This is a genomic window from Rhizobium indigoferae (assembly GCF_034554815.1).
In the GTDB taxonomy this organism is placed as follows: domain Bacteria; phylum Pseudomonadota; class Alphaproteobacteria; order Rhizobiales; family Rhizobiaceae; genus Rhizobium; species Rhizobium leguminosarum.
Genome location: NZ_CP140635.1, coordinates 4319933 through 4435275, shown reverse-complemented (window position 1 = coordinate 4435275; position 115343 = coordinate 4319933). Strand labels below are relative to the sequence as shown.

General features: G+C 61.0%; 106 protein-coding genes, 1 tRNA gene and 1 pseudogene (2 of these 108 running past the window's edge). 61 read left to right on the top strand and 47 right to left on the bottom strand.

The window, feature by feature from the left end; translation table 11 throughout:
* Both U5G49_RS21805 and U5G49_RS21800 read right to left on the bottom strand, forming a co-directional pair.
* On the bottom strand, positions 1-1234 hold the beginning of the coding sequence (locus tag U5G49_RS21805) for an NAD-glutamate dehydrogenase (protein ID WP_193444525.1). Its footprint begins 3542 nt before the window's first position; only the first 1234 of its 4776 coding nucleotides appear in the window; the start codon lies at positions 1232-1234; its stop codon lies beyond the left edge, outside the window.
* A 61-nt stretch (positions 1235-1295) separates the two neighbouring features.
* Positions 1296-1538, bottom strand: coding sequence for a hypothetical protein (locus tag U5G49_RS21800; protein ID WP_245498971.1), 243 nt, complete (start codon positions 1536-1538; stop codon positions 1296-1298).
* On the opposite strand from U5G49_RS21800, the gene pdxY reads away from it, so the two are divergent.
* From pdxY to U5G49_RS21785, 3 genes are all read left to right on the top strand, one after another.
* Entirely contained in the window at positions 1510-2385 is an 876-nt protein-coding gene (pdxY, locus tag U5G49_RS21795) for a pyridoxal kinase PdxY (RefSeq protein ID WP_026188562.1), read from the top strand. The two genes, U5G49_RS21800 and pdxY, sit on opposite strands and share 29 nt — an antisense overlap.
* Positions 2386-2456: 71 nt before the next feature.
* Positions 2457-3098 (top strand): carbonic anhydrase, encoded by a 642-nt coding sequence (locus U5G49_RS21790; protein ID WP_018244137.1) that lies wholly within the window; start codon positions 2457-2459, stop codon positions 3096-3098.
* Positions 3099-3194: 96 nt separating this feature from the next.
* Positions 3195-4814: a GGDEF domain-containing protein gene (locus tag U5G49_RS21785; protein ID WP_193444526.1), complete on the top strand. Its 1620-nt coding sequence runs from the start codon at positions 3195-3197 to the stop codon at positions 4812-4814.
* A 50-nt stretch (positions 4815-4864) separates the two neighbouring features.
* Here U5G49_RS21785 and U5G49_RS21780 read toward each other — a convergent pair whose 3' ends face one another.
* The 3 genes from U5G49_RS21780 to U5G49_RS21770 form a co-directional block, all read right to left on the bottom strand.
* The gene (locus U5G49_RS21780) at positions 4865-5686 is read right to left on the bottom strand and encodes a lytic murein transglycosylase (protein WP_183619421.1); all 822 of its coding nucleotides are present in this window, start codon (positions 5684-5686) and stop codon (positions 4865-4867) included.
* Between the two features lie 274 nt (positions 5687-5960).
* The gene (locus U5G49_RS21775) at positions 5961-6995 is read right to left on the bottom strand and encodes an aspartate-semialdehyde dehydrogenase (protein ID WP_025396474.1); all 1035 of its coding nucleotides are present in this window, start codon (positions 6993-6995) and stop codon (positions 5961-5963) included.
* Between the two features lie 111 nt (positions 6996-7106).
* Positions 7107-7319, bottom strand: coding sequence for a hypothetical protein (locus tag U5G49_RS21770; RefSeq protein ID WP_130718359.1), 213 nt, complete (start codon positions 7317-7319; stop codon positions 7107-7109).
* A gap of 87 nt (positions 7320-7406) precedes the next feature.
* On the opposite strand from U5G49_RS21770, the gene U5G49_RS21765 reads away from it, so the two are divergent.
* The 5 genes from U5G49_RS21765 to U5G49_RS21745 all read left to right on the top strand — a co-directional run bounded on the left by U5G49_RS21765 (position 7407) and on the right by U5G49_RS21745 (position 13962).
* On the top strand, positions 7407-9161 hold the full coding sequence (locus tag U5G49_RS21765) for an alkaline phosphatase (protein ID WP_130718357.1): 1755 nt from the start codon (positions 7407-7409) through the stop codon (positions 9159-9161).
* Positions 9162-9369: 208 nt separating this feature from the next.
* Complete coding sequence (locus tag U5G49_RS21760) at positions 9370-9837, top strand: hypothetical protein (protein ID WP_018448382.1); 468 nt, start codon at positions 9370-9372, stop codon at positions 9835-9837.
* Positions 9838-9843: 6 nt separating this feature from the next.
* Positions 9844-10536: an ABC transporter ATP-binding protein gene (locus U5G49_RS21755; RefSeq protein ID WP_193444527.1), complete on the top strand. Its 693-nt coding sequence runs from the start codon at positions 9844-9846 to the stop codon at positions 10534-10536.
* Complete coding sequence (locus U5G49_RS21750; protein ID WP_193444528.1) at positions 10533-11837, top strand: ABC transporter permease; 1305 nt, start codon at positions 10533-10535, stop codon at positions 11835-11837. The genes U5G49_RS21755 and U5G49_RS21750 overlap by 4 nt, the downstream gene beginning before the upstream one ends.
* Positions 11838-12075: 238 nt before the next feature.
* Positions 12076-13962, top strand: coding sequence for an MFS transporter (locus tag U5G49_RS21745; protein WP_130718349.1), 1887 nt, complete (start codon positions 12076-12078; stop codon positions 13960-13962).
* A 158-nt stretch (positions 13963-14120) separates the two neighbouring features.
* On the opposite strand, the gene lpxE is transcribed toward U5G49_RS21745, so the two are convergent.
* Together lpxE and leuB are read right to left on the bottom strand one after the other, a co-directional pair.
* Positions 14121-14855: a lipid A 1-phosphatase LpxE gene (gene lpxE / locus U5G49_RS21740; RefSeq protein WP_018244128.1), complete on the bottom strand. Its 735-nt coding sequence runs from the start codon at positions 14853-14855 to the stop codon at positions 14121-14123.
* Between the two features lie 263 nt (positions 14856-15118).
* Positions 15119-16231 (bottom strand): 3-isopropylmalate dehydrogenase, encoded by a 1113-nt coding sequence (gene leuB / locus U5G49_RS21735; protein ID WP_018244127.1) that lies wholly within the window; start codon positions 16229-16231, stop codon positions 15119-15121.
* A 170-nt stretch (positions 16232-16401) separates the two neighbouring features.
* On the opposite strand from leuB, the gene U5G49_RS21730 reads away from it, so the two are divergent.
* On the top strand, positions 16402-17334 hold the full coding sequence (locus U5G49_RS21730) for a pyridoxal-phosphate dependent enzyme (RefSeq protein WP_193444529.1): 933 nt from the start codon (positions 16402-16404) through the stop codon (positions 17332-17334).
* Between the two features lie 60 nt (positions 17335-17394).
* On the opposite strand, the gene leuD is transcribed toward U5G49_RS21730, so the two are convergent.
* The 3 genes from leuD to U5G49_RS21715 all read right to left on the bottom strand — a co-directional run bounded on the left by leuD (position 17395) and on the right by U5G49_RS21715 (position 18904).
* Positions 17395-18003, bottom strand: a complete 609-nt coding sequence (leuD, locus tag U5G49_RS21725) for a 3-isopropylmalate dehydratase small subunit (protein ID WP_003543984.1) — start codon at positions 18001-18003, stop codon at positions 17395-17397.
* Between the two features lie 132 nt (positions 18004-18135).
* A complete protein-coding gene (locus U5G49_RS21720) occupies positions 18136-18558 on the bottom strand; it encodes a VOC family protein (RefSeq protein ID WP_018244125.1) in 423 nt (140 codons plus the stop codon).
* 112 nt (positions 18559-18670) lie between these two features.
* Complete coding sequence (locus U5G49_RS21715) at positions 18671-18904, bottom strand: hypothetical protein (RefSeq protein WP_018448376.1); 234 nt, start codon at positions 18902-18904, stop codon at positions 18671-18673.
* A 138-nt stretch (positions 18905-19042) separates the two neighbouring features.
* On the opposite strand from U5G49_RS21715, the gene U5G49_RS21710 reads away from it, so the two are divergent.
* Positions 19043-19963, top strand: coding sequence for an HpcH/HpaI aldolase/citrate lyase family protein (locus tag U5G49_RS21710; protein ID WP_193444530.1), 921 nt, complete (start codon positions 19043-19045; stop codon positions 19961-19963).
* Positions 19963-20169 (top strand): DUF1737 domain-containing protein, encoded by a 207-nt coding sequence (locus U5G49_RS21705; RefSeq protein WP_018244122.1) that lies wholly within the window; start codon positions 19963-19965, stop codon positions 20167-20169. Before U5G49_RS21710 ends, U5G49_RS21705 begins: the two co-directional genes overlap by 1 nt.
* Before the next feature lie 104 nt (positions 20170-20273).
* Here the strand turns inward: U5G49_RS21705 and U5G49_RS21700 are convergent, their stop codons facing one another.
* The gene (locus U5G49_RS21700) at positions 20274-20711 is read right to left on the bottom strand and encodes a metallopeptidase family protein (protein WP_003589582.1); all 438 of its coding nucleotides are present in this window, start codon (positions 20709-20711) and stop codon (positions 20274-20276) included.
* A gap of 161 nt (positions 20712-20872) precedes the next feature.
* Between U5G49_RS21700 and U5G49_RS21695 the strand changes: the two genes are divergently transcribed.
* The 5 genes from U5G49_RS21695 (at position 20873) to bfr (ending at position 27706) form a co-directional block, all read left to right on the top strand.
* Positions 20873-21817: an ImuA family protein gene (locus U5G49_RS21695; protein ID WP_028734108.1), complete on the top strand. Its 945-nt coding sequence runs from the start codon at positions 20873-20875 to the stop codon at positions 21815-21817.
* Positions 21818-21857: 40 nt separating this feature from the next.
* Positions 21858-23273, top strand: a complete 1416-nt coding sequence (locus U5G49_RS21690) for a Y-family DNA polymerase (RefSeq protein ID WP_246288991.1) — start codon at positions 21858-21860, stop codon at positions 23271-23273.
* Positions 23270-26734, top strand: a complete 3465-nt coding sequence (locus U5G49_RS21685) for an error-prone DNA polymerase (protein WP_193444531.1) — start codon at positions 23270-23272, stop codon at positions 26732-26734. The genes U5G49_RS21690 and U5G49_RS21685 overlap by 4 nt, the downstream gene beginning before the upstream one ends.
* A gap of 122 nt (positions 26735-26856) precedes the next feature.
* Entirely contained in the window at positions 26857-27255 is a 399-nt protein-coding gene (locus U5G49_RS21680) for a (2Fe-2S)-binding protein (RefSeq protein ID WP_246288972.1), read from the top strand.
* Positions 27221-27706: a bacterioferritin gene (bfr, locus tag U5G49_RS21675; protein WP_017966050.1), complete on the top strand. Its 486-nt coding sequence runs from the start codon at positions 27221-27223 to the stop codon at positions 27704-27706. Before U5G49_RS21680 ends, bfr begins: the two co-directional genes overlap by 35 nt.
* Before the next feature lie 87 nt (positions 27707-27793).
* On the opposite strand, the gene U5G49_RS21670 is transcribed toward bfr, so the two are convergent.
* The 6 genes from U5G49_RS21670 to rsfS all read right to left on the bottom strand — a co-directional run bounded on the left by U5G49_RS21670 (position 27794) and on the right by rsfS (position 33588).
* Entirely contained in the window at positions 27794-28327 is a 534-nt protein-coding gene (locus U5G49_RS21670; RefSeq protein WP_193444533.1) for an RNA pyrophosphohydrolase, read from the bottom strand.
* Between the two features lie 36 nt (positions 28328-28363).
* On the bottom strand, positions 28364-29560 hold the full coding sequence (locus tag U5G49_RS21665; RefSeq protein WP_193444534.1) for a divergent polysaccharide deacetylase family protein: 1197 nt from the start codon (positions 29558-29560) through the stop codon (positions 28364-28366).
* Positions 29561-29637: 77 nt separating this feature from the next.
* Positions 29638-30960, bottom strand: a complete 1323-nt coding sequence (locus U5G49_RS21660) for a S41 family peptidase (protein ID WP_017995549.1) — start codon at positions 30958-30960, stop codon at positions 29638-29640.
* Positions 30950-32350, bottom strand: coding sequence for a murein hydrolase activator EnvC family protein (locus U5G49_RS21655; RefSeq protein ID WP_193444535.1), 1401 nt, complete (start codon positions 32348-32350; stop codon positions 30950-30952). The genes U5G49_RS21660 and U5G49_RS21655 overlap by 11 nt, the downstream gene beginning before the upstream one ends.
* Positions 32351-32537: 187 nt before the next feature.
* Positions 32538-33020, bottom strand: coding sequence for a 23S rRNA (pseudouridine(1915)-N(3))-methyltransferase RlmH (gene rlmH / locus U5G49_RS21650; protein WP_112905560.1), 483 nt, complete (start codon positions 33018-33020; stop codon positions 32538-32540).
* A 118-nt stretch (positions 33021-33138) separates the two neighbouring features.
* Positions 33139-33588, bottom strand: coding sequence for a ribosome silencing factor (gene rsfS / locus U5G49_RS21645; RefSeq protein WP_018244113.1), 450 nt, complete (start codon positions 33586-33588; stop codon positions 33139-33141).
* A 204-nt stretch (positions 33589-33792) separates the two neighbouring features.
* On the opposite strand from rsfS, the gene U5G49_RS21640 reads away from it, so the two are divergent.
* The gene (locus U5G49_RS21640) at positions 33793-34170 is read left to right on the top strand and encodes a winged helix-turn-helix domain-containing protein (protein WP_018244112.1); all 378 of its coding nucleotides are present in this window, start codon (positions 33793-33795) and stop codon (positions 34168-34170) included.
* Here U5G49_RS21640 and modC read toward each other — a convergent pair whose 3' ends face one another.
* The 7 genes from modC to obgE form a co-directional block, all read right to left on the bottom strand.
* Entirely contained in the window at positions 34171-35238 is a 1068-nt protein-coding gene (modC, locus tag U5G49_RS21635) for a molybdenum ABC transporter ATP-binding protein (protein WP_193444536.1), read from the bottom strand.
* On the bottom strand, positions 35235-35936 hold the full coding sequence (gene modB / locus U5G49_RS21630) for a molybdate ABC transporter permease subunit (protein WP_193444537.1): 702 nt from the start codon (positions 35934-35936) through the stop codon (positions 35235-35237). The genes modC and modB overlap by 4 nt, the downstream gene beginning before the upstream one ends.
* Before the next feature lie 125 nt (positions 35937-36061).
* Complete coding sequence (gene modA / locus U5G49_RS21625) at positions 36062-36853, bottom strand: molybdate ABC transporter substrate-binding protein (protein WP_193444538.1); 792 nt, start codon at positions 36851-36853, stop codon at positions 36062-36064.
* Positions 36854-37380: 527 nt separating this feature from the next.
* Positions 37381-38043, bottom strand: a complete 663-nt coding sequence (locus tag U5G49_RS21620; RefSeq protein ID WP_018244108.1) for a nicotinate-nucleotide adenylyltransferase — start codon at positions 38041-38043, stop codon at positions 37381-37383.
* Positions 38018-39301 carry a glutamate-5-semialdehyde dehydrogenase gene (locus U5G49_RS21615; protein WP_193444539.1) on the bottom strand — a complete coding sequence of 428 codons (1284 nt, stop codon included), beginning with the start codon at positions 39299-39301 and terminating at the stop codon, positions 38018-38020. Before U5G49_RS21615 ends, U5G49_RS21620 begins: the two co-directional genes overlap by 26 nt.
* Entirely contained in the window at positions 39294-40463 is a 1170-nt protein-coding gene (proB, locus tag U5G49_RS21610) for a glutamate 5-kinase (protein WP_193444540.1), read from the bottom strand. Before proB ends, U5G49_RS21615 begins: the two co-directional genes overlap by 8 nt.
* A complete protein-coding gene (gene obgE, locus U5G49_RS21605) occupies positions 40450-41544 on the bottom strand; it encodes a GTPase ObgE (RefSeq protein WP_193444541.1) in 1095 nt (364 codons plus the stop codon). Before obgE ends, proB begins: the two co-directional genes overlap by 14 nt.
* A gap of 84 nt (positions 41545-41628) precedes the next feature.
* Between obgE and U5G49_RS21600 the strand changes: the two genes are divergently transcribed.
* A complete protein-coding gene (locus U5G49_RS21600) occupies positions 41629-42495 on the top strand; it encodes an endonuclease/exonuclease/phosphatase family protein (RefSeq protein WP_193444542.1) in 867 nt (288 codons plus the stop codon).
* A gap of 33 nt (positions 42496-42528) precedes the next feature.
* Here U5G49_RS21600 and U5G49_RS21595 read toward each other — a convergent pair whose 3' ends face one another.
* The 4 genes from U5G49_RS21595 to rplU form a co-directional block, all read right to left on the bottom strand.
* Positions 42529-43116: a GNAT family N-acetyltransferase gene (locus U5G49_RS21595; protein ID WP_018448360.1), complete on the bottom strand. Its 588-nt coding sequence runs from the start codon at positions 43114-43116 to the stop codon at positions 42529-42531.
* Entirely contained in the window at positions 43113-43769 is a 657-nt protein-coding gene (locus tag U5G49_RS21590) for a GNAT family N-acetyltransferase (RefSeq protein WP_193444543.1), read from the bottom strand. Before U5G49_RS21590 ends, U5G49_RS21595 begins: the two co-directional genes overlap by 4 nt.
* A 126-nt stretch (positions 43770-43895) precedes the next feature.
* Complete coding sequence (rpmA, locus tag U5G49_RS21585) at positions 43896-44165, bottom strand: 50S ribosomal protein L27 (RefSeq protein ID WP_003567620.1); 270 nt, start codon at positions 44163-44165, stop codon at positions 43896-43898.
* Between the two features lie 33 nt (positions 44166-44198).
* Complete coding sequence (gene rplU, locus U5G49_RS21580; RefSeq protein WP_193444544.1) at positions 44199-44516, bottom strand: 50S ribosomal protein L21; 318 nt, start codon at positions 44514-44516, stop codon at positions 44199-44201.
* 306 nt (positions 44517-44822) lie between these two features.
* On the opposite strand from rplU, the gene U5G49_RS21575 reads away from it, so the two are divergent.
* Positions 44823-44912, top strand: a tRNA-Ser gene (locus U5G49_RS21575).
* Positions 44913-45115: 203 nt separating this feature from the next.
* Here U5G49_RS21575 and U5G49_RS21570 read toward each other — a convergent pair.
* Together U5G49_RS21570 and U5G49_RS21565 are read right to left on the bottom strand one after the other, a co-directional pair.
* Positions 45116-45676 carry a DsbA family protein gene (locus tag U5G49_RS21570; RefSeq protein ID WP_193444545.1) on the bottom strand — a complete coding sequence of 187 codons (561 nt, stop codon included), beginning with the start codon at positions 45674-45676 and terminating at the stop codon, positions 45116-45118.
* 36 nt (positions 45677-45712) lie between these two features.
* Complete coding sequence (locus tag U5G49_RS21565) at positions 45713-47149, bottom strand: DUF6880 family protein (RefSeq protein WP_193444546.1); 1437 nt, start codon at positions 47147-47149, stop codon at positions 45713-45715.
* Between the two features lie 198 nt (positions 47150-47347).
* Between U5G49_RS21565 and U5G49_RS21560 the strand changes: the two genes are divergently transcribed.
* On the top strand, positions 47348-47602 hold the full coding sequence (locus U5G49_RS21560; RefSeq protein WP_018448355.1) for a DUF2934 domain-containing protein: 255 nt from the start codon (positions 47348-47350) through the stop codon (positions 47600-47602).
* Positions 47603-47612: 10 nt separating this feature from the next.
* Here U5G49_RS21560 and U5G49_RS21555 read toward each other — a convergent pair whose 3' ends face one another.
* Both U5G49_RS21555 and U5G49_RS21550 read right to left on the bottom strand, forming a co-directional pair.
* On the bottom strand, positions 47613-48206 hold the full coding sequence (locus U5G49_RS21555) for a GNAT family N-acetyltransferase (protein WP_193444547.1): 594 nt from the start codon (positions 48204-48206) through the stop codon (positions 47613-47615).
* Positions 48207-48367: 161 nt separating this feature from the next.
* Entirely contained in the window at positions 48368-49012 is a 645-nt protein-coding gene (locus U5G49_RS21550) for a ThuA domain-containing protein (RefSeq protein WP_193444548.1), read from the bottom strand.
* Positions 49013-49258: 246 nt separating this feature from the next.
* Here U5G49_RS21550 and galE point away from each other — a divergent pair, with 246 nt between their 5' ends.
* Positions 49259-50242, top strand: coding sequence for a UDP-glucose 4-epimerase GalE (gene galE, locus U5G49_RS21545; RefSeq protein ID WP_018517028.1), 984 nt, complete (start codon positions 49259-49261; stop codon positions 50240-50242).
* Positions 50220-51764, top strand: a complete 1545-nt coding sequence (locus tag U5G49_RS21540; RefSeq protein WP_193444549.1) for an alkaline phosphatase family protein — start codon at positions 50220-50222, stop codon at positions 51762-51764. Before galE ends, U5G49_RS21540 begins: the two co-directional genes overlap by 23 nt.
* A 28-nt stretch (positions 51765-51792) precedes the next feature.
* On the opposite strand, the gene U5G49_RS21535 is transcribed toward U5G49_RS21540, so the two are convergent.
* Entirely contained in the window at positions 51793-52290 is a 498-nt protein-coding gene (locus U5G49_RS21535) for a DUF1993 domain-containing protein (protein WP_193444550.1), read from the bottom strand.
* Positions 52291-52666: 376 nt separating this feature from the next.
* Between U5G49_RS21535 and U5G49_RS21530 the strand changes: the two genes are divergently transcribed.
* The 13 genes from U5G49_RS21530 (at position 52667) to U5G49_RS21470 (ending at position 73939) form a co-directional block, all read left to right on the top strand.
* Positions 52667-53596: a sugar ABC transporter substrate-binding protein gene (locus tag U5G49_RS21530; RefSeq protein WP_018244093.1), complete on the top strand. Its 930-nt coding sequence runs from the start codon at positions 52667-52669 to the stop codon at positions 53594-53596.
* A 69-nt stretch (positions 53597-53665) separates the two neighbouring features.
* Positions 53666-55207 carry a sugar ABC transporter ATP-binding protein gene (locus tag U5G49_RS21525; RefSeq protein ID WP_130653295.1) on the top strand — a complete coding sequence of 514 codons (1542 nt, stop codon included), beginning with the start codon at positions 53666-53668 and terminating at the stop codon, positions 55205-55207.
* A 34-nt stretch (positions 55208-55241) separates the two neighbouring features.
* The gene (locus tag U5G49_RS21520; RefSeq protein ID WP_018244091.1) at positions 55242-56267 is read left to right on the top strand and encodes an ABC transporter permease; all 1026 of its coding nucleotides are present in this window, start codon (positions 55242-55244) and stop codon (positions 56265-56267) included.
* 267 nt (positions 56268-56534) lie between these two features.
* The gene (locus U5G49_RS21515) at positions 56535-57593 is read left to right on the top strand and encodes a dipeptidase (protein ID WP_193444551.1); all 1059 of its coding nucleotides are present in this window, start codon (positions 56535-56537) and stop codon (positions 57591-57593) included.
* A gap of 38 nt (positions 57594-57631) precedes the next feature.
* A complete protein-coding gene (locus tag U5G49_RS21510; protein ID WP_047620217.1) occupies positions 57632-59275 on the top strand; it encodes an ABC transporter substrate-binding protein in 1644 nt (547 codons plus the stop codon).
* 19 nt (positions 59276-59294) lie between these two features.
* Complete coding sequence (locus U5G49_RS21505; protein WP_018244088.1) at positions 59295-60362, top strand: ABC transporter permease; 1068 nt, start codon at positions 59295-59297, stop codon at positions 60360-60362.
* On the top strand, positions 60359-61294 hold the full coding sequence (locus U5G49_RS21500) for an ABC transporter permease (RefSeq protein ID WP_193444552.1): 936 nt from the start codon (positions 60359-60361) through the stop codon (positions 61292-61294). Before U5G49_RS21505 ends, U5G49_RS21500 begins: the two co-directional genes overlap by 4 nt.
* Positions 61291-62124 carry an ABC transporter ATP-binding protein gene (locus U5G49_RS21495; protein WP_193444553.1) on the top strand — a complete coding sequence of 278 codons (834 nt, stop codon included), beginning with the start codon at positions 61291-61293 and terminating at the stop codon, positions 62122-62124. The genes U5G49_RS21500 and U5G49_RS21495 overlap by 4 nt, the downstream gene beginning before the upstream one ends.
* Positions 62121-62870, top strand: coding sequence for an ABC transporter ATP-binding protein (locus tag U5G49_RS21490; protein WP_193444554.1), 750 nt, complete (start codon positions 62121-62123; stop codon positions 62868-62870). Before U5G49_RS21495 ends, U5G49_RS21490 begins: the two co-directional genes overlap by 4 nt.
* 162 nt (positions 62871-63032) lie before the next feature.
* Entirely contained in the window at positions 63033-63221 is a 189-nt protein-coding gene (locus U5G49_RS21485; protein WP_018244084.1) for a hypothetical protein, read from the top strand.
* 127 nt (positions 63222-63348) lie between these two features.
* On the top strand, positions 63349-63513 hold the full coding sequence (locus tag U5G49_RS21480) for a hypothetical protein (protein WP_018244083.1): 165 nt from the start codon (positions 63349-63351) through the stop codon (positions 63511-63513).
* A 567-nt stretch (positions 63514-64080) separates the two neighbouring features.
* On the top strand, positions 64081-72600 hold the full coding sequence (locus U5G49_RS21475) for a GH36-type glycosyl hydrolase domain-containing protein (protein WP_193444555.1): 8520 nt from the start codon (positions 64081-64083) through the stop codon (positions 72598-72600).
* 100 nt (positions 72601-72700) lie between these two features.
* A complete protein-coding gene (locus U5G49_RS21470; RefSeq protein ID WP_193444556.1) occupies positions 72701-73939 on the top strand; it encodes an OpgC family protein in 1239 nt (412 codons plus the stop codon).
* A gap of 49 nt (positions 73940-73988) precedes the next feature.
* Here the strand turns inward: U5G49_RS21470 and U5G49_RS21465 are convergent, their stop codons facing one another.
* The gene (locus U5G49_RS21465) at positions 73989-74342 is read right to left on the bottom strand and encodes a VOC family protein (protein ID WP_193444557.1); all 354 of its coding nucleotides are present in this window, start codon (positions 74340-74342) and stop codon (positions 73989-73991) included.
* A 419-nt stretch (positions 74343-74761) separates the two neighbouring features.
* On the opposite strand from U5G49_RS21465, the gene U5G49_RS37150 reads away from it, so the two are divergent.
* Positions 74762-74956 (top strand): helix-turn-helix domain-containing protein, encoded by a 195-nt coding sequence (locus U5G49_RS37150; RefSeq protein ID WP_193444558.1) that lies wholly within the window; start codon positions 74762-74764, stop codon positions 74954-74956.
* Positions 74957-75184: 228 nt separating this feature from the next.
* Here U5G49_RS37150 and U5G49_RS21460 read toward each other — a convergent pair whose 3' ends face one another.
* On the bottom strand, positions 75185-76948 hold the full coding sequence (locus tag U5G49_RS21460) for a glucan ABC transporter ATP-binding protein/ permease (protein ID WP_026188556.1): 1764 nt from the start codon (positions 76946-76948) through the stop codon (positions 75185-75187).
* A gap of 320 nt (positions 76949-77268) precedes the next feature.
* On the opposite strand from U5G49_RS21460, the gene U5G49_RS21455 reads away from it, so the two are divergent.
* The 3 genes from U5G49_RS21455 (at position 77269) to U5G49_RS21445 (ending at position 82475) form a co-directional block, all read left to right on the top strand.
* Positions 77269-78024 (top strand): helix-turn-helix transcriptional regulator, encoded by a 756-nt coding sequence (locus tag U5G49_RS21455; protein ID WP_018244077.1) that lies wholly within the window; start codon positions 77269-77271, stop codon positions 78022-78024.
* A 216-nt stretch (positions 78025-78240) separates the two neighbouring features.
* Complete coding sequence (pyc, locus tag U5G49_RS21450) at positions 78241-81705, top strand: pyruvate carboxylase (protein WP_193444559.1); 3465 nt, start codon at positions 78241-78243, stop codon at positions 81703-81705.
* A 197-nt stretch (positions 81706-81902) separates the two neighbouring features.
* Entirely contained in the window at positions 81903-82475 is a 573-nt protein-coding gene (locus U5G49_RS21445) for an NADPH-dependent FMN reductase (RefSeq protein WP_130653291.1), read from the top strand.
* A 157-nt stretch (positions 82476-82632) separates the two neighbouring features.
* On the opposite strand, the gene U5G49_RS21440 is transcribed toward U5G49_RS21445, so the two are convergent.
* The 4 genes from U5G49_RS21440 to U5G49_RS21425 all read right to left on the bottom strand — a co-directional run bounded on the left by U5G49_RS21440 (position 82633) and on the right by U5G49_RS21425 (position 86078).
* Positions 82633-83394 carry an amino acid ABC transporter ATP-binding protein gene (locus U5G49_RS21440; RefSeq protein ID WP_018244074.1) on the bottom strand — a complete coding sequence of 254 codons (762 nt, stop codon included), beginning with the start codon at positions 83392-83394 and terminating at the stop codon, positions 82633-82635.
* Positions 83391-84071, bottom strand: a complete 681-nt coding sequence (locus U5G49_RS21435; protein WP_193444560.1) for an amino acid ABC transporter permease — start codon at positions 84069-84071, stop codon at positions 83391-83393. The genes U5G49_RS21440 and U5G49_RS21435 overlap by 4 nt, the downstream gene beginning before the upstream one ends.
* 213 nt (positions 84072-84284) lie before the next feature.
* Positions 84285-85058 carry an amino acid ABC transporter substrate-binding protein gene (locus U5G49_RS21430; RefSeq protein ID WP_018244072.1) on the bottom strand — a complete coding sequence of 258 codons (774 nt, stop codon included), beginning with the start codon at positions 85056-85058 and terminating at the stop codon, positions 84285-84287.
* Positions 85059-85208: 150 nt separating this feature from the next.
* Complete coding sequence (locus U5G49_RS21425; RefSeq protein WP_193444561.1) at positions 85209-86078, bottom strand: DMT family transporter; 870 nt, start codon at positions 86076-86078, stop codon at positions 85209-85211.
* Positions 86079-86289: 211 nt separating this feature from the next.
* On the opposite strand from U5G49_RS21425, the gene U5G49_RS21420 reads away from it, so the two are divergent.
* From U5G49_RS21420 to U5G49_RS21405, 4 genes and pseudogenes are all read left to right on the top strand, one after another.
* Positions 86290-87066, top strand: coding sequence for a DeoR/GlpR family DNA-binding transcription regulator (locus tag U5G49_RS21420; RefSeq protein WP_193444562.1), 777 nt, complete (start codon positions 86290-86292; stop codon positions 87064-87066).
* Between the two features lie 65 nt (positions 87067-87131).
* On the top strand, positions 87132-88322 hold the full coding sequence (locus tag U5G49_RS21415) for an MFS transporter (RefSeq protein WP_028733595.1): 1191 nt from the start codon (positions 87132-87134) through the stop codon (positions 88320-88322).
* Between the two features lie 96 nt (positions 88323-88418).
* Entirely contained in the window at positions 88419-89669 is a 1251-nt protein-coding gene (gene ispG / locus U5G49_RS21410; RefSeq protein WP_018244068.1) for a flavodoxin-dependent (E)-4-hydroxy-3-methylbut-2-enyl-diphosphate synthase, read from the top strand.
* Between the two features lie 48 nt (positions 89670-89717).
* Positions 89718-90424, top strand: a pseudogene (locus U5G49_RS21405) (pyridoxal phosphate-dependent aminotransferase); the annotation flags it as partial.
* Between the two features lie 17 nt (positions 90425-90441).
* Here the strand turns inward: U5G49_RS21405 and U5G49_RS21400 are convergent.
* Positions 90442-91041, bottom strand: a complete 600-nt coding sequence (locus tag U5G49_RS21400; protein ID WP_112905535.1) for a TetR/AcrR family transcriptional regulator — start codon at positions 91039-91041, stop codon at positions 90442-90444.
* A gap of 71 nt (positions 91042-91112) precedes the next feature.
* On the opposite strand from U5G49_RS21400, the gene U5G49_RS21395 reads away from it, so the two are divergent.
* Together U5G49_RS21395 and U5G49_RS21390 are read left to right on the top strand one after the other, a co-directional pair.
* Positions 91113-91601, top strand: coding sequence for a cupin domain-containing protein (locus tag U5G49_RS21395; protein ID WP_193444563.1), 489 nt, complete (start codon positions 91113-91115; stop codon positions 91599-91601).
* Positions 91602-91731: 130 nt separating this feature from the next.
* The gene (locus tag U5G49_RS21390; RefSeq protein WP_246288976.1) at positions 91732-92103 is read left to right on the top strand and encodes a DoxX family protein; all 372 of its coding nucleotides are present in this window, start codon (positions 91732-91734) and stop codon (positions 92101-92103) included.
* A 66-nt stretch (positions 92104-92169) separates the two neighbouring features.
* Here U5G49_RS21390 and U5G49_RS21385 read toward each other — a convergent pair whose 3' ends face one another.
* On the bottom strand, positions 92170-93084 hold the full coding sequence (locus U5G49_RS21385) for a polyprenyl synthetase family protein (RefSeq protein ID WP_193444564.1): 915 nt from the start codon (positions 93082-93084) through the stop codon (positions 92170-92172).
* 136 nt (positions 93085-93220) lie between these two features.
* Between U5G49_RS21385 and mtgA the strand changes: the two genes are divergently transcribed.
* The 5 genes from mtgA (at position 93221) to U5G49_RS21360 (ending at position 96485) form a co-directional block, all read left to right on the top strand.
* Positions 93221-93958 (top strand): monofunctional biosynthetic peptidoglycan transglycosylase, encoded by a 738-nt coding sequence (mtgA, locus tag U5G49_RS21380; protein WP_018244063.1) that lies wholly within the window; start codon positions 93221-93223, stop codon positions 93956-93958.
* Positions 93959-94104: 146 nt separating this feature from the next.
* The gene (locus U5G49_RS21375) at positions 94105-94827 is read left to right on the top strand and encodes a DUF1868 domain-containing protein (protein WP_018244062.1); all 723 of its coding nucleotides are present in this window, start codon (positions 94105-94107) and stop codon (positions 94825-94827) included.
* A 13-nt stretch (positions 94828-94840) separates the two neighbouring features.
* On the top strand, positions 94841-95488 hold the full coding sequence (locus tag U5G49_RS21370; RefSeq protein WP_018244061.1) for a glutathione S-transferase family protein: 648 nt from the start codon (positions 94841-94843) through the stop codon (positions 95486-95488).
* A gap of 155 nt (positions 95489-95643) precedes the next feature.
* Positions 95644-95829, top strand: coding sequence for a 50S ribosomal protein L32 (gene rpmF / locus U5G49_RS21365; protein ID WP_003543812.1), 186 nt, complete (start codon positions 95644-95646; stop codon positions 95827-95829).
* Positions 95830-96077: 248 nt separating this feature from the next.
* Positions 96078-96485: a hypothetical protein gene (locus U5G49_RS21360; protein WP_003543801.1), complete on the top strand. Its 408-nt coding sequence runs from the start codon at positions 96078-96080 to the stop codon at positions 96483-96485.
* Here the strand turns inward: U5G49_RS21360 and phaR are convergent.
* Positions 96480-97052: a polyhydroxyalkanoate synthesis repressor PhaR gene (gene phaR, locus U5G49_RS21355; protein ID WP_003543798.1), complete on the bottom strand. Its 573-nt coding sequence runs from the start codon at positions 97050-97052 to the stop codon at positions 96480-96482. The genes U5G49_RS21360 and phaR overlap by 6 nt on opposite strands.
* Before the next feature lie 239 nt (positions 97053-97291).
* Between phaR and U5G49_RS21350 the strand changes: the two genes are divergently transcribed.
* The gene (locus tag U5G49_RS21350; RefSeq protein WP_018244060.1) at positions 97292-98473 is read left to right on the top strand and encodes an acetyl-CoA C-acetyltransferase; all 1182 of its coding nucleotides are present in this window, start codon (positions 97292-97294) and stop codon (positions 98471-98473) included.
* Between the two features lie 71 nt (positions 98474-98544).
* Positions 98545-99270 (top strand): beta-ketoacyl-ACP reductase, encoded by a 726-nt coding sequence (gene phbB / locus U5G49_RS21345; protein WP_026230971.1) that lies wholly within the window; start codon positions 98545-98547, stop codon positions 99268-99270.
* 446 nt (positions 99271-99716) lie between these two features.
* On the opposite strand, the gene U5G49_RS21340 is transcribed toward phbB, so the two are convergent.
* On the bottom strand, positions 99717-99974 hold the full coding sequence (locus U5G49_RS21340) for a YMGG-like glycine zipper-containing protein (RefSeq protein WP_018244057.1): 258 nt from the start codon (positions 99972-99974) through the stop codon (positions 99717-99719).
* A gap of 27 nt (positions 99975-100001) precedes the next feature.
* Complete coding sequence (locus tag U5G49_RS21335; protein ID WP_007632343.1) at positions 100002-100157, bottom strand: DUF3309 family protein; 156 nt, start codon at positions 100155-100157, stop codon at positions 100002-100004.
* Between the two features lie 865 nt (positions 100158-101022).
* Here U5G49_RS21335 and U5G49_RS21330 point away from each other — a divergent pair.
* The 5 genes from U5G49_RS21330 to U5G49_RS21310 all read left to right on the top strand — a co-directional run bounded on the left by U5G49_RS21330 (position 101023) and on the right by U5G49_RS21310 (position 107424).
* Positions 101023-104277, top strand: a complete 3255-nt coding sequence (locus U5G49_RS21330; RefSeq protein WP_322790898.1) for a helicase-related protein — start codon at positions 101023-101025, stop codon at positions 104275-104277.
* Positions 104278-104279: 2 nt separating this feature from the next.
* Positions 104280-104684, top strand: a complete 405-nt coding sequence (locus tag U5G49_RS21325; RefSeq protein ID WP_193444565.1) for an RNA-binding S4 domain-containing protein — start codon at positions 104280-104282, stop codon at positions 104682-104684.
* Between the two features lie 194 nt (positions 104685-104878).
* Positions 104879-105217, top strand: coding sequence for a ferredoxin FdxA (gene fdxA, locus U5G49_RS21320; RefSeq protein WP_026188554.1), 339 nt, complete (start codon positions 104879-104881; stop codon positions 105215-105217).
* A 393-nt stretch (positions 105218-105610) separates the two neighbouring features.
* Positions 105611-106183, top strand: coding sequence for a CarD family transcriptional regulator (locus U5G49_RS21315; RefSeq protein ID WP_003543775.1), 573 nt, complete (start codon positions 105611-105613; stop codon positions 106181-106183).
* Between the two features lie 377 nt (positions 106184-106560).
* Positions 106561-107424 (top strand): RNA polymerase factor sigma-32, encoded by an 864-nt coding sequence (locus U5G49_RS21310; protein ID WP_018244054.1) that lies wholly within the window; start codon positions 106561-106563, stop codon positions 107422-107424.
* A 152-nt stretch (positions 107425-107576) separates the two neighbouring features.
* On the opposite strand, the gene U5G49_RS21305 is transcribed toward U5G49_RS21310, so the two are convergent.
* Positions 107577-109121: a M48 family metalloprotease gene (locus tag U5G49_RS21305; protein WP_193444566.1), complete on the bottom strand. Its 1545-nt coding sequence runs from the start codon at positions 109119-109121 to the stop codon at positions 107577-107579.
* Positions 109122-109508: 387 nt separating this feature from the next.
* Positions 109509-111047 carry an MDR family MFS transporter gene (locus U5G49_RS21300; RefSeq protein WP_018448325.1) on the bottom strand — a complete coding sequence of 513 codons (1539 nt, stop codon included), beginning with the start codon at positions 111045-111047 and terminating at the stop codon, positions 109509-109511.
* Between the two features lie 116 nt (positions 111048-111163).
* On the opposite strand from U5G49_RS21300, the gene U5G49_RS21295 reads away from it, so the two are divergent.
* From U5G49_RS21295 to U5G49_RS21280, 4 genes are all read left to right on the top strand, one after another.
* A complete protein-coding gene (locus U5G49_RS21295; RefSeq protein WP_193444567.1) occupies positions 111164-111691 on the top strand; it encodes a MarR family winged helix-turn-helix transcriptional regulator in 528 nt (175 codons plus the stop codon).
* Between the two features lie 102 nt (positions 111692-111793).
* Positions 111794-112450 carry a thiamine diphosphokinase gene (locus U5G49_RS21290; RefSeq protein WP_193444568.1) on the top strand — a complete coding sequence of 219 codons (657 nt, stop codon included), beginning with the start codon at positions 111794-111796 and terminating at the stop codon, positions 112448-112450.
* Between the two features lie 3 nt (positions 112451-112453).
* Positions 112454-114271, top strand: a complete 1818-nt coding sequence (locus U5G49_RS21285) for an ABC-F family ATP-binding cassette domain-containing protein (protein WP_193444569.1) — start codon at positions 112454-112456, stop codon at positions 114269-114271.
* Between the two features lie 120 nt (positions 114272-114391).
* Positions 114392-115021, top strand: a complete 630-nt coding sequence (locus tag U5G49_RS21280) for a hypothetical protein (protein ID WP_032980592.1) — start codon at positions 114392-114394, stop codon at positions 115019-115021.
* 71 nt (positions 115022-115092) lie between these two features.
* On the opposite strand, the gene U5G49_RS21275 is transcribed toward U5G49_RS21280, so the two are convergent.
* A protein-coding gene (locus tag U5G49_RS21275; RefSeq protein WP_193444570.1) for an ABC transporter ATP-binding protein/permease crosses the window boundary here: on the bottom strand, positions 115093-115343 show its final stretch. 1600 nt of this gene lie beyond the right edge of the window; 251 of the gene's 1851 nt are visible here — the last part of the coding sequence; its start codon lies off the right edge, out of view — the gene reads right to left on this strand; the stop codon is at positions 115093-115095.

Sequence of the window (115343 nt, the reverse complement as noted above, 5' to 3'; positions counted from 1 at the left end):
AGACGAAGCGGTCGAAATGGTCGATGCGCGGCAGGACGCGCACGCGCGGCCGATCGGCCAAGTCGTTGATCTGTTCGGCAAAACTTGCAAGCAGCGTCGTGTCGATCTGGAAAAGGTCGTCGCGCGGATAGGACTCCAGCGTGTTGTCGAGCATGCGGCCGGAATGGCTCATCGGGTCGAAGCCGAAATGTTCCTTCACCTTCTCGATCTTGGACCGTAGCAGCGGGATTTCGGAGGCGAGCGAGGTATAGGCCGTGGAGGTGAAGAGGCCGACGATGCGCAGTTCGCCGGTGACGTTGCCCTCAGCGTCGAAGCGCTTGACGCCGACATAATCCATATAGGCCCGGCGATGGACGATCGATTTCACATTCGCCTTGGTGACGATCAGGAAGTCGGGGCCGTCGAGGAAGGCAAGGATCTCAGGCGTTGTCGTTACGGCGTCCTTGCCGGTGCGCAGCACCAGTACATCGGGATTGGAGAGGATGCCGAGGCCAGCACCCTTGTCGCGCTCGACCTTGGCATTGCTCCCCTTGCCGGAATAGACATATTCCCGCATGCCGAGGAACGTGAAATTTTCATCGCGCAGCCAGGTCAGGAAAGCGACGGCTTCGTCGCGATCGGCCTTCTTCCGGCTGGCGCCATTGGCCGCAAGCTCTGCGATCACTCCGTCGATCTTGGAAAGCATCGGCTTCCAGTCGGAAACCGACAGGCGGACCTGTTCGAGCACTTTTTCGATGCGTTTGACGAGATCGGCGGCCTGGGCGGAATTGAGCGGCGCAATATGAAGCTGGATATGGCTGACGCGGTTGGCCGGATCGCTTGGGTGATCGGCGGAATAAAGCGCCGGCGCCTTGCCCTTCTCCATGATCAGGATGGGATGCACGGCCATGAACAGGTCGCGATAGGTGCTCGTCACTTCGCCCATGACCGATTCAAAAAGAAAAGGCATGTTCTGGTCGGTGACTGAAAGCACCGAGACCGCGATGCCGTCCGGCGTCACATCGGCAATGGTGTCGATGCCGACACGAGGCACCTTACCGTTCCAGGCGGCGAGCTCCTTTGCCGAATGCACGGCGGAGAGTGCCAGCATCTCCGGCGTGTAGAGTTCGAGATCGTCATTGCTTGCCCGGCCGAAGAGAATTTCCGGATCGAGATGCGCTTCACCCGTCGCCTTGGCGATCTTGCGCGCGCTTTCGATCTGCTTTTCCCGTTTCGGATTGTTTCTGGCAGCCATGGATCGCCTCCCTCAATGTCTGATTTTTCGCAAGCTAGCAGAAGATTCTTCGAAAAAATCTCTAAAAGAGCGGTCCGAAGGATTGTTTTGACGCTTTTTGGCGCTGGAAATGAGAAATTGTAAGAGATTTTCCGCTTTCGTCGCCAAACGAAAGGGAAAGTCCCGTCTCCCGGTTTTTCGTCCCGGCGAACATTTCCACGCTCGCATGAAGAATGGTTGACAGTGTGGCGTCAAAAAGATCATCAAACGCGGTCATCATTCGGATCTTGGGTATCATGTCGGAAAATGCAGCGGGCGCAGTCATCGTCATTTCCAGCCATGTGGTGCGTGGCTCGGTCGGAAACCGGGCAGCCGTCTTTGCATTGGAGACGCTCGGTCATCCGGTCTGGGCCATGCCGACCATCGTGCTGCCCTGGCATCCCGGCCACGGCCGCTCGACGCGATTGACCTTTGCGGAAACGGATTTCGACGCGGCGATCGACGATTTGATCCGCGCGCCCTGGATCGGCGAAGTCAAGGCGGTGCTTTCGGGCTATTTCGGCAATGCCGCCCAGGCGCGCTCCGTCGCTCGGCTGATCGGTGCGCTCCGGCAAAACAATCCCGAGCTGCTCTATGTCTGCGATCCCGTCATGGGCGATCTCGGCGGCCTTTACGTGCCGGAAGCAACTGCAGAGGCTATTCGCGATCATCTCATTCCGCTTGCCTCGCTCGCGACGCCGAACCGGTACGAGCTCGCATGGCTTTCGGGGGCGGCCCTCGAAGACAACAGCACGATCATGGAGGCGGCGCTCGCGCTCGGACCATCGCGCATGCTCGTCACTTCAGCCGTGCCGATGATGGCAGGCGGTACCGGCAATCTTTATCTTTCCGGTCGCCACGCGCTTCTTGCCGAGCACCGTGTCGTCGAAAACCCGCCGAATGGTCTCGGCGACCTGCTCGCCGCCGTTTTCCTGTCGCGCCTGCTTTCCGGGCTCGAGGACGAAAAGGCCCTGCAGCTTGCCACCGCCAGCGTCTTCGAGGTGCTTGCGCGGGCCGTCAAGCGCGGCAGCAACGAGCTGATGCTGGCAAGCGATGCTTCCAGCCTTTCGACGCCGATGGCCATGGTGCAGATGCGCCGGCTTGTGCACCCGGCGCAGCGGCGGAAAAAGTGACGCATCTGCCAATATGTTCATTTTGCGGTGCAGCAGTTGATCTTGTCGTCCGCGCGCGCTAATCCAGAAGCATGCAGCGTTTTCCAAACCCTCTTCTGGACGGCTATCGCAACTTCATGAACGGGCGCTATTCCGACGCCCGCGACAGGTATCGGCAGCTTGCCGAAAACGGTCAAAGTCCTCATACGCTTGTCATTGCCTGTTCGGATTCTCGCGCGGCACCGGAGCTGATCTTCGATGCCGGCCCGGGCGAGCTCTTCGTCATTCGCAACGTCGCCAACATGGTGCCGCCCTACGAGCCGGATGGCCATTTTCATTCGACGTCGGCCGCACTCGAATTTGCCGTGCAGGTGCTGAAGGTCTCGGATATCGTCGTGATGGGTCACGGCCGCTGCGGTGGCATCCGCGCTGCGCTCGATCCGAATGCCGAGCCATTGTCGCCCGGTGACTTCATCGGCCGCTGGATGTCGCTGGTCAAACCTGCCGCCGAGCAGATCCAGAGCAACGACGTGATGACGGCCGCCGAGCGGCAGACGGCGCTGGAGCGTGTCTCCATCCGCAATTCAATCAACAATCTCAGAAGCTTCCCCGATATCAAGGCTCTCGAGGAGGCGGGAAACCTTCATCTCCACGGCGCCTGGTTCGACATTTCGACCGGCGAACTGTGGGTCATGGACGCCGAGACACGCGACTTCATTCGTCCCGAAATCTAGGGACATGCCGGTTTATCACTTTTTTAAGGATTGTTGTTAAGCTCGCCGTCAATTGGTCGGGTACGACCGAGGTTTTGATCACCGTGGCGATTGGCGATGAAGTTCGAAACCATCAAAAAGGTTATCCTGGCCGCTATCATGCTGCCCTTCGTCTTCATGCTCATCGAAGGCGTCGTCGTCATACGTTCTTCGGTCACACAATACAGGAACCTCGAAAAGGACCGGCAGTTCGCCGATGTGCTTGCCCGTGGCGGATCCATCGCCGCCACCGAGATCCTGAGTGAAATCGGCGCCACCCGCCGCTACCTCGCACGTCCCAACAGCCGGACTGCCGCCGACATGTTGCAAAGCCGGGTGACGCTCGATCGGGAACGCCGCGCTTTTTATGCCACCCTGCCCTCCCGCGATGCGCTCGACGAGGGGCTCGTCGGCGAATTATCGATTCTCAGCCTTGCCTACAGCCGTATCATCGCTGCGCGCAGCGCCGTCGACCAGGGGCGTTATACCGGCAGCGATCCCGGTTCCATATACTGGTATGCGGCTCTCAAGCAGCTTGCTGTCGTCGATGCGCTCTCACCGCTGATCAGCGATCCGGTGCTGCTTGAGAAATCCAACCAGCTGATGGGCATCCTGCTGACCTATTACGGCGAAAGGCTGATTACCGGCGTTGGCACCCGCCACCTCGACCACGGCGTTTCCGCCAGATTGCCGGTAGAGCTCTTCGTGCAGGGCAAGGTCATGCTCGGCGAGGGCATGGATCACATGGTTTTCCATTCTTCCGCGCCGATCGTGCGCGACATCGTTGCCTATCTCGGCCGCAGCGGCCAGGTGAAGGCGAATGCGATCACCGATGCCATTCTCGCCGGATCGCGGCCGACACGGACCGTGCATGACGTCTGGGCCGCCGCGCAGAGCGAACGCATGACCTTCCTGCAGCAGAAGATGATCGAGGCCGCAAAGGATATTCACGAGACCGGCGAAAATCTTTCCATGCGCTCGCACATTCACCTGACGCGGATCCTGGCGCTGTGTGCCGGCCTGCTGATTCTCGCCACATTGGTGATGGTGCTGGCGGCAAAGGGGCTGCGGCTGATCGACCGGCTGACGCAGGATCGGGAGGCGCTGGTGGGCGAGTTGCGTAGCGCCGCCCAGACCGATCTTCTGACCGGTCTTTACAACAGGCGCGGCTTCGAGGTCGCTGCATCCGCGCTTCTGACACAGGCCGAGCATGGATCACGCTGGATTTCCGTTGTGCTCTTCGACCTCGATCATTTCAAAAAGATCAACGATATCAACGGGCATGACGCCGGCGACGCCGTGCTCCGGCAGGTCGCGGGCGTTGCACGTGAGAATTTTCGTTCCTTCGATCTCTTGGTGCGCCATGGCGGCGAGGAGTTCCTGGCGCTTCTGCCGGATTCGACGCCTGACGATGCCGCAATCGTTGCCGAGCGCGTGCGGCTGGCGATCGAGGCGGCGGAAATCCCGTTGCCGAGCGGCGATGTTCTTAAGGTGACGGCGAGTTTCGGGTGCGCCGGACGGCCAAATGAAGCCTCCAACCGGAACTTCGAGGATCTGGTCAAGCGCGCCGACCTGGCGCTTTATGCCGCCAAGGCCTCCGGCCGCAACTGCGTCGTCTCGGGACCGACCCTGCCGGCCCCGGCCCAGGAGGAGCGACGCAAGGCGGCGTCGGGCGGCGGCTTTGATTTCCGCAAATGAAAAACGCCGCATGTCGCAGCGGCGTTTCGGGTATGGGTGTCGATGAAGGCTTATCTGCCGTCGATTTGCTGACCGATATAGGCGATCGCCTGCTGGTAGACGCTGGCGGCGTTCCAGCCCTCGATGGCGACGAAATTGGGCTCTCCTGGCTGATAGCCGGCGCCGGCGCGCCAGCCATGGCCCTTGAGGAAATTCGCTGTCGAGGCCAGCGCGTCGGCGCGGGAACCGACCATGTCGACGCGGCCGTCGCCGTCGCCGTCGGCGCCGAAGCGCACGACATTGCGCGGCAGAAACTGCGTCTGGCCGATTTCACCATGGGCGGCACCCTTGGCCTGAGGGCTCAGATACCCCTCGGAGACGAGTTGGAGCGCGGCATAGAGCTGGTCGGTGAAATATTCAGAACGGCGGCAGTCATAGGCCAGGGTCGAAACAGCCGACAGCGTATGCTGGTTGCCCATATAGCTGCCAAAACCGGTCTCCATGCCCCAGATCGCAATCAGCGGGCCGGCCGGAACGCCGAAACGACGCTCTATCGAGGCAAAAAGCGCCTGGTTGGCGGCCTTCATGCTGCGGCCGCGGGAGATGACCGTGGCGCCGCCGCGTTTCTGCATGAAAGCGTCGAAGGAGAGCTTGAAGCTCTTCTGGCCGCGGTCGGCGGCGATCGTCGGCTTGTTGTAATTGACGTTGGCGAAGGCGCGGTCGAGGACCGAGCGGCTGACGCCGTTTGCCGCCGCTTCCTGCTTGAAATCGGCGACCCAGGCAGTGAAACCGCTGCTATTATTGCCGCATTGGGCGCTCTGGGCCGCTGCCGGCAGCGCGTGGAGAACGCCGGCTGCCGTAAACGCCGCCAGAAGGAATGTTGTCATGCGCATGAGGAACCCCGCTCCGGTCTGCTGAAGCGCGCCGCGGCCGATCGGGACCATGCGACGCGCCTTAAATCTTCGTTCTGTTCATGTCGTTGCCCTAAAACCGCTACACGGTCTCGGGCGGCATAGCTTGGCTTGACGCCGGGCAGAATGCCAGCCGAAGGCGATTTTGTCACGATCACCTTTTAGTAAGCGCTTATGGATAGAGGGCGCCTACGGCTCGGCAAAAAGCCCTGCCTTCATCAGCAGGGCTTTAGCATATTATGGTTTACAAATGGTATCAGGCGGCCTGCTTGCGCGGCTTGACAAGGCCGCGATTGACGAGCAGCTCGGCGATCTGAATGGCGTTCAACGCAGCACCCTTGCGCAGGTTGTCGGAGACTACCCAGATATTGAGGCCGTTTTCGACCGTTGCATCCTCGCGGATGCGCGAGATGTAAGTCGCATCCTCGCCCGCCGATTCATATGGCGTGATGTAGCCGCCGTCCTCGCGCTTGTCGATGACGAGGCAGCCTGGTGCATCGCGCAGGATGTCGCGGGCCTGGTCGGCAGTGATCTCGTTTTCGAATTCGATGTTGACCGATTCCGAATGACCGATGAAAACCGGCACACGCACCGCCGTGCAGGTGACCTTGATCTTCGGGTCGAGCATCTTCTTCGTCTCGGCCAGCACCTTCCATTCTTCCTTGGTGTAGCCGTCCTCCATGAAGGCGTCGATGTGCGGGATGACGTTAAAGGCGATACGCTTGGTGAACTTCTTGTTCTCGATCGGATCGGCGACAAAGACGGCGCGCGTCTGGTTGAACAGCTCGTCCATGCCGTCCTTGCCGGCGCCGGAGACCGACTGGTAGGTCGAGATGACGACACGCTTGATCTTGGCGAAGTCGTGCAGTGGCTTCAGCGCCACCACCAGCTGGGCGGTCGAGCAATTCGGATTGGCGATGATGTTGCGCTTGGTGAACTGGCTGATGGCATCCGGGTTCACTTCCGGCACGATCAGCGGCACGTCGGCGTCGTAGCGCCAAGCCGAGGAATTGTCGATGACGATGCAGCCCTGCTGGCCGATCTTCGGCGAGAACTTCTTGGAGACCTCGCCGCCGGCCGACATCAGGCAGATGTCGGTATCGGAGAAATCGTAATTCTCCAGATTGGAGACCTTCAGCGTCCGGTCACCGTAGGAAACCTCGGTGCCCTGCGAACGCGAGGAGGCGAGTGCCACGACCTCATCGGCGGGGAAGCCTCGCTCGGAGAGGATGTTGAGCATCTCCCGGCCGACATTTCCGGTCGCTCCCGCAACTGCTACTTTGAAACCCATTTCTCAAGCTCTCTTTCTCTTCTCTCCTCTTGTCCGGTGAGGGGAAAGGCGCGATTAATCGCGTCTTCCTGTCCCCAGCCGAGCCGGGGAGAGAGCGGCAGGCCAGAGACGTCAGACGGTTTTCGTCGTCGTTTTGGCCTTGGTTTTGGCAGAAACCGGAACGGCAATGTCCACCCCGGCAACCCGTGCCCGGTCATTGCATTCGGCAATGGCGTGTTCGTCGCGAACCATGGAGATTCCTTTTCCGATGTTGCTCTTAGAAGGTTTTCCACAGGAGTCAAGGTTTTTGCGCTCAGAGCCCGCAGGCGAAAGCTGCCGCCGCAATGCTGCGACGTTTTGTCATGCCGCTGTCATCCTCGGGAGGTATCCCGGCCCGGTTGTTAATGTCTGCAACGAAAACGGGGGTTTTCCATGCGTACGCTTCTTGCCGCCTTTGCGGCTACCACCATCCTTGCGGGCGCCGCTCAGGCGACGACGGTCTATCCGCTTGATCGCGCGACGATTCTTGCCGGTTCACCGTTTGATTTCAAGGTCGAGCTCAACAAGCAGGTCAAGCCTGAAGACGTAAAGATCACGGTCAATGGCCAGGACTACAAGACCGTGCTCGGGGGCGAGGCGCAGTTCGTCGAACTGGAAAAAGGCAAGGATGACAAGGCTCTCGGCTCCGCTATCCTGCTGCGCGGCCTGAAGATTTCCGCTCCGGGCGACTACAAGATCGAAGTCGCGGCCGGAGACGAAACGAAGTCCGTCACTTGGAACGTTTACGAAACAGCAGCCCAGCCGAAGGCCAAGAACATCATTTTCCTGCTGGGTGACGGGCTTTCCGTTGCGCATCGCACCGCTGCCCGCATCATGTCCAAGGGCATGACTGAAGGGAAGGCGAATGGCCGCCTGAATATGGACGATCTCGAGCGTATGGCTTTTATCGGCACGTCGGCGACGAATGCCGTCGATACGGATTCGGCCAACACCATGTCGGCCTACATGACGGGTCACAAGACGGCCGTCAACGCGATCGGCGTTTACGCGGACCGTACGCCGGCCTCGCTTGATGATCCGCGTGTTGAAACCTTCGCAGAAGCCGTTCGCCGCCTGACCAAGAAGTCGATCGGCATCGTTGCAACGGCCGAGGTTGAAGACGCCACGCCGGCGGCGGTTGTTTCCCACACCCGCAACCGCAACGACAAGGCCGACGTCGTCGGCATGCTGCTCGACGTCAAGCCGGAAGTTCTCCTTGGCGGTGGCTCGGCCTATTTCCTCGGCAAGGAAGTCCCCGGCTCCAAGCGTAAGGATAACCAGGACTACATCAAGCAGTTCCAGGATGCCGGCTACAAGCTTGCGACCGACAAGAACGAGCTCGCAGCCAATGCATCGGCTGAAGGCAATCTCCTCGGCCTCTTCCACACCGGCAATATGGACGTCACGCTTGATCGCGAGTTCCTGAAGAAGGGCACCGTCGACAAGTTCCCGAACCAGCCGGGTCTCGTCGCCATGACCAAGGTTGCGCTCGACCGCCTTTCCAAGAATCCTGATGGCTTCTTCCTGATGGTCGAAGGCTCCTCGATCGACAAGATGTCCCATCCGCTCGATTGGGATCGTGCCGTTATCGAAACCATCGAATTCGACCAGGCCATCGGCGTTGCCCGCGAATTCCAGAAGGCCCATCCGGACACGCTGATCGTCGTCACCGGCGACCACACGCATGGCGTATCCATCATCGGCACTGTCGATGATGAGAAGCCCGGCACGGAAATGCGCGAAAAGGTCGGGACCTATGCCGAGGCCGGCTTTCCGAACTACAAGGACGAAAATGGCGACGGCTATCCCGATAAGGTCGACGTCAGCCGCCGGCTGTTCCTGAGCGCCAATAACGGCCCCGATCACTACGAGACCTTCCGGCCGAAGCTCGATGGTCCGTTCGTTCCTGCCGTCCAGAATGAAAAGAAGGAATATGTCGCCAACGAGCAGTATAAGGATGTTCCAGGCGCGGTCTTCGTTCAGGGCAATATTCCGAAGAGCGGCGATAGTGGCGTCCACGCCGTCGACGACGTCGTCCTGCAGTCGGCAGGTCCTGGCGCTGAAGGCTTCCATGGTTACATGGAACAGAGCGACGTCTATCGCGTGCTCGCCGACACCTTCGCTCTCGGTGCCAAGCAGACGAACTGATCTCTAGATGCGGATGATTTTAGGCCGGATCGGCCTAAAATCTGAATCCGCATCTAAATCAAAGAAATAGAGCATGATGTCGTCCGAAAATCGCGCACACTTTTCGGCATCATGCTCTGGCCCGGCTAAGCCGCTTGCCGGCCCTGCCTCATTCACCGATCATGGTCCCGGCCGTTCAGCGGCCGGGATTTCATTCTTGGAGATCGCCATGGAAAAGCTCCCTTCGCTGCATCTCAGCCGCCGCGGCCTGATCGGCGCCATCGGTACGCTGGCCTTCGCCGCTTTTGCTCGCCCGAGTTTTGCTGCTGATTCCTTGATCAGCTTCGATGAGCTCTACGGCAAGTTCGGCGTGCTCGGCCTCGAATTCTCCGACAAGGTGAAGCGCCTTGCCGGCAAAGACGTCAGCATGAAAGGTTTCATGGCGCCGCCATTGAAGGCTGAGGCCCAGTTCTTCGTGCTCACCGAGGTGCCGATGTCGCTCTGCCCCTTCTGCTCCTCGGATACGGACTGGCCGGACAATATCGTCGTCGTCTATCTCTTGGAGAAACAGACCTTCGTGCAGCCGCGCCAGACGATCGAAGTGCGCGGCACGCTGGAATACGGTTCGTGGACGGATCCGGACACTGGCTTCGTCAGCCTGTTGCGGATCCGCCAGGCCGAATATTCCGCCGTCTGAACCGATATGCTCTCTCTCGATATCGAAAACCTGACCGTTGCCTTCCCGGGCCTGTCCTCGCCGGCACTGGTGATCAGCCGCCTGTCGATCGATGCAGGCAGCAGGGTCGCCATTACAGGGGCGTCCGGCTCCGGCAAGAGCACCTTCGTCAATATCGTTGCCGGGCTGGAGCGTACACGGCAAGGCCGTATCTGCTGGAACGGTGAGGATATAGCGAGTTTTTCAGAAAGCCGGCGTGACCGGTTCCGTGCCGCCAATATCGGCCTGGTCATGCAGGAGTTCCATCTCTTCCCCGGCCTGTCGGCGCTGGAGAACGTACTCCTGCCGGCGCGGCTTGCCGGCGCTGCCACAGTCGATGTCATCGAGCGGGGTCATGCGCTTTTGGGCACGGTCGGTCTTTCCCGCCCGGGCCAGAAAATCGAGACCATGTCGCGCGGCGAGATGCAGCGTGTGGCGATCGGTCGGGCGCTGCTGCGCAAGCCCGGCGTCATCATCGCCGACGAGCCGACCGCAAGCCTCGATGCCGAAAGCGGCGAGGCGGTCGGCGATCTTCTCCTCGATCTTGCCATTGTCGAAGGCAGCACGCTGATTGTCGTTTCACACGACCAGCGCTTGGCGGGCCGCCTCGACCGGCGCATCACCTTCGGCTCCGGCCGGATCAGCGAAGATTCCGCAGCAGCGGCGGGAGAGGCTGCATGATCCGCTTCATCCTTTCCGATCTTCGTCGCCTCTGGGCGGGATCGCTGGTGGTCGTGCTGCTGGTGGCGCTTGCGACCGCGCTCGGCGTTTGCGTCGTCCTACAGGAGCGGGCGCTTCGTCTCGGCAGCGCGCGCGCCGCTGACAAATTCGATCTTGTCATCGGCGCCGGCGGCAGCGAGACGCAGCTCGTGCTGTCCTCTATCTTCCTGCAGCCCTCGCCCTTGCCGCTGATGCCGGGCGAAGTGCTGGGCAAGCTTGCCGCAGATCCGCGGGTCGATTGGGCAGCCCCAATCGGCTTCGGCGATTCCTTCTCCGGCTATCCGATCATCGGCACAACGATCATGTTGACGCAGAACCTCTCCGGCTTAGCCGAAGGCAAGATTTTCGCGCGCGAGGGCGAGGCGGTGATCGGCGCTGCCGTCAAGCTGTCGCTCGGCGGCGAGATCAAGCCGATGCATGGGTCGCTGGAAGAGGGCGGCGAGACTCATACCGAGCTCGTCTATCACATCGCCGGCCGCTTGCGGCCGACCGGCACCGCCTGGGACCGAGCCATTCTCGTTCCCATCCAAGCCGTCTGGCACATTCATGGCCTGGAGGCGGAGGAACATGAGGAGGACAGTGGGCACGAACATGAAGCGGCGTCCGGAACGGATAGCGTTGAACATGGCCATGAACATGAGAAGGCCGGCGCTGATCACGATGGGTATGGGCATCACGGGAAAGCCGATCCGGATGCCGCACTTGATGAGACCTTGACTGCGGGCGCTCCCGGCCTTCCCGCCATTCTCGTCAAGCCGAAGACAATCGCCGATGCCTACAAGCTGCGGCAGGAATATCGCAGCGGCAATACCGTCGCTGTCTTTCCCGGCGAGGTGCTGACCAATCTCTACGCCACGCTCGGCGATGCCAAGCAGATCCTCGTCGCGGTCGCCTCAGGCGCGCAAGCTCTCGTCGCAGCCTCGCTGGTACTGGTCACGGTCATCCATATCGGCCAGCGCCGCCGCCAGATCGGCGCACTGAGAGCCTTCGGCGCCCCACGTGGCGCGATTTTCGGCATCGTCTGGCTGGAATTCTTCTTCCTGGTGGCGGTTGGCATCGCACTCGGATTCGCGCTCGGTTATACCGCGGCCCTCATCTTGTCCGGTATGTTCTCGCAAACGAGCGGGGTCGCCATGCCGGTCGTCTTCACGCGTGAAGACGCCGGGCTTGCAACAGTGCTGCTTGCCTTTGCCGCAATTCTCGCTGCACTGCCGGCAGTGCTCGCCTATCGGCAATCGCCGGCACAGGCGCTGAGAGCATAACGGATCCACGTCGCAAACCGCAGTGAAACCTGCTTTCAAACCTCCGGCAGCTCAATCGTCACGGACGGCCTGATGTGCGCGAGAACCGCGCCACTCTTAGACTAAAGTCATAATCCCAAAGCATCTCTCTTTTTGATCTGTCGTTTCTGGCACACTCTCGTCAGGCGTGTCGCGGCCAGGGGTATGCTTTGAGGAGAGTAGGTCGCGCGCGTGATCATCACTCTGTGGAGGACAGACAATGGCAAATGTCGCAAGCATCGACGGCGCGAAGGCCGGTCCGATGACCGGCGAGGAGAAGAAGGTCATCTTCGCCTCTTCGCTCGGCACCGTTTTCGAATGGTACGATTTCTATCTCTATGGCTCGCTCGCCACCTATATCGGCGCGACCTATTTCACCCAATATCCCGAGGCAACGCGCAACATCTTCACGCTGCTCGCCTTTGCCGCCGGCTTTCTGGTGCGCCCCTTCGGCGCGCTGGTGTTCGGCCGTCTCGGCGATCTCGTCGGCCGTAAATACACCTTCCTGATGACGATCATGATCATGGGTCTGTCGACCTTTCTCGTCGGCGTCCTGCCGGGTGCCGCCACCATCGGCATCGCAGCCCCGATCATCCTGATCGGGCTGCGCCTGCTCCAGGGTCTGGCGCTGGGCGGTGAATATGGCGGTGCGGCAACCTATGTCGCCGAACATGCGCCGAACGGGCGCCGCGGCTACTTCACCTCATGGATCCAGACGACGGCGACGCTCGGCCTGTTCCTGTCGCTGATCGTCATCGTCCTGGTTCAATATCTGATGGGTGCGGTCCAGTTCGCCGCCTGGGGCTGGCGCATTCCGTTCCTGGTCTCGGTCGTCCTGCTCGGCATTTCCGTCTGGATCCGCCTGAAGATGAACGAATCGCCGGCGTTCCAGCGCATGAAGGCGGAAGGCAAAGGCTCCAAGGCGCCGCTGACCGAGGCCTTTGGGACATGGAAAAATGCCAAGATCGCGATCATCGCGCTTCTCGGCGCTACCATGGGCCAGGCAGTCGTCTGGTACGGCGGCCAGTTCTATGCGCTGTTCTTCCTGCAGAACGTGCTGAAGGTGGACTTGTTCTCGGCCAATGTCATGGTCGCCATCGCACTTCTCCTCGGCACGCCGTTCTTCGTCATCTTCGGCGGTCTCTCCGACAAGATCGGCCGCAAGCCGATCATCATGGCAGGCCTTCTCATTGCGGCGGTGACCTATAATCCGCTGTTCAAGGCGATGACCTGGACGGCGAACCCGGCGCTGGCCGAAGCGCAGGCTTCGATCCGGGCAACGGTGACGGCTGATCCGGCCGATTGCAGGTTCCAGTTCAATCCGACCGGTACCGCGAAGTTCACCAGTTCCTGCGACGTGGCAACGGCGTTCCTGACGAGGAACTCGGTGCCTTACGACGTCGTGCCCGGTACCGCCGGACAGCCGGCAACGGTGAAGGTCGGCAACGCGACGATCCCAAGCTTTGACGTCGTCGCTGCCGGCGACAAGGCCAAGGGCATGACCGCCGCCTTCGAAAAGGGCGTCAACATTGCGCTCCATGATGCCGGCTACCCGCTGAACCGCGGCGCCGTCAAGGTGCCGGATGCCAAGCTCGATGCCTTCATCGCAGCCAATCCGGAACTGTCGCTCAATGCCGATGCCGTGCGCGCCGGCGAGAAGGAAACCGTACCAGCGGCCAAGCTGGTCGAGACCAAGCTGCTGACGGCGGATGAGGCCAATGGCGTCACCGACATGGTGGTCTACAACATCGCCAATGGCGGCACTTTCGCCATGGTTGCCGATCCGGCCCGGGTTAACTGGATCGGCACGATCGCCGTGCTGTTCGTCCTCGTCCTCTATGTGACGATGGTCTACGGCCCGATCGCCGCTCTGCTGGTCGAGCTTTTCCCGACCCGCATCCGCTATACTGGCATGTCGCTGCCCTATCACATCGGCAACGGCTGGTTCGGCGGCCTGCTGCCGGCGACAGCCTTCGCGATGAGCGCTGCCGCGGGTGATATCTATTACGGTCTCTGGTACCCGATCGTCTTTGCGTCGATCACGCTGGTGATCGGCCTGATCTTCCTGCCGGAAACGAAGAACAGGGATATCCACGCCATGGATTGAGCGGCGGATTGAGGCCAATCCGCGCTTGAGAAAAAGGCCCGGCGCTCACAAGGCGCCGGGCTTTTCCATATTACGGCGCCGCGCGTCTTTTCGGACGCGCAAAGGACATTTTGAATTGCTGCATGATTTTATCCTTAAATCGATTCCGATTTAAGGAATTATGCAGTGCGAAACAGGCGCTTCGAGAGCGGCCAGCCATCCGGCGCCAGTTTGAAGAGCAAGCCGCAGCGGGCAAAGACGATCGCCGTCAGCAGCGAGAACCAGCCGCCGAAGGCAAGGCCGGCGATCACGTCGCTCGGATAATGGGCGCCGACCATGACACGCGTCATGCCGAGCCAGATGGCGCAGGCGATGAAGGCAACGCGATAGCGCGGAAACAGCAGGGCAAAGGCGGCGAAGAAGGCGCCGACCGTGGTGGAATGGCCGGACGGGAAACTTTCGAAAGCGGAATGGCCAGAAAAGGGCGTGAAGGAAAACATGCCGTAGTCATGGAAATGATCGGGACGCGCCCTGCCTATCGCCCGCTTCAGCAGATTGGCGAGAAGCCCAGAGAAGACAACCGTGATGAAGAGATAGGCGCCGATCCAGCTGACGTAGAGTGCCTGCGCCTTGGAGCGCGCCGTCTTCACAAGCTTGTAGCCTGCCCGGCCCTGAAAGAACAGCAAGATGCTGGTGTAGATCAGCCAAGCGGAATCGCCGAAACCGGTCAGCATCTCGCCGAGGTGCTTCACCGGCGCGGGAGCTTCGCTGGCGCCGATCGGCGCGTCGAAGAGCAGCATGGAGAGGATCACCGCATTGAGCGTGATGAAGAGGCAGGCCTGCCAACGCAAAGGCGGCATGCCGGCGCTACTCCGGCGCCAGCGCCTGTTCAGGGAAGCCCAAAATGCCCGCATTCCGTCGTCCGTTCGAATTTGCCCTAAAGTGCCACGACGCGCTAAGGACGCTCTATTATTTTGAATTGGCGCACAATCCATTGGAAGATCGTTTCCAATGCCGAGGTTATGCGCTCGTTAAAATCCGGCGCAAAAATACACGAGATTGTGGCCGAGGATAGTCGGTTTGGGATAATTCGACCAAGCCGATGCGGCTCGCGGCCTTGAGAAAAAAGCCCTCCGCAAGAATCCTGCGAAGGGCCAGAACTGTTTCACGTGAAATATCAGGCGGAAAGCGTCTTGAACTCGGCGAGGATCGCATCGCCCATCTCGACGGTTCCGACCTGCCTTGCGCCATCGGCCATGATATCACCGGTGCGGATGCCCTTGTCGAGCACGTTGGCGATCGCCTTTTCCAGATCGTCGGCTTCCTTCACCAGATTGAAGGAGTAACGCAGGCACATGGCAAAGGAGGCGATCATGGCGATCGGATTGGCGATGCCCTTGCCGGCGATATCGGGGGCCGAGCCGTGTACCGGTTCGTAGAGCGCCTTGCGCTTGCCGGTCTTGCCGTCAGGCGCGCCGAGCGAGGCCGACGGCAGCATGCCGAGCGAGCCGGTCAGCATAGCGGCGACGTCGGAGAGCATGTCGCCGAAGAGATTGTCGGTGACAATCACGTCGAACTGCTTGGGCTGGCGCACCAGCTGCATGCCGCCGGCATCGGCCAGCATGTGTTCGAGCTGGACGTCGGAATATTTCGCCTTGTGCGTCTCGGTCACCACCTGGTTCCAAAGCACGCCCGACTTCATGACGTTGCGCTTTTCCATGGAGCAGACGCGATTCTGCCGCGTGCGGGCCATTTCGAAGGCGACACCGGCGATGCGCTCGATCTCGTAGGTATCGTAGACCTGCGTGTCGATGCCGCGTTTCTGGCCATTGCCGAGGTCGATGATCTCCTTCGGTTCGCCGAAATAGACGCCGCCCGTCAGCTCGCGGATGATGAGGATGTCGAGGCCTTCGACCAGCTCCGGCTTCAGCGACGAGGCCGCAGAAAGGGCCGGATAGCAGATGGCAGGACGCAGGTTAGCAAAGAGCTGCAGATCCTTGCGCAGGCGCAGCAGACCGGCTTCCGGGCGCACTTCGTAAGGCACGCTATCCCATTTCGGGCCGCCGACGGCGCCGAAGAGAACGGCATCGGCGGCAAGTGCCTTCTGCATGTCGGCTTCCGAGATCGCAGCGCCATGTGCATCATAGGCGCAACCGCCGACAAGGCCTTCGTCGGTGACGAAACCGGCATTCATCGCCTCGTTCATATAGGCGATGATCTTGCGGACCTCGCCCATGGCCTCGGGACCGATGCCGTCACCCGGCAACAGGAAAAGATTGCGCGCTGTCATGAAACCCTCCTGGGAAAAACTAGTTGCGGCTTCTTAGACCCCGGAAATGGGCATTTCAAGCGACGGAAGCGGTGAATCGGTACGCTTCGCTCTGAGCAGCGATGGTTGCTCCTGCGCCCGCAAACAGATTAGAACGGCAGCCCCGACCTTTATTTCCCTGGATGGTTCCCATGCCTTTCGCGCCTCTCCATCTCGACACGCCCTTGGTCCAGACGGCACCTGGCTACAGCGTCAGCGGCAAACCGCTCTGGCTGAAGCTCGATGCGCTGCAGCCTTCCGGCAGCTTCAAGCTGCGCGGCGTCGGACGGCTTTGCCAGCACGAGGTGGAAAATGGGGCGCGCGAGATCTTCTGTGCTTCCGGCGGCAATGCCGGCATTGCCGCGGCTTATGCCGGCCGGGCGCTTGGTGTGCCGGTCACGATCGTCGTGCCGGAGACGACGGCGGCCGATGTGCGGCAGACGATTGCCGCAACGGGCGCGAATGTCCTCGTTCACGGTTCGGTTTTCGATGAGGCCAATGCCCATGCAGTCGACCTCGCCCGGAGCCGAAAGGCGACTTATGTTCACCCCTTCGACCATCCGCTTCTGTGGGATGGCCATGCCACGCTGATCGACGAGGTGGTGGCGAAAGGTGCAAAATTCGATTGCGTCGTCACCAGCGTCGGCGGCGGCGGGCTGCTTGCCGGCATTGTCGAGGGATTGAAGCGAAACGGGCTTTCCGATGTGCCTGTTATCGCCGTCGAAACTGAAGGGGCGGCCTCGCTGAATGCCAGCCTCCAGGCGAGGGAGCGTATCACCCTTCCCGCCATTACCTCGATTGCCAATTCGCTCGGGGCGCGGCAGGTGGCGCAGCATGTCTTCGACCTGCCGAAGCAGCATCCGATCGAAAGTGTTGTCGTCAGCGACGCCGATGCCGTTGCCGCCTGCCTGAAATTTGCCGATGCGCAGCGCATTCTGGTCGAGCCGGCTTGCGGTGCGGCCCTTGCCGTTGCCGATGTGCATGCCGGGCTGCTTCAGCGCTTCGACAATCCGCTTATCGAAGTCTGCGGCGGCATCGGCGTGTCGCTCGAAAAGCTTGAGGCCTGGAAAGAGAAATTTCTCTGATGTGCCGCAAAAGAAAAAGCCGGGCAAAAACCCGGCTTGATCGGTAACCGATGGAGAGGCTCAGGCTGCCCAGGGGTGCGAAGCGGCGTTCTTCTTTTCGAAGCTGTCGATCGCCTTGCCCTTTTCCAAGGTCAGGCCGATATCGTCGAGACCGTTCAGCAGGCAGTGGCGCTTGAATTCGTCGAGATCGAACTTGATCAAGCCACCATCGGGGCCGGTGATCTCGAGATTCTCAAGATCGACGGTCAGGATGGCGTTGGAGCCGCGCGAGGCGTCGTCCATCAGCTTGTCGAGATCTTCCTGGCTGACCTTGATCGGCAGGATGCCGTTCTTGAAGCAGTTGTTGTAGAAAATGTCGGCGAAGCTGGTCGAGATGACGCAGCGGATGCCGAAATCCAGAAGCGCCCAGGGGGCGTGCTCGCGCGAGGAGCCGCAGCCGAAATTGTCGCCGGCAACGAGGATCTTGGCATCGCGATAGGCCGGCTTGTTCAGCACGAAATCCGGGTTTTCTGAGCCGTCCTCATTGTAGCGGGCTTCCGCGAAGAGGCCGGTGCCGAGGCCGGTGCGCTTGATCGTCTTCAGATAATCCTTCGGAATGATCATGTCGGTGTCGACGTTGACGACCGGCAGCGGCGCTGCAACGCCGGTGAGCTTCACGAATTTATCCATGATCCATGCTCCATTTCAGCAAATCTACTTTCTGAATTTGCATCTAGTCCAGTTTTTCGCCGAAATGAAGGAGAATCTTTCACAGACGGCGGCCACGACGTTTCGCGCGATCCGCCGATTGCGCCTGTCCCCTTATTTGGACGGTGCGTTCAGGCCCCAGAGGACGCCGAACGGATCGCGAAGCTGGCCGTAGCGGTCGCCCCAGAACATCAGTTCGACCGGCATGACGACTTCGGCGCCGGCAGCAACCGCGCGATCCCACCAGAAATCGATATCGTCGATAACCAGTTGAATGGCGAAGCCTTCATGGCCTTTGAAAGGATGGCCGTATTCGGGATAGGCATCCGACAGCATGAGGGAGCTGCCGTTGATGTAGAGATGCACATGCATCGTTCGGCCGCTCTCGTCGACCGGCACGAGATATGCCTCTTCGGCGCCGAAAGCCTTCTTGTAGAATTCCGCAGCTTTCACCGCGCCGTCGACCGTCAGATAGGGCAGCAGGCCATTCTTGACCGGTGGCATCTTCGTCGGGTTGCTCTCTGTCGTCGTATCCATGCTCGTCCTCCATACGTTTTTCACGAGCCGGCAGAATGCCTGGCTGTTTCAAGGACGCATGATGGAATCTCACGCCGACAGTGTCGGTCAAAATTTTTGGAAAATTCGGTGATCAGAGATCGATGATCGTACCGCGGCCGTCGTTCCACACGCGCATCTCCGGCTTACCATTGTTCGCCTTGGCGCGGACCGGAGCGGGCTTCATCTTCATCGAAAGCGCGCGTCCGACCATGAGCACGGTCAGGATGGCGCCGACGGCGAGCGTCACCGAAAAGGTGAGAAGCAGCATGGCCACGAAAACGGTGGCGCCGGCAAGCATGAGGAAGATGGAGCGAATGTTCTGCATGGTTAGAGACCTTTCTTCGGAAAGGAATGTGGTCCTTCTCTTTCCTCTCTGCAAGGCAAGCATGGCTTTTTGTTGTTCTGCTAGATGTTCTGGGGTGGGCTGCTTGCTTCGGCTTTCAAAGCTTGGCACTAATTCGCCATGAGCCGAAACCCCGCGACCCGCTCCGCCCGCCTGCGCCGTTCGGTGCTGAGCGTGCCCGCCATCAATCCCCGCGCCCTCGAAAAAACCCATGCGGTCGATTGCGATGCGGTGATCTTCGATCTCGAGGATTCCGTGGCGCCGGAAAGGAAGGCGGAAGCGCGGGAAAATCTGAGGAATTTCTTTTCGGCTCGGCCGCTCGAAGGCAAGGAACGGATTATCCGCATCAATGACCTGTCGACCAATTTCGGCCTGGCGGACATGGAACTGGTAATCGCGCTCAATCCCGACGCCGTGCTGCTGCCGAAGGTCGACGAACCGCAGGATGTCATGGCGGTCGGCGACCTTCTCTACGAGGCGGATGCACCGGAAGATCTGCGTATCTGGGCGATGATCGAGACGCCGCGTGGCATCCTGAATGCGGCTGTTATCGCCGAAGCCGGGCGCACGCCGGGCTCGCGGCTCGATTGCCTCGTCGTCGGGCTCAACGACCTGCGCAAGGAAACCGGCGTGCTGCCGCAGCCGGGGCGGAGCTATCTCGTCCCGTGGCTGATGCAGGTCGTCCTTGCGGTCAGCGCCTACGGGCTCGATGCGATTGACAGCGTCTTCAACGATTTCAGGGACGAACAAGGTTTTGATGCCGAATGTCTGCAGGGCCGGGCGATGGGCTTTGCCGGCAAGATGCTGATCCATCCGGCGCAGATCGAGCCCGCCAACCGCCATTTCGGCCCGGATCCGGCAGCGGTTGCGGAAGCGGAGGCGATCATATCGGCCTTTGCCGATCCTGCCTCCGATGGGCTGAACGTCATCAATGCAGGCGGGCGGATGGTCGAGCGGTTGCATCTTGTCCAGGCGGAAAGTCTGGTCCATAAAGCCCGCCTGATCGCAGCCCGCCAGGCTGCAACACGAAAGACGATGTGATGAAACTCTACCGCTTCCTGACCGGTCCCGACGATGCTTCCTTCTGCCACAAGGTCACTGCCGCCCTCAACAAGGGCTGGTCGCTGGAGGGCTCGCCGACCTATGCCTTCAATGCCGCAACCGGCGCGATGCAGTGCGGCCAGGCCGTCGTCAAGCATGTCGAAGGCAAGGATTACCATCCTGAGATGAAGCTCTCCGAGCAGTGAGGCTCAGCGCATAACCCCGAAAATCGTAATCGATTTTCGGAAAGGATTATGCGTGATTGAAAGTGATGGAGCGTCCTTAGCGCGTCCTTTGGACGCGCGGCGCTCTAGCGCTCGGCGGCTTCCTCGGCGCTTGCCTCGATCCGCTCCATGTCATCGTCGCTCAGCCCGAAATGGTGGCCGATCTCGTGGATCAGGACGTGGGTGATGATATCGCCGAGCGTCTCGTCGTTCTCAGCCCAGTAATCGAGGATGGGGCGGCGGTAGAGGCGGATGCGGTTCGGCATCTCGCCGGTTTCCAGCGTGAAACGTTCGGAAATGCCCCTGCCCTCGAAAAGGCCGAGCAGATCGAAAGGGGTTTCCAGCGCCATGTCCTCGAAAACGTCGTCATCGGGGAAATCTTCGATCTCGATCGTGAGGTTGGTCGTCAGCTGGCGGAATTCATCCGGCAGATGGCTATAGGCCTCCATGGCCAGCGACTCGAAGGTGCTGATCGTCGGCGCATGGCGGTCCCGCCAATCATCGCTCTGGTCTATGCGGGCCATGAATATTCCTTCCTTTGCGGGCCCATATAGAACCTTTATCGCCGATTTTCGAGTGCGGAATCAAAGGCAGGAATAAATTCATAGAAAATGGCCGTTGACTCTTCATTAGCTCTCTGGAATCTATAAGAACATAACAGGAACAAGACGGATCGGAGAACGCCATGGCGCAGCACGCCCTGGCGCGCGAGCGGCTTTTTGCGCTCCGCGAAACCATTGCCCGACTGGAGGGAAGGCCCGCGCCGGCGCTTGCCGCAGCGGAACAGGAAGCCCTGGCAGAAGGACGCAAGACCCGCCAGGAGCGCATTCTGCCGCCCCTCGCGTTTGGGGTGGAGTTTCTCGACGGGGCGCTGGAAGGCGGCCTGCCGCTCGATGCGATCACCGAATTCCGCTCGGCTCTGTCTCGTGATGCAGGTGCTGCAAGCGGGCTGGCGATGGCTGTTGCCGCGCGACTGCAAAAACGGGAAGCGGATGCCGGCCGCCTTCTGCCGTTGCTCTGGATCGGCGATGCCGTCGGCACGCTGGAGGCCGGTCGTCCCTATGCTCCCGGGCTTCGGGATTTCGGGCTGAGCCCGGAGCGATTTCTCCATGCGGCGCCGCGCAAGCTGGACGAGGCGCTCTGGCTGGCGGAGGTGGCAGTGGAAAGCGCTGCCTTCTCGGCCGTCATCTTCGAAGTGCGAGGCAATCCCGCCCATTTCGGCCTGACCGAAAGCCGCAGGCTTAGTCTCAGGGCGCATGCTGCCCGCCGCCCGCTCTTTCTTGTCCGCCAGGCCGGGGCGGAGGAGGCAAGCAGTGCGGCCTTCCGTCTGCATGTCGAACCAGCCCCGTCCGGTCTGCGGCCGTTGCCGGATGGATCGAAACTTTCCGGCAGCATCGGCAATCCGATTTTCCGTCTCACGCTGGAGAAGAGCCGCAATCCGGCCCCGCTCTCCTTTCTTCTGGAGTGGAACCCCCATGAACGCGAATTTCTCCCTATCGCCGAACCAAACCTCGTTCGTCCTCCAGGCGAACAGTCAGCGCATTCTGGCGCTCAGCTTCCCGCATCTGCCAACGGACCGCATCGCCCGCAAGCGATGGGGGCTCTCCTGGCGTTCGAAAGGGCGTCCTGAGACGCCGCCTATCGTCTGTTCCGGCAAGCTCAACAATGCCCTGCGGCTGACGGCACTGGACGAGTTGGCCGAGAGGCTGGGGTTGAGGAAGGAGCTGGGCGTTGCCGAGGCGCGCGCCATGTACCCCATGCTCGAGGTCGCGGAAGAGGATCCGGCGGCCGACCGCCGGTTGCTGGAGGCAATTGCCGACTGGTGCGACCGTTATACGCCGCTGGTGGCGTTCGACGGGAAGGACGGTCTGTTTCTCGACATTAGCGGTTGCGCCCATCTCTTCGGCGGTGAAAAGGCGCTTCTTCGGGATGTGCTGTCGCGGCTTTTTCATATGGGGTTCGATGCGCGGGGCGCGATCTCATCGTCGCCCGGCCTTTCCTGGGCCGCTTCCCGCTTCGGGCAAGGCGGCGTGATCGAGGACGAAGGGACGGAACATGTGCTGATGTCCTTGCCGGTCGCAGCCCTGCGGCTGGAGGGACAAACCGTCGATGCCCTGAACAAGCTCGGTCTGAAATATATCGGCGACGTCATCGATGCACCGCGGGCGCCGCTGACCCGCCGGTTCGGCCCGGAGCTGCTTCTGCGTCTCGACCAGGCGCTGGGACGTGAAGAGGAGCCGGTCTCGCCCCGGCGTCCTGTTGCCAGCCTTTCGGCCGAAAGCCGTCTGATCGAGCCCATCGGGACGGAAGAGCAGATCCTTACCGTCACCAGGCAGGTCGCCTTATCGCTGCAGCCGTCGCTGGAAGCGCGGGGGGCTGGCGGACGGGTGTTCGAACTGGTCCTGTTCCGCGTCGACGGCAGGGTCTTTCGCATCTCCGTCGGTGCTTCGCAGCCGCTTCGCGAACCAAAGTTCATTGCCGGGCTTTTTTCCGAGCGATTGCAGACGGTCTATGACGATCTCGATGCCGGCTATGGTTTCGAGATCGTGCGGTTGAATGTGTTGCGGCACGATCCCTTCAACGAAGCGCAGGGTGATTTCGAAGGCGACCGGCAGGGAGAGATCTCGCTTTCGGCCTTCGTCGACCGGGTCTCGGCCCGACTTGGTGCGGATTGCCTGCAAAGCTTCCAGCTCCGCGAGAGCCATGTTCCGGAACGCGCCGTCATCACGGTTCCTGCGATGGAGAGCCTTCCCAGGCGGAAGGCCGTGCAGGACATCCAGCTTCCTTTCCGCGAAGAGCGCCCGCTGCGGCTCTTTGCAACGCCGGAGCCCGTCGAGACCATACTTGCCGAAGTGCCCGATGGTCCGCCGCAGATCTTTCGCTGGCGGCGCATGCAGCATCAGGTGGCAAGAAGCGAAGGGCCGGAACGGATTGCGATGGAATGGTGGATCGATGGAAATGACGCCGAGGCGCGTGACTATTTTCGCATCGAGGATGAGACCGGACATCGCTTCTGGATCTATCGGCGGGGCTTTTATGGTCAGGCGCTTGATCCTCGCTGGTTCATGCATGGCGTGTTCGCATGACAACCGCGCGCGCATTCTTCGAGATCGGCACAAGGACGAACTTCTCGTTTCTTGAAGGCGCCTCTGGCCCCGAGGAGATGGTCGTGCAGGCTGCTCGTCTACGGCTCGGCGGTCTCGGCGTTGCGGACCGGAATTCGGTTGCCGGTGTGGTCAGGGCGCATGCGCAGGCGGAGCAGCTTGAGGAGAGATATAAAAACAGGGACGAGATTATAGCCCAAGCGGAGAAGGAAGGAAAAAAGGAGGAGATCCTCGATCCTATCCGGATTCAGCCGGGCGCTCGTCTCGTCTTTTCCGATGGAACGCCTGATATCCTCGCCTATCCCCGGAACCGGCGGGGCTGGGCGAACCTTTGCCGTCTTCTGAGCGCCGGCAACCTGAAAGAAGAAGCGGTCAAGGGAAGCTGCATTCTGACGGAAGCGGAACTCATGGAATGGGGGGATGAGATGATGCTTGCTCTCGTTCCCGATCGCACCCTTGTCGACCGTCAGGCGGGTCAGTCGACGCTGGAAGATTATCTGGAACGGTTCCGCAGACGGTTCCGCAAGGCATTTTTCATGGCGCTGTCGTCAGCCTATGATGGCCGCGACAGGCAGGTCTTTGCGGTGCTTGCCATGCTTGCCGCTCGAAACCGCGTGCCGCTGATTGCAACCAACCAGCCGCTTTACCATCATCCTGAACGGCGGCCGCTTTCGGATATCGTGATCGCGATCCGGGAGCATGTGCAGATATCGCAAGCCGGATTCCTTCTGGCGCCGAATGCCGAGCGTTACCTCAAGGATTCACGTGAAATGACCCGGATCTTCCGGGACTATCCTGGTGCGATCGACAATACGCAGGCCTTTTTCGGCAAATTGACCTTTTCGCTGAAGGAACTGGAGCACAATTATCCGCCGGAAAACGATCCTGGTGAAACGCCGCAGGAGACTCTCGAAAGGCTGACGAGAGCGGGAGCGGCAAGACGCTATCCCAAGGGTATCCCGCCCAAGGTGGCGCCACAGATCGAGTATGAACTCGATCTCATTAAAAAAAAGAAATATGCCTCTTATTTCCTGACGGTTCACAGGATCATCCAGCACGCCCGCTATGAACTTAAGGTCTTGTGCCAGGGGCGCGGATCGGCGGCAAATTCGGTCATCTGTTATTGCCTTGAAATAACGGAAGTCGATCCTCAAAAAAGCACACTGCTCTTCGACCGCTTCATTTCGATGGATCGCGACGAACCGCCAGATATCGATGTCGATTTCGAGCATGACCGGCGCGAAGAGGTCATCCAGTTCATCTATAAAAGATACGGCATAGAACATGCTGGGTTGACGGCGGGGGTGACGACCTACCGTACGCGCTCGGCGGGCCGTGAGGTCTCCAAGGCCTTTGGGCTCTCGGAGGATGTCCAGTCGGCGATCAGCAGCCTCGTCTGGGGCTGGTCGGAGGATAATCTCTCGGAGCGGGACGCGAAGGCGGCGGGTCTCGACGTCAAGGATCCGGTGACCCGAAACGTTCTTCAGTATGCGTCCGAACTTCTCGGCTTCCCGCGCCACCTCACCCAGCATGTCGGCGGCTTCGTCATCACGCGCGATAGGCTCGACGAGGTGGTGCCGATCATGAAGACGGCGATGCCGGATCGGTACATGATCGAGTGGGACAAGGACGACCTCGATAACGTCAAGATCCTCAAGGTGGATGTGCTGGCGCTCGGCATGCTGACCTGTCTGCGGAAGGCCTTTTCGCTGCTTGAATTGCATTACGACGTGAAGAAGACGCTCGCAGACCTCGGCAACAAGGAGCATGGGAACGAAGGCGAGCCGGTTTACGAGATGATGGGCCGGGCCGATACGCTCGGCGTCTTCCAGATCGAAAGCCGGGCGCAGATGAGCATGCTGCCGCGTCTTAAGCCGAAGGTGTTCTACGATCTCGTCATCGAGGTGGCGATCGTGCGGCCAGGACCGATCCAGGGCGACATGGTGCATCCCTATCTGAAGCGCCGAGAGCAGCGAGCCAAAAACATTCCGATCAAATATCCGAGCAAGGAGCTGGAAACGGTTCTGGAAAGAACCCTCGGCGTGCCCTTGTTCCAGGAACAGGCCATGCAGATCGCCATTACCGCCGCCGGCTTCAAACCGGCGGAAGCCGACAAGCTTCGCAGAGCGATGGCGACATTCAAGAGAACGGGTACGATCGGTAACTTCGAAAAGCGGTTCATCGAAGGAATGGTCTCAAAAGACTATGATCCGGAGTTCGCGAAGCAATGCTTCAACCAAATCAAAGGTTTCGGGGAATACGGTTTCCCGGAAAGCCATGCCGCCTCCTTCGCGCTGCTCGTTTATGCTTCCTCATGGCTCAAGGCCTATTATCCCGACATCTTCTGCACGGCGATGCTGAATTCCCAGCCGATGGGATTTTATGCGCCGGCGCAGCTGGTGCGGGACGCACGCGAGCACGGGGTAAAGATCCTGCCGGTCGACATCAATGAATCAAACTGGGATTGCGGTCTGGAAGAGGCTGCCTTCGATCGGAATGCCATCGATTTCCGGCATGACAAGATGCGCGAGATCATCAAGACCCGGCATGCGGTGCGGCTCGGCTTCCGGCAGATCAAGGGCCTTTCGACAGGCGATATGGAACGGCTCATCAGCAATCGATGCGAAGGCTACAGTTCGGTGCGCGATCTCTGGCTGCGGTCCGGTCTGCAGAAATCCGTCATCGAGCGACTGGCGGATGCCGATGCGTTCCAGTCCCTCAAACTGTCACGACGCGACGCACTCTGGGCGGTGCGGGCACTGGATGTGAAGAGCGCGGCCGAGGAGCTGCCGCTCTTCGAGCAGGTCCGTCATGTCGACCTCCAGATCGAGCCTGTAGCGAAGCTGCCGGAAATGCTGCCGGGAGAGCAGGTCATCGAGGACTACCGTTATCTCTCACTGTCGCTGAAGGCGCATCCCGTCTCCTTCCTGCGTGAGGAATTGCGCAAGGCGGGTGTGACGCGCAATGTCGATCTGTTGAAGGTCGCGAACGGGCAGAGGGTGACGATTGCGGGCCTCGTGCTGGTGCGTCAGCGACCTGGTTCGGCAAAAGGTGTGATCTTCATGACGCTGGAGGACGAGACCGGGGTGGCCAATGCGATCGTCTGGAACAAGATATTCGACAAATACCGCTCAGTTGTGATGGGCGCCCGGCTGGTGAAAATCCGCGGCAGGCTGCAAAGCCAGAGCGGAGTGATCCATACCGTCGTCGAGCATATCGAGGATATGACGCCGGCGCTCGGTATCCTGCAACGTGAGGCCCGGCGTTTCGGCGTCTGCGAGCGGGCAGACGAGGTGCTGAGGCCGGGTGTCGATCAGCGGCAGAAAAAGGCTGCGAATGCGCAGGAGCGGGCGGAGCTGGAAAAACGGATGGTTGCCACAGGCCGCCATGCCGGCGCGGGGGAAACCGCTGAGGTGATGCCGCGCGGACGCAACTTCCATTGAAGTACGTCGCAGCGATCAGGACCATGCAGGTTGTCTTCATTTGCCTTATGGCGTCATCATCCTGAAACCGCTGCATAATCCCGGACGATATGCATGAGGCCTCATTCGCACACCGTTGTTCAATGCTGCGGGAATCGAATTTTTTCTTGACAGCCACCATCTTCTTTAGCAGAAAACACGATAGTCAGTGTCATGTTTGGAATGAAGACGTGCTTGTCTGCAGCTGCAATTATATAACCGATAAGGAAATCCGGGAGGTTATCACCAATCTTCTCGATGAAGATTGTTGGCAGCTTATCGTGCCTGCGAAGGTCTATCACGCCATGGAAAAACGCGGCCGCTGCTGCGGTTGTTTCCCCAATGTCGTCGACATCATTATCCAGACGACCGAGGAATATCACGCCCGTCGCCACTCGACGGAGACCGAAATATTTGATTTCATGTCCCGCTTGAAACAATTCCATGAGGAAAACAGGAGAGCGGACATTGAAAGGCGACAAAAAGGTCATCGAGCGGCTTAACGAGGCGTTGTTCCTCGAACTCGGTGCGGTCAACCAATATTGGGTTCACTATCGTCTTCTTGAGGACTGGGGCTACACCAAGCTCGCCAAGAAGGAGCGCGCCGAATCCATCGAAGAGATGCACCATGCCGACCGGCTAGTTGCACGCATCATCTTCCTCGAAGGCCATCCCAATCTGCAGACCCTCGCACCTCTGCGCATCGGCCAGAACGTCAAGGAAGTTCTGGAAGCCGATCTTGCCGGCGAGTACGACGCCCGCACGGCCTACAAGAAGTCGCGCGATATCTGTCATGACGCCGGCGACTACGTTTCCATGAAACTTTTCGAGGAGCTGCTGGCGGACGAGGAAGGTCATATCGACTTCCTCGAAACACAGATCGACCTGCTCGAGAAAATCGGCGAGAGCAAATACGGCCAGCTCAACGCCGATTCCGCCAACGAAGCCGAATAAGATTCGAACGAGATGCCGGCCGCCGATGGCGGCCGGTGACCCTATTCCTGCTGCCGAGCACAAACGGTAGCAATCATCCAGCCGCAATCAGTCTTCCGATTGAAGTGTTTCCAAGTGCTGGAACTCGGCCACCACCTGGTCATAGACGGTGCGCTTGAAGGGCACGATCAGCTCCGGCAGTTGCTGCATTGGCTTCCATTCCCAGGCATCGAATTCCGGCTCGTGGCCGCCAGGCGGCGGGTTGATGGCGATCTCGCTGTCGTCGCCATCGAAGCGGAAAGCGAACCAGCGCTGAGTCTGGCCGCGGAATTTTCCTCTCAGCCCTATGCCGATCAGGGCCGGCGGCAGATCATAGTTGATCCAGTCTCTCGCTTCGGCAAGCAGGGTCACCGTCTTGATGCCGGTCTCCTCGTAAAGCTCGCGGTAGGCGGCGTCCAATGGATCCTCGCCCTTGTCGATGCCCCCCTGCGGCATCTGCCAGAGCTGCGGCGAGCCGTCATATTCGGAATTGCCGTCGGAGATGCGCCGCCCGGCCCAGACGAGGCCATCGCGGTTCAGGATCATCACGCCGACGCAGGGGCGGTAGGGCAGATCCTCGGCTTTCACGGTCGCCTGACTCATCTTCTTCTCCGTTCAGGATTCTTCTCAGGGATTCTCTCAAGGATTCCTGGGGTCGTTGGAAAGGGCGGCAACGCCGACAATCTCGATGCCGCGCATCGCAGCCTCCTCGCTCCATTTGGCGATGGCGTCAACGCTCTCATCGAAAGCGGCGGCGACGCCGATCGCCTGTCCGTTCTTGCGGGCGATGCGCTCGAGTTCGTCGAGCTTCTTCAGGACGGCATTGATATCAAGCTGGCCGTCGAGCTGCAGGTCGGCGAAGGCATAGGGCAGTTCGGTTCCCTTGGCGATCGCCGCCGTCTTCGACTGCGCTGATGTGCCATCGTCGAGAAACAGCAACCCGCGCTTGCCGATGTCGCGCATGACAGGCTCCATGGCGGCGGGATCAGACAGGAAACGGCCGCCGAGATAATTCATGACGCCGGTATAGTTGGTGATCTCGCCCATCGCCTTGTGCAGGTTCTCGATGTTGCGGGCGGCCGACTTCGTGGTCAGCAGCGTTTCGGGGCCCGGATCGTTCGCCGGATAATCAAAAGGTTCGAGCGGTACTTGCAGAAGGATCTCGTGACCGCTGCGGCGGGCCTCCTGCATCCAGCGCTGCAGGCTGTTGCCGCTTGCGGCGAAAGCGAAGGTGATCTCTTCCGGCAGTTCGGCGATGGCGCGCTGCGTTCCGGTCTGGCTGAGCCCGAGGCCGCTGACGACGATGGCGATGCGGACGCCGCGCGCGCCGGACGAGGGACGCGCATATTGATCCATCGGCCTCCGGCCATCGGGGCCGACGATCGGCAGCCTGCCAAAAGGCGTCTCTTCGAGCAGCGCATCATTGGGCTGGGCTGCCATGCGCGGATCCTGGCCGATCTGCATGGCGTCGACCAGCACCGGCCCGCCGCCGTCGCGTGGGCGGGGGCTGTATTTGGTGACGACCGAGCCGTCGCCGGTGACCATCTGCTCGACATTGGCGCCCGAGCGCGGATCGGCGCGTGGCATGCCGTCGGCCGCTTGGCCCGTGGTGGCCGTCGGTGGCTGAGGCGTATTGGCAGGGGGTGTTGCGGCTTGTTCGGCCGCCGGCGGTTTGGTGCGTTCGAGCCCATCGCCGCGAAACGCGGTATAGAGGGAAAAGCCGCCTATCGCGAAAAGGCAAAGACTGGCGGCGATGCGGCCCAGGCGCAGAAAACCCGGACGCTTGCGGCCGGCTTTGCGGTTGCGGCCCAGGGGCGTATGCAGGTCCGTTCCCAATTTTTCGCCCGCTCCAAAACCGGGAAACAGCAGAAAGGGTCAAGGCCGGGCGAGGTGCCCGGCCTTGATGTGATCGACTACTTGGCGACGACGGCCTTGTCTGGGTTCGGCGGGAAGGCCGGATCGGTCTTCTTGCCGCGCAGAAGGTCGAGCGCGTAGTTAAGCTGAACGTCGTCCTTCGGGTCCGGCGGGACATAGGCGACGGAGCCCGAACCTTCGTCGGTCTCGCTCTGACCCTTGATGTGGCCGCGCAGGCTGGATTCGCCTTCGGTCACCATCTTGCCCTGCAGTTCCTGCGGCAGCGGCTCCTCGACCTTGATGTCGGGGGTGATGCCGGTACCCTGGATCGAGCGGCCCGACGGCGTGTAGTAGAGCGCCGTGGTCAGGCGCAACGCGCCGTTTTCGCCGAGCGGGATGATTGTCTGCACAGAACCCTTGCCGAAGGAGCGCGTGCCGAGAACGGTGGCACGGCGCAGATCCTGAAGCGCGCCGGCGACGATTTCCGATGCGGAAGCCGAACCGCCGTTGATCAGCACGATCACCGGCTTGCCATCCGTCAGGTCGCCCGGGCCGGCATTGAAGCGGCGGGTTTCATCCGGATTGCGGCCGCGAGTCGAAACGACTTCGCCGCGCTGCAGCAGGGCATCGGAGACGTTGATCGCCTGGTCAAGCAGACCGCCCGGATTGAGGCGCAGGTCGAGAACATAACCCTTCAGCTTGTCGGCCGGAACGGTGTCCTTGATCTTCTTGATCGCCTTTTCCATGTCAGGATAGGTCTTCTCGGTGAAGGAGATGATGCGGAGATAACCGACATCGTCCTCGACACGCGACTTGACTGCCTGAACGGCGACGACGTCGCGGACGATCGTCAGCTCGATCGGCTTGTCGGCACCCTTGCGGATCAGCGTCAGCTTGATCGGCGTGTTGACGGCGCCACGCATCTTCTCGACGGCGTCTTCCAGCTTCAGGCCACGCACGGACTGGCCGTCGATCTCGGAGATATAGTCGCCGGCGAGAACGCCGGCCTTGGCGGCGGGCGTATCGTCGATCGGGGTGATGACCTTGACGAGTTCATCTTCCATCGTGACTTCGATGCCGAGGCCGCCGAACTCACCCTTGGTCTGGGTGCGCATGTCCTCGGCGTCCTTCGCATTCATGTAGCTCGAATGCGGATCGAGCGAGGAAAGCATGCCGTTGATGGCGTTCTCGATCAGCTTGTCTTCCGCAGGCGGCGTCACATATTGCGCACGCACACGCTCGAAGACATCTCCGAAAACAGACAGTTCCTTGTAGGTCGAGGATCCGGCCGCTTCTGCCGGCACACCCGCCGAGTAAATGACGCTCATTGCGGTCGCACCCATCAATGCGCCGACCAGAACAAGAGAAGCCCTACGAATCATTGCGTGCCTTTCCAGTGTCTTTGGCGGTCCACCACGGCCGGGAATCGACCGGTTTACCGTCCTTTCGAAATTCAATGTAAAGCGTTGGCCGGTTCGTTTCCAGCGCCAATGCAGTTGCGCTTGCCACTCTTTTCGCGCCCATCACGGCAAGTGGCTCGCCGGAGAAAACGAATTTTCCCTGACGGGTATTGATCGTATCCATTCCCGAGAGAACCAGGTGGTACCCATCGCCCGCGTCGAGGATGATCATCTGGCCGTAACTGCGAAATGCGCCGGCGAAAACCACCAGGCCATCCGCAGGCGCCGTCACCACCGTCTCCGGATTGGTGGCGACCGTCATTCCCATGGCCTCGTGTCCGGTGCCGTCGGGATCGCCGAACTGGCGCAGGATATCGCCCGCTACGGGCACCTCCAATTTCGCCTTCAATTCTCCGAAGGGATATGCGGGCGCAATGCGGTTTTTATCGGGCACACCGCTGTCGGCGAGAGCCTTGGCCTGAGCGCGCTGCTCGTCCGTCATAAGCTTCCGGTTCTCCTCCGCCTGGCGGGCGGCAGCGGCAGCGTCCCGCACCGAAGCGATCTCGGATTCCATCGAGGCGACGAGGCCTTCAAGGCTGGTCGCCTTGCCTGCCAGCTCCTCGGAACGTTTCCTTTCGGCCGCGAGTTCGGCGGCATTGCTGCGGCTGAGCTTGTCGTTTTCGGCAAGCAGCAGGTCCATGCGCCGCTCTTCCTCGATGCCATCAGTCATCGTCCCGGTCAGGGAGGCCTTCTCGGCGGCGCTTGCAGTCTGCAATGCGGCGAGGCTTGCGAGGTCTGCGGCAAGCTTGTCGGTCTCCTTGCGGATGCCAGGCACGACGGCGCCGAGCAGAATGGCGCTGCGCACGGAGGCGAGCGCGTCATCGGGGGTGACGAGCAAAGCGGGCGGCGGGTTGCGGCCCATGCGCTGGAGCGCTGCCAGCACCTCGGCCAGCAGGCCGCGGCGCTCGTGCAGGGAACGGCGGATGCCATCCTCCTTGACGCCGAGATCGGCAAGCTTCTTCTCGCTTTCGAGGATCTGCTTTTCGAGCGCCTTGCGGCGGGCGGCGGAATCGATCAGCGCCTGGCGGATGCTTTCGGTGCTCTTATCCAGATCGGCAATGCTCTGCTGAAGCGCGCTCACCTTGTCGGTGGAGAGGCTGATCGTCTTCGACAGGGTTTCGAGTTCGGCACGGGTCTGATCACGCTTGGCGGCAAGTTCGGCGGCCGGATCGGGTGGCGCCGGCTCGGCTGCCGGCTGCGGTGCAGATTGTGCCACCTCGGGCACGGCATCCTGCGCCTGGACGATGAACGGATTTGCCGACACGACAATCACCGCTACACCGACGCCGGCCGCGATAGCCGGGAGGATCATGCGGTGTCGCCTGGTGGATGCTCTCGTCATGCGTGTTGGGGCACTTTCTCAAATCGCGCGGAGACTAAGCTGATTTGATGCGCTTTGCCATAACGTTTGCAGGAGAACGGGTGGCCAAGCAAACACGGCTGCGTGACATTGCGACGCATTGGCCGACGCTTTGCCGACACATCGGGCCGATGCGGCATCAGACGCGGTGATAGGGGTGACCAGACAGGATGGTGACGGCGCGATAGAGCTGTTCGGCGATCAGCGTGCGCACCAGTTGGTGCGGCCAGGTCATCTTGCCCAGGCACAGCGTGGCGTCGGCACGGTCGTACAGGGAGGGATCGAGGCCGTCGGCGCCGCCGATCGCGATGGTCAGCTCGCGTTTGCCCTGGTCGCGATAGGAGCCGAGCAGGTTTGCGAAGGCTTCGCTGTCAAGCGCCTTGCCGCGTTCATCGAGAAGAATGAGGATGCTGCCATCGGCAAGCGATTTCAAAAGCATCGCTGCCTCTTCGCGCTTGCGGGTCTCCGCATTGGAGGCACGGCTTTCGCCAACTTCGGCAACACGGGTAAGTTCGAGGCCGACGGCAGGGCCGGCCTTGGCGAAACGGTCGAAATAACGGGCGGCAAGATCCTTTTCGGGGCCGGACTTCAGCCGTCCCACCGCAAAAAGACCTATTCGCATTTATCCGCTCCCGCTCATGCGGCACTTCGGGCGCACACTACGCCACCGGCCGGTTTGTGAGGTTTTCCGGCCAGCCAATGCCACGTCTCAGGCGCCGGACAAGATGCCGGCACGCCTGTCAGTGCCGTGTTTCTTCATCCATATCCGGAGCCGCCCACATCTTTTCGATGTTGTAGAACTCGCGGATTTCGGGACGGAACACGTGCACGATAATATCACCAGTGTCGATCAGGACCCAATCGCCGCCTTCCTGACCTTCGACGCGGGCCGTACCGAGGCCGTCGTCCTTAAGATCGGTGAGCAGATGATCGGAGATCGCCATGACATGCCTGTTCGAACGGCCGGAGACGACGATCATGTAGTCTCCCAGCGCCGATTTTCCGGCAATGTCGATGGTGACGATATCTTCAGCTTTGGAGTCCTCGAGGCTGGCGAGGACGGTTTCTAGGGCACGGGCGGCGGCATCGGCGCCACGTTCCGCACTCTTCGGGATAACGGCGAACGTTTTTCCCTTGGCGTGTACTGTTGTCAGTGCTTTCCCTTTCCTGGAATGACAAACTAGGCACAACACAGATCCGATCGAGACCGGATCATGGTTAAGATAGGCATCAAACCATTAATGTTTCAAGACATGCTAAGGTACGGAACGGCCGAAAAACCGATCTGCCGTTCGAATTGAAGTATTTGACTGCTCGGGGCGGCCTCGTGCGGGCGGTGTACAGTTTCCATGCCGCAGCGTAAAGTGCGGCAAATTCCACGATCTCCAGATTCAATGACCGACTCAGCCGCAAAAACACTCGTGCCCGTCCTGCGAATCAGCTTCCCGGATGAGGATCGCCTCGGCCATGGCAAGATGGAACTGCTGGAGCATATCCGCCAGACCGGATCGATCTCAGCGGCGGGGCGGGCGATGGACATGTCTTATCGCCGGGCATGGCTGCTGGTCAGCGAGATGAACCGGATGTTCTCTGAACAGGTGGTGGAATCGCAGCGCGGCGGGCAGAAGGGCGGCGGCGCGGCGCTGACGCCGTTCGGCGAGGAATTGCTGGCGCGTTTCCGCCGGATGGAAAGGACGATGCGCACCAGCCTTGCCGAAGATCTCGCCTGGCTCGAGGGCAAGCGTAACCTGCAGCAGGGTGAGCGCGGCTGATCAGGCCTCCAGGGCAACTGTCTTGATGACGGCGAAGACCGCCCTTCCCAGTCGAAGATCCAGACGCTCGCAGGACAGTGTGGTGATCCGGGAAAGAATGATATCGCCGCCGCAATCGAGCCGGATTTCCACCGTTCCGTCCTCGGTCGACGACATCGCTTCTATCCTTGCTTCCAGGATATTCAGCGCGCTGAGCCCCTCGGGCCTTGCGGTCGCCAGCATGACATCTCGGGAGGGAATGCGGATGCGGACCGATTTGCCGGGCGCAAGGGCGGCACCGGGAATATGGAGCTGGCAGGATTTCAGCGCGATAGTCGACAGGCGGTGAAGCCCATCGAAGCTTTCCACCGTGCCTTCCAGCAGCGCGCCCGCCTCGCGCCGCTCGGAGGCGGCGGAGGGGCGGCTCAATATGTCGATAGCGGGGCCCGTCGCCTCTACCTTGCCGTCGCGCATGACGACGACCTGGTTTGCCAGCCGCGCCACCTCGGCGATCGAATGGCTGACATAGACGATCGGGATGTCGGTTTCGTCGCGCAATCGCTGGAGATAAGGCAGGATCTCGGCCTTGCGCGCATCATCGAGGGCGGCGAGCGGCTCGTCCATCAACAGGAGGCGGGGCGAGGAGAGAAGTGCGCGGCCGATGGCGACGCGCTGCTTCTCGCCGCCTGAGAGTTTCGCGGGGCTGCGCTCCAGCAGCGTCTCGATGCCGAGCAGGTCGACGATGTGGTCGAAGCTCTCGCCGTGTGCCGGTCTCGCCGCGAACCAGCGGCCATAGGAGAGATTGGCGCGAATGCTGAGATGCGGGAAAAGCCGGGCCTCCTGGAAGACATAACCGAAGCGGCGGCGATGTTTCGGGACGAAGATACCGGTTGCGGTTTCGGTCAGGGGTTCGCCGTCCAGGACGACGCGGCCTTCGTCCGGGCGGGCGAGGCCGGCGATGATGCGGATCATCGAGGTCTTGCCGGAGCCGGAGCGGCCGAACAGCGCGGTGACGCCGCGCTCGGAGGTGAAGGCGGCATCGAGCGAAAAGGCGCCGAGCCTCTGTTTTGCCTCGACGATCAGCGTCATTCCGGATCGATCCTCCGGCCGGCGAGACGGGCAAGGAATTCGGAGGCGAGCAGGGCAGCCATGGAAATGACGATGGCGACGAGCGTCAGGCGGAGCGCGCCGGCATCGCCGCCGGGCACCTGGGTGAAGGTATAGATCGCCGACGACAGCGTCTGGGTTTCGCCTGGAATGTTGGAGACGAAGGTGATCGTCGCGCCGAATTCGCCCATCGCCTTGGCGAAGGAAAGGATCATGCCGACGATGATGCCGGGCAGGGTCAGCGGCAAAGTGATCGTCAGGAAGACCCAGTGAGGGCCGGCGCCGAGCGTTCCAGCCGCCTCTTCCAGCTTGCGATCGACCGCCTCGATCGACAGGCGGATGCTGCGCACCATCAGCGGAAAGGCCATGATGGCGCAGGCCAGTGCAGCACCCGTCCAGCGGAAAGACAAGACGATGCCGAAATACTGGTCGAGCAGGCTGCCGATCGGACCGCGGCGGCCAAACAGGATGAGGAGAAGAAAACCGGTGACGACCGGGGGCAGGATCAGCGGCAAGTGAACGACGCCGTTCAGCACCGATTTACCCCAGAAGCGGCCGCGTGCAAGCAGCAGGGCGACGAGGATGCCGAAGGGCAGGCTCGCCAGCATGGCGACAATCGAGACGCGCAGGCTGAGCAGGATCGCCGTCCATTCCTCATCGCTCAAGCCCAACATGTCCAAATGCTACGGTCTCCCCGGAAAATCGAAGGCTCGCCGAGGCGAGCCCTCACGCTAAGCTGCGGCCGACGATTCCGCAATCATTTCAGCCCTCAATCACTTGAAGCCCAGATCATTTCAGGCCCATATCACTTCAGGATGGTGAAACCCTGCGCCGTGAAGAAGGCGGCCGCCTTGTCGGATTTCAGGAAGTCGAGATAGGCGGATGCATCCGGGTTCTTGCTCTCGGCGAGGATTGCGATCGGATAGATGATCGGCGGGTGGGAATCGGCGGGGAATGTGCCGACGATGGCGACACCCTTATCGGCCGCGGCATCCGTCTGATAGACTATGCCATAAGGCGCTTCGCCGCGCGAGACGAGGGCAAGGGCGGCGCGCACGCTTTCGGCGCCGGCGACCTTGCTTTCCACCGATTTCCAGACGCCGAGCTTTTCGAGCGCGGCCACGCCGTATTTACCGGCCGGAACCGATTTCGGCTCACCCATGGCAAGCTTGCCGCCACCGAGGAGTCCTGCGAGATCGAAACCCTGCTTGATCTCGACTGGCTTTGCCTTGTCCTTTTCCGCCACAAGCACAATCTTATTGCCGACCAGGTTGGAGCGGGTATCGGCCTTGATCAGGTTCTTCTTGGCGAGATACTCCATCCAGTCGAGGTCCGCCGAGATGAAGACATCGGCAGGGGCGGCGTTTTCGATCTGCTTGGCCAGCGCCCCGCTCGCGGCATAGGAAGCGACGGCGTCATTGCCGCTTTCCCTTGTCCAGGCGGCATTGGCGGCGTCGAGCGCATTCTTGAGGCTCGCTGCCGCAAAGATAGTGAGCTTTTCGGCTGCGGCGGCAGGCGTCGAAAGCGCTGTCGCGGCAAGCCAGAGGGCAGAGATCGCGGCGGTTGCCAGCTTCATCCATTGGCGGCGGTTTTGCATGATTTATTCCCCAGCGTTCGAAATATTGCGACGAATATAACGAGCCGCACGTCTTGGCTAGGGATATATCCAAGAGAATATAACCGTATCCGGCGCCCGCGTTCGCAGCGGCGCAATGTTCACGCATTCGTGAGGTGCATGGCTTCCGCTGAAACTGAGATCAGCAGGGTGAAAATACCTGGGAGTCAGTTTGCAAACCGCAGGGACTTCCGGCGGCCGGGACCAGTTCCTTAATTTTTGCTAATAAAAACGGCAATGGGGAAGCCAACTTCACCTTGAGATTTGCATCCTATGCATTGCTGCAATGCACCAATCGATGTTCACCTTTTTGTCGAATATGATAAAACATACTCATCGACACGGCTTCTCCTCCTCCCATAGCCGTTCGATAGGGTCGACAACACTCCTCCTCCCAGTTGTCGATCGAGTTTATAAGCCCGACGGATCTCCTCCCCCGTCGGGCTTTCTCGTTTCCAGGATCTTCTGAAATCAGGCCGGCGCATGCGTCTTGCTGGGCGCGGGGCGCTCTATTCTGCGTCGGCGTGCGACGAGCCGTTGCGGATTGCCGTCGAACTCAGGCCGGAGCGCGGCCCGTGGATGAAGGTCCAGGCCGGCGCACGCTTCTTCCAGAGAACACGCGCGTCATCCTCATCAACACGGGCGAAATCGAAGGTCCTGGCCATTTTCGAGGAGAGGAAGGAGAGCGTCGCGCCCGGCCGATCGATCACCGCGATCGGGAAAGTGCGGGCAATCTCCTGCCATTTCTGCCACTTGTGAAAGGTCTGCAGGCTGTCTGCGCCCATGATCCAGATGAAATGCACATGCGGATTGCGCGCCTTGACGCGGGCAAGCGTGTTGGCGGTGTAGCTGACGCCGAACGGCTGTTCGAAGGCGGTGACCTTGACGCGGGGATCGGCGGCAACACGCTCGCTTTCGGCAATGCGCTCGGCAAGCGGGGCGAGCTGGTTGCGGCTCTTCAGCGGATTGCCGGGGGTGACCATCCACCAGAGCTGGTCGAGGCCAAGCCGCTTGATGGCGATTTCGGCGACGAGCGCGTGGCCCTGATGCGGCGGATTGAACGAACCACCGAACAGACCGACGACCATGCCGCGCTCGCTGTGCGGCATGCGGAGATAGTGCCGGTCCACATTCTCGGTCGTCACGTCAGGGCCGCGTCTGTCCGGCACCATGCACCCGATATTTGAAAGAGGTGAGCTGTTCGACACCGACAGGCCCACGGGCATGCATCTTGCCGGTGGCGATGCCGATTTCCGCACCCATGCCGAACTCGCCGCCATCGGCAAATTGCGTCGAGGCGTTGTGCAGCAGGATCGCCGAATCGACCTCGGTGAAGAAACGCGCGACGACCTCAGGGTCCTCGGCGATAACCGCCTCGGTGTGGTTGGAGGAATATGTCTGGATATGGGCGATGGCGCCCGATATGCCGTCGACGACGGCGACCGAAATGATCGCGTCGAGATATTCCGTCGACCAGTCCTCCTCGGTCGCGGGCTTCATGCCGGGCGCGACCTTCAGCACCGTCGGCGAAGCGCGGATTTCGCAGCCGGCCTCGATCAGAACCTCGAGCAGCGGCGTCAGATGCGTGCCGATCGCGGCGCCATCGACGAGCAGGGTTTCGGCCGCGCCGCAGATGCCGGTGCGCCGCATCTTGGCGTTGACGACGATCTTCTTCGCCATTTCGATATCGGCCGAGGCATCGACATAGATGTGGCAAAGGCCTTCGAGATGGGCAAAAACTGGCACGCGGGCCTCGCTCTGCACGCGGGCGACCAGGCTCTTGCCGCCGCGCGGCACGATGACGTCGATCGCGCCGTCGAGGCCGCGCAGCATGGCGCCGACTGCAGCGCGGTCGGTGACCGGCACGAGCTGGATAGCATGCTCTGGAAGTCCCGCCGCCTTCAGGCCCTCGACCAGGCAGGCATGGATAGCCTGCGATGAACGGCGTGAATCCGAGCCGCAACGCAGAATGACGGCATTACCCGCCTTGAGGCAGAGGGCGCCGGCATCCGCAGTGACGTTCGGCCGGCTTTCGAAGATCACGCCGATGACGCCGAGCGGGGTGCGGACCCGTTCGATCTTCAGCCCGTTCGGCCGGTCCCAGGCAGCGATGACTTCGCCGACCGGATCGGCAAGGGCGGCGATGGCGCGGATTCCCTCGGCCATTTCGGCAACGCGCTTGTCGTTCAGCGTCAGCCGGTCGACGAAGGAAGCGAGCATCTCGGTGCCTTCGATGCCCTTCAGGTCCTTGGCGTTCTCGGCAAGAATATGCGCCTTGTTCGCCAGGATCGCATCGGCCATGGCATTCAACGCGCTGTTCTTGGCCTCAGTGGACGCAAAGCTCAGTGGTCGTGCTGCAGCCCTTGCCTTGCGGCCGATGTCGTTCATCAGCACGTCAATGTCAGGGCTTGGCGCAACGGTATCAAGCATAGCTCGCGTCCTTCTTCTGCCTTTCCGATTTCGAACCGACCTGTGCGGTCATCACCATGTCGTCGCGATGGACCATGGCGGCGCGCCCGGCATAACCGAGAATGGCCTCGATCTCCGCCGACTTGCGGCCGGCGATCCGACGGGCGTCGTCGGCATCGTAGCTTACCAGGCCGCGGGCGATCTCGCGGCCGGCCGGGCCGATGATCGCCACCGTATCGCCGCGGCTAAAGAGGCCGGAAACGCTGCGCACGCCGGCTGGAAGCAGGCTCTTGCCGGCCCCGAGGGCAACGACGGCGCCGTCATCGACATGCAGTTCGCCGGCCGGCTGCAGCTGCCCGGCAATCCAGGTCTTGCGGGCGGTAACCGGTGTGCCCGATGGCGCGAACCAGGAGGAACGCGCGCCGTTTTCGATCGCCGACAGCGGATTGTCGGTCTTGCCGGAGGCGATGATCATCGCGCAGCCTGATGCCGTCGCAATCTTGCCGGCATCGATCTTGGTGCGCATGCCGCCGCGCGAAAGTTCCGAAGCGGCTCCGCCGGCCATCGCCTCGATCTCGGGGGTGATTTCGGCAATCATCTCGAGGAACGTCGCGTTTGGATCGAGATGCGGTGGTGCGGTGTAGAGGCCGTCGATATCGGAGAGAAGGATGAGCAGATCGGCGCCGGTCATCGTCGCAACACGAGCGGCCAGCCGGTCGTTGTCGCCATAGCGGATCTCGCTGGTGGCGACGGTGTCGTTCTCGTTGATGATCGGCACGGCGCCGATCTTCAGGAGCTGATTGATGGTGGCGCGCGCATTGAGATAGCGGCGGCGCTCCTCGGTATCACCGAGCGTCAGCAGGATCTGGCCGGCGACGATCTCGTCGCGCGACAGGCTTTCCGACCAGGCGCGCGCCAGCGCGATCTGGCCGACGGCAGCCGCAGCCTGGCTTTCCTCCAGCTTCAGCGCACCCGAGGGCAGGTCGAGCACCGAGCGGCCGAGCGCGATTGCGCCCGAGGAGACGACGAGCACGTCGATGCCCTTGGCTTTCAGGCCGGAGATATCGGCGCACATGGCGTCAAGCCAGGCCTTCTTCAACCCGGCCTTGCGGTCGACCAGAAGCGCGGAGCCGATCTTGATGACGATGCGGCGGTAGCGGCCAAGCGGCTTACGGCTGGTCATCGTCCTCGTCCCCACCCTTATCCTCGCCCTCATCGGTGACGACCATGTCGCGATGGCGCAGCTTCGGCACCTTGGCCGGCTTCTCCTCGGTATTGGCTTCGACGATGATGTCGCGGAGTGCGCGCAGCACCTCGGTCATGCCCTTGCCGGTGACGGCCGAAATCTGGAACGGCGTCTTGCCGCAGGCCTTGGCCAATTCCTTGGTCTTCTTCTTCAGTTCGGCATCGTCGAGCACATCGATCTGCGACAGCGCCACGATCTCCGCCTTGTCGGTCAGCTCGTTTCCATAGGCTTCGAGCTCGTGCTTGACCGTCTTATACGCCTTGCCGACCTTTTCCTCCTGGGCCGAGATGAGGTGGAGCAGCACGCGGGTGCGCTCGACATGGCCGAGGAAACGGTCGCCGATGCCGACCCCTTCATGGGCGCCTTCGATCAGGCCCGGAATGTCGGCAAGAATGAATTCGCGCTCGTCGATGGTGGCGACGCCGAGATTGGGATGCAGCGTGGTGAAGGGATAGTTGGCGATCTTCGGCCGGGCGCGGGTGACGGCAGCCAGGAAGGTCGACTTGCCGGCATTGGGCAGGCCGACGAGGCCGGCATCGGCAATCAGCTTCAGGCGCAGCCAGATGGTCTTTTCCTCGCCGGGCAGACCGGGATTGGCCCAATCCGGCGCCTGATTGACCGAAGTCTTGAAATGGGCGTTGCCGAAGCCGCCATTGCCGCCATGAGCGAGACAGTAACGCTGGCCTTCGACAGTCAGGTCGCAGATCAGCGTTTCCTGATCTTCCTCGAAGATCTGGGTGCCGACCGGAACCTTGAGCGTCACGTCGCTGCCATTGGCGCCGGTGCGGTTTCTGCCCATGCCATGGGTGCCGATCGTCGCCTTGAAATGCTGCTGATAGCGGAAATCGATCAGCGTGTTCAGGCCGTTGACGGCCTCGACCCAGACGTCGCCGCCGCGCCCGCCGTCACCGCCATCCGGGCCGCCGAACTCAATGAATTTCTCGCGTCGGAAGGAAACGCTGCCGCCGCCGCCGTCCCCGGACTTGATATAGACCTTTGCTTCGTCGAGAAATTTCATTTTACTTCCAATATTCAGTGGCAGTTGGACGGCCCGTCTTGGCCCATTCGATATAGGCGGTTCCGACGGAGGTCAAAGATTATCGTGAATTTTGCGAGCTATAACATACAGTACGGCTTCGGTCTCGACGGCAGATACGATCTGGCGCGGATTGCCCGGAGCCTCGAGGGAGCCGATGTCATCGCGCTGCAGGAGGTGACCCGCGGTTTCTCCCGCAACGGTTTTGCCGACATGGTGGCCGATGTTGCAGCCTTCTTTCCCGACTATTTCTGGGTGTATGGACCGGCCTGCGACATGCATGTCGAAGCTGATGAAGGCGGGCTCCAGCCGGTGCCTGGCACCCGTTTTCAGTTCGGCAACATGGTGCTGTCGCGCTGGCCTGTTGTCTCGACCCGGACGCTGCTTCTGCCGCGCAGCCGCACGATCGGCAAGATCAACCCGCAGCGCGGCGCAACCGAGGCGGTAATCGCAGCACCCGGCGGGGCGATCCGCGTCTACTCCGTGCATCTCGACCATGTCTCCGCCGACGAGCGCATCCGCCAACTGCAATTCTTGAACGCGCATATCAATGCCTTCGTCCAGGAGGGTGGGTCGCTGACGGGGGGTGGTGAATTCGACCTGCCGGAGCCGCCGCTGCCGGAGGATTATATTATCATGGGTGATTTCAACATGGAGCCGGAATCGCCGGAATATTGCGCGCTTGCCGGTGCTGGCGGCGGATATTATGGACGTGTCGCCAGGATCGGCACGCCGATGGACGCCTTTGCGGCGCTCGAAGCCTATCGCCCGGGGAGCTACAGCTGGATGGATCCCGAAGATCACGGCAAACGCATGCATCTCGATTATTGTTTCGTCAGTTGTGGCTTGCAGAGCCGATTGAAATCCGCCCGGATCGATACGCAATCCGAGGGCTCCGATCACTTCCCAGTATGGGTGGAAATCGTTGATTGAGACGCCGCCGGTGCGGCGACGTCTCGAGTTTGATCAGGCGACCTTCCGCGGCTGCAGCATGCCCGGCTGCAGCACGGTTTCGATGTGCGACACCATGGTGTTGCGGGCGAAACAATAGATTTCGCCGCAACCCGTCATGTGGAAACCGAGCTTCTCCTGCAGTCGCAGCGAAGCCGGGTTGTCGGCGAAGACGCCGGAATGGATCGGCGTCTCCGGCATGCGGCGCGAGAAGCGCTCGATGATGGCCGCCACTGCCTCGCTCATATAGCCGCGCCGCCAGTAATAGCGGTTCAGCCAGTAGCCGAGGTGCCAGCGACCGTGGCGCAGCTCGATCGAGACGTTGCCGATATGGACATCGTCCTTATCGGTGATCGCCAGCGGCCAGTCGGGCAGGGTGCCCGAGGTGACCGGGATCAGCCAGTCCAGCGCATCCTGCCGGTCGAACGGCGCGGGTACGCGGGACAGCATGCGCGTGACCGCGAAATCGGAGAGCGATTCCGCGATCGCAGGCGCATCGCTCAGCCTGTGGGGGCGGAGCGTCAGCCGGGCGGTCGAGATAACAGGCGCGGGGCCGGGCATCATCGGCTTGACCTCAGGCCTTTGCAGCGCAGTCGTGCTCATGCGATGTTCCCCCAGCTTCGGAGAGACATCCAGGTCTTGCGGTCGAGCCTGTACCATTCGACCGGCACGTTGCTGCCGAGCGCCAGCGAGGCGGCGAGCCCCGATCCCTGGAACTGGAAGCCGCACTTCTGGATGACGCGGCGCGAGGCGACGTTCATTACCCGGCAGCGGGCATCGATCTGATCGACGTCCTGGCGGGTCCTGAACACCATATCGACCAGGGCATGGCAGGCCTCGGTCGTATAACCCTTGTTCCAATAGGGCTCGCCCAGCCAGTAACCGATCTCGACGGTTCTGCCGTCCGCATGCGGCTCGACGCCGCAGCAGCCGATAAAGGCGCCGTTTTCAGCCTTGGTGATCGCATAGACGCACTTGCCAATATCGCCATTTTTCGTGCGACGCACGAAGTCAGCAGCATCATCGGCGGTATAAGGGTGCGGCATACGCGATACCATGGTGGCGACTTTGGCGTTGTTGGCGAGATGGGCAAGGGCGTCGATGTCATCTTCGTGGGGCGCGCGCATCACGAGCCTTTCCGATAACAAGACAGGGCAATCGGTCCTTAACCGTTCCGGCCTCAGCCGTTCTTCGGAAGACCGCTGGTCTTCCCGGGGCGACCGTGATTGGTCTGCCCTTAACAATTCGCCTTGCATGGTTCAGTCCTCCTTGAGGGGTAAAGAAAAAGGGGAGATGGCGCCCCATCTCCCCTGTTTTCTAGACTGAACCTGATACGGCCAGCCGGGTCGATGAGACGCCGGCTGTTTTTGAGCGCTACCGGCTTATTCCGCTGCTTCCGCTTTCGGCATGACAGACACGTAGACGCGACCGTTGGCCTTCGTTCGGTAGTTCACATTGCCGGCGGTAAGTGCAAAAATCGTGTGATCCTTGCCGAGGCCGACGTTGGAACCCGGATGCCACTGCGTCCCGCGCTGACGCACGAGGATGTTGCCTGCGATGACGGCTTCGCCGCCGAACTTCTTCACGCCAAGGCGCTTGGATTCGGAATCGCGACCGTTGCGCGAGGAACCGCCAGCTTTTTTGTGTGCCATTGGAGTTCTCCTTTAAACCTTGTCCCGTTGATCTTACTTGGCAGCCACGATGTCCGTGATACGGACGACCGTGTGATGCTGACGATGGCCGCGCGAACGCTTCGAATTCTGACGGCGGCGCTTCTTGAAGGCGATGACCTTCTTGCCGCGGTTCTGTTCGACGACTTCTGCCTTGACAGAGGCGCCGGCTACGAAGGGCGCACCGATCGCAGCGTCGGCGCCTTCGCCGATCACGAGCACTTCGGTGAATTCAATGGAATCGCCAGCGGTGGCTTCCAGCTTTTCGATGGTCAGCACGTCGTTGGCTGCCACACGGTACTGTTTACCGCCGGTCTTGATGACTGCGAACATTTTTTATCCTTTCATGTTCGTTCCAGCTCTCCTCGCCGATTGAGCAAGGTGGCCGTCTTTTTATCAGTCGAAGTTAAGCAGGGATTTCAGAGGACTAACCTCGAACTCTTCCTGCCGGTGAAGCGCCCCACGCAAACGCAGGACGAGCTGGGCACGGATTTCTCCAAACCTATTGCGCAGCCGAGATACGCGAGTGACAAAAAGCTGTCAAGGCAAAAGGATGGAATGGTTCGACTTTTCGGCTTGCCAGCCTGTCATTTGCCCGTTATGAGAACGCCCGCGCCGAACAAGCGCCGACCAGACCGCGGAGAGGTGGCAGAGTGGTCGAATGCACCGCACTCGAAATGCGGCATACCTGCAAGGGTATCGTGGGTTCAAATCCCACCCTCTCCGCCATAAATTTCCCGGGATTATTAACGTTTGAGATTACCGGGAGATTGCCGTGACCGGCGGTCAGAATCGCATGCATTCCACGGCCGCACCAGAGCCGTTCCCGAATCAAAACATCGCGCACTGCTTGCGCTGATTCTGCCCGATATCCATTGAGCGAAACAGGCAGGAGACAAATGTACCTGGGTGGCTCTTGGTGCGGGATCTCGTCAGTTACCCAGCACCTTCTTCACCCAGGCGCCAACCTCATCACCGCTGCTCATATCTGCCTGCGCCAGCCCATCGATCATGAAGGTCGGCGAGACGTGAATGCCGTTCTGCCGGGCATATTTGCAGTGCCACTTGATCTCCCGGTCGAGATCCGGGATTGCGAAGGCTTCTTTCAGCTTGACGCCGCTGTAGCGTTCCAGGCGCTCGATGATCTGGTTCGGCGTCACATCCATATTCGGGCCGACGGCATGACGCTCGAATTCGAACTCCTCCCGATGAGCCGCGACGGCGGCCATCACTTTCTTTGCTGTCTGCTTGCCGCCTTCCAGCGTCGAGGCCGCGATGATGCAACGGACGATCACGCCCGAATACATATGCCAGGGCTGCGACTGCAGGCGGATCTTCACGGTGATCTTGTCCTCGCCGGCCCGGCTCAGCAGTTCTTCGAACTTGTTGAACGCTCTGACCGAGTAGGGGCAAGTCGGCTCCAGAAAGGCTTCGAAGATGCGGGGTCCAGTGCCCCAAGTCAGCGGATCTGCATGCCAGGAAGTGGTCGTCATGGAATTCCTCTCTGAGGGTAAGGTATCCGGAGCAACTTAGGTCACCAGGCTCCAGAAGCCATGCTTCTTGCCGTGCCGACGTTTGAGTTCCGCGACATAGAGGTCATGGGACCTGGTGTTGCCGAAGTCATCGATATGAGGCGCAAAGGATGCACAGTCCGCCAGATGCCTCGCCGCATGCTTATAGCGGCCGGACCGGCCGCTATCGAGCGCGAAATCGATCATGGAGCGCAAGACAATGGTGACCGCGAGCGGATGTTTCTCCGCCAGAGCTTCGGCCGCCAGCGTCATCAGCTCATAGAGATTGCCATCCAGTTCCGCCTTCCTGCTCACTACAAGTTTTGCCGCCTCGGCAGGCGCCGGCCAGTTGAGAAAAAACGCAAGTGCCTGGTGGACGTCAGGAAAAGCCCGAACATGGACAAATGCCTTCTCCTCGGCCTCGATATCGTCGAAATCGGGCAGCCGCCTGAGGAAAGCCTTGAGGTGCTCGCCATGCAGTGACTGCTCGAAGCATGTCCATCTATAGGTCTGCGCCTCCTCTGCACGCCCCAGGGCCTCGAGCGTCTCAACGCGCGCGCGCTGCCATTCGAATGGCATGTCGGCCCAGCCTCTCCTGTCGGCCTCATCCAACGTCTCAAGCGCTTCCTTCGCCCGACCGGCCGAGACCAGACGATTGGCGATGTCGGCAGCTATCATCGGCGCCTTGCGCGCGTCCTCGGGGTGTTGGCCAATGTAGGCATCAACATCGCCCTGGGCGTCGGCAATTTCCTGCAAGGCTATGCGCACCGTCAGATCTCGCTGAGTGCGGTCGATCTCATCTTCGTAAAGGGGGCCTGCGCTGCCCCAGCCGATGATCTCGCGCTTGTCCTCCGCCGGCTTGTCTTTCGGCTCCTTGGACCATTGGATGAAGAGGGTTTTCAGGCAATCGAGACCATCCTTGCCGAGAGCTGGCGCCATCGCCGCAATCAGGTTGTCGTACTGGCCGTAACCATCGTCTTGCACGGCTTTGAACACCTTCTCGGCCAGGACATTGGCGTCGATCTTGGCGGACGCGGCGATTGCGGCAGCATCCTCGCAAGCCTGATGAAAACTTTGGATGACAGAACCGCTGCTCTCGTTGGATCTCTCAAAGATCGAATTCGCCAGGGCGAGGAACTGCCATATCAGTTCGAAAGCCTCCTGGGGATCATCGGCGGCAACCGTCTCTGTGATCGTCTTGCGCTGCGTTTCCAGGTCGCTCTTCAGCGCCTTCACTTTGCGCCAGTTGATGAGGGTGCGAGCGCGGGCGATGCTGGCAAGCCGTTTTCGTACCTCACGCGCGACCTCGGCGCTGCCGTGATTGCCGGCAAGCTCCATTCGAAGCCGTCGCTTGTGGGCAGCACTGCCCATGCTGATCTCGACCAGCAACTCGGCAAGGCGCTGCGCACCAAGGGATTCAAGATTCTTCGCATTGAGTGTTGTCTTGGCTGCCATCGGTCATCGCTATCGTTTCTGCGATGACCCTACCCTGCAGGCGGTACGAGGCCAAGGTCCGGGAATGTGCACAGGGATAATCCTCTGTGCCTCGCTATTAGCTAAAAACTAACGCTGCCTCGTAACGACTCCTAAAGCCGGTTTTGGCACCTTGTTGCCTGTCGAATATTGCTTCCAAATTTCTCGCTGGGGTTGATTATGAGTCATAACAAAGACGCCTGGGTCAGCCAGCGCGCTTATTCACTATGGGAATCGGAAGGCAGGCCGGATGGGCGTGGGGAAAGCCATTGGGCGCAGGCGCTGAGGGAGTTCGAGCAGCTGGAGCTGACGAAGGCCTCGCCTGATGGAAACGATCTCATCGAGAAGCTGAAGGCAGCCGGGCGGCTGATGCGGATCTATGACGAGGCGGCGCCCGCCGTTGAGAACGACCGGCAGATCAAGGCGGCTCGCTAGGCCGTATTTTTCAATCCCTGGGTTGCCGAAATATTCTGCGGCATTCCAGGCGGACGATCGGCCTTGCCGGCAGGCGTCTTGCCACCTCGACGAAACCGGCATCCAGAAACATCGACAGCGTACCCGGATAGAGCTCGGCTCCGTTCGAAGCACGGGCTGCCTGATCGACAGGGTAGGCTTCGAGACATTCGGCGCCGTTCGCGCTTGCGAATTCGACGGCGTGTTTCAATAACAATCGCGACAGACCCTGCCGCCGGAACGGCTTGCGGACGATGAAGCAATTGATCGACCAGACCGGCTTGTCATCCACCGGCGCAAAGGGTTTTGAACGGCGCAGCCGGTCGAACACGACGCGCGGCGCGACACCGCACCATCCGGCCGGCTCGTTCTCATGATAGCCGAGAATGCCGGGTGCACGCCGTTCGGCGACGAGGCTTCGGAACCAATTGCGATTTCCCTCGCCCCATTCCGCCTTGTAGTCGGCATTCGGACGATACCAGTAGGCGCAGCGACAATTCCGGCCGTCGGCGCAATCGTCGAAGACCGCTTCGATATCGGCCAGGCGGTCGGTGGTTGCGGGGAAGAAGGAGTAGCGATCCTGCATCCGGGCAAATTATGGCGCGGGCGGGTGATCGGCAAGCAGTCGCCCGTGCCGGCCGATCAGCCGCGGCGGCCCTCCAGCTCGAAATGCTTATTCTTTAGCGGCCGACGTCGTCCGGCTGTCGCCGCCGGTCGGCATTCGCCGGCGTGCGGCTCGCCCTGACGCTACTGGCGTGCGGCCCAGCTCAGGCCACGTCGCAGGATGAGGGGCATGTAGGGATGGTCGAATTCGGCTGCGACATGGCCGAGGGCGGAATAGAAGATGCGGCCGGCGCCGAAATGGCGCTTGAAGGCGACGGGCATCACGACATTGCGGGCTGCCGGATCGTAAGCGCCGGTGAAGGTGGTGGTCGCAAGGATTTCGACGGTCGGATCATAGTGGAGATAATATTGCTCCGAACGATAGTCGAAGTCGGGAATACCCTCCATGACGGGATCGTCCTGGCGGGTGACGGCGACGCGGAAGTCGATGATATTGCCGGGATGGGCGACCCAGGTGACGCCGGAGACATAACGGAAAGGCGCGCTCTCCTTGAAGGATGTGGCGAGTGCGCCGTGATGGCCGGCAAGCCCGAGCCCGCCGCGCACCGCATCGACGAGGGCGCTAGCATGAGGCTTTTCGAGCGTTTCGCCGGTGATGATGGGCACCAGCAGATCGGCCTTCGCCAGCGTCGGAGATCCGAAAATGCCGAGATCGCCGGTTACCTCGACCGCAAAATCGTCCTCGCGCAGAAGGTCGGCGACGATATGAGCGCATTGCTCCGGTTCATGACCTTGCCAACCGCCCCAAACGATCAATGCCTTCCTCATTCGCGCTCTCCCTGCCTGATGGCTGCAGACCGTTGATCATCACATGGTGGTACAAGCCCCTTAGATCGCGCGGTTATGCAAATCACGCGAATAATTCATGAATATTGCGGGTCCGGCACACATCGCCCGGACGGGCGGCTTCGGCATTTGACGTATTGTCCGTTTGCGCCGATCGCAGTTCCTTCTTTTTATTGACGTGTATCTCGTTTAGGCTTCTCCCATCTCTCGTGAACAATAGGGTGGTGTATGGCAGGTGAAACGGTTCTTGTCGTCGGCGGCGCCGGCTATATCGGCTCGCATACGTGCCTCGACCTGGCGAACAAGGGCTATAGGCCTGTCGTCTTCGACAATTTTTCGAACGGTCATCGTGAGTTCGTCAGATGGGGGCCGGCCGAGGAGGGCGATATTCGCGATCGCGCCCGGCTGGATGAGGTGTTGGCCAAGCACAAGCCGGCGGCGATCCTGCATTTCGCGGCGCTGATCGAGGTCGGCGAATCGGTCAAGGATCCGGTTTCCTTCTACGAGAACAATGTGATCGGCACGTTGACGCTGCTTTCGGCGGCACAGGCGGCCGGCATCAACGCCTTCGTCTTCTCCTCGACTTGCGCCACCTACGGCCTGCCGCAGAGCGTGCCGCTCGACGAGACGCATCGGCAGGTGCCGATCAATCCCTACGGGCGAACGAAATATATCGTCGAACAGGCGCTTGCCGATTACGACCAGTACAGGAGCCTGCGCTCGGTGGTGCTGCGCTATTTCAATGCGGCCGGCGCCGATTTCGAGGGCCGGATCGGCGAATGGCACCAGCCGGAAACGCATGCGATACCCCTGGCGATCGACGCGGCACTCGGCCGCCGCCAAGGCTTCAAGGTGTTCGGCAGCGATTACGAGACACGCGACGGTACCTGTGTGCGCGACTATATCCATGTGCTGGATCTCGCCGATGCGCATGTGCGCGCCGTCGAATATCTGCTGAAGGGCGGCGATTCCGTCGCGCTCAATCTCGGCACTGGCACCGGCACGACAGTGAAGGAATTGCTCGGCGCGATCGAAGAGGTGTCGAACCGGCCTTTCCCGGTCGAATATATCGGCCGGCGCGAAGGCGATTCGCATACTCTGGTCGCCAATAACGACAAGGCGCGCGACGTGCTCGGCTGGGTGCCGCAGTATGATCTGTCTGAGATCATCCGCTCCGCCTGGGACTGGCATGCAAAATCCAACCAGCATTGAGAAGGCGCGCCGGCCGAACGTCCTGATAATCACGGCGGACCAGTGGCGCGGCGATTGCCTGTCAGCCGTCGGCCATGCCTGTGTAAAGACGCCTGGTGTCGATGCGCTGGCGCGGGAAGGCACGCTCTTCCGGCGGCACTATGCCGGCGCGGCACCCTGCTCGCCGGCGCGTGCCACGCGCTATACCGGTCTCTATCAAATGAACCACCGGGTCTGCCGCAACGGTTCGCCGCTCGACGCTCGCTTCGACAATCTGGCGCTGGCGGCCCGGCGGGCGGGATATGACCCGACGCTGTTCGGTTACACGGATACGGCGCCCGATCCGCGCGGGATGGATGCCGGCGATCCGCATCTGACGACCTACGAAGGCGTGCTGCCGGGTTTTACGGCCCGCCAGCTTCTGCCCGAGCACGAAAGACAATGGCTCTCCTGGCTACGGTCCCGCGGCCATGCCGATGCCGTCAGCCGCGATATTCACATTCCCGTCGGTGCGGAAGCGGGAGAAATTTCAAATGCAGCGCCGGCCTATTCGCGCGACGAGACCCAGACGGCTTTCCTGGCCGGCGAGTTCATTCGCTGGGTGGGCGAACAGGACAGGCCGTGGTTTGCGCATGTCTCTTTCTTGCGTCCGCATCCGCCGTTCTCCGTGCCGGAGCCGTTCAACCGAATGTTCAAGCCGGGGGACGGACCGGTTTTTGCGCGCGCGGCAAACTGCGAAGCCGAACAGGACAGTCATCCCTACCTCGCCTATGCCATGCCACGCTCCGACAAGGGCAGCTTCATTCACGGTGCAACGGGGCCGCTCAGCGACTGGAACGGCGAGGATTTCGCTGCGATCCGGGCGATCTATTACGGCATGATATCAGAGGTCGATGCGCAGCTCGGCCGTATCTGGCAGGCCCTCAAGGATGCGGATGCCTGGGACGATACGCTTGTTGTCTTCACCTCCGACCACGCCGAGATGGCGGGCGATCACTGGACGCTCGGCAAGGGCGGTTACTTCGACGGCAGCTACCATATTCCGCTTGTCATTCGCGATCCCGCAAGCAGTGCTGCGGGTGGGGTCGTCGACAAATTCACCAGCGCTGCCGATATTTTTCCGACACTTTGCCAAAGGCTCGGCGTCGACGCGAAGAACGGGTTCGACGGCCGGTCGCTCATGCCGTTTGTCAAGGGTGGCAGCGGACAGGGCTGGCGGGACGCGGCATTCTGGGAGTTCGATTTCCGCGACATTGCGCATGGCGAGGCCGAGCGGCATTTCCGGCTGCGGTCCAATGAATGCAATCTCGCGGTGATCCGCGACGCGCGGTTCAAATATGTGCATTTTACCGCATTGCCGCCGCTCCTCTTCAATCTTGCCGATGATCCGATGGAGCTCGACAATGTCGCGGCGGATCCGGCCTATGCGGCGATAAGGCTCGACTATGCCGAGAAGCTGCTGTCGCTCCGAGCACGGCATCTCGATCAGACGCTCGCTTATACCGAACTGACGGAAAGAGGGCCGGTGACCCACCGGCCCTGATGTTAGTCTAGCCGAGCCGAACTAGGGTTCAGCCGAGATAATCGCGCTTGCCGATCGGAGCACCCTGGCTACGCAGGATGGCGTGGGCCGTCGCGACGTGGAAGTAGAAGTTCGGCAGGGCGAAGGTGGCGATGTATTCGTCACCCGGCAGCACGATACCACTCTTTCCCGGCAGGGTGATCTGGCGGGTTTGCGTGCCTTCCAGTGCTTCCGCCGAGAAGCCGGCGAGATAGGCTTCGGTCTTTGCCAGACGCCCACGTAGGTCGTCGAACGTCGTTTCGTTGTCCTCGAACTTCGGGGCGTCGGTCGCCGTCAGGCGGGCGAGCGCAAATTTGGCGGTGTCGCTGGCGCGCTGATACTGGCCGGAGAGCGGCAGCATGTCGGGCGCAAGGCGAGCGGCGACCAATATGACGGGATCAATATTCTTTTCCTTCGCATAGGCTTCGGCCTTGTCGAGGTAGGTTTTCAGGCTGGCGAGACCGCGCTGGAACATCGGAACGGTGAGGCGATACATCGAAATGGACATCTGTCCTGTCTCCAAAATCTTCAAATGATTGGGTCGCGGCGAGAGGTCGAAGGCGTCTGCGGCCGTGAGCCTGTCTTCGACCCTGCATAGATGGATGCTCGTTTCGTCTTTCACAACACCGGCAATGCGGGCCTCGGTCCTGAAGCCCGCACGGCATTGCGCTCTCATCCATATCTTGACGCCGCTAAAGATACTTGACGCCGCTCCCAGAAAATGGAATGAATATTCCGAAGAACGGATTTGACGGTTTGTTTGTTCCGTTTTTTTGTGGAGCGCCGCGGGAGAGGTGGCGCGGGGAATTGCGGCTTCAGAGCAAATGCCTGGGGCTCCGGCGTGAGGAGGGTGCAGCCGGGCACCGCTTTGTGGAGGAAGTAAAATGAAAAAGTTTATCCTGGGCACTGCGATGGCGCTCGTCATGTCGACGGCGGCTCACGCGGAAACTGTCGGCGTCTCGATGGCGAAATTCGACGACAATTTCCTGACGGTTCTGCGCAACGGCATGACCGATTATGCAAAGACACTCAGCGGTGTGACGCTGCAGGTCGAAGACGCACAGAACGACGTTTCCAAGCAGCAGAGCCAGATCCAGAATTTCATCGCCTCCAAGGTCGATGCAATCATCGTCAACCCTGTCGATACCGATGCAACCACGGCAATGTCGAAGCTCGCGGCCGATGCCGGCATTCCGCTGGTTTACGTCAACCGTCAGCCGGTCAACGTCGACACGCTGCCGGACAAGCAGGCCTTCGTCGCTTCCAACGAGCAGGAATCCGGCACGCTGGAAACCAAGGAAATCTGCCGCATTCTCGGCGGCAAGGGCAAGGCCGTCGTGATCATGGGCGAGCTCTCCAACCAGGCTGCGCGCATGCGGACCCAGGACGTTCATGACGTCATCAAGACGGATGAATGCAAGGGTCTGGAGATCGTCGAAGAGCAGACGGCGAACTGGGACCGCACCCAGGGTGCCGACCTGATGACCAACTGGCTCTCCAGCGGCATCGAATTCGACGCCGTGATCTCCAACAACGACGAAATGGCGATTGGTGCCATCCAGGCGCTGAAGGCAGCCGGCAAGGATATGACCAAGGTCGTCGTCGGCGGCGTCGACGCCACGCAGGACGCGCTTGCCGCCATGCAGGCGGGTGATCTCGACGTCACGGTGTTCCAGGATGCCGCCGGCCAGGGCAAGGGCTCGCTCGATGCAGCGCTCAAGCTCGCCAAGGGCGAAAAGATCGACAAGAAGGTCTACATTCCCTTCCAGCTCGTGACGCCCGCCAACGTCAAGGACTTCGTCACCAAGAACTGAGGCGAAGGCCAAGCAGGATGCGGGCAAAGCCCGCATCCTTTTCGCCTACCCGTATCCGGAGGAGATGATATGGCCGTCAGCCCGACAACCATGGCCGCCGTGCGCGCGAGCGGCGCAGTTCCGAATGCGGAATATCTCTTGAGCGCCGAGGGCGTCCGCAAGGAATTTCCCGGTGTCGTCGCCCTCGACGACGTGCAGTTCCGACTGAAGCGCGCCTCCGTGCATGCGCTGATGGGCGAAAACGGCGCCGGCAAATCGACGTTGATGAAGATCCTCGCCGGCATCTACACGCCCGATAAGGGCGATATTCGCTTGAAGGGGATCGAAATCCAGCTGAAATCTCCGCTCGACGCGCTGGAGAACGGCATTGCCATGATCCATCAGGAACTGAACCTGATGCCGTTCATGACGGTTGCCGAAAATATCTGGATTCGCCGCGAACCGAAGAACCGCCTCGGTTTCATCGATCACGGCGTGATGCACCGCATGACCGAGGAGTTGTTTACCCGGCTCAATATCGCAATCGATCCTGATATCGAGGTCCGGTTCCTGTCGGTCGCCAACCGGCAGATGGTCGAGATCGCCAAGGCGGTTTCCTATAATTCCGACGTGTTGATCATGGACGAACCGACTTCGGCGCTGACTGAGCGCGAGGTCGAGCATCTTTTCCGTATTATCCGTGACCTCAGGGCCCAAGGCATCGGCATCGTCTACATCACCCACAAGATGAACGAGCTCTTCGAGATCGCCGACGAGTTTTCCGTCTTCCGCGACGGCCGATATATCGGCACGCATGCCTCAACCGACGTCACCCGCGACGACATCATCCGGATGATGGTCGGGCGCGAGATCACCCAGATGTTTCCCAAGGAAGAGGTGCCGATCGGCGAGGTCATGCTCTCCGTCAAGGATCTGTGTCTCAACGGCGTTTTCAAGAACGTCTCCTTCGAGGTCAGGGCCGGCGAAATCCTCGGCGTGGCCGGCCTGGTCGGCTCCGGCCGGTCGAACGTCGCCGAAACGCTGTTTGGCGTGACGCCGGCAAGTTCCGGCTCGATCGAGCTCTACGGCAAGCCGGTGACCATTTCTTCGCCGACCGAGGCCATCCGCAATCGGATGGCGTTCCTGACCGAAGACCGGAAAGATACCGGCTGCCTGTTGATCCTCGATATTCTCGAGAACATGCAGATCGCCGTTCTGCAGGACAGATACGTCAAGGGCGGCTTCGTGCAACAGGGCGCAGTCGAGGCAACCTGCGAAGACATGGCAAAAAAGCTGCGCGTGAAAACGCCCAATCTTTACGAGCGGGTGGAAAATCTTTCGGGCGGCAATCAACAGAAGGTGCTGATCGGCCGCTGGCTGCTCACCAATCCGCGCATCCTCATCCTTGACGAGCCGACGCGCGGCATCGATGTCGGCGCCAAGGCGGAAATCCACCGGTTGGTCGTGGAGATGGCGCGAAACGGCGTGGCGGTGGTGATGATCTCGTCCGAGATGCCCGAGGTTCTCGGCATGAGCGACCGCATCATGGTCATGCACGAGGGACGCGTGACCGGTTTCCTCAATCGCGACGAAGCAACGCAGATAAAGGTGATGGAGCTGGCTGCGCAGTGATGCGTCGACGGCGATCGTCCAAGGGAGGTTTGACATGACTACCAAGGCAGCAGAGAGCGCGGCTCCGCTCGCAACCCGGCAAAGGCGGCGGCGCATACCGACGGAACTCAGCATTTTCCTCGTGCTTGTCGGCATCGCACTCATCTACGAAGTGCTCGGCTGGATGTTCATCGGCCAAAGCTTCCTGATGAATTCGCAGCGTCTGACGATCATGATCCTGCAGGTCTCCGTCATCGGCATCATCGCCGTCGGCGTCACGCAGGTCATCATCACCGGCGGCATCGACCTTTCGTCAGGTTCGGTCGTTGGCATGACGGCGATGATCGCAACGAGCTTTGCCCAGTCCTCGACCTGGGGACGGGCCGTCTTTCCCTCGCTGACCGACCTGCCGGCTTTCGTGCCCATCGTCGTCGGTCTGCTGATCGGGGCGGCGGCCGGCCTCGCGAACGGCGCGCTCATCGCCTACACCAAGATCCCGCCGTTCATTGCCACGCTTGGTATGTTCGTTTCGGCCAGAGGCGTGGCGAAGTGGTATACAAAGGGACAGCCGGTTTCCGGGATCACCGAGCAGTTTCATTTCATCGGAACGAAAGCCTGGCCGGTTGTCGTCTTCCTGGTCGTTGCACTGATCTTTCATATCGCGCTGCGCTACACCCGCTACGGCAAGTTCACCTATGCCATCGGCGCGAATCCGCAGGCCGCGCGTGTTTCCGGCATCAACATCGAGGCGCATCTCGTCAAGGTCTATGTGATTGCGGGATTGCTTGCCGGCCTTGCCGGTATCGTCACGGCGGCACGTGCGGAAACCGCTCAGGCCAGCATGGGTGTCGGATATGAACTTGACGCGATCGCCGCGACCGTCATCGGCGGCACTTCGCTCACCGGCGGTGTCGGGCGCATTACCGGCACAGTCATCGGCACCATCATTCTCGGCGTCATGACCTCCGGCTTCACCTTCCTCAGGATCGACGCCTATTACCAGGAGATCGTCAAGGGCCTCATCATCGTCGCGGCTGTTGTCATCGACGTCTACAGACAGAAGAAACGCCGCAAGCACTAATTTCCGGCAGCGTGATCCGATAGTTTTGCGGGGGCCTCGGCCCCCGTTCCGTTTTGAGAGCATGATGCCGAACAGTGTGAGCGGTTTTCGGACGGCATCACGCTCTAACTATTTAACTTAGAAGAGCATTCAGATTTTAAGCCGATCTGGCCGAAAATCATCCTGTTCCAGCGTCGATGACGGATTTTTAAAAAAAGAGGTGGCGAATTCCGTCAGCTTTTCTATTCTGCCGCTTCATTCGCCCGCTCGGGCAGCGCAGGAAGACAGATGCAATTCGTATTTGACGGTCACAACGACGTTCTCCTTCGACTCTGGACACATTCAAAAGACGGCAGCGACCCGATCGCGGAATTCGCAGACGGCACGACGGTCGGCCATATCGATGCGCGTCGCGCCAGAGAGGGCGGTCTTTCGGGCGGTCTCTGCGCCATCTACATTCCCTCGGGCGATCTCGTCTTTGCCGATCCGGATGCTAACGGTCGCTATATCACGCCGATGGCGGCACCTCTTGATCCGCTGCCTTCCCTTGCCATCGCCAATGAAATGGCGGCGATCGCGCTGCGGCTCGACGAGGCTGGCGCCTGGCGGCTCTGCCGGACGGTGAAGGATATCCGCGGCGCCATGGCGGATAACATTTTTGCCGCCGTCATGCATATGGAAGGTTGCGAGGCGATCGGCGCCGATCTCTCGGCGCTCGAGGTATTCTACGCCGCGGGGCTGCGGTCGCTCGGGCCGGTCTGGAGCCGGCACAATGTCTTCGGTCACGGCGTGCCCTTCGCCTTCCCAATGTCGCCGGACACGGCGCCCGGCCTGACCGATGCCGGCTTCGCACTGGTCAGGGAATGCAATCGCCTCGGCGTCCTGATCGACCTTGCTCATATCACCGAGAAGGGTTTCTGGGACGTGGCGAAGACGACGGATCAGCCGTTGGTCGCCACTCATTCCAATGCCCACGCCCTGACGCCGGTCGCGCGCAACCTGACAGACAGGCAGCTCGATGCGATCCGCGAAAGCTGCGGGCTCGTCGGCATCAATTATGCCACCGCCATGCTGCGTGCCGACGGCCGCTCGGACAGCGATACGCCGCTTACCGACATGATCCGCCATATCGACTATCTCGTGAACCGCATCGGCATCGATTGCGTGGCGCTCGGATCGGATTTCGACGGGGCCACCATTCCAGAGGAAATCGGTGATGCGGCTGGCAATCAGAAGCTGATTGCCGCTCTCAAGGAGGTTGGCTATGCTGATGCCGACCTCGCAAAACTTGCCCGTGAAAACTGGCTTCGCATTCTGGCCCAAGCTTGGCGGGAGGACCGCGCCTAAGCCTTTCCTAATCCAATCAAAAAACAGGGGAACAGACCATGATGATGACCAAACTCAGCCGCAATTTTCGCATGCTATCCGCCGGAGCCGCGCTTTCGCTCCTGATGATGGCGGCACCCGCCGCCTTCGCCGAGACGCCGAAGGATACGCTGGTCGAAGGATTCGCCATCGACGATATCATCACGATGGATCCGGGCGAGGCTTTCGAGCTTTCGACGGCTGAAATCACCACCAACAGCTACAGTCTGCTTGTTCGTCTCGACATGGATGATACGTCGAAGGTGAAGGGCGATCTGGCCGAGAGCTGGAGCGTTTCCGATGATGGCCTCACCTATACGTTCAAGCTGAAGTCAGGCCTGAAATTCGCCTCCGGCAACCCGGTCACCGCCGAAGACGTCGCCTGGTCCTTCGAACGCGCCGTCAAGCTCGACAAGAGCCCGGCCTTCATCCTCACCCAGTTCGGCCTGACCGGCGACAATGTCACGGAAAAGGCCAAGGCGGCCGATGCCGGCACTTTCGTCTTCACGGTCGACAAGGCCTATGCGCCGAGTTTCGTGCTCAATTGCCTGACGGCAACCGTCGCGTCGGTCGTCGACAAGAAGCTGGTGCTTGAGCATGTGAAGGCCGTGACGCCGGATGCCGAGCACAAATACGACAATGATTTCGGCAATGAATGGCTGAAGACGGGCTATGCCGGCTCCGGCGCCTATAAGCTGCGCGAATGGCGCGCCAACGAAGTCGTGGTGCTGGAGCGCAACGACAATTACTATGGCGATAAAGCCAAGCTCAATCGCGTCATCTATCGCTACATGAAGGAAAGCTCGGCCCAGCGGCTGGCGCTCGAAGCAGGCGACATCGATATCGCCCGCAACCTCGAGCCGGGCGACATCGACGCCGTTGCGAAGAATGCCGATCTGGCGACAACGAGTGCGCCGAAGGGCACGATCTATTATGTCAGCCTGAACAACAAGAACGAGAACCTGAAAAAGCCGGAAGTTCAGGAAGCCTTCAAATACCTGGTTGACTACGATGCGATCGGCGCAACGCTGATCAAGGGTATCGGCGAGATCCACCAGACTTTCCTGCCGAAGGGCCAGCTCGGCGCGCTCGATGAGAATCCCTACAAGCTCGATGTCGCCAAGGCCAAGGAACTGCTCGCCAAGGCCGGCGTACCCGATGGTTTCTCGATCACCATGGATGTGCGCAATACGCAGCCGGTGACGGGCATTGCCGAATCCATGCAGCAGACGCTGGCGCAAGCCGGCGTGAAGATGGAAATCATCCCCGGCGACGGCAAGCAGACGCTGACCAAGTACCGCGCCCGCACTCACGACATGTATATCGGCCAGTGGGGTTCGGACTATTTCGACCCGAATTCCAATGCCGACACCTTTACCGGCAATCCCGACAATTCCGATGCAGGCACGGTGAAGACGCTCGCATGGCGCAACACCTGGGAAGCGCCGGAACTCGACAAGCAAGCCAAGGCCGCACTTCTCGAACGCGACGCCGCCAAGCGCGCCGCCATATATCAGGACATCCAGAAGAAGTACCTGGCAAACAGCCCCTTCGTCTTCATCTTCCAACAGACCGAGGTGGCTGGCTACCGCAAAAGCGTGAAGGACTTCAAGTTGGGTCCGAGCTTCGACACCAATTTCGTCGGTCCGATCGCCAAGGAATAATCCGGCGGGATTGAGTGACTTGAGCACCGTCGAAACAACGCAGGAGGCGCGGCCCCGAAAGGGCCGTGCCGGCGCCTTTGCAAAGGCGTTAGGGCGGTTTTTGTTTGCCGCCGTCACCACCTATCTCGGCCTGCTGGCCGTCACCTTCTTCATCGGCCGCGTCGTGCCGATCGATCCCGTGCTCGCCATCCTTGGCGATCGCGCGCCCAACCATGTCGTCGAGCGCGTGCGCCAGGAGATGGGCTTCAACCTGCCGCTCTACCAGCAGTTCTTCATCTATATCAAAGGCATCCTGTCCGGCGATTTCGGCAATTCGGTCCTGACGACCAATCCGGTGATGGTCGATATTCGCCGTGCATTTCCGGCGACAGTGGAGCTCGCGACGCTCGGAACGCTGATCGGCGCTTTCGTCGGCGTGCCGCTCGGGGTTCTCGCCGCGGTGCGCCGCGGCAGCATCGTCGACCAGGTGGTGCGGGTCATCGGCTTGATCGGTTATTCGGTGCCGATCTTCTGGCTGGCGCTGATCTCGCTTGTGATCTTCTATGCGCAATTGCGCTGGGTGGCCTTTCCCGGCCGCATCGACATCGTCTTCGAATATACGTTCACGCCGATCACCGGCTTCTACCTTCTGGACAGTGCCTGGCAGGGGCAGTGGGATGTGTTCTACGATGTGTTCCGCCACATCATCCTGCCCGCATCCCTGCTCGGCTACTTCTCGCTTGCCTATATCAGCCGGATGACGCGCAGCTTCATGCTGAACGAGCTTTCCCAGGAATATATCGTCGCCGTACGTGCCAAGGGGCTTTCGGAAACGCGGGTGATCTGGGGCCATGCGCTGCGCAATGCCGCCGTGCCGCTCGTTACCGTCATTGCGCTTTCCTATGCCGGCCTGCTCGAGGGATCGGTGCTGACCGAGACCGTCTTTTCCTGGCCAGGCATCGGGCTCTACATCACCAATTCGCTGCAGAATGCCGACATGAACGCCGTGCTCGGCGGCACGATCGTCATCGGTACGGTCTTCATCGGTATCAACCTTCTGTCCGATCTTCTCTACCGGACGCTCGACCCGAGGACGCGAAACCGATGACGGCCAATGCCAGCCCATCTCCTGCGATGAGCCGCCGCGAATGGCTGCTCTCCGACCGGCCGCAATCGCGCCTGCAGGCCCGCCTCGGCCGCACCTATGTCACCTGGCGGCAGTTTACGGCAAACAGGCTCGCCGTCGTTGGTCTGCTGATCATCGTGGCGCTGCTTTTCATCGCCGCCTTCGCCGATGTGCTCGCCACGCATAATCCGGTGGTCGGCGATCTGCGCAATGCCCGCCTGCTGCCGCCCGGCACGGGGGAATTCTGGCTCGGTTCGGATGACCAGGGTCGTGATATTTATTCCCGGCTGATCTACGGATCGCGATTGACGCTCCTTGTCGTCGCGCTCGTCGCCATCATCTCGGCGCCGATCGGGTTGATCGTCGGCACCGTCTCCGGTTATGCCGGAGGCTGGGTGGATGCGACGCTGATGCGCATCACCGATATCTTCCTTGCCTTTCCGAAGCTGGTGCTGGCGCTCGCCTTCGTCGCCGCTCTCGGTCCCGGCATCCAGAACGCGATCATCGCCATCGCCATCACCTCCTGGCCGCCCTATGCGCGCATCGCCCGTGCCGAGACGCTGGCGGTCCGGCGTTCCGACTATATTTCGGCGGTGAAGCTGATGGGTGCCTCGCCGCTTCGCATTGTCGTGCGCCATATCATGCCGCTCTGCATTTCCTCGCTGATCGTGCGCGTGACGCTCGACATGGCGGGCATCATCCTGACGGCGGCCGGTCTCGGTTTCCTCGGCTTGGGCGCGCAGCCACCATTGCCGGAGTGGGGTGCGATGATCGCCTCGGGCCGGCGCTTCATCCTCGATCAATGGTGGGTCGCGGCGATGCCCGGCATCGCCATCCTCATCGTCAGCCTCGGCTTCAATCTCCTCGGCGACGGCCTGCGCGACGCGCTCGATCCGAAGGAGAGCGGCCAATGACGACACTTCTGACGGTGGACAAGCTCAAGGTCAGCTACCCCACGCGCACGGGCGTGATTGAGGCCGTGCGCGGCGTCTCCTTCACGCTCGGCAAGGAAAGGCTCGGCATCGTCGGCGAATCCGGTTCCGGCAAGTCGCAGACCGGACGGGCGATCATGGGCCTGACGCCGAAACACGGCATCGTCACGGCCGACAGGCTTAATTTCAACGGCATCGATCTGATCAATGCGTCTGCCGGCGAAAGGCGCAGGCTGCGGGGCAAGCGCATCGCCATCATCCTGCAGGATCCGAAATATTCGCTCGATCCCGTCATGTCCATCGGACGGCAGATCTGCGAGACACTGCGCACACATGAGAAGGTCGGCAAGGCGGAGGCGCGCGAGCGCGCGCTCGCCATGCTGGAAGCGGTGCAGATCCGCGACCCGAAGCGTGTCTTCGACCTGCATCCGCACGAAGTTTCGGGCGGCATGGGGCAGCGGGCAATGATCGCCATGATGCTCATTGCCGGACCTGAACTGCTGATTGCCGACGAGCCGACCTCGGCGCTCGACGTGACGGTGCAACTCGACGTGCTGAGGATCATGGACAAGCTGGTGTCCGAGCGCGGCATGGGGCTGATCTTCGTCTCCCACGATCTGAGGCTGGTCTCTTCCTTCTGCGACCGCGTCATCGTCATGTATGCCGGAAAGATCGTCGAGGAACTGGCGGCGGCCGATCTCAAACATGCGCAGCATCCCTATACGCAAGGACTGCTGAATTGCATGCCCGAGATCGGTGCAAACCGCCATCCGCTGCCGGTGCTCGACCGCAAGCCGGAGTGGGCGGCATGAGCGCAGCTCTTCAAGTCGACAATCTCAGCGTCGTCTACGACCATTTTCATGCGCTGAAGGATGTCAGCATCGCCGTCGAACGCGGCGAATCCTTTGGCCTCGTCGGTGAGTCCGGCTCGGGAAAATCGACCTTACTGCGGGCCGTTGCCGGGCTTGCGCCGGTAAGCAGCGGCGCGATCCACATCGACGACGAAGTGTTGAAAGGGTCGAAGCGCAGCAAAGTCTTCTACCGGCGCGTGCAAATGGTCTTCCAGGATCCTTATGGTTCGCTGCATCCGCGCCAGACCATCGACCGGCTTCTGCTCGAACCGCTTGCAATCCACGGCATCGCCGACAGCGAGAAGCGCATCGCCCGGGCGCTCGACGAGGTCGGCCTCGGCAATGGTTTCCGTTTCCGCTACCCGCACCAGCTTTCTGGCGGCCAGCGCCAGCGTGTGGCGATCGCCCGGGCGCTGATCGTGGAACCGGCGATCCTGCTGCTCGACGAGCCGACATCGGCACTCGACGCCTCGGTGCAGGCGGAGGTGCTGAACCTGCTGGAGCAGATCCGACGCGACCGCAAGCTCACCTTCGTGATGGTGAGCCATGATCTCGGTGTCGTCACCCATATGTGTGAACGGCTCGCCGTGATGCGCAACGGCGTCGTCGTCGAGCGGTTGAGCTCGCAGGAACTGGCGGCGGGTGCGGTTCACGAGGACTATACGAGAAATTTGATGATCGCGAGCAAGGGTTTCGTCAAAGCCTGAAGGCCAATCTTTTCAAATCTTTGAAAAGAAAAGATCGGCGGCGCTGTTAAGGATAATGTTTTCCTAAAAGACGACCATTCAACTAGACTATTGACAGCTGCCTTGCTTCTGTCATGATCCCGTTAACGTTTGTTAGCTTTCGTGATCGATGGAGGTTGAAGCATGTTCTTTCTCGGTGGGATGACCATGGGCTACCTCGATCCTCCGGTGAAAACCGATCGCCGGGAACAGATTTCGGTATCCCTTCCCGCGGAAAAGGACCGCCGGCTGATCGAGGCTTCCTCCAACCCGCCTGAGAAGGAGAGTGCCGTCGAGCGCTCGTTGATCTGGGCATGGCGCACGCTCTGCTAAAAGGGCTGGTTGAATATTCTCTTCCGTTCGCTCTAGACGGAATTTTATCTCTACCTACTTGATAGAGAAAATAAGAATATAAGCGCGAGCCGCACAACCGGCCGCACGAGAACAACGGAGGCGACATATGGCAGATCTGGGTATTTCGCATGCTCACGTGAACCAGTATGGTTCCGTACCGACCAAGAAGCCGCTCACCACGCGCCACAGGCTTCAGACGGTGCTTCATGGAGCGATCTTCACCGCGGCGTTCCTGTTCGTCGTGGCCATGGTTTGCGGCGTCGTCGGGTAATCCGGTGGATGATTAAGCGTCGGCAGGTGCCGGCGCTGCGGCGGTTTCCGCCCTTATTGAATTCCGAACATTAATTTGTCTCGGCTTTCCCACTCGTCATCATTCTTCTATTCTTTTCACGCCGTCCAAAGCGCGCCGCGGCGAACTTGCTCATGCGCGGGGTGCAAGCTCGCCCAAATCGCTGTCAGGCGTAGGATCTGGCGATCGTCTTCTCTTCTTTTTCTGAAATCGAAGCTGTTGATCGCCGGGACCAGGGGCCGGCATCTTCGTCATTCCCACCGCCCAGACAAGCTCGGCGGGCAAGCGGCGAACGTCTCTTGACTTGAATTATCCCGATAGTGTCCAAATTTTCGACATGGCTTTCGCGGAGAAGGTATCGATGGTCTCGATCCCGTCGGGCCGCGTCCTGAACCAGGGCTTAGCCCGTTTGCATCGCTTGCCAAGTGTCGTTCACCCCCACTTCATCGATCTTTGAAGATTAGGGCTCCGTTCATGTAGCAGTCATGATAAGCAGTGCAAAAGGCTGAGCAAACAGCCATAACTTCGTTTGGATCCAGAACCGAACCCATGTCTATTTCCAATCTTTCTCCGAGCCTTTCGCGCGAACCCGAGACGAAGCAGATCGATCATAACGATTCGATCCGCTCGACCTATCTTTCCATCGAGGACATCAAGGCGATGGGCGATGCGGTCGCCCGCAACGGCGTCGACAAGCTGCCGGCTTTCGCTCCGTTCGATTTCTTCGCCCGCCATAAGGAAAACGAGAAGGAAATTCTGCGTGTCTACCGGACCACGGCGACCGACGTCGAAGCCGGCGAGACGATCACGCCGGCGGCAGAATGGCTGCTGGACAATCATTATATCGTCGAAGAGGCGATCCAGGAGGTGCGACGCGACTTCCCTCGCCGCTTCTATCGCGAATTGCCGACCATGGTCGTCGGTGGCGTCGAGGTGCCGCGCACCCTCGTGCTTGCCTGGCTCTATGTCGCTCATACCCATAGCACGATCTCGCAGGAAAGCCTGACGGCGCTGGTCGATGGCTTCCAGGCCAGCGAGACGCTCAGGATCGGCGAACTCTGGGCGTTGCCCTCCCTCGTGCGCTATGTGCTCGTGGAAAACCTTCGCCGCATTTCGAGCCGTGTCGAAGCTAGCCGCCGCCTGCGCCGCCGCGCCAACGAGGCGGCCGATGAATTGGTGCGCCTAACGGATCCAGCCGGGGCGACCGCCTATCTGAAGACGCTGGAATCGCTTGCCGAGGACAATACCTTCTCGACGCAGTTCCTCTATCGCCTGCGCGACGGCTCGCAGACGTCGAGCCTGGCGATCACTTGGCTCGACGCGCGGCTGGAAGAGCTCGGCCGCAACACCGAAGAGACGACGACGGCCGAACACAGCCGACTTTCTTCCGGCAACGTGACGATGGGCAACATCATCCGCAGCCTTCGCGAGATCGATGACGCCGAATGGTCGGTCTGGGTCGAGCAGGTCAGCCATGTCGACAAGCTGCTCTGGGAGCATTCGGATTACGGCATCCTCGATTCCGGCTCGCGCAACAAATATCGCAAACAGATCGAGAAGCTGGCCAAGCGCTCGCCGCTGACGGAAATGGAAATCGCCCAGCTGGCGCTCGACATGACTGACGCCGCCAAGGCCTCCGACGAGCCGCAGCCGCACGAACCGAATGTCGGCGGCTTCCTGTCCGGCGCGCAGCGGCCGAAGCTCGAAGCACGCGCGAACTATCGCCCGACGGTCATCCAGCATTTCGTGCGCGCCGTGCGCCGGTTCAACTGGCTGGCGATTGCCGTGCCCGTCATGCTGCTGACCATCATCGCCATGGCGATCGTCGGCAAATTCATGGCGAATGCCGGCATGGGTGCGTTTGAAATCGCCCTGCTGCTGATCATGTTCTCAGTGCCGGCGTCGGAGGGGGCGACAGGTCTCTTCAACACCTTGCTATCCTTCTTCGTGACGCCGGCACGCCTCGTCGGCTACGAGTTCAAGGAAGGCATTCCGGAAGATGCGCGCACGCTGCTCGTCGTGCCCTGCCTGATCTCGAACCGTGACAGCGTCGACGATCACGTGCGCAATCTCGAGGTTCATTATCTCGCCAATCCGCGCGGCGAGATCTATTTCGCGATGCTCAGCGACTGGCCGGACAGCGAGGTCGAAGAAACGCCTGCCGATCTCGAGGTTCTCGATTATGCCAGGCGCGAGATCGCCAATCTCTCCGCCCGCTATGCCTATGACGGCAAGACGCGTTTCTATCTGTTGCATCGCCGCCGCCTCTACAATCCCGCGGAAGGCGTCTGGATGGGCTGGGAGCGCAAGCGCGGCAAGCTGCATGAGCTGAACATGCTGCTGCGCGGCGACCGCGACACGACCTATCTGCCGGGCGCCAATACCGTGCCGGCCAACGTGCAATATGTCATGACGCTCGATGCCGATACGCGCCTGATGCGCGATGCCGTCACCAAGCTCGTCGGCAAGCTCTATCATCCGATCAACCGCCCGGTCATCAATCCGAAAACCGGCCGCGTCGAAAGCGGCTATGGCGTCTTGCAGCCGCGGGTCACGCCGTCGCTGACGACAGGCAAGGACGCGTCGGTCTTCCAGCGCGTCTTTTCCATCAACCGTGGCCTCGATCCTTATGTCTTCACCGTTTCCGACGTCTATCAGGATCTCGCCGGCGAAGGCACCTTCACCGGCAAGGGCCTTTACCATGTCGATGCCTTCGAAGCGTCGTTGAAGGGCCGGATCGACGAGAACTCCGTGCTCAGCCACGATCTTCTCGAGGGCTCGATGGCGCGTTGCGCGCTCGTCACCGATCTCGAACTGGTGGAGGATTTCCCGATCCGCTACGAGGTGGAAACCTCGCGGCAGCATCGCTGGGCACGCGGCGACTGGCAGCTTCTCCCCTACATGTTCAATCCGAAATACGGCGTCACGGCACTCGGCCGTTGGAAGATGTTCGACAATCTGCGCCGCTCGCTGACGCCGATCGCCTGGTTCTTCGCCTCCGTGCTCGGCTGGTATTTCATGGGGCCGCTCGGCGCGCTCATCTGGCAGATTCTGCTGATCTTCTGCCTCTTCGTCGCGCCGACGCTGTCGCTCATCAACGGCATCATCCCGCGCACCAGCGATATCATCGCCCGCGCCCATCTCTATACGGTCTGGTCCGATATCACGGCCGCCAACGCGCAGGTTGCGCTGCGCATCGTCTTCATCGCCGATTCGGCTTGCATGATGGCGGATGCGATCGGCCGTTCGCTCTATCGCCTGTTCGTCAGCCGCAAGCTGATGCTGCAGTGGCGGACCGCTGCCAGCGTTCAGGCCGGCGGCCAGGGCACGTTGATCTCCTATTACAAGGCGATGTGGCATGCACCGGCATTGGCGCTGCTGGCGCTCGGTTTCGCAGCCCTTCCCGGCGACAACGCCTTCCTTGTCGGCATTCCCTTCGCGCTGCTGTGGATACTGTCGCCTGTCGTCGCCTGGTATGTCAGCCAGTCGGCGGAGACCGAGGACCGGCTCGAGGTCGCCGATTCCGTGTCGAGCGAGCTGCGCAAGATCGCCCGGCGCACCTGGCGTTATTTCGAGACCTTCACGACGGCCGAGCAGAACTATCTGCCGCCGGACAATATCCAGGAAACGCCGCATGTGATTGTCGCGGCGCGCACCTCGCCGACCAATATCGGCGTCTATCTGCTTTCCGTTGTTTCCGGCCGGCATTTCGGCTGGTTCTCCTTCGAGGAGACGCTCGAACGGCTGGAGCAGACGATCGCGACGATCGACAGAATGGAGAAATTCCGCGGCCATCTGTTCAACTGGTATCACACTGACACGCTGCAGACGCTGGGGCCCCGTTACGTCTCGGCCGTCGACAGCGGTAATCTCGCCGGCCATCTGATCGCCATTTCGTCGGCCTGCCGCAACTGGGCAGAGGCGCCGTCCGCCCATATGCAGGGCAATCTCGACGGCGTCGGCGACACGGCCGGCATTCTCCGCGAAGTGCTGGCGGACCTGCCCGATGACCGCAAGACCGTGCGCCCGCTGCGCCGGCGCCTGGAGGAGCGCATCGTCGGCTTCCAGAACGCGCTTGCCGCCGTCAAACGCGAGCACGAATTCGCCTCGATCCGCATCATCAACCTTGCGGTTCTCGCGCGCGACATCGAGAAGCTCGCTGCCAATCTCGACCATGAGGTCAAGTCGAAGCAGAGTGAAGAGGTCACCCAATGGGCGGCATCCCTGGTGAAGGTTTGCGAGGCGCATATTTCCGACAGCACCTTCGACCTTTCCAAAGTCGATGCGCTGAGGCCGCGCCTGGTGGCGCTGCGCGACAAGGCGCGCGATCTCGCCTTCTCGATGGATTTCGGCTTCCTGTTCCGGCCGGAGCGGCGTCTGCTGTCGATCGGCTATCGCGTCGAAAGCGGTGAACTCGACCAGGCCTGTTATGACCTTCTCGCCTCGGAATGCCGCCTGACCAGCCTTTTCGGCATCGCCAAGGGCGACCTGCCGACGGAACACTGGTACCGCCTCGGCCGCCAGGTCGTGCCTGTGGGGTCGCGCGGTGCGCTGGTTTCCTGGTCCGGCTCGATGTTCGAATATCTGATGCCGCCGCTCGTCATGCAGGAGCGCGGCGGGGGTATTCTCAACCAGACCAACAATCTGGTCGTCGTCGAGCAGATGAATTACGCCCGCAAGCTCGGTATTCCCTGGGGCATTTCGGAAGCGGCCTTCAATGCCCGCGACCATAACCTCAATTATCAGTACACGAATTTCGGCGTGCCCACGCTCGGTCTGAAGCGCGGCCTCGGCCATAATGCCGTCATCGCGCCCTATGCCTCGCTGCTCGCCAGCCAATACGATCCGCCGGCCGCGCTGGAAAACCTGCAAAAGCTGCGCAAGCTCGGCGCACTCGGCAAGTTCGGCTTCCACGACGCCGTCGACTTCACGCCGACGCGCGTGCCGGAAGGCAAGAAATGTGCGGTGGTCTACAATTATTATGCACATCATCACGGCATGTCGATTGCGGCGGTCGCCAACGTCGCCTTCAACGGTCATCTGCGCGAGCTCTTCCACGCCGATCCCGTCATCGAGGCGGCGGAGTTGCTGCTGCAGGAAAAGGCGCCGCGCGATATTCCTGTCATGAGCGGCAAGCATGAATCCGACACACCGGCCAGCATCCAGGACGATCTCCTGCGGCCGGAGCTCCGGAAGATCAACGATCCGGCTTCGCGTGACCGCGAACTCGTCTTCCTGTCGAACGGTCATTATTCGGTGATGCTGACGGCGACGGGCGCGGGTTATTCCCGCTGGAACAATCTTTCCGTTTCCCGCTGGAAGCCTGATCCGACTGAAGACCGCTGGGGCAGCTTCATCTTCCTGCGCGATACCGCCACCAACGAATGGTGGTCGGCGACATCAGAGCCGAAGGGCGTCGAAGGCGAAAAGATCAAGGTCGAATTCGCCGACGAGAAGGCGCAGTTCACCAAGATGGTCGGCGACCTCACAAGCGAGGTGGAATGCATCGTCGCCACCGAGCATGATGCCGAGGCCCGTCGCGTCACGCTGCTCAACATGGGCACGGAAGACCGTTTCATCGAGGTCACCTCCTATCTCGAACCGGTGATCACCTCCGACGATACCGACAATGCACATCCGGCATTCGCCCGCATGTTCGTCAAGACAGAGATCGGCAAGCGCGGCGACGTCATCCGCGCCGAACGCAACAAGCGCGACCCGAACGAGCCGAATATCAGCATCGCACATCTGATCGTCGACAATGCCGGCGACACCCGCCATACCGAATTCGAGACCGACCGGCGCAAGTTCATCGGCCGTGGCCGCAGCCTTGCCGATGCGGCGGCCTTCGATCCGGGTGCCACGCTTTCCGGCAGCGATGGCTTCATGCTCGATGCCGTCATGTCGCTGCGTCGCACCGTCCGCGTACCGGCCGGCAAGAAAGTCAGCGTGATCTTCTGGACGATTGCGGCGCCAAGCCGCGAGGAAGTCGACAAGGCGGTCAATCGCTACCGTCATCCCGATGCCTTCACCCACGAGCTCGTCCAAGCCTGGACACGCACGCAGGTGCAGATGCGCCATGTCGGCGTCACCTCCCAGCAGGCGGCCGCCTTCCAGCATCTCGGACGCTACCTCGTCTATCCCGACATGCAACTGCGCAAGGACGAGGCGACCGTCGAGGCCGGCCTGCAGTCGCAATCGGCGCTCTGGCCGCTGGCGATCTCCGGCGACTTCCCGATCTTCACGCTGCGCATCAACGATGACATGGACCTCGACATCGCCCGCGAGGCGCTGCTGGCGCAGGAATATATGCGCTCGCGCGGCGTCACCGCCGATCTCGTCATCATGAACGAACGCGCTTCGTCCTATGCGCAGGACATGCAGCATGCGCTCGACGCCATGTGCGAAAACGTGCGCCGCATGGGCCAGGCCGACGGGTTGCGCCAGCATATCTTTGCGGTTCGCAAGGACCTGATGGAAGAAGCCACTTATCATGCGCTGATCGCGGCTTCCCGCGTCACGCTACACACCAAGAACGGCAAGGTGGTCGACCAGATCAACCGCGCCGTCGCGCTGTTTGCACCCTCCAAGGAGGAACTGCAGGAAATGGAACGGGTCGAGCGCAACAAGGCCCCCGTCAAGCGTGTTGCGCCGGTGCCGCCACCTGTCGTGCCCGCCGTCATCATCGAGGAGGAAGGCGATCTCGACTTCTGGAACGGCATCGGCGGCTTTGCCCGCGACGGACGCGAATATGTCGTTCGGCTGCCTGGAGGTCATGCGACGCCGCAGCCCTGGATCAATGTCATTTCCAACGACAGCTTCGGCTTCCATGTGTCGGCCGAGGGCTCGGGTTTCACCTGGAGCGTCAATTCGCGCGACTATCAGCTGACCTCCTGGTCGAACGATGCGGTGGTCAACCGTTCGGGCGAGGCATTCTATCTCACCGATCTGGACAGCGGTGCCGTCATGACGCCGTTCGCAGCACTTTCCCGCCGGCCGGACATCCGTTTCGAAGCCCGCCACGGGCTCGGTTATTCCGTCTTCTCCAGCGTTCAGCACGATATCGCGCTTGAGCTGACGCAGACGATCGACCGCGAAAAGCCGGTGAAACTGCAACGCCTGCGCCTGCGCAACACCGGTTCGACTGGCCGCAAGCTGCGTCTCTACGGTTATGTCGAATGGATTCTCGGCAGCAATCCGGGACGCACGGTGCCTTTCATCCTGTCGAGCCATGATGAGGAGACGGGGGCGCTGTTTGCCACCAATCCCTACAGCATCGATTTTTCCAACCGCACCGCCTTCTTCGCGGCGAGCGAGACACTTTCGAGTTTCTCGGCAAGCCGGCGCGAATTCATCGGCAAGGCGGGGACGATCCAGGCACCGCAGGCCGTCACTTCCGCCGCCGCTCTTTCCGGCGCGACGGAACTCGATGGTGATCCGGCCGCGGCGCTTGCAATCGACATCGAGCTCGGCGCCGGCGAAGAGCGCGACTTCACATTCTTCCTCGGCGATACGCCGACGGAAGAAGAAGCGCGCACTGTCATCGCCAATATCCGCAAGGTTTCGTTCGACGAGACCGTCGAGGCAAACCGCGCCTTCTGGCGGGATTTCACCGGCAGGCTGCAGATATCGACTCCAGATCGCGGGATGAACAATCTCGTCAACACCTGGCTGCCCTATCAGAGCCTCGGCTGCCGCATCATGGCCCGCACCGCCTTCTACCAGGCAAGCGGCGCCTTCGGCTTCCGCGACCAGCTGCAGGACACGCTGGCCTTCGTGCTGCACGAACCCTCGCTTGCCCGCCGCCAGATCCTGAATGCCGCTTCGCGGCAATTCCGCGAAGGCGATGTACAGCATTGGTGGCTGCCGGGAACGGGTGCGGGCGTGCGTACGCTGATCTCCGACGACGTCGTCTGGCTCGCTTACGCGATCCACCACTATTGCAGCGTCACCGGCGACAAAAACGTGCTCGACGAGGAGATCGCCTTCCTGGAAGGGCCGGCACTGCTCGAAGGCCAGCACGACTCGTTCTACAAGCCGGAGATCTCCGAGAACAAGGCGAGCGTCTACGAACACGCGGCGCTGGCACTCGATCTCGCCATCGCTCGCAAGGGGGCCAACGGCCTGCCGCTGTTCCTTGGCGGCGACTGGAACGACGGCATGAACCGCGTCGGCGTCGGCGGGCGCGGCACCAGCGTCTGGCTCGGCTGGTTCCTGGCGGGGGCATTGCGCTCCTTCATTCCCTATGCCGAAGAGCGCGGCGACACGGCCCGTGCAGAGCGCTGGTCGGCGCATCTCACCGAGCTGAAGAAGGCGCTGGAAACTGCGGCCTGGGATGGCGGCTACTATCGCCGCGGCACGTTCGACGACGGTGCGCTGCTCGGCTCCAGGGAAAGCCCCGAATGCCGGATCGATTCGATCGCGCAGTCCTGGAGCGTGCTGTCGGGCGAGGGCGATCCGGCCCGCGCCGTCACGGCGATGGATGCGGTGCTCGATCAGCTGGTCGACGAGGATGCCCGCATCATCCGGCTGTTCACGCCGCCTTTCGTCAATTCCGCCAGGGATCCCGGCTATATCAAGGCCTATCCGCCGGGCGTGCGCGAAAACGGCGGGCAATATACCCATGCCGCGACCTGGGTCGTGATGGCGCTGGCGGAGCTGAAGCGGGGCGACGATGCCTTCCGCTGCTTCCAGATCCTCAACCCGATCACCCATGCGCTCGACAAGGCTTCAGCGGAGCAATACCGCGTCGAACCCTATGTCGTTGCGGCCGACGTCTACGGAAACGAGCCTTATACGTCGCGCGGCGGCTGGACTTGGTATACCGGGTCAGCCGGCTGGCTCTATCGCGCCGCCGTCGAGGGCATCCTCGGTATCCGGCTGAAAGACGGCCGGATTTACGTGCGCCCGTCGCTCCCTTCGGAATGGGACGGTTTTGCGGCAGAGGTGGAGCAAGGCGGCGGCAAATACCGCATTTCGGTCTCAAAAGCGTCCAATGACAGCGGCTACACTCTGTCAATCAACGGCTGCGAAGTCACCGATCCCGAAGAGGGATATCCGCTCGGATAACAGCGTTCTCCACGCTGAAAAAGACGGCGATTCGCGACGGCCAAAAGGGAACCCTTTTGGCCGTCGTCGCGTTTGCAAATCGGATAATAAGGAGAGACCAATGGCAAGCACGCCGACCCAAGCCATCGTCACGGGGCGCAGTTCCCTATCCGCAGCTGCGTCAGTGCGTGACACGAGGCTCGACGTCTTGCGTGGCGTGGCCCTGATCATGATCTTCATCAATCATGTTCCCGGACAGATTTTCGAATATGTGACGACGAAGAATTTCGGTTTCTCCGATGCCGCCGAGGCCTTCGTGCTGATCTCCGGCATTGCCGTCGGCCTTGCCTATGGGGGCCGCTTCCAGCCGGGCAACCGGCTCACGGTGGCGATCAAGTCGGCAAAGCGCGCCTTCACGCTCTATCTCGCCCATATGATCACCACCTTCATGACGCTGGCGCTCTTTCTCTGCGGTGCGTGGCTGTTTCATAGGCCGGGGTTGCTGGTCGAGATCAATATCCTGGCGGTTTTGATGAACCTGAAGGAAGGCATTCCAGCGCTGCTGCTGCTCGGCCACCAGATCGGCTACAATAATATCCTGCCGATGTACGGGGCGCTGATGCTGATGGTGCCGGTCATCCTGCTCTTGAATGCGCGAAGCCCTTGGCTGGCGCTCGGTGTCTCGGGCACGGTCTGGCTGCTTGCGGGCATCTACGAAGTGGCGCCGCACAACATGCTGATCGAGGGCTATTGGTTCCTCAATCCGCTCTCCTGGCAGTTCCTGTTTACGATCGGCATCGTGTCGATGCTGCATATCAAGCGCGGCGGCACGATCCCGCAGCATCCGCTGCTGCTGACGGTTGCTGCCGGTTACGTCATGCTGTCCTTCATCTGGGTGACCGGCCATCTCTGGATTTTCGGCAACTCGCTGGCAGCACTTGGCCTGCCGCCTGTCATCACCGGTTTCGACAAGACCTTCCTGTCGCTGCCGCGGCTGCTGCATGTGCTGGCGCTGACCTATCTCGTTATCAGCATCCCGGCACTGTCGCGTATCCTGCGCCGTCCTGCGGACCATCCGCTGACGATCCTCGGCCGCCACTCGCTGAACATCTTCGTCGCCGGCACGATCCTCGCCATGATCGGTCAGGTGGTGCTCTACATCACCAACAAGGACCAACTGATCGGTCCGCTCTTCGTGATCGCTGGGGTCGCGACACAATTCGCCTATGCCTATTATCTCGAACGCAAGCGCCAGCAGGGCAGGCTCAAGGGGAAACTTGTCGCCGATACCGCCACCATCCCTGTTCCTGTCCGCATTGGCAGAACGGCAAATGTCTATCGCCACAACGATCGGAAATAGAGCTCGGATTTGCCCGACATGAAGGAGCCGGCGGCCGATGGCCGCCGGCTCAATTTTTATGAACGAGGATATTCACCAGCTTGCCGAAGGGATCGCGCACATAGAAGCGCCTGACGCCCCAAGGCTCGTCGGCCGGGCCGTACTCGATCGGGAAGCCTGAGGCCGACATTGCCGCGAAAGCAGCATCGAGGTCGTCGACCTCGATCGAGAGGGCGGGCACCTCCGTTCCGGAACCGCCTTCGCTGGCGATGCTGAGCTGAACGTTCATCGAGCGCGGGGTGCCGAACGTCGTGATCCAGCCGTGATCCATCATGACGTCGAGACCGAGGATATCCTGATAGAAGCGCCGGGCCAGAGTGATATCCGGTGCCTGAATATTGGCGACGATGCGCAGGACCTTCATGGCTTCGCTCCCCGTTGCTCTTCGACTGGCGGAGGTTAGAGACTAGGAAAGATCGGCGAGGGGATCAATCGTCCAAGTCCCGCGGAGACGTTGCGGCGTCGGATACCCCTCGGCCATGCCGGGCATCTCCCCCACGGCCTTGATGCAATACTGACAGATGTTCGGAGACATGCCTGACACTTCCGTGATGATTTCTCGGGAGGTCGGCATGGTTTAGAGCCTCGTCAGATTGAAGCATTCCGCCCGAGCCGATCGCCTCTGCCCTGGTGGAAAGATGCTCGCCCACCGGCCGGCTTGGCCGTAGAGCCAGGCTACGATGCGCGCCGGCCGGTCGAGCATCCGACTCCGTTTGAGCCAACAGAATGCTTCAATCTGACCAGGAAAGGCTCTAGCGGCCGAGGTCGATTGCGGACGAATATTTGGAATTCTGCCGGCTGGCAGAGCTTGAGGGGGAGAACGTATCTGAGCTTTGCCAGCGCCACTACATCAGCCGACAGACCGGCTACGTCTGGCTGCGGCGCTTGCGGGCGGGCGAGCCGGTGGAGGACTGCTCCCGCCGGCCGCATGCCAGCCCATGGCGCACGGGAGCCGATCTCGAACATGCGGTTGCTTGATATCCGGGACGAGCATCCGGCCTGGGGGCTCGCAAGATCGCCCGCCGGCCGCAGGATCTCTGGACCTTTGCCGCCGTCGGCGACGACGGGCGTCGGCCGCTCGATCATTGAACTCCTTTGGGCCAACAGAATGCTTCAATCTGACCAGGAAAGCCTGCCAGGTCTCAGAGCAAACAAAAAGGCCGGAAGGAGCTACCCTTCCGGCCTTTATCTTGAAACCCGAACCGATCAGGCGGCTTCGGTGGCATGGGCCTTGCGGACTTCTTCGTCCGTCAGGATGCCGCTGGCGCGCAGCAGGGCGGCGAAGCGGCCGTTGCTGTGGCTGAGTTCGTCGAAGCTGCCCTGTTCGACGACACGGCCGTCATCTAGGAAGAGCACCATATCGGCTTCGCGGACCGTCGACAGGCGGTGGGCGATGATGAAGGTGGTGCGGTTCTGGCGCAGGTTGTCGATTGCCGCCTTGACGCGGGCTTCGGTTTCGACGTCGAGCGCCGAGGTCGCCTCGTCGAGCACCAGGATTGGCGCGTCCTTCAGAATGGCGCGAGCAATCGCGATACGCTGGCGCTCGCCGCCGGAGAGCTTGTTGCCGCGTTCACCGACATGCGTATCGTAGCGCTCCTCACGGGTCTCGATGAAGTCGGCGGCGGCGGCGGCTTCGGCCGCACGGCGCATTTCCTCTTCGCTGGCGCCTTCGCGACCAAGGCGGATATTGTCGCTGATCGAACGGTTCAGCAGGCCCGCATCCTGGAAGACGGTGGCGATGTGGCGACGCAGCGACTTACGGGTCACCTTGGTGATATCGGTGCCGTCGACGAGGATCTTGCCGCCCTGGGCATCATAGACACGCTGCAGCAGGTTGACGAGCGTCGTCTTGCCGGCGCCGGTCGGGCCGACGATCGCGACCGTCTGGCCTGCCTTCACCGAGAAGGAGACGTTATGCAGGCCCTGCGAGCTGTTGCCGAAGCCGAAGGAGACGTCGCGGAATTCGATCGCACCCCTGACGTCCTTGATTTCGCCGTTGCCGGCCGGCTCTTCACGTTCACGCACCGAGTCTTCCAGCGCATAGAATTCCTCGAGCTTGGAACGGGCCTCGAAAATCTGCGTAGCGAACTGGCGCATCAGGTCGAGGCGGCCGATCAACAGGTTGGCGAAGCCGATAAAGGCGATGACGTCGCCGACGCGCAGCTGGCCGGCCTGGACGAGCATGGTGCCGATGATCAGGACCACCATCATCGCGATGGTCGACGCCATGCGGTTCAGTGCGCTGGCGATCGCCCACCAGTCGAGCACCGGATACTGCGCTTCGAGCAGACGGTCGGCGAAGGATTTCAGCGCCCTGGTTTCGGCCTCGATGCGGTTGTAGCTGTGCAGGACAGAAACGTTGCTGATCGAGTCGCTGACATGCGAGAAGACGGTGTGATAATGGTTCTCGACCGAAGCCTGGCCGTCCTTGGTGCGGCTCATGACGACGCGGCCGATCAGCCAGTAGGCGATGGCGAGCACCATGAGTACGGCGGAAAGGCGCAGGTCCATCGACATTGCGGTCGGTATCAGAAGGGCAAGCGCGATGACCGTCGACAGATGGTTGCGCATGAATTCCAGCCAGAGGCCGAACAGCGTCTCGCAGGCGCGCAGCAATGTATGCAGCGCGTTGGAGGTGCCGCGCTGATGGTGCCAGCCGAGCGGCATGGAAATGATGCGGCCGAAGGCTTCCGTCAACAGCGTCGCTCGCCGGCCATGGGCCAGTCTGTCGGCCTCGCGGGCCACCAGGACGAAGGCAATGGTGTTGAAGACGGCGAAAGTCGCCCACATGAAGAGGATGGGCTTGACCTCACCCTTGCCCGAAATCGCATCGATAATGCGACCGAACAGGATCGGCTCCGCGATGGTGATCGTCGCAAGAACAATGTTTGCGACAACGACCAGGGATACGCGCAGCTTGTAGGCGCCAAGATAGCGCAGAGCTCTTGCATAGACCTTGAATAGCGTCACGTCGAACCTCTTGTGCATCTGCGAAAACGGGATGATGCGATGCTACAAAAGCCTACCTGAACGGGCGATTAACGGAGTAGTCAGGGTTCGATCGATGTGATGATTGCCGCGATCGTATTATCGCAGGATGCGACGAGTGGCCATGACGCCGAAATTGCCGCCTGGCCATATCTCGCAACAATTTGCGCTTGCATTTTATTAAATGTTTAGCACAGCATTAAATTACCGACTGCATTTATTAAAGAAGACCGTTTCGCGACCAGTTTGACCAGCCGCCGACGGCCTCATGCGGGCAACAGGTCCGGGCAAGGGGCATTTTTGTGAATATTAATTCGTTAATTCAATTGCTTGTAATTCTGGAAGAATGCTCAAATCCTGAAGCTGTCGTCACCGAGCTGGAGCAGATCCTCCACGGTTGCGGTTTCGAATATTACGGCCTGCTGCGTCATTTGCCGCAGAACCCGGTGCAGCAGAATCCAGAGTCCTGGGCTGCGGCGCTGGCCGGCCGCTGGCCGGAGCATTGGCCGCGGATATATGCCGCGAAAAAATATGCTCTGATCGATCCGATGGTGCGCTATCTCGGCCACGCGCAGCGGCCTTTCCGCTGGCGGGAGGCGATGGCGGCCTTCCACAAGGATGCGCATCAGCGCCGCATGGAGCAGATGATGGTCGATGCCTTCGGCCACGGACTGGAGGACGGCTACATCTTTCCGATCCACGGACGCAACGGTACTCTCGCCAGCCTCAGTCTCGCCGGCAAGCCGATCGAGTTGTCGCCGGTGGAGATCGCATTGTTGGAGGCGGTGGCGCGCAAGGCCTTCTGGCGGTTGCTCGATCTGAAAGGCGAGGCGCCGGCGCTGGAAACCGTCCTGCCGGCCGACACGCCGCTGACGCGGCGCGAGATGGAAATCCTGCATTATCTCGCCGAAGGCATGACTTCGATGGAGATCAGCAAGATGCTGAAGATCTCAAACCACACGGTCGATTGGTATATGAACGGTCTGCAGGATAAACTGAAGGCGAAAAACAGGCAGCAGGCGGTGGCGCTTGCCTTCCGCCACGGCCTGATAAGTTAGAGCAATTCCGCTTCTCATCGAAGCGGAATTGCTCTGATTTTTATTTTTGCGCAACTCCAGACGGAAAACCGCTTCGCACTTTTCCTTGAGTTGCTCAGCATGGCGAGAAATTGCATTTCGCAGTCGCAAGAGAAATTGAACTTTCTGTAACAAGAAGTTAAGAATTTTCTTCGCGGGTGCAGCATTGCCCGCGCCTGAACGTCTGAGGAGACCGTTTTGCCCATTTCCAAGATTCTCGTTGCCAATCGCTCCGAAATTGCCATTCGCGTGTTCCGCGCGGCCAACGAGCTTGGAATAAAAACCGTGGCGATCTGGGCGGAAGAGGACAAGCTGGCGCTGCACCGGTTCAAGGCGGACGAGAGCTACCAGGTCGGTCGCGGCCCGCATCTTTCCAAGGACATGGGTCCGATCGAGAGTTATCTGTCGATCGAGGAGGTGATCCGCGTCGCGAAACTCTCCGGCGCCGATGCCATCCATCCCGGCTACGGCCTGCTGTCGGAAAGCCCCGAATTTGTCGATGCCTGCAACAAGGCCGGCATCATCTTCATTGGCCCGAAGGCCGATACGATGCGCCAGCTCGGCAACAAGGTCGCGGCGCGCAACCTGGCGATTTCGGTCGGCGTCCCTGTAGTCCCGGCCACCGGGCCCCTGCCGGAGGACATGGCCGAAGTGGCGAAGATGGCGGAAGAAATCGGCTACCCCGTCATGCTGAAGGCTTCCTGGGGTGGCGGCGGGCGCGGCATGCGCGCGATCCGCGATCCAAAGGATCTTGCCCGCGAGGTCACGGAAGCCAAACGCGAGGCGATGGCCGCCTTCGGCAAGGACGAGGTCTATCTGGAAAAGCTCGTCGAGCGCGCCCGCCATGTCGAAAGCCAGGTTCTCGGCGATACGCACGGCAATGTCGTGCATCTCTTCGAGCGTGACTGCTCGATCCAGCGCCGCAACCAGAAAGTCGTCGAGCGCGCGCCGGCACCCTATCTCTCGGAGGCGCAGCGCCAGGAACTCGCCGCCTATTCGTTGAAGATCGCCGCCGCGACCAATTATATCGGCGCCGGTACCGTCGAGTATCTGATGGATGCCGATACCGGGAAATTCTATTTCATCGAAGTTAATCCGCGCATCCAGGTCGAGCATACCGTGACCGAAGTCGTCACCGGCATCGACATCGTCAAGGCGCAGATCCACATCCTCGACGGCTTTGCGATCGGCACGGCGGAATCCGGCGTGCCGCTCCAGGAGGATATCCGCCTCAACGGCCATGCGCTGCAGTGCCGCATCACGACGGAGGATCCGGAGCATAATTTCATTCCGGATTACGGCCGCATCACCGCCTATCGCTCAGCATCCGGTTTCGGCATCCGCCTCGATGGCGGCACCTCCTATTCGGGCGCCATCATCACCCGTTTTTATGATCCCCTTCTCGTCAAGGTCACGGCATGGGCGCCCAATCCGTCCGAAGCCATCGCCCGCATGGATCGTGCGTTGCGCGAATTCCGTATTCGCGGCGTGGCCACCAACCTGACCTTCCTCGAAGCGATCATCGGCCATCCGAAATTCCGGGATAACAGCTACACGACACGCTTCATCGACACGACGCCGGAGCTCTTCCAGCAGGTGAAGCGCCAGGATCGCGCCACGAAGCTCCTGACCTATCTCGCCGACGTCACCGTCAATGGCCATCCCGAGGCCAAGGACAGGCCGAAGCCGTTGGAAAATGCTGCCGAGCCGGTGGTTCCCTACGCCAACGGCAATACGGTCAAGGATGGCACGAAGCAGCTCCTCGACACGCTCGGCCCGAAGAAATTCGGCGAATGGATGCGCAACGAGAAGCGCGTGCTTTTGACCGACACGACGATGCGCGACGGCCACCAGTCGCTGCTCGCCACCCGCATGCGCACCTATGACATCGCCCGCATCGCCGGCACCTATGCACATGCGCTGCCAGGGCTTTTGTCGCTCGAATGCTGGGGCGGAGCGACCTTCGACGTCTCGATGCGCTTTCTGACCGAGGACCCGTGGGAGCGCCTGGCGCTGATCCGCGAGGGCGCGCCGAACCTTCTGCTGCAGATGCTGTTGCGCGGCGCCAACGGCGTCGGCTACACCAATTATCCCGACAATGTCGTCAAATATTTCGTCCGCCAGGCGGCCAGGGGCGGTATCGATCTCTTCCGCGTGTTCGATTGTCTGAATTGGGTCGAGAACATGCGCGTCTCGATGGATGCCATTGCCGAGGAGAACAAGCTCTGCGAGGCGGCGATCTGCTATACCGGCGATATCCTGAACTCGGCCCGTCCGAAATACGATCTGAAATACTATACCGATCTTGCGGTCGAGCTCGAGAAGGCGGGCGCGCATATCATTGCGCTCAAGGATATGGCAGGTCTCCTCAAGCCTGCGGCTGCGAAGGTTCTGTTCAAGGCACTGCGCGAGGCGACCAGCCTGCCGATCCATTTCCACACGCATGATACATCGGGTATTGCAGCCGCAACCGTTCTTGCCGCTGTCGATGCCGGCGTCGATGCCGTCGATGCAGCCATGGATGCGCTTTCCGGCAATACCTCGCAGCCCTGTCTCGGTTCGATCGTCGAGGCGTTGCGCGGTACGGAGCGTGATCCGGGCCTCGATCCGGAATGGATCCGCCGTATCTCCTTCTATTGGGAAGCGGCGCGTAACCAATACGCCGCCTTCGAAAGCGATCTGAAGGGACCAGCATCCGAAGTCTATCTGCACGAAATGCCGGGTGGCCAGTTCACCAACCTCAAGGAACAGGCCCGCTCGCTCGGCCTCGAAACCCGCTGGCATCAGGTGGCGCAGGCCTATGCCGACGCCAACCAGATGTTCGGCGATATCGTCAAGGTGACACCGTCTTCCAAGGTCGTCGGCGACATGGCGCTGATGATGGTGTCCCAGGACCTGACGGTTGCCGACGTCGTCAGCCCCGAGAAGGAAGTCTCCTTCCCGGAATCGGTGGTCTCGATGCTGAAGGGCGATCTCGGTCAGCCGCCTTCAGGATGGCCCGAGGCGCTGCAGAAGAAGGCGCTGAAGGGCGACAAGCCCTATACCGTGCGTCCCGGCTCGCTGCTCAAGGAGGCCGATCTCGATGCGGAGCGTAAAGTCATCGAGACGAAGCTCGAGCGCGAGATCAGCGACTTCGAATTCGCTTCTTACCTGATGTATCCGAAGGTCTTCACCGACTTCGCGCTCGCCTCCGATACCTACGGCCCGGTCTCGGTGCTGCCGACACCCGCCTATTTCTACGGTCTCAAGGACGGCGAGGAACTGTTTGCCGATATCGAGCGCGGCAAAACGCTCGTCATCGTCAATCAGGCGATGAGCGCCACCGACAGCCAGGGCATGGTGACCATCTTCTTCGAGCTCAACGGCCAGCCGCGCCGTATCAAGGTGCCGGACCGGGCGCATGGGGCGACGGGTGCGGCCGTCCGCCGCAAGGCCGAGCCGGGCAATGCCGTTCATGTCGGCGCGCCGATGCCGGGTGTCATCAGCCGTGTCTTCGTCTCACCCGGCCAGGCCGTCAATGCCGGCGACGTGCTCGTCTCGATCGAGGCGATGAAGATGGAAACGGCGCTGCATGCGGAAAAGGACGGCACCATTTCCGAGGTGCTGGTGCGGGCCGGCGACCAGATCGACGCCAAGGACCTGCTCGTCGTTTACGCAGGTTGAATGGCTGCCGTCCTCGCAAAGACGCCCATCAGCCGACTTTGCGAGCCGGCTCCATTCACTCGATTGTGTACGATCGGCCTGTCAAAAAGTTGATTTTTCGAATGTCCGCAGCCTTCGCGCCTTGCCCGGCGCGGAGGCTTTCTCATAGACTTGCACTCTTACCACCTGCCCCTAAGACCCATCAGGAAATCATCTCCATGAGCAAATTGAAGATTGCCGTCATCGTCGGCAGCACGCGTATTGGCCGTTTTGCCGAGCATCCGGCCAAGTGGATTGCAGCTATCGCCGCCGAGCGCCAGGACATCGAGGTCGAGGTTCTCGACCTGCTCGACTACCCCATGCATTTTTTCGGTGAGCAGCGTGCGACGACCGCTGAAAGCGAAACGGCAGAGCGCTGGAAAAAGAAGCTGCGTGAATTCGACGGCTTCATTTTCACCGCTGCCGAGTACAATCACGCTCCGACGGCGGTTCTGAAGAACGCCATCGACCTCGGCGAGTTCATCCAGAAGCCGGTCGGTTTCGTCGGTTACGGCGGCGTCGGCGGCGCACGTGCGGTCGAGCATCTTCGCCTGATCTTCGTGGAAATGGGTGCGGCGTCGGTGAAAACGGGCGTGCATATCGCGCTTGGCGAATATCTCGGCGTCCTCAAGGAAGGCAAGAGCCTCAGCGACTACGCGCATCTCAACGAAGCGGCGAAGAACCAGCTCGACCAGCTCACCTGGTGGGGCAATGCGCTGAAGGCGGCGCGCTCGGTCGTCACGGCCTCCTGATTGGAGTTCCACCAATGCCGGGATGTTCGCATCCCGGCATTAGATCCGGATGATTTTAGGCCAGGTTGGCCTAAAATCTGAATCCGGATCTAAATCAAAGAAATAGAGCATGATGTCGTCCGAAAACCGCTCACACTTTTCGGCATCATGCTCTAGCTCAGATATCGTAAGTATGGGCGGCGTTGATCGTCGAAATGAAACGTTTGGTGCGTTCGCGCTCCGGCGCACTGAAGATCGCTCTGGCGCTGCCCGTTTCGACGACGCTCCCGGCTTCCAGGAAAACCACGTCATTGGCGATCTTCGAGGCGAGTCGGAGATCGTGGGTCGCCATCACCATCGTCGTGCCTTCGCTGGCAAGTTGGCCCAGCACATCGACCACTTCGGCCGAAAGCTCGGGATCGAGGGCGGATGTCGGCTCGTCACAGAGAAGCACGCGCGGCGACGGCGCCAGTGCGCGGGCGATCGCGACGCGCTGCTGCTGGCCGCCCGACAGTGTCGAAGGCCAGGCATCGGCCTTATGGGTCATGCCGACCTTGGTCAGCAATTCCATCGCACGCTCGCGGGCCTTTTCCCTCGGCCATCTCAATACCGTCACCAGGCCTTCCATGACATTCTCGATCGCGGTCTGATGCGGGAAGAGCTGGAAATTCTGGAAGACCATGCCGGTCTGGCGGCGGATCTTCTGGATCGCCGGCCAGCTCGTTCGTTTGCCCGGTGCGAAGGCCAGCCTTTCCTCTCCGAGGCGGATGGAGCCGGCGGTCGGAATTTCGAGCAGGTTGATGCAGCGCAGAAGCGTGCTCTTGCCGCCGCCCGAAGGCCCGACCAGCGCGGTGACGCTGCCTTCGGGGATGCGGATACTGATATCCTTGAGGATGACCGCGTCGCCGAAGCGCTTTTCGATATTGGAAAGCTCTATCATGCGTTTGCCTCCAGCATGCCGCCATAACGCGCGAAGCGGCGTTCCAGCCGCACCTGCAGCTGCGAGAGGACGGAGCTCAGGACGAGATAGATCAGCGCCGCCTCAATATAGAGGATCAACGGCTCATAGGTGGTGGCGACGATGCGCTGCGCCGCCTGGAAGAGCTCGGGCACGGTGATGGCGGCGGCAAGCGATGTATCCTTGACCAGCGAGATGAAGGTGTTCGACAAAGGCGGCACGGCGACGCGGGCTGCCTGCGGCAGGATGGTGCGGCTCATCGCCTGGCGCCAGCTCATGCCGATCGAATAGGCGGCTTCCCACTGGCCCTTCGGTACTGAGGAAATGACGGCGCGGATGATCTCGGAGCTATAGGCGCCGATATTCAGCGTGAAGCCGATGAGGGCGGCTGGAAAGGCATCGAGCAGGATGCCGAGGCTCGGCAGGCCGTAGAAGATGACGAAGAGCTGCACGAGCAGCGGCGTGCCGCGGATGACCCAGACGTAGAAGCGTGCGATGGCCGAAAGCGGCATCGGCCCGAAGAGCCGGCCGATTGCGGTGGCGAGCCCGAGGGCCAGGCCGAAGACGAAGGATAACAGGGTCAGCGGAATGGTGAAGATCAGCCCCGCCCACAGGAGCGAGGGCAGTGATTCCGCCATCAGTTGGAGCCAGTGCGCCAAGGGAGTTCTCTCTCGTCGGTTGGGTCGTGATACTCGAAATACCCCTCCCCAACCCCTCCCCACAAGGGGGAGGGACTTATCTAGGTGTCGCCTCGCAAGAAATAGCGACCGAGCGGCAGGTCGAAACGATTATTTGGAGATGAGGCGGTCCGCCCGCTAAGCCCCTCCCCCTTGTGGGGAGGGGTTGGGGAGGGGACTTTTCTTCAGTTCAAATTACTTGGAAACGTCCTGGCCGAAATACTTGTCGGCGATCTTCTTATAAGTGCCGTCGGCCTTGATGTCGGCAAGCGCCTTGTTGATTTCGGCGAGAAGCTCCGGCTCGTTCTTGCGGATGATGACGCCGGAGTAATCGGCATTTTCCTGCTCGGCGACGATCTTCACAGGCGCGTCCGGCTTGTGCTTCTTGAAATCGAGGAAGGAGAGACTGTCGTTGATCGTGGCGTCGGCGCGCTTGGTCAATACGAGCTGGATCGATTGATCGAAACCGTCGGTGCCGACGAGCTCGGCGCCGGCTTCGGTTGCGAGCTTGCCGAAGTTGCTGGTCAGCGACTGGGCGGCTTTTTTGCCCTTCAGATCGGCGAAGGATTTGATGCTGTCGTCGCCGTCGCGGGCGATCAGCACCGCCTTGGAGGCGATATAGGGCTCGGAGAAATCATACTTCTGCTTGCGGGTTTCGGTGATGCCGACCTGGTTGATGACGGTGTCGTAGCGCTTGGCGTCGAGGCCGGCGATCAGGCCGTCCCACTTGCCTTCGACGAACTCGGCTTTGACGCCGAGCTTGGCGGCGATCGCTTCGCCGATCTCGACGTCGAAGCCGACGAGCTTGCCGCTTTCGTCATGATAGGTGAAGGGCGCATAGGTGCCTTCGGTACCGATCTTGAAGACGCCGGCCGATTTGATGGCGGCGAGGTTTTCACCGGCATGGGCAGGCAGGAGGACTGCAGCCTGAATGAGGGCGGCGGCAGCGGCGGTTTTCAACCAGTTCATTGGTTCATCCATCCTTGGGAGGTGTTTCGGATGGGGATAGTTGGCAGAAAATCATGGCGCCGGAAGCGTAGAAAACTGCGAATAAAAGCAGCAACTGCAAATATTTTTCTCAAACGGCCGCTCGAACCGAGAATCCTGCAGAAACAGGCATCAGGCGGTGATGCGGCGGCGCAGTTTTTCGCTGACGATGATGATCAATCCGGCGCCGAGGATCATCGCTGCGCCGACAACCACATTGGGCGTGGGGATGTCGGCCCAGATCAGATAACCCAACAGGAAGGCCCAGACGAGAGATGTATATTCGAATGGCGCAAGCACGGAGACGGGCGCCTGACGCATGCCTTCGAAAAGGGCGAACTGCGCGCAGCCGGCAACGACGCCGGTGGCAATGAGGAGCGCGAACTGCGTCATGTCGGGGGTCTGCCATGTCCAGATCACGGCAATGCCGGTCATGGCAAGAAAAAAGACGTTGGAAACGGTGAGCTGGATAATGGTCTTCTCGTGCAGCGAGGTCTTGCGCAGCAGCACCATGGCAGAGGCCCAGAGCACGGCCGCCTGCAGCGCCAGATAGACCGGCCAGGAGATGGTGAGGCCGATCGGATTGCAGGCGATAAGGACGCCGACGAAACCGACGCCGACGGCCAGCCAACGTGTCGGCGTGACCTTCTCCTTCAGGATGAGCCAAGCAAGTAAGGTGCCGACGACAGGGGCGGCGTAATAAAGCGTGGTCACTTCGGCAAGCTGCAGGCGGCTTGCGGCGGAATAATAGGAAAGCCAGGCGCAGAGCAGAAGGATACTGCGGGCGATCATCGGCTTGATGATCGGCGATGTCATCGTCTGATGGACGAGCTTGCCGCGGCCATAGGCAAGACAACCGACGAGGATGGTAAGACTGCGGAAAAACAGGATCTGCCAGACGGGAATGCTGGAAGCCAGGATCTTGATGATCGCGTCATGGAAGGTGAACGCCATATAGGCGACGGTCGTGAGCAGGATGCCCAGGCTGACGGAGTTTTTCACGGGGGAACGCACCAGGTGGCGGATATGCCGGCGGGAATCGGGAATGACCAATCGATATTCCCGCCTCTCGGACCGGTCAATAGGGCTTATTCCTTCCGGTAGTGGAGCTTTATTTCCAAACGTCAGAAAACGTGTAACCGTGCATATTGCCTGCATGATCGTAAGCGTTTATGCACGTTTTTAATTTGTAAGCTACGAACTCGGTAGGAACATGCAGGATTTTCTGTTGCGAGAGCGCCAAGGCGTGATTTCCGAGAGGCTGCGGCTCAATGGCCGCGTACTGGCGACGGAGCTTGCGCTCGAATTCGGCGTCTCCGAGGATACGGTGCGGCGGGACCTGCGCGAGATGGCAGCGGCAGGGCTCTGCGAGCGGGTCTATGGCGGTGCATTGCCGGTCTCGCCGGCGCATGGAAGCCTGACGCAGCGTATCGGCTTTGCCGCAGACCGGAAACAGGCGCTGGCGCGCGCTGCGGCAAAGCAGATTGCCGCCGGCTCGACCGTGTTCTTCGACGCTGGCAGCACCAATCTGGCGATTGCCAACGCATTTCCGGCCGAACTTGCACTGACGGCTGCGACGAATGCGCCGGCGATTGCCGCAGCGCTGATCGACAAGCCGGCCGTCAACGTCATCCTGATCGGCGGAATGGTGGATCGACAGACGGGCGGTGCGCTCGGCGCCAAGGCGTTGCGGGATATGGAGCAGATTTCGCCAGATCTCTGCATTCTCGGCGCCTGCGGCGTCGATCTCGAGGCCGGTATCACGGTGTTCGGCTTCGAGGATGCGGAGTTCAAGCGGTTTGCGACGTCCAGGAGCAAGAGGGTGTTGGTGGCTGCAACCTCGGAGAAATTCGGCACTGCTGCCCCCCATAGCATCCTGCCAGTTGCGCATTGCGAATGCCTGGTCGTTGAGCACGATGCCGATCCGACCATTCTCGCCCGTTACCGTGAGCGCGGATGCAGGACTGTTCTCGCCGAGAAAACGAACTGAGGCCCCATCACAGAGTTTAGGGAAAGCGGGCGCGAGCAAGCCCGGCAATGAGGAAAGATCGGAAAATGGATACTCATGTGAGTAAGCCGGGAGCCCGGAGCGGCTTCGTTACCAGAAGCAGGGCGGCGGTTTCTCTGCTCTTTCTCATGAACGGTTTTGTCGTCGGCTGCTGGGCGCCGAAGATCCCCGATTTTGCCGAGCGTCTGGCGCTGACGAAGTTCGAGCTTGGGCTGATGATCCTCGTCTTCGGCGTCGGCTCGCTGGTCATGATGCCGCTCGCCGGTGCGCAGATCGCCAAACACGGCTCGCGTGTCGTCGTCCAGATACTGGCTCTTTGCGTGTTGCCGTTGCTTCTGGCATTGACGCTCGCGCCAAATGTGCTCACCGGGGCAATCTCGCTCTTCCTGTTCGGCGGCTTCATCGGCGCAATGGACGTGGCGATGAATGCCAATGCGGTGTCGGTCGAGAAATCCATGCGCCGCGCCATCATGTCGTCCTGCCACGCTTTCTGGAGCCTTGGCGGACTGATCGGTTCCGGTCTCGGCGGCATCGTGATCTCCAAGCTCGGCATTCTCGGCCATGCGCAACTGGCGACGTTGCTGGCGGCAATCTTCGTTGCCGTCGCCTGGCCGATGGTCCTTGCGGATCCGCCGCATCCCGACACCAAGAAGGAAAAGACGAAGTTGCCGATGGTGCCGCTGCCGTGGCTGCTCGGATTGATGGCGCTGTTCAGCATGGTGCCGGAAGGTGCGGTTCTGGACTGGGGTGCGCTTTATCTTCGGCAGGAAATGGATGCATCCGTGGCACTTTCCGGCCTTGGTTTCGCAGCCTTTTCGGCGACCATGGCAATCATGCGCTTTGCCGGCGACCTGGTGCGCGACCGTCTGGGCGGCGTCAAGACGCTGCGCATCTGCACGCTGTTTGCCATTGTCGGCATGCTGCTTGCAGGCCTGGCGCCCAATGCCGAGCTTGCCATCCTGGGCTTTGCTTTTTGCGGTATCGGCATTTCCAACATGGTGCCGATCGCCTTCTCGGCGGCGGGCAACATACCCGGTCTCAAGCCCGGCATCGCCATCTCGGTGGTCACGACCATGGGGTATTCCGGCATGCTGGTTGCGCCATCGTTGATCGGCTTCGTCGCCGAGCATATCGGCTTTGCCGTCGTTTTCATGGCGCTGCCGGTGCTGCTGCTCGTCGTTCTCCTGCTCTCCAAGCTGGCCCACTATGCCGATGGGACCTCCGGAGGCGGTCACTGAGCCGCCTCCCAACAAAAGTGATATCAGGGGCGGTTGACAAGCAGCCGGCCTTGATCCACCTGAAAAGCACTGTTTATAGGGGTGCAAGAACTCTTCATGTCTTCAGCCGCCGATTTTGATCCGAAACCGCGCCGCGCTTCCGTTGCCGTCGATGTCGGCGGTGTCATCGTTGGCGGCGGGGCGCCGGTCGTCGTGCAATCCATGACGAATACCGATACGGCCGATATCGATTCGACCGTCGCGCAGGTCGCCGCTCTGTTCCGCGCAGGCTCGGAATTGGTGCGTATCACCGTCGACCGCGACGAGAGTGCGGCCGCCGTGCCGAAGATCCGCGAGCGGCTGCTGCGCCTCGGCATGGACGTGCCCTTGATCGGCGACTTCCATTATATCGGCCACAAGCTGCTCGCCGATCATCCTGATTGTGCCGCGGCGCTGGCGAAATACCGCATCAACCCCGGCAATGTCGGCTTCAAGGACAAGAAGGACAAGCAGTTCGCCGAGATTATCGAGATGGCGATCCGCTATGACAAGCCGGTGCGCATCGGCGTGAATTGGGGTTCGCTCGACCAGGATCTGCTGACGGCGCTGATGGACCAGAATGCCGAAGCCGGATCGCCGCTTTCGGCCCGGCAGGTGACACGCGAGGCGATCGTGCAGTCGGCGCTGCTTTCTGCAGCCCTCGCCGAAGAGATCGGCCTGCCGCGCAACCGCATCATCCTGTCGGCCAAGGTCAGCCAGGTGCAGGACCTGATCGCCGTCAATTCCATGCTGGCCGAACGCTCCAATCATGCGCTGCATCTCGGCCTGACCGAAGCCGGCATGGGCACCAAGGGCATCGTCGCCTCGTCGGCGGCGATGGGCTTCGTGCTGCAGCAGGGCATCGGCGATACGATCCGCGTGTCGTTGACGCCCGAGCCGAACGGCGACCGCACACGCGAAGTCCAGGTGGCGCAGGAAATCCTGCAGGTCATGGGCTTCCGCCAGTTCATACCCGTCGTTGCGGCCTGTCCGGGCTGTGGACGCACGACGTCGACGGTATTCCAGGAGCTTGCCCAGAACATCCAGAACGACATCCGCAAGAACATGCCGGTCTGGCGCGAAAAATATCCTGGCGTCGAGGCGCTGAACGTCGCCGTCATGGGCTGCATCGTCAACGGGCCGGGCGAAAGCAAACATGCCGATATCGGCATTTCGCTTCCCGGCACCGGCGAGACGCCGGCGGCCCCGGTCTTCATCGACGGGCGGAAGGCGCTGACGCTGCGCGGTCCCAATATCGCCGCCGACTTCGAGGCGCTGGTTGTCGACTATATCGAGAAACGGTTCGGTCAGCGGACGGCTGCGGAATGAGCGCCCACAAGTTCGGATGAGCCAGTACTGGTCGCCAATCGTCAGCGCCTGCTATACTGTGTCGGGGCGATCGAGGTGCCGGTCGACGGCAGGTTCCAGGTCCGGCTGGCGGATTACGACAGGCCATGCGGCGCAATCATCATCCCCAATCCGAATGCGCCGACGGGATCGGCCTGCCGCTAGCCGGCATCGAGGCACTTCTTGCCGCCCATCCGGATGCAGTCGTCGTCATGGACGAGGCCTATATCGATTTCGGCGGTAAAAGCGCCATCCCGCTGATATCCACGCATCCCAATCTGCTTGTCATTCAGACCCTGTCGAAATCCCGTTCGCCTGCAGGTCTGCGCGTCGGCTTCGCGCCGGGACAGCGGCCGCTGTTCGAGGCGCTGGAGCGGGTCAAGGACAGTTTCAATTCCTATCCGCTCGATCGTCTGGCGCAGCTCGCCGCGACGGCGGCGATCAAGGATGAGGCGTGGTTCCAGACATGCCGGAGGAAAATCATCGCCAGCCGGGAAAGCCTCGTCTCCGAACTCGAAACGCTGCACTTCTAGGTCCTGCCGTCCCAGGCCAATTTCGTTTTTGCCAGGCACGAGAGACAATCGGGTGTAGCGCTTCAAGCCGGCTTGCGGGAGCGGAACATTCTCGTCCGGCATTTCGCCAAGCCACGTATTTCGGATTTCCTGCGCATCAGCATTGGCGCGGACGAGGAGTGCGCGCGCCTGGTTTCCGCTCTCAAGGACATGCTGGCGGCCTGAGCAGCCCACCGATTTCCTCAGCTTTCGGCCATGGCGCCGGCAAGCAAGGTCTTTGCGGTCCAGCGCAGAACCTTCTCCGCTTCCTTGGGCTCCAGCTCGCAGATGTCACGCATCACCACCAGTGCCTCTATGCCAACCGCCAGCGACAGTGCGTGGACGAGGCGCTGAAAATTCTTCGGCGGCATGGTTGCCTGCAGCGGTGACATCGCCTCTTTCAGCCATGCGATGCGGCGGCCACCGCGGCGGACCTGCGCTTGGCCGACAGCCGAGCTGCCGAGAAGCGCGCGAAAGACGCCCTCATTGTCGATGACCATCTTGAAGATCTGCGAGACCAGGTCGTCGAGCCGATGGCCGACCTCCGCATCGCCCATGTCGTTCCGCGCTGGCGGGATCTTGATCACATCCGCAACGCCATCGAGGACCGCCTCGCGGATGATTTCATCCGGCGTCGAGAAATATCGGTAGGCCGTCGCTCGCGAAATGCCAGCGAGATCGGCCACTTCGGCGACCGAGGGGTGGCCGCCTTTCTCTATGATCTCACGCGCGGCACGCAGCAACTCGACACGCGTGCGACGCTTTTGATTGACCCTCTCGAATCTTTTTTCTTGACTGTCCATTCATGCCTCGTTATGAGATTGATGTCTCATTAAGAGTTAAGTGTATCACAATCAAATCAAGGCACAAGTCGATGAATTCCGCTCCCCTTTCCGGCCGGTCCGACGCCGCTGCGCCGATGACCGTCCATTTTCTTGGCAATATCGTCACCTTTCGTGCCCGCTACGCGGATACCAAAGGCAGCTTCACCGTCATCGAAGCCTATACGGCTCCGAACGCCGGCCCGCCGCCGCACACGCAGACGGATCAGGAAGCCTTTCTCATCCTCGAAGGCCGTTACGAGATCGTCGTCGGCGACGAGACCAAGCATTGCGGCCCCGGCGATTTCGTCCACGTCTCTCCGGGCACGCTGCATTCCTTCCGGAATATTGCCGAGACGCCCTCGAGGCTGCTTTTGATCAATTTCCCCGGCGATCTGCATGAGGAGTTCTTCATGGCGATCGGCGAGCCGGTCGCACCCGGCACGACAGCCTTTCCGCCGATGAGCGCGCCCGACGTTCCGAAGATCGTCGCGACGGCCGCCCGTTTCGGCATCGACATTCCGCCGCCGCCGCAGGCGTGAGCCCGCGGCCCCGGGGAGCAAGCGCTGCGACGCCGATCCCAATCCTTTCGACTATCGAGGAATCAACAATGAGAATGCATCATGTCGATCGCCTGCTGGCATCGAGCAGCTTTCGGATCTTTGCCGGCATTTGCTGACGCTGGTCTTCTGGTCGAGCGGGCTTGCGAAGCTCTTCGACTTCCCGACCGCGATCGCAGAGATGGAGCACTACGGCCTTGCGCCTGCTGCGCCGACTGCGATTGCCGTCATATTCGTGCAGCTAGCCGGCTCCGCCCTTGTCATCTCCGGTCGGCATATCTGGCTCGGGGCGGGCGCTCTCGGCGTCTTTACCGTGCTGACGATCCCGATCGCGCACGCCTTCTGGTCGATGAGCGGCCAAGCCGCCTTTCTCGAGATGCTGTTTGCGATCGAGCATCTGAGCGTCGTCGGCGGTCTGATGATCGTTGCGATCCTGGGGCGGCGAACCGCTGCGGTTCAGGCGCCTGTTTTAGCCGGCGCCTGAACGATCGGATCATCGGCGTCGGGGAACAGTCAAAGCTCCCCAACGCCGGAGGCGGGCCTGGGGATGTCAGCTCTTCCGGTCGGCGATGAAATGCGCCGCGGCGGTGAGGATCGAGGCGCGAGGGCCGTAGGGGGCAAGCAGCGCCTCGGCATCGCGGACATGCTCACGGAGCTGGGCTTCGGCCCATTCCATGCCGCGAAGAGCTATAAGTGTTCCCTTGCCGCGGGCCGCATCCTTGCCGGTTGCCTTGCCCATGGTCGCGATGTCCGAGGTCAGGTCGAGAATGTCGTCTGCAAGCTGGAAGGCAAGACCGATCTTTTCGCCGAAGGCGCGCAGGCGGCGGCGATCTTCCGGCGGGCTTGCCGAGATGACGGCGCCGGCTTCACAGGCGAAGCGGATCAGCGCACCGGTTTTCATCGCCTGCAGGCGGATGATGCCGGCTTCGTCGGGGGCCTGGTTTTCTGCCGCGAGATCGAGCGCCTGGCCGCCGGCCATGCCGCCGAGCCCGGCTGCGCGGGCAAGGGCCAGCACCAGCGATGCCTTGCTGGTATCGGGAAGGGTCGTTTCCGGCGCAGCGATGATGTCGAAGGCGTAGGTCAGCAGGCTGTCGCCTGCGAGGATTGCCGTCGCTTCGTCGAACTTGATGTGTACCGTCGGTTTGCCGCGGCGCAGGTCGTCATCGTCCATGGCCGGCAGGTCGTCATGCACGAGGGAATAGCAGTGAACGCATTCAAGGGCGGCGCCGACGCGAAGTGCCGCCTCTGCGTCGCCGCCGAGAAGAGCTGCACTTTCGACGACGAGAAACGGGCGCAGCCGCTTGCCGCCGTTCAGCACGGCATAATGCATGGCATCGCGCAGCGTCTCGGGCCTGGCGATTTCATCGGAAAGGCTGCTCGGCGAGAGCAATAGGTCGAGCAGCGCCTCGATCTCGTGGGCGTTGTTCTTCAGCCTCGTCTCGAAAGTGTCCCGGTTCGCGTCCATGGGCGCTGTTTGGCATGAGCGCCCACGGGCTTGCAACGGAATTGTCGATGGCGGCAGCAAGATTCGCCACGCACTCTGGCATAAGCTCTGCACAGGCGTTATGAGAACGACAGGAGCGAAATCGGACTTGGGGACATTGGATATAGCGCCAGAGAGAGAGGACAGCGTCGACATGCCGGCTCGTCGGCGATGGTTCGAAGACCGGCGTGTGTTGAAACGCATTGTTCTTGCCGTGCTGATCTTGCTGATCCTTCCCTATGCACTGATCTTTTTCTATCTGCTGCCCTTCATTCACCCCGTCTCGACGCTGATGCTGCGCGATCTCGTGCTGCTGCGTGGTTACGACAGGCAATGGGTGTCGCTTGATGACATCGCCCCGGTTGTGGTGCAGTCGGTGATGATGTCGGAGGACGGGCAATATTGCTTTCACGGTGGCGTCGACTGGGCGGAAATGCGCATGCTGGTCGAGGATACGCTGAAAGGTCAGGCGACACGCGGCGGCAGTACCATTCCGATGCAGACGGCGAAGAACCTCTTCCTCTGGAACAGCCGCTCCTTCGTGCGCAAAGCGCTGGAACTTCCGCTCGCGGTGACCACGGATTTCGTCCTGTCGAAACGGCGGTTGATGGAAATCTATCTCAACATTGCTGAATGGGGTCCCGGCATCTACGGCATCGAGGCCGCGGCCCAGCATCATTTCAAGGTGCCGGCCTCGAAGCTGACGCGGCGCCAGGCATCGCTGCTTGCCGTCTCGCTGCCGAACCCGATCGACCGCAATGCCGGCAAGCCTGGACGAGGCCTTCGCCGGCTGGCCGGCGTCATCGAGAGACGCGCACAAGGTTCAGGCGACTACATCAGGTGCATCTATGATTGACATCAGAACTTGTCGTTAGAGCAGGATGTCGTCCGAAAACCGCTCACACTTTTCGGCATCATGCTCTAGAAGCGGCAAGTGTCATCTGACATTCTTGGTTCTGCCATATGGGCGAATGCAGTCCAACCAGAGCCCCCGAGTCGCCCATGACCACCACGACGTTTTCGCCCGAACTCCTCCTTTATTCGAAGAGGCATAATCCGACCCCGCCCGTCCATCTCGGCAGCCGCTATCGCAAGGTCGGCGGCTTTCTGCCGGAAGCCGGCAACACCATCGTCTGCCATCTCGAGAAGGGCTCGCAGACGCAGACGGCGCTGATCGAGGCGCGTGAGAAATATCTGGCGATGCCCGAGGCCCCGCAGTTCCTCTTCACGCCGATATCAAGCATTCACATGACGCTTTTCGAAGGTGTCATCGAGACCAGGCGCCGGCAGGATTCCTGGCCGGGCGACCTCCCACTCGATACGCCGATCGAAGACATGACCGCGCTGATGGCGGCCAGGCTCGAAGGTTTCTCGATGTTCGATCCCTTCAAGGTCGCCATCGTCGACGCTCGCCCATCGGGCCTGCTCGTCGACGGGGCGACGGAGAACGACCGCAGGGTCATGCGCGCCTGGCGCAATGCGCTGGCTGATCTTCTGGGCTATCGCCAGCCGAGCCATGAGGAATACAAGTTCCACATGACCTTTGCCTATGCGATCGAACGGCTGGAGGATGAAGCCTTGCCGCGCTGGCAGGCGATGCTCGATGAGGTGGCCGACGATATCCGCCGCAAGGCCCCTGTTCTCGAGCTGACCCCGCCGGCATTCTGCGTGTTCGAGGATATGAACCATTTCCACGAATTGCTGATTTTCGATTTCGAAGCCTGAACGGGAGAGGCCCATGGATAAACCGACGCTGTACATTGCCAACAAGAACTACTCTTCCTGGTCGTTCCGGCCCTGGATGGCGCTGACGGGCGCCGGCGTCGATTTCGAGGAAGTCCTGATCCCCTTCGACTATCCTGGTGGCAATCCCAATATCAAGGCGATTTCGCCGACCGGGCGGGTGCCGATCCTGCAGCACGGCGCATTGAAGATCTGGGAATCGCTGGCGATCATCGAGTATGTCGCCGAGCTTTATCCGGACGCCGGCCTTCTGCCGAGGGATCGTGCCGAGCGGGCGCTCGCCCGTTCGGTTTCGATGGAAATGCTCTCGAGCTTCCGGGCGCTGCGTAGCGCCTGCCCGATGAATATCCGCCGGCCGAAGGGCAAGATCGCGCTGCCGGATGGTGTCGACGCCGATATCAGCCGCATCGAGACGATCTGGCGCGACCTGCTGCAGCAATCCGGCGGACCATTTCTGTTTGGCGCGTTCAGCGGGGCGGATGCGATGTTTGCGCCTGTCGTCAACCGGTTCGACATCTACGATCTCGTCAGCCGAAACGATATCCTGGCCTATATGGAGACCATGAAGGCGCATCCGGCCTGGCGGAAATGGGAAGAGGCGGCCCGCGCCGAGCCTTGGATCGTGCCGGAAGACGAAGTCTGAGCCTGGAATCATCGGCTTCGCAAAAAATACGTATGGGGACTGGTCAAGGCCACCCCTTGCATGTATAAGCGCGCCAAATTCCGAAATCGCGACATGTCCGTTTCGGCCGCCAGTCTGGCCGTGGGAATGTTTTGCCCGCAAGTGGAGTAAGTGAAATGGCTGTACCGAAGAGAAAAACAAGCCCGTCCAAGCGCGGTATGCGCCGTTCGGCAGACGCACTGAAGGCTCCGACCTACGTCGAAGACAAGAATTCCGGCGAATTGCGCCGCCCGCATCATATCGACCTGAAGACCGGCATGTATCGCGGCCGCCAGGTCCTGACGCCGAAGGAAAGCGCATAATTTCCCGATCCGGCTTGTCCGATCGAAGTTTCAAGGCCGGCGTCATGCCGGCCTTTTGCATTTCGACAATATAATATTTGCAATGACTTGCAGTCAGACAACGGTTTGCGGCAGTATTCTTCTTGCGCGCTACTGTGCCGCGCGTCTTTTCAGACGCCAAGGACGCTGTAGCACTTTGAAGCTACGCATCATGCTTTCCGAAAATCGCATCCGATTTTCGGAAAGCATGATGCGCTGGGAGATTGCCGATGATAGCCGCCATGCCCCTGATGATTATCCCGTTTATTCTTTACAATCTGGCGATGCTGGGCCTGATGGGCGATGGCGGCATTCCGGCACTGCAGCATGATATCATCGTGCTGTCGATGATCTCGGGCGCGATCTGGAGCATGGCGCTCGGCGATCTTTTCATCGTCATCGCACTTGTCGTGCTGTTCTTCGAAATTCTCAAAGCGACCAGAACCGGTCCCGGCAATCTCGTCAACCACATGTTGTCGATGCTGGTCTTCATCGCCTTCCTGGTCGAGTTTTTGCTCGTCCGGGATGCTGCGACGCAGGTATTCTTCATTTTGATGACGATCGCTCTGATCGATGTCATCGGCGGTTTTGCCGTGTCGATCCGAAGCGCCGGGCGGGATGTCTCGATCGGACTATAGGTTGTCGAGCTTGTTCTGAAGGGCGCGGAGCTGTTCCTTCAGCTCGTCGATATCCTTGGCCTCGGCCTTGCGGCTTTCCTTGGCAGGCGGCGTCATGAAGGGCGAGAACATCTGCATCGCCTGCTGAAACAGCTCGGTGTTGCGGCGAACATGGTCCTCGACCATCTGCATCGGCAACTGCAGGTTCTTGCCGAGCGGCGTTTCGCCGAAAGCGCGGGTCACCTGCTCGCGCATCTGGGCTTGTTGTTCGGTGAAGGAGCGCATCGAATGTTCGAGAAAGCTCGGCACGACCATCTGCATCTGGTCGCCGTAATAGGTGATGAGCTGGCGCAGGAAGGAGATGGGGAGCAGTGTGTTTCCGGTCTTTGATTCCTGTTCGAAGATGATCTGGGTCAGCACCGAATGGGTGATGTCATCTCCGCTTTTTGCATCTTGTACGGTAAATTCTTCGCCCTTCTTCACCATCTCCGCCAGGTCTTCCAGCGTCACGTAAGTGCTGGTGCCCGTGTTGTATAGGCGGCGATTGGCGTATTTCTTGATAACAATCTGACCCTCATGCTTCGCCATATCAGTCTCCTGAACCCCCGTCTGATTTATGGATATTCCTCCAGTTGAGACTGTAAACGCAAAAGAAGGCCGGTGACAATCTCTTTGTGCGATGCGGCAAACCTTTCACAGAGCAGATGAATCGGGCTTTCGCGGGCTGCTGCCGAAAAATGACGGCAGCCGGTCTTCGCGTTTGACTTGTGCTCCAAGCTTTGCCAGTTTCCACTTATGTAAGTGAGACGAAAACGAGGAGCGTCCCCATGAGCAATCCATCCATCGTCATCGCCAGTGCAGGGCGAACAGCAGTCGGCGCTTTCAACGGCGCTTTCGCGACGGTTCTCGCGCATGAGCTCGGGGCGGCCGTCGTCAAGGGCGCGCTCGAGCGCGCCGGCGTCGATCCCGGCGAGGTGGACGAGGTGATCCTCGGCCAGGTGCTCTCCGCCGGCGAGGGCCAGAACCCGGCCCGCCAGGCGGCGATGAAGGCCGGCATTCCGAAGGAGGCGACCGCTTGGGGCGTCAATCAGCTTTGCGGCTCGGGGCTGCGCGCGGTTGCGCTCGGCATGCAGCAGATCGCCACCGGCGACGCCAAGATCATCGTTGCCGGCGGCCAAGAATCCATGTCGATGGCCCCGCATGCCGCGCATCTGCGCGGCGGCGTCAAGATGGGCGACATGAAGATGATCGACACGATGATCAAGGACGGCTTGACCGACGCTTTCCACGGCTACCACATGGGCATCACCGCCGAGAATGTTGCGCGCCAGTGGCAGCTTTCGCGCGACGACCAGGATCAATTCGCCGTCAGCTCGCAGAACAAGGCGGAGGCAGCGCAGAAGGCCGGCCGCTTCGTCGACGAGATCATCCCTTACGTCATCAAGACACGTAAGGGCGACGTTACGGTCGATGCTGACGAATATATCCGTCACGGCGCCACGCTGGAGGCGATGGGGAAATTGCGCCCGGCCTTCGACAAGGACGGCACGGTTACGGCCGCGAACGCGTCCGGCCTCAACGATGGTGCCGCTGTGGCGGTGCTGATGAGTGAAGCGGAGGCAGTCCGGCGCGGCATCCAGCCGCTCGCTCGCATCGTTTCCTGGGCAACGGCAGGTGTTGATCCGCAGATCATGGGCACCGGACCGATCCCGGCTTCGCGCAAGGCGCTCGAGAAGGCCGGCTGGTCGGTGAACGATCTCGATCTCGTTGAAGCCAACGAGGCCTTCGCGGCGCAAGCCTGCGCCGTCACCAAGGATCTCGGGTGGGATCCGTCGATCGTCAACGTCAACGGCGGGGCGATCGCGATCGGCCACCCGATCGGCGCCTCGGGCGCGCGCGTTCTCAACACGCTGCTGTTCGAAATGAAGCGCCGCGGTGCGAAGAAAGGTCTTGCCACGCTTTGCATCGGGGGCGGCATGGGTGTGGCCATGTGCTTTGAAGCGCTTTAAATAGCATACGATCCATGTTTGATTGAAGATCCCGCCACGCGGCGGGGCAAAAAACAAAAGGGGAGCGGAACATGAGCAGAGTGGCTGTGGTCACTGGGGGTACACGCGGCATCGGCGCGGCAATATCCATGGCACTGAAAAACGCCGGATACAGGGTCGCGGCCAGCTATGCGGGCAACGACGAGAAGGCCAAAGCCTTCCATGATGTCACCGGCGTTCCGGTGTTCAAATGGGATGTTTCGGATTACCTCGCCTGCGGCGAGGGAATTGCCAGGATCGAAAGCGAGATCGGGCCTGTCGAAATCCTCGTCAACAATGCCGGCATCACCCGCGACGCGATGTTCCACAAGATGACGCAGCAGCAGTGGCACGAGGTGATCAATACCAACCTCACCGGCCTGTTCAACATGACGCATCAGGTCTGGACCGGCATGCGTGACCGCAACTTCGGCCGTATCGTCAATATATCGTCGATCAACGGGCAGAAGGGCCAGATGGGCCAGGTGAATTATTCGGCGGCCAAGGCGGGCGATCTCGGCTTCACCAAGGCGCTGGCCCAGGAAGGGGCAAACAAGAACATCACCGTCAACGCCATTTGCCCCGGTTACATCGGAACGGAAATGGTGCTTGCCGTGCCGGAGAAGGTGCTGAATGAACGCATTATTCCGCAGATCCCCGTCGGTCGTCTCGGCGAACCGGAAGAGATCGCGCGCTGCGTCACCTTCCTCGTCTCCGACGATGCCGGCTTCATCACCGGTTCGACGCTGACGGCCAATGGTGGACAGTATTTCGCCTAGGCAATTCCATTCCTCGAGTCGGTAATACGGATTATCGGCAGATTCAAAGCGATGACGCGCCGGGAGACGCGCCATCGCTTATTTCATTTGCTGGATCAAGACCGGCGGTCGGTGTTTGGATGTCGCTGTTTCCGAACTCTGGCTGGGACTTTGGCGAGCGAGCGGTCTCCGCTGCTGAGGGCTGATATCGCGGTCGTCAGGAAAGCCGATGCGATGAGAGCGGCGACGAGGGAATTCAGGAAAATCTGGATCATGGAAACGTTCCTTTCCGGTGCGCCGGGCGGCTCTGCCTGTCCGTTGCGCTCGTGAAGGAGATATGGGCCTGCCCGTTGGGCGGCGGTAGATTCGACTTTCGCAACCGAGTGTCAACGACTCGTTGACGGGTGTGAGCGGCAAAGAAAACGGGCGCCGAAGCGCCCGTCGGGAGTCCGATATGCCTTTGCCGATTAGCGGCAACGAGCCTCGTAGCGGCGGCCGTAGCGGTCGCGATAGACGCAGTAGCCGCGGCGTTCGACCGAATGACCGATCAGAGCACCGGTCAGACCGCCTGCAACGGCGCCGACGGCTGCGCCGCCCCAGCTGTTGGTGACGACACCGCCAATGACCGCACCGGTGCCGGCGCCGATCGCCGTACCTTGCTCGGTCGCCGTGCAGGATGCCAGAGCGCCGACGAGCGCACCAATAAGAACAATCTTCTTCATCATGTCGTAACTCCCCAGGTTTGTAGGCCTTTAGACGCGGCCCATGAGTACAAGGATAATGATAATGACGAGAACTAGCCCCAAACCGCCAGAAGGTCCATAGCCCCAGCCACGGCTGTAACCCCAATTCGGCAGGGCTCCGATCAGAAGCAGAATAAGGATAACAAGAAGTATCGTGCCGAGCATAGTGTGTTCCCTTCATTTCATCTGCAATTCGAATGGACGAGAAACACTTATTGGCGATTTTTGTTCCCGGCTAAGCTCTCGAAATGTGACGAAACCTTGTTTGCGGTTTTCTGAGGAGCATGGCCGCTTTCACGAACGGTCGGCAGCATCGGTCGAATTCGACCATCCCGGGAAATCACCCGTATGGTTAAAAACTCCTTTAAATACAATATGTTGCGGTGAACAAAGCGGGAAAATCGTGATGTCGCCGATTCGTCAGCGATTCGTTCCCTCTTTGATCAACGCCTGCACTCGGCACCCGTATCGGCTGCCGCAGTTTAACGCGATCTGAATCCGGCTCCCGAAAGATTAATGCCGGTGCGATGAGGTGGAACGAAGGCCCTTGCCGCCGATCCGCATCTAGCGCCCGGACCTGAAGCTGCTACCAGATGTGGCCGTGAACGAAAGGCGAAAACGACGGAGTCAGCGATTCGTCTCCGATTCGTTCCGGCTTTGGTCGAGAGGTTAATTTCGGGCGGATTTTCGCTTGTTCAAGATCAGGCGGGAATCGGTCACTCACGATAGCGAAAATACGAACAAGAGAGAGTCTCATGATTCAGCATCTAGTGGGAAAAAGTGATTCAAAATCAATACTTAGCCGTGAACAAAAGCTGAATCAGCTGGAGTCACCGATTCGTCGCTGATTCGTTCTCACGCTGTTCCGAATCGGCAATTCGGGCGCTCCACGGGACTCGCAAAGGTCGTAATCCCCGAGGCATTTTGAAATCTGCCCTTGCGTTTGCGGCGGCAGCTGTCCATGTGTTCACTGGCTTCCATCGAGGAGCCGAGATTTTCCTGGGGCCACCCGCCTCATTTGCATGGACTCATGACTCTGACTTCGCAGCCGATGATTCTGAGTGGGCGCGGTGTGACCGCGGTGCTCGGGCCGACCAATACCGGCAAGACCCATTATGCCATCGAGCGCATGGTTGCGCACGGGACGGGCGTGATCGGCCTGCCGCTCCGGCTGCTGGCGCGCGAGGTCTATACGCGGGTGGTGGAGAAGGTCGGCGTGCAGAATGTGGCGCTGGTCACCGGCGAGGAAAAGATTTCGCCGCCCAATGCGCGTTTTTCCGTCTGCACCGTCGAAGCGATGCCGCGCGAGACCAAGGCCGCCTTCGTCGCGATCGACGAGGTGCAGCTCGCCGGCGATCTCGAGCGCGGCCATATCTTCACCGACCGCATCCTGCATCTTCGCGGCCGAGAGGAAACGCTGCTGCTCGGTGCGGCGACGATGCGGCCGATTCTGCTGCAGCTGCTGCCCGGCATCAATATCGTCGAGCGGCCGCGGCTTTCGCATCTTTTCTACGCCGGGCAGAAGAAGATCACCCGGCTGCCGCAGCGTTCGGCCATCGTCGCCTTCTCCGCCGACGAGGTCTATGCCATCGCCGAGCTCATCCGCCGGCAGCGCGGCGGCGCCGCGGTCGTGCTTGGCGCGCTCAGCCCGCGCACCCGCAATGCGCAGGTGGCGCTCTATCAGGCAGGCGACGTCGAGTATCTGGTGGCGACCGATGCGATCGGCATGGGCCTCAACCTCGATGTCGATCACGTTGCCTTCGCCCAGGACCGGAAATTCGACGGTTACCAATTCCGCAATCTCAATCCTGGCGAACTCGGCCAGGTCGCCGGGCGCGCCGGGCGACACGTGCGGGACGGGACCTTCGGCGTCACCGGACAGGTCTCGCCCTTCGACGATGAGCTGGTGCAGCGCATCGAGGGGCACGAGTTCGACAACGTCAAGGTTTTGCAGTGGCGGACGACGGAGATGGACTTCTCCTCAATCGCATCGCTGCGCGCCAGCCTTGAGGTGGGACCGCGCGTACCGGGGCTGACGCGGGCGCTGCCTGCGGTCGACCATCAGGCGCTGGAACAGCTTTCGCGCTATCCCGAGGTCATCGATCTCGCCGACAGGCCGGCGCGCGTCGAAAAACTCTGGGAGGCTTGCGCGCTTCCCGACTATCGGCGTATCACCCCAGCACAACATGCCGATCTTATCGCGACCCTCTTTTCCGATCTCGTCCGCTATGGCACGGTGAACGAGCAGTTTCTGGCGGAGCAGGTTCATCGCTCCGATCGAACAGATGGGGAAATTGACACGCTTTCGGCGCGAATCGCGCAGATAAGGACCTGGACCTACGTTTCGAATCGGCCCGGTTGGCTTGCCGATCCGACACACTGGCAGGAAAAGACGCGGGAAATCGAAGATCGATTGTCCGACGCGTTACATGAAAGGTTGACGAAACGCTTTGTTGATCGCAGGACATCTGTGCTCATGAAGCGCCTGAGAGAGAATGCGATGCTGGAAGCTGAAATCAGTGTGAATGGCGATGTCTTCGTTGAAGGACATCATGTAGGGCAGTTGAGCGGATTCCGTTTCACGCCAGTGGCGGGAACGGACGGACCGGATGCCAAGGCGGTTCAGGCTGCGTCGCAGAAGGCGCTCGGGCTCGAGTTCGAAGCCCGCGCGGCCCGGATGCATGCCGCCGGCAACAGCGATCTGGTAATCGGTTCGGACGGTTTGATCCGTTGGCTGGGCGACCCGGTGGCGCGGCTTTCGGGCAGCGATCACATCATGCGTCCGCGCGTGATCCTGTTGGCCGACGAACAACTGACGGGCAATGCCCGTGATCACGTCGCCGCCCGCATCGAGCGCTTCGTCAATCATCATATCAGCACGGTGCTGAAGCCGCTCGATGATCTGTCGCGCGCCGAGGACCTGCAGGGTCTCGCCAAGGGGCTTGCCTTCCAGCTCGTCGAGAATCTCGGGGTGCTCTTCCGTCGCGACGTGACCGAGGAGGTGAAGTCGCTGGACCAGGAGGCCCGTGCCTCCATGCGCCGTTACGGCGTGCGTTTCGGTGCCTATCATATCTTCGTTCCGGCGCTTCTGAAGCCGGCCCCGGCCGAGCTCATCACGCTGCTCTGGGCGCTGAAGAATGACGGTCTCGACAAGCCGGGTTATGGCGATCTCATTCCGGTGCTTGCCGCCGGCCGCACTTCTGTCGTCACCGATCCGAGCTTCGAGCGGATGTTCTACAAGCTCGCCGGCTTCCGTTTCCTCGGAAAGCGTGCCGTGCGCATCGACATTCTGGAAAGGCTTGCCGATATCATCCGGCCGCTGCTGCAATGGAAGCCTGGTCAAAACAACCGTCCGGAGGGCGCCTATGACGGCCGCCGCTTCACGACGACGACGGCGATGCTGTCGATCCTCGGTGCGACGCTCGAGGACATGGAAGAAATCCTCAAGGGTCTCGGCTATCGCGCCGATGCCGTGAAGGCGGAGGAGGCATCAGTACATCTTGCGACGCAGGATGCGGCCTCAGTGCCTGCTGCCACTGCGGAAACGCCTGCGGAAGAGACAGCCGAAAAAGCTGATCACGACGATGCCGACGGAGCGGCGGAAGAGACTGCTGCCGAGACGGCTCCGGCGGTTGCTGACGCGCCCGTAGCCGAAGCGGTCCAGACCCCCGCTCCGGTCGAAGCGATCGAGACATCGGCTCCGGTGGAAGCGTCTGGGGAAGCGGTGTCCGTTCCTGAGGAAGCAGCACCTGCTGCTGGGGAAGCAGTACCTGCTGCTGGGGAAGCCGGCGAGCCGGTGGAACCGAAGCCGGTTCTTCTGTGGCGTCTCGGCGGCCGCAACGACAATCAGCGCCAGGCGCGCGGCGGGCATGGCGATCGCCGTGGCGGCCAGGGCCAGGAGCGCGGTCAGAACCAGGAACGCGGCGACCGCAATCGCCGGCCCGGCGGCGGTGAAGGCGGCGAGGCCAATCGCGGCGGCGACGGCCGTGACAACAATCGCCAGAACCGCGGCAAGGAAGGCGGCGGTCGCGATGGCGGCCGGCCGCAGCAGGCAAGGGGCGACCGCAACAACCAACCACGGGGCGACCAGCCGCGCGGCGACCGGCAGGACCGTGGCGATCGCAAGGATCGCGGTGACCGCAACGATCGTAACGACCGCAACAACAATCGCGGCGGCTCGCAGCCGCTGCGCTTTGAGGCCAAGCCGCCGCGCAAGGAGAAGCCGATCGATCCGGATTCGCCTTTCGCCAAGCTCGCGGCCCTCAAGGAGCAGATGAAGAAGTAGTCATGAGCGGGGAGACACAGCCGACAAGCGGTTCGCGCCAGCGCATCGACAAGTGGCTGTTCTTCGCGCGCTTGGCGAAGTCACGCTCGGTGGCGCAGAGCCATATCCAATCAGGCCATGTGCGCATCAACGGCGAGCGCTGCAGCCAGTCGAGCCAGATGGTCAAGCCGGGTGACCGTATCGAGCTGACGCTGGAGCGGCGCGATGTCGTTCTCGTCGTGCGCCTTGCCGGCGAGCGGCGGGGGCCTTACGAGCAGGCGCGCCTGCTTTACGACGACCAATCCCCGCCGCCCGATGAGGCAAAACGTCTCACGCCCTACGAGCAGGCAATCCGGGCGACCGGCACCGGCCGTCCGACCAAAAAGGAAAGACGTGCAATCGACAGGCTGATGTCGGACGAGGATTAGAAAACTCTGTCTGCGGCGGCGGCTTTTGCAGATCGTTTATCCTTGAAATCCGGCGATAAAGCCGATACGTCACTGACAACCTGCCGGAAGCGTGCTTGCCTCCCAAGCCTGCTCACGCTTTTCCTCCGGCACGGGGATAGGCGCGACGTTCCAGGTTGCCCGGCCCCATCCGCATGGAAATCCTGGAGTTCTTCATGACCTATGTCGTGACCGACAATTGCATCAAGTGCAAATACACCGATTGCGTGGAAGTCTGCCCTGTCGACTGCTTCTATGAGGGCGAGAATTTCCTCGTCATCCATCCCGACGAATGCATCGATTGCGGCGTCTGCGAACCGGAATGTCCCGCCGAGGCGATCAAGCCCGATACCGAGCCGGGCCTCGACAAATGGCTGAAGATCAACACCGAATATGCGACGATCTGGCCGAATATTACGGTCAAGAAGGAGCCGTTGCCTGAGGCCAAGGAAATGGATGGCGAGTCCGGAAAATTCGAGAAATATTTTTCCGAGAAGCCTGGTTCCGGCGATTGAAACAGTGTCCACATTCGGTCGCCGGATTCGGGCGACCGCGGGGCGAAACGTTGTAAAAGCTGCGTGAGGCATATGGGTGACATGTGTTGCCCGCATGACTCAAGCGAAGCAAATTATTGATTTCCTCATATTTTTATGATAGGTTTCGGTTACTGTTCCATTTGTGGCATGACGCATGCCCAAAACCATCACGAAAGCAAAACCAATCCGTACGCGGTTTCCGTGACATATCAACGCTTTGAGCGCCGGGTCCCAAGATCGCGCGCAAGAAGTCTTTGCTTTTGCCCGATGGGACCAGAGTGAAGTCACCCGACGGATACTACCGTCTCACCCGGGCCTGACTGACCCGGCTCCGGCCGCCGCCGGAAGCGTAACAGGGAGTTTTTGAATAGAATGACGACTCAGCAGAAAAAGCCTTCTACAGCACGTCACGGCTTCAAGACCGGTGAATCGATCGTCTACCCCGCTCATGGCGTCGGTACCATCACCGCTATCGAAGAGCAAGAAGTTGCCGGCATGAAGCTCGAACTTTTCGTTATCGATTTCGAGAAGGACAAGATGCGTCTGAAGGTTCCGGTTGCGAAGGCCATGAGCATCGGTATGCGCAAGCTTTCGGAAACGGATTTCGTCGAGCGTGCATTGAAGGTCGTGCAGGGCAAGGCGCGTGTCAAGCGCACCATGTGGTCCCGCCGCGCCCAGGAATATGATGCCAAGATCAATTCCGGCGACCTGATTTCCATCGCTGAAGTTGTGCGCGATCTCTATCGTGCCGAGAACCAGCCCGAGCAGTCCTATTCCGAACGCCAGCTCTATGAGGCTGCGCTCGACCGCATGGCGCGCGAAATCGCCGCTGTCAACAAGATGTCGGAAACCGAAGCCGTCCGTCTCGTCGAGACCAATCTCAACAAGGGTCCGAAGCGCGGCAAGGCGATTGAAGAAGACGATTCGCAGGACGAAGCCGCGTAAAGCGACCCTGTTTTTCTGTCAAAAAACCCGGCCTTCGTGCCGGGTTTTTTTATTGGAACTTTTTCCCGACTGCCGCGTTTATCACACGTAATTGCGGACTGCTCGTCAGGCAATGGCCTCAACGAGCGAACTGCTATTCCGTCAATGTTCGATGAGGAGCGGATCATGCCTTTTCTATATTGCCCATCCGGCAAAGTGAAGAAACAGGTCCAGCCCAGCCGTCTTACCGGCACATGATGAGAAATAGGGCCTCCCCCTGAAAAGTCCAGGGGCGAGGCTTTTATGCATTCAGAACCCATTCAATCCGGACAGCGATGTTCCGGAACACGAGTTTTATTGTTCATTTCAGGGCGAGAGGCCTGCTTTGGGAGATCGAAATGAAGAACATGTCTGCAGATCGGCGCATGATCAAAATCGCGATGGCCGCCCCCTATCTTGCCCGTCAGGAAGAGCACGATCTCGCCACCCGCTGGAAGGATCACGACGACCGCGGCGCGCGCAACCAGATCGCCATGGCCCATATGCGCCTCGTCATATCCATGGCCGGCAAGTTCCGCAATTTCGGCCTGCCGATGAGCGATCTCGTGCAGGAGGGCTATGTCGGCCTGCTGGAGGCCGCCGCACGCTTCGAGCCGGAACGCGACGTGCGCTTTTCGACCTATGCAAGCTGGTGGATCCGGGCTTCGATCCAGGATTATATCCTGCGCAACTGGTCGATCGTGCGTGGTGGCACGAGTTCAGCGCAAAAGGCGCTGTTCTTCAATCTGCGTCGTCTGCGCGCCAAGCTCGCCAAGGGTGACACACAGCTGACGCTGCAATCGATTCACCAGGAAATCGCCGCGGCCCTCGGCGTCAGCCTCGCCGATGTGCAGACGATGGATGCCAGGCTTTCCGGCAACGACGCTTCGCTGCAGGCGCCTTCGGTCTCCGGCGATGCCGAGAGCGCAGAGAAGATGGACTTCCTCGTCAGCGACGATCCCCTGCCGGACGAGCAGGTTTCCAACATGATCGACGGCGAGCGTCGCCGCGTCTGGCTCGCTTCGGCGCTGAAACATCTCAACGAACGCGAGATGAAGATCATCAGCGCCCGGCGTCTGGCGGAAGACGGTGCCACGCTCGAAGAACTCGGTGCCGATCTCGGCATTTCCAAGGAACGTGTGCGTCAGATCGAAAGCCGGGCGATGGAAAAACTCCGCAGCGCCCTCGTCAGCGCCGATCCGCATATGGCGGCCTACGCCTGAACCTAAAGCGCGTCGCGATCTTTCAGATTCGCCGGTCGCGCTTTAGGTGTTTGTTTTACGCATGTCGTTATCGCAAAACCGCTGCCCACTTTTGCGCGACATGCTTGTCCCCTCCAGCAGCACAGACTGGCCCGGCGCAAGCCGGGCCTTTTTTATTCGGCGATGATCTTGACGCGATCGCCCGTTGAAACGGCCGCACCCGTGGGCAGGGCGTTGATGAGCTTGAAGAGATCGAGCTTGCGGTCGGTGCCCATCATGCGGGCAGCGAGCGTCGAGATGTTCTCACCCGGCCGGACGGTGACGACGCGGATGCGCAGCGGCTTCAGTGATGCGGCCTCTGCCGGCGTCATGCGCCGGAAACTGGCGCGTAGCACGTTGGCCGTTGGTTCAAGGGCGTCGCTGCCTTTCGGTACGGCCGTCAGGAAACGGAAGATCTGCGAATTGTTGCGGATCACGGTGACATCGAAATCCCAGCGGTCGGCGCTTGCGCGCGCGGTGGCTGCTTCCATGCCGTTGATGGTGATCGGCTGGATGGTCGACGGGTCGAGGCCAGTTACCCAGCCGCTGGAGATATAATTGGTGAGGCTCTGGTTCTGATTGTCGGCGACGCCGTCGAAACGGACGGCGATGTCGTTCGGGCCGGTGGCCATCACCGCCTCGACCTTGTTGTCGATATGGAAATCCGGCGGCACGTCGAAGCGGATGCCGAGGCCGCCATGCAGGAAGGTCTGGCCGCGCACATAGCCTTCTTCCGGGCTGTCGCCGTACAGCAGTCCGTCTATGCCGTCGAGATAATAATCGCGGCCCTTGTCGCCGACAGAGCCTTCCTGGCCGAAGGCGCGGGCGTGGGTGCGGGCAAGCTCTATGCGCTGCGCCGAATTCGGATGGCTCGACAGGAAGTCGAGGCTCTGGTCGGCTTCGGGATCAACCGACATAAAGCGACTGTAAGCGGCCATGGAATCGAGGAAACGGGCAGCGGCATAGGGGTCGTAGCCGGCTTCGCCGAGCATGCGCACACCGATGACATCGGCCTGCAGCTCCTGCTGGCGGGAGAAGGCGGCGAGCCGCAGCTTGCCGCGGGCAAGCGCCTGCTTGCCGGCGATGTCGCTGGAAAGGACTTCGGCGACGACGCGGCTGGCGATAACCTCAGCCTCTTCGCGCTTCTGCCGCTCGATGCCGTGGTTTGCCGTCACATGGCCCATTTCGTGCGACAGCACGGCGGCAACTTCCGAAGCGTCGTTGGCAAGGGCGAGCAGGCCGCGGGTGACGTAGAGATAACCGCCCGGCAGCGCAAAGGCGTTGATCGCCGGCGAATTCAGGATGGTGATGCGGTAGGACTGGCTCGGATTTTCCGACACCGCCGTCAGCGCGCCGGCGATGCGGGCGACGAGGCGCTCAGTTTTGGCGTCCTTGTATTCGCCGCCGTAGCTTGCCACGATGCGCGGGTGCTCGCGCGCGCCCATCGCCGCGCGCGGGTCGTTCTTCTGCACCTCGTCGACGATCTGTGGATTGGAAGAAGGCGAAACACTCGGCTGATAGGATTGGTCGATCAGCGTTTGGCAGCCATTCAGCGCCATTGCGACGGCCGAAAGCAGCATCAGGCGACGCGCGAAGCGCCGCGGCACGGAGATGGCATCACTGGAAAGCGCGGGCGATTTCCACGTCGTCAAGCTATCCAGTCTGTTTCTCCGCATCATGTCGCTGTTTTGCCGGTTTGCCTGAGATTCGGACCGACCATGGCAAAGGGAATTCAACAGGTGCGCACCCCTGATCTCGCGCTGCACAATCGGCCGATACAAGTCTTTGCTGTAGCTGATTTACGCATCGGTTGCATAGCGAGACTCTGCTTAAATGTGGCGCCGTTGCATTTTGGCAAGCCTCAGGCATTAAGGCCTCCCTTCGCTCGGATGAAATTATGGCGAAAGTTTCGTCACAAAGCGGAGATTCGTCGACAGCGCGGAAAAAGAACGGGCCGATTGAAATAACCAGCCAGATAGCGACAGCCATGCGTGAAAATTACAATCAGAAATATGTTCTTGGTGAGGAGACGCCTCTTGGTAAGGCATTTCCGCGGAGCGATTCGACTATTCGGCAGCTTCCGCTGTCGCCGGTTGCGGCCTCGTCGTTTCGCCGGCGCGGGGCAGTTGCACCGGCTTCAGCATGATGGCGGCCGCAAGGCCGATCAGCGCAATGGCGCAGGAAGTCATGAAGAGCGGTGAGAAGGCAGCGGCATAGGTATCGGCAACGGCCTGGCGGCTCGCTTCGGGAAGGGCGGCCATCATTTTCGGCGTCAACTGCTCGATATCGGCGACGCCGGGAATGGAGACGCCGACCTTGCCGAGCTCAGAGGCGATGATGGCGCCGTAGATGGAAATAGCGATCGAGGCGCCGCCCATGCGCGACAGAGTCACCGAGCCGGTGGCGGCGCCGACGTCGCGGGCCGGTGCTGCATTCTGTACGCCGATGACGGGAACCTGCTGGGCAAGGCCGATGCCGATGCCGTGCAGCATCATGATCGCGCCGATGAAGACGATCGGCGTTCCGGCGTGGATCTGCGACATCAGCGCAAAGGCGGTGGCGCTGCAGGTGAGGCTTGCGATGGCGAAGGGCTTGTAGCGCCCCGTCTTCGAGATGATCCGACCTGCTGTCAGCGATCCGCAGACGAGGCCGCCGGTCAGGAGGATGAAGAGCAGGCCGGCGGCCGACGGCGAAAGGCCGGTCGTGGTCTGCAGGAAGAGGGCGAGATAATTGACCATGCCGATGGCGATGGCGCCGCCCATGATCGAGATCACCAGGAGCAGGCTGAAGGTCGAATTGCGAAACAGCTGCAGGGGAACGATCGGCTCCGGCGCGCGGCGCTCTGTGAATACCCAGGTGACGGCGCAGATCACACCGAAGGCAACGATGCCGATGCTCTGCGGTGAGATCAATGCGCCGAACAGTTCGCTGCTGTCGGTGGCAAGCACGATGCTTGTTGTCGTCATGGCAAGCAGGAGCGCGCCGGCATAATCGATCTTGGGGCGGCGATGCGGTTTGCGGTAGGGCAGCATGAAGGCAAGACCGGTGAGCACGATGAAGCCGATCGGCACGTTGACGAGGAAGATCGAGCGCCAGCCGAAGAGATCGCTCATCGTGCCGCCAAGCACAGGGCCGATCGCGCCCGATGCCATCAGCACGAGGCTGGAATAGCTCTGGTAGCGAGCCCGCTCGCGCGGCTCGAACAGATCGGCGTTGACGGCGAAGATCGACACCATGATGCCGCCGCCGCCAAGGCCCTGCAGCACGCGGGCGGCGATCAGCGTATTCATCGAGACCGCAAGGCCGCAGACCGCCGAGCCGACGGTGAAGATCATGATCGCCGTCATCATCACATATTTGCGGCCGAACAAGTCGCCGAGCTTGCCGTAGAGCGGCATGACGGCGCTCAGCGACAGGAGATAGGCCGAGCCGATCCAGCCGAAACGCTCGAGATGGCCGAACTCACCGACGATCGTCGGCAGAGCCGTGGAGACGATCTGATTATCAAGCGTCGCCATGAACATGGCGGTCATCAGGAAAAGGAAGAGGATAAGCCGGCGACGAGGATCCGTCACGAGCGGCGCAGGCGCGAGTTGCATGTCCATGGGAGGCATCGTTCCGGGTTGATATGCTTTTATGTGCTAACAGCATATAGTTGTCAATGGCACATTAATGACGTCGGCATATTCAATTTTCGAATCGGCTCTGTTATGGTCCTGTGATGAGCGACGTCCTGACCAAGACCCTTTCTGCGGAGCCGGCCGAGCCGGATCGTGAAAACGTGCCGCGTATCGGCCGGAGCATGGCACGCATGCGGCTGATGACCGGGCGGCGGCTGATCGGCCGGCTGGCGATCCAGAATGCTGCACCAGGCCTTGAGCTTTCGCATCTCGACGTGCTCGATGCCGTACGGAGGGCGCAGCCTGCCGGCGAGGTCACGGTCGGCCTGATCGCGGAGATGCTGCGCATCGATCCGTCACGGGCAAGCCGGGTGGTCGCCGACATGGTCGGGCGCAACGTGTTGCGCCGCGAGGCCTCGCAGGCCGATGCGCGGCGGATCGTCGTCGTCATGACCGAGGTCGGCCAGGACCTGCTTGCCGAGATCGTCGCGCAGAAGCTCGCGATCATTTCCGAGATCGTTTCCGACTGGCCGCAGGAAGATGTCGAGCGCTTCGCAGCGCTTTTCGAGCGCTTCATCGGCGGCTACGAGGCGGTCTTCCTGTCGCGCGACAAGGATACGCCGGGCTAGGCGGCAGTTTAAAGTGATCGAGCGTCCTGTTGGTGTTGGACGCGCGGCGCTTTCAGGCAAGCGGCGCCCCTTCCCCTCGACCCCCCGTTTGCGCTAAGGGCAATGCCCATGAGCCATTCCACCTTCACCATTCTCCTTGGCGGCGAACTCAGCCTGACGGAGCGCCTGCGCCATGCCATCGCCGACAGCCGCTTCATTGCGGCAGATGGCGGCATGCGGCATGCGGCAGCACTCGGCATCGAGCCGGAGCTCTGGGTCGGTGATTTCGATTCGACGCCGGCCGATCTCGCGGATGCATTTCCCAATGTGCCGAAACAGCCTTATCCGGCAGCGAAGGCCGCGACGGACGGCGAAATCGCCGTGGCGGAAGCAATCGCGCGTGGCGCGCGGCGGCTCATCCTCGCCGGCGCGCTCGGCGGCGAACGCTCCGACCACGCGCTTCAGCACCTGCTGTCGGCCGTCAGCCTGGCGGAAGAGGGTTTCGACCTGCTGCTGACCTCGGGCAAGGAAGAGGCAGTGCCGCTGGTTGCCGGTACGATCGAACTGGACCTTCCCAAGGGCAGCCTGTTTTCCGTGCCCGGATTCAGCGAGCTGAGAGGGCTTTCCATCGAGAATGCGCGTTATCCGCTGGCGGATTTCCATCTGCCTTTCGGCTCGTCGCGCACCATTTCCAATGTTGCGGAAGGCACCGTTCGCTTTTCGCTCCGCAGCGGCCGGGCAATCGTGCTCGCCCGGCCCTATGATCTTTCCGGAGTCTGATTTTTGGCCCCTCCCATTCTAAAACTCGACGATATCTTCCTAAGCTTCGGCGGCGCACCGCTTCTGGCGGGTGCTAGCCTGCAGATCGAGGCCGGTGACAAAATCTGTCTCGTCGGGCGTAACGGCTCGGGAAAATCGACGCTGCTGAAGATTGCCGCCGGCCTGGTCGAGGCACAGTCCGGCGAGGTCTTCCGCCATCCGTCCTCGACGGTGCGCTATCTCGAGCAGGCGCCGGACTTTGTCGGCTTCAACACGGTGCAGGCCTATGCCGAGGCCGGCCTCGGGCCGGGCGATGACCCCTATCGTGTCACCTATCTGCTGTCGCATCTCGGGCTGACCGGCGATGAAGACCCCAGAATGCTGTCCGGTGGCGAATCGCGGCGCGCTGCCCTTGCTCGGGTTATGGCACCGGAGCCGGACATTCTTCTGCTCGACGAACCGACCAACCATCTCGACCTGCCAACGATCGAATGGCTGGAAGGCGAGCTGCAAAAGACGCGCAGCGCCCTGGTGCTGATCTCGCACGACCGGCGTTTCCTCGAAAAGGTCTCGACGGCAACCGTTTGGCTCGACCGCGGCACCTCGCGCCGGCTCGACCGCGGCTTTGCGCATTTCGAAGCCTGGCGCGACCAGGTGCTGGAGGCCGAGGAACTGGAGCAGCACAAGCTCGGCAAGTCGATAGAGCGCGAGGAGCACTGGCTGCGCTATGGCGTCACGGCGCGGCGCAAGCGCAATATGCGCCGTCTCGGCGAGCTGCAGACGATGCGCTCGAACTATCGCGGCCACAAGGGACCGCAGGGCACGGTGCAGGCGACGGTTTCGGAGGCGCAGGAATCCGGCAAGCTGGTGATCGAGGCCGACAAGATCACCAAGAGCTTCGGCGAGCGGGCAATCGTCACGCCGTTTTCGATCCGCGTACATCGCGGCGACTGCATTGGTCTCGTGGGGCCGAACGGCGCCGGCAAGACGACGCTGCTGAAGATGCTGACCGGGCAGCTTTCGCCTGACAGCGGCACGGTGAAGCTCGGCACCAATCTGGAGATCGCGACGCTCGACCAGAAGCGTGAGGATCTCGACCCCGAGGACACGCTTGCCAATTATCTGACGGACGGGCGCGGCGAAAGCCTGCTCGTCAACGGCGAGCAGCGCCATGTCACCGGCTACATGAAGGAATTTCTATTCCAGCCGGAACAGGCGCGTACGCCGATCAGAAACCTCTCCGGCGGCGAACGCGCCCGGCTGATGCTGGCGCGCATCCTTTCGCGCCCGACGAATCTCTTGATCCTCGACGAGCCGACCAACGATCTCGATATCGAAACGCTCGATCTCCTGCAGGAGATTGTCGCAGGCTTTCCCGGCACCGTCATTCTCGTCAGCCACGACCGCGATTTCCTCGACCGCACCGTGACCTCGACGATCGCACCCGCCGTGCCGGATGCGCCTGATGGCCGCTGGATCGAATATGCCGGCGGCTACTCGGACATGCTTGTGCAACGCAAGGGCGCGCTCGAGGAGCGCAGAAAAGCCGAGAAGGCGGCGGAGAAGCCGAAGACGCCGGAGGCATCAGCGCCAGGCAGCTCGAAGGTCAAACTCTCCTTCAAGCAGAAATTCGCACTGGAAAACCTGCCGAAGGAAATGGCGAAGGCCGAAGCCGAAATCGCCAAGCGCGAACAGGTGATGGCAGATCCCAATCTTTTCACGCGCGATCCTGCCGCCTTCAACCGACTTGCCAGCGAGATGGAAAAACTGCGCGCCGGCCTGACAAAGATGGAAGAGGAGTGGCTGGAGCTCGAAATGCTGCGGGAAGAGCTGGAAGGCTGAGATTTTCTCGAGGCTGAAGGCTCACTTTTCCTTGATTCGTCAGTGTGTCGTCCTGCGGCATAAGGTGCCGTCCGGCAGCCGGGGATATTGCCGATCGCAATGGCGACAAGGAAAAGTCAGATGTCTCGCAAGCCCTATTCCGGAATTTTCACGGCGTTTGTCGCCGGTAGCCTCGTGACCCTTGCCCTGTCGCAAGCCGCACAGGCGCAGGATGCCCAGCGCATTCGTGTTCGCGGCGCCATCGAAAGCCTCAGCGGCGATACGCTCGTCGTCAAGACGCGCGAGGGTAGCGATGCGACGATCGCGCTGAAATCCGGCTGGAAGGTCGGCGGCATCAAGAAAGCCTCGGTCGAGGATATCAAGCCCGGCGATTTCGTCGGCGTCGCTTCACTTCCGAAGGGCACAGGCCCGGACGGGGCGATCGAGGTGCTGATCTTTCCGGCGTCGATGAAGGGAACCGGCGAGGGCAACCGTCCCTGGGATGCGCAGCCGAACAGCCAGATGACCAATGCGACCGTCAGCAACGCCGTCAAATCCGTGGACGGCCACACGATCACGCTGACCTATCAGGGCAAGGAAAAGACCATCGCGATTGCCGATGGCACGCCGATCGTGACGTTGGCGCCTGCGACCAAGGATGATCTGAAGCCCGGCGCGGGCGTCGTCGTCACCGGCGAAAAGGCGGCGGACGGCAGCATCTCGGCCAGCCAGATCGCCGTCGGCCTCAACGGCATCACGCCGCCGATGTGACCAGCGGCTCAAGTCCTTACCTTATGCAGGCCGTCATCCCAAAACAGCTCCACATTTTTGGGCCGCATGTATTAAAGCGCCGGCGCGGGCACGGCGGCAGCGCCCGCACTGGCGCTGGCGCCGGTCTGGGCGACAGCCGGCTCCTCGGAAATTGACGGCAGCGCCTGCAGATGCAGCACGCGCGGCTTCAGCGCCTCGAGATAGGCCTCGGAGCGGCCGATATAGATCATGCCGCTTTCGGGCATGGAGACGAGCAGGTTGGCCATTGTTTCCTGCAATTCCGGCTCCATGCCTTCCAGCACTTCGTCGAAGATGATCCAGC

Excerpts from the sequence above, each read along its gene's own strand:
- phbB (WP_026230971.1), top strand. The coding sequence starts at position 98,545 with ATGAGCAGAGTGGCTGTGGTCACTGGGGGTACACGCGGCATCGGCGCG.
- U5G49_RS21660 (WP_017995549.1), bottom strand. The coding sequence starts at position 30,960 with ATGATTCGTAGGGCTTCTCTTGTTCTGGTCGGCGCATTGATGGGTGCG.
- U5G49_RS21710 (WP_193444530.1), top strand. The coding sequence starts at position 19,043 with ATGAGCCGAAACCCCGCGACCCGCTCCGCCCGCCTGCGCCGTTCGGTG.
- modA (WP_193444538.1), bottom strand. The coding sequence starts at position 36,853 with ATGCAAAACCGCCGCCAATGGATGAAGCTGGCAACCGCCGCGATCTCT.
- obgE (WP_193444541.1), bottom strand. The coding sequence starts at position 41,544 with ATGAAATTTCTCGACGAAGCAAAGGTCTATATCAAGTCCGGGGACGGC.
- galE (WP_018517028.1), top strand. The coding sequence starts at position 49,259 with ATGGCAGGTGAAACGGTTCTTGTCGTCGGCGGCGCCGGCTATATCGGC.
- U5G49_RS21330 (WP_322790898.1), top strand. The coding sequence starts at position 101,023 with ATGACTCTGACTTCGCAGCCGATGATTCTGAGTGGGCGCGGTGTGACC.
- U5G49_RS21385 (WP_193444564.1), bottom strand. The coding sequence starts at position 93,084 with ATGGACGCGAACCGGGACACTTTCGAGACGAGGCTGAAGAACAACGCC.
- proB (WP_193444540.1), bottom strand. The coding sequence starts at position 40,463 with ATGACCAGCCGTAAGCCGCTTGGCCGCTACCGCCGCATCGTCATCAAG.
- rlmH (WP_112905560.1), bottom strand. The coding sequence starts at position 33,020 with ATGCGAATAGGTCTTTTTGCGGTGGGACGGCTGAAGTCCGGCCCCGAA.
- rpmF (WP_003543812.1), top strand. The coding sequence starts at position 95,644 with ATGGCTGTACCGAAGAGAAAAACAAGCCCGTCCAAGCGCGGTATGCGC.
- U5G49_RS21335 (WP_007632343.1), bottom strand. The coding sequence starts at position 100,157 with ATGCTCGGCACGATACTTCTTGTTATCCTTATTCTGCTTCTGATCGGA.
- U5G49_RS21510 (WP_047620217.1), top strand. The coding sequence starts at position 57,632 with ATGATGATGACCAAACTCAGCCGCAATTTTCGCATGCTATCCGCCGGA.
- U5G49_RS21485 (WP_018244084.1), top strand. The coding sequence starts at position 63,033 with ATGTTCTTTCTCGGTGGGATGACCATGGGCTACCTCGATCCTCCGGTG.
- U5G49_RS21720 (WP_018244125.1), bottom strand. The coding sequence starts at position 18,558 with ATGGATACGACGACAGAGAGCAACCCGACGAAGATGCCACCGGTCAAG.
- U5G49_RS21780 (WP_183619421.1), bottom strand. The coding sequence starts at position 5,686 with ATGCGCATGACAACATTCCTTCTGGCGGCGTTTACGGCAGCCGGCGTT.
- U5G49_RS21755 (WP_193444527.1), top strand. The coding sequence starts at position 9,844 with ATGCTCTCTCTCGATATCGAAAACCTGACCGTTGCCTTCCCGGGCCTG.
- U5G49_RS21310 (WP_018244054.1), top strand. The coding sequence starts at position 106,561 with ATGAAGAACATGTCTGCAGATCGGCGCATGATCAAAATCGCGATGGCC.
- U5G49_RS21570 (WP_193444545.1), bottom strand. The coding sequence starts at position 45,676 with ATGACGACCACTTCCTGGCATGCAGATCCGCTGACTTGGGGCACTGGA.
- U5G49_RS21480 (WP_018244083.1), top strand. The coding sequence starts at position 63,349 with ATGGCAGATCTGGGTATTTCGCATGCTCACGTGAACCAGTATGGTTCC.
- rpmA (WP_003567620.1), bottom strand. The coding sequence starts at position 44,165 with ATGGCACACAAAAAAGCTGGCGGTTCCTCGCGCAACGGTCGCGATTCC.
- U5G49_RS21340 (WP_018244057.1), bottom strand. The coding sequence starts at position 99,974 with ATGATGAAGAAGATTGTTCTTATTGGTGCGCTCGTCGGCGCTCTGGCA.
- U5G49_RS21790 (WP_018244137.1), top strand. The coding sequence starts at position 2,457 with ATGCAGCGTTTTCCAAACCCTCTTCTGGACGGCTATCGCAACTTCATG.
- modC (WP_193444536.1), bottom strand. The coding sequence starts at position 35,238 with ATGACGCTGATCGTCGAGGCAAAACAGAGGCTCGGCGCCTTTTCGCTC.
- U5G49_RS21550 (WP_193444548.1), bottom strand. The coding sequence starts at position 49,012 with ATGAGGAAGGCATTGATCGTTTGGGGCGGTTGGCAAGGTCATGAACCG.
- U5G49_RS21640 (WP_018244112.1), top strand. The coding sequence starts at position 33,793 with ATGACCGACTCAGCCGCAAAAACACTCGTGCCCGTCCTGCGAATCAGC.
- leuB (WP_018244127.1), bottom strand. The coding sequence starts at position 16,231 with ATGACAGCGCGCAATCTTTTCCTGTTGCCGGGTGACGGCATCGGTCCC.
- U5G49_RS21295 (WP_193444567.1), top strand. The coding sequence starts at position 111,164 with ATGAGCGACGTCCTGACCAAGACCCTTTCTGCGGAGCCGGCCGAGCCG.
- rplU (WP_193444544.1), bottom strand. The coding sequence starts at position 44,516 with ATGTTCGCAGTCATCAAGACCGGCGGTAAACAGTACCGTGTGGCAGCC.
- U5G49_RS21375 (WP_018244062.1), top strand. The coding sequence starts at position 94,105 with ATGACCACCACGACGTTTTCGCCCGAACTCCTCCTTTATTCGAAGAGG.
- U5G49_RS21445 (WP_130653291.1), top strand. The coding sequence starts at position 81,903 with ATGAGCAAATTGAAGATTGCCGTCATCGTCGGCAGCACGCGTATTGGC.
- U5G49_RS21530 (WP_018244093.1), top strand. The coding sequence starts at position 52,667 with ATGAAAAAGTTTATCCTGGGCACTGCGATGGCGCTCGTCATGTCGACG.
- U5G49_RS21495 (WP_193444553.1), top strand. The coding sequence starts at position 61,291 with ATGACGACACTTCTGACGGTGGACAAGCTCAAGGTCAGCTACCCCACG.
- U5G49_RS21300 (WP_018448325.1), bottom strand. The coding sequence starts at position 111,047 with ATGGACATGCAACTCGCGCCTGCGCCGCTCGTGACGGATCCTCGTCGC.
- U5G49_RS21535 (WP_193444550.1), bottom strand. The coding sequence starts at position 52,290 with ATGTCCATTTCGATGTATCGCCTCACCGTTCCGATGTTCCAGCGCGGT.
- U5G49_RS21750 (WP_193444528.1), top strand. The coding sequence starts at position 10,533 with ATGATCCGCTTCATCCTTTCCGATCTTCGTCGCCTCTGGGCGGGATCG.
- U5G49_RS21540 (WP_193444549.1), top strand. The coding sequence starts at position 50,220 with ATGCAAAATCCAACCAGCATTGAGAAGGCGCGCCGGCCGAACGTCCTG.
- phaR (WP_003543798.1), bottom strand. The coding sequence starts at position 97,052 with ATGGCGAAGCATGAGGGTCAGATTGTTATCAAGAAATACGCCAATCGC.
- U5G49_RS21685 (WP_193444531.1), top strand. The coding sequence starts at position 23,270 with ATGACAACCGCGCGCGCATTCTTCGAGATCGGCACAAGGACGAACTTC.
- U5G49_RS21620 (WP_018244108.1), bottom strand. The coding sequence starts at position 38,043 with ATGGTGCCGGACAGACGCGGCCCTGACGTGACGACCGAGAATGTGGAC.
- U5G49_RS21290 (WP_193444568.1), top strand. The coding sequence starts at position 111,794 with ATGCCCATGAGCCATTCCACCTTCACCATTCTCCTTGGCGGCGAACTC.
- U5G49_RS21520 (WP_018244091.1), top strand. The coding sequence starts at position 55,242 with ATGACTACCAAGGCAGCAGAGAGCGCGGCTCCGCTCGCAACCCGGCAA.
- U5G49_RS21500 (WP_193444552.1), top strand. The coding sequence starts at position 60,359 with ATGACGGCCAATGCCAGCCCATCTCCTGCGATGAGCCGCCGCGAATGG.
- U5G49_RS21730 (WP_193444529.1), top strand. The coding sequence starts at position 16,402 with ATGCCTTTCGCGCCTCTCCATCTCGACACGCCCTTGGTCCAGACGGCA.
- U5G49_RS21315 (WP_003543775.1), top strand. The coding sequence starts at position 105,611 with ATGACGACTCAGCAGAAAAAGCCTTCTACAGCACGTCACGGCTTCAAG.
- U5G49_RS21430 (WP_018244072.1), bottom strand. The coding sequence starts at position 85,058 with ATGAACTGGTTGAAAACCGCCGCTGCCGCCGCCCTCATTCAGGCTGCA.
- lpxE (WP_018244128.1), bottom strand. The coding sequence starts at position 14,855 with ATGCGGGCATTTTGGGCTTCCCTGAACAGGCGCTGGCGCCGGAGTAGC.
- U5G49_RS21765 (WP_130718357.1), top strand. The coding sequence starts at position 7,407 with ATGCGTACGCTTCTTGCCGCCTTTGCGGCTACCACCATCCTTGCGGGC.
- fdxA (WP_026188554.1), top strand. The coding sequence starts at position 104,879 with ATGACCTATGTCGTGACCGACAATTGCATCAAGTGCAAATACACCGAT.
- U5G49_RS21475 (WP_193444555.1), top strand. The coding sequence starts at position 64,081 with ATGTCTATTTCCAATCTTTCTCCGAGCCTTTCGCGCGAACCCGAGACG.
- U5G49_RS21415 (WP_028733595.1), top strand. The coding sequence starts at position 87,132 with ATGGATACTCATGTGAGTAAGCCGGGAGCCCGGAGCGGCTTCGTTACC.
- leuD (WP_003543984.1), bottom strand. The coding sequence starts at position 18,003 with ATGGATAAATTCGTGAAGCTCACCGGCGTTGCAGCGCCGCTGCCGGTC.
- U5G49_RS21785 (WP_193444526.1), top strand. The coding sequence starts at position 3,195 with ATGAAGTTCGAAACCATCAAAAAGGTTATCCTGGCCGCTATCATGCTG.
- U5G49_RS21695 (WP_028734108.1), top strand. The coding sequence starts at position 20,873 with ATGGCGCAGCACGCCCTGGCGCGCGAGCGGCTTTTTGCGCTCCGCGAA.
- U5G49_RS21700 (WP_003589582.1), bottom strand. The coding sequence starts at position 20,711 with ATGGCCCGCATAGACCAGAGCGATGATTGGCGGGACCGCCATGCGCCG.
- U5G49_RS21280 (WP_032980592.1), top strand. The coding sequence starts at position 114,392 with ATGTCTCGCAAGCCCTATTCCGGAATTTTCACGGCGTTTGTCGCCGGT.
- U5G49_RS21325 (WP_193444565.1), top strand. The coding sequence starts at position 104,280 with ATGAGCGGGGAGACACAGCCGACAAGCGGTTCGCGCCAGCGCATCGAC.
- U5G49_RS21715 (WP_018448376.1), bottom strand. The coding sequence starts at position 18,904 with ATGCAGAACATTCGCTCCATCTTCCTCATGCTTGCCGGCGCCACCGTT.
- U5G49_RS21305 (WP_193444566.1), bottom strand. The coding sequence starts at position 109,121 with ATGATGCGGAGAAACAGACTGGATAGCTTGACGACGTGGAAATCGCCC.
- U5G49_RS21350 (WP_018244060.1), top strand. The coding sequence starts at position 97,292 with ATGAGCAATCCATCCATCGTCATCGCCAGTGCAGGGCGAACAGCAGTC.
- U5G49_RS21370 (WP_018244061.1), top strand. The coding sequence starts at position 94,841 with ATGGATAAACCGACGCTGTACATTGCCAACAAGAACTACTCTTCCTGG.
- U5G49_RS21800 (WP_245498971.1), bottom strand. The coding sequence starts at position 1,538 with ATGACTGCGCCCGCTGCATTTTCCGACATGATACCCAAGATCCGAATG.
- U5G49_RS21490 (WP_193444554.1), top strand. The coding sequence starts at position 62,121 with ATGAGCGCAGCTCTTCAAGTCGACAATCTCAGCGTCGTCTACGACCAT.
- U5G49_RS21745 (WP_130718349.1), top strand. The coding sequence starts at position 12,076 with ATGGCAAATGTCGCAAGCATCGACGGCGCGAAGGCCGGTCCGATGACC.
- U5G49_RS21555 (WP_193444547.1), bottom strand. The coding sequence starts at position 48,206 with ATGCAGGATCGCTACTCCTTCTTCCCCGCAACCACCGACCGCCTGGCC.
- U5G49_RS21420 (WP_193444562.1), top strand. The coding sequence starts at position 86,290 with ATGCAGGATTTTCTGTTGCGAGAGCGCCAAGGCGTGATTTCCGAGAGG.
- U5G49_RS21655 (WP_193444535.1), bottom strand. The coding sequence starts at position 32,350 with ATGATCCTCCCGGCTATCGCGGCCGGCGTCGGTGTAGCGGTGATTGTC.
- U5G49_RS21395 (WP_193444563.1), top strand. The coding sequence starts at position 91,113 with ATGAATTCCGCTCCCCTTTCCGGCCGGTCCGACGCCGCTGCGCCGATG.
- U5G49_RS21360 (WP_003543801.1), top strand. The coding sequence starts at position 96,078 with ATGATAGCCGCCATGCCCCTGATGATTATCCCGTTTATTCTTTACAAT.
- U5G49_RS21615 (WP_193444539.1), bottom strand. The coding sequence starts at position 39,301 with ATGCTTGATACCGTTGCGCCAAGCCCTGACATTGACGTGCTGATGAAC.
- U5G49_RS21680 (WP_246288972.1), top strand. The coding sequence starts at position 26,857 with ATGCTGCGGGAATCGAATTTTTTCTTGACAGCCACCATCTTCTTTAGC.
- pdxY (WP_026188562.1), top strand. The coding sequence starts at position 1,510 with ATGTCGGAAAATGCAGCGGGCGCAGTCATCGTCATTTCCAGCCATGTG.
- U5G49_RS21465 (WP_193444557.1), bottom strand. The coding sequence starts at position 74,342 with ATGAAGGTCCTGCGCATCGTCGCCAATATTCAGGCACCGGATATCACT.
- U5G49_RS21525 (WP_130653295.1), top strand. The coding sequence starts at position 53,666 with ATGGCCGTCAGCCCGACAACCATGGCCGCCGTGCGCGCGAGCGGCGCA.
- U5G49_RS21400 (WP_112905535.1), bottom strand. The coding sequence starts at position 91,041 with ATGGACAGTCAAGAAAAAAGATTCGAGAGGGTCAATCAAAAGCGTCGC.
- U5G49_RS21760 (WP_018448382.1), top strand. The coding sequence starts at position 9,370 with ATGGAAAAGCTCCCTTCGCTGCATCTCAGCCGCCGCGGCCTGATCGGC.
- U5G49_RS21470 (WP_193444556.1), top strand. The coding sequence starts at position 72,701 with ATGGCAAGCACGCCGACCCAAGCCATCGTCACGGGGCGCAGTTCCCTA.
- U5G49_RS21560 (WP_018448355.1), top strand. The coding sequence starts at position 47,348 with ATGAGTCATAACAAAGACGCCTGGGTCAGCCAGCGCGCTTATTCACTA.
- U5G49_RS21705 (WP_018244122.1), top strand. The coding sequence starts at position 19,963 with ATGAAACTCTACCGCTTCCTGACCGGTCCCGACGATGCTTCCTTCTGC.
- U5G49_RS21515 (WP_193444551.1), top strand. The coding sequence starts at position 56,535 with ATGCAATTCGTATTTGACGGTCACAACGACGTTCTCCTTCGACTCTGG.
- U5G49_RS21775 (WP_025396474.1), bottom strand. The coding sequence starts at position 6,995 with ATGGGTTTCAAAGTAGCAGTTGCGGGAGCGACCGGAAATGTCGGCCGG.
- U5G49_RS21590 (WP_193444543.1), bottom strand. The coding sequence starts at position 43,769 with ATGCAAGGCGAATTGTTAAGGGCAGACCAATCACGGTCGCCCCGGGAA.
- U5G49_RS21440 (WP_018244074.1), bottom strand. The coding sequence starts at position 83,394 with ATGATAGAGCTTTCCAATATCGAAAAGCGCTTCGGCGACGCGGTCATC.
- U5G49_RS21670 (WP_193444533.1), bottom strand. The coding sequence starts at position 28,327 with ATGAGTCAGGCGACCGTGAAAGCCGAGGATCTGCCCTACCGCCCCTGC.
- U5G49_RS21565 (WP_193444546.1), bottom strand. The coding sequence starts at position 47,149 with ATGGCAGCCAAGACAACACTCAATGCGAAGAATCTTGAATCCCTTGGT.
- ispG (WP_018244068.1), top strand. The coding sequence starts at position 88,419 with ATGTCTTCAGCCGCCGATTTTGATCCGAAACCGCGCCGCGCTTCCGTT.
- U5G49_RS21595 (WP_018448360.1), bottom strand. The coding sequence starts at position 43,116 with ATGAGCACGACTGCGCTGCAAAGGCCTGAGGTCAAGCCGATGATGCCC.